The organism is Solibacillus sp. FSL H8-0523, from assembly GCF_038051985.1.
Lineage (GTDB): Bacteria > Bacillota > Bacilli > Bacillales_A > Planococcaceae > Solibacillus.
Map to the genome: position 1 here is coordinate 3,459,102 of NZ_CP150291.1, position 115,343 is coordinate 3,574,444.

General features: G+C 40.3%; 113 protein-coding genes, 17 tRNA genes, 3 rRNA genes and 1 other annotated feature (1 of these 134 only partly in view). Of the genes, 34 read left to right on the forward strand and 99 right to left on the reverse strand.

Annotated features, from left to right (window positions below; translation table 11 throughout):
- Nucleotides 1-13 precede the first annotated feature (13 nt).
- From NSQ62_RS17300 to NSQ62_RS17315, 4 genes are all read right to left on the reverse strand, one after another.
- Complete coding sequence (locus NSQ62_RS17300; RefSeq protein ID WP_341321326.1) at nucleotides 14-736, reverse strand: amino acid ABC transporter ATP-binding protein; 723 nt, start codon at nucleotides 734-736, stop codon at nucleotides 14-16.
- On the reverse strand, nucleotides 737-1,438 hold the full coding sequence (locus NSQ62_RS17305; RefSeq protein WP_341321327.1) for an amino acid ABC transporter permease: 702 nt from the start codon (nucleotides 1,436-1,438) through the stop codon (nucleotides 737-739).
- A gap of 23 nt (nucleotides 1,439-1,461) precedes the next feature.
- Nucleotides 1,462-2,238 (reverse strand): basic amino acid ABC transporter substrate-binding protein, encoded by a 777-nt coding sequence (locus NSQ62_RS17310; protein WP_341321328.1) that lies wholly within the window; start codon nucleotides 2,236-2,238, stop codon nucleotides 1,462-1,464.
- Between the two features lie 764 nt (nucleotides 2,239-3,002).
- Nucleotides 3,003-3,074 (reverse strand) — tRNA-Arg (locus NSQ62_RS17315).
- Nucleotides 3,075-3,258: 184 nt separating this feature from the next.
- Here NSQ62_RS17315 and clpP point away from each other — a divergent pair.
- A complete protein-coding gene (gene clpP / locus NSQ62_RS17320; protein WP_341321329.1) occupies nucleotides 3,259-3,849 on the forward strand; it encodes an ATP-dependent Clp endopeptidase proteolytic subunit ClpP in 591 nt (196 codons plus the stop codon).
- Between the two features lie 278 nt (nucleotides 3,850-4,127).
- Here clpP and NSQ62_RS17325 read toward each other — a convergent pair whose 3' ends face one another.
- The 21 genes from NSQ62_RS17325 to NSQ62_RS17425 form a co-directional block, all read right to left on the reverse strand.
- A complete protein-coding gene (locus tag NSQ62_RS17325; protein WP_341321330.1) occupies nucleotides 4,128-4,385 on the reverse strand; it encodes an HPr family phosphocarrier protein in 258 nt (85 codons plus the stop codon).
- A gap of 107 nt (nucleotides 4,386-4,492) precedes the next feature.
- Nucleotides 4,493-5,434: a DNA-binding protein WhiA gene (whiA, locus tag NSQ62_RS17330; RefSeq protein ID WP_341321331.1), complete on the reverse strand. Its 942-nt coding sequence runs from the start codon at nucleotides 5,432-5,434 to the stop codon at nucleotides 4,493-4,495.
- Nucleotides 5,435-5,471: 37 nt separating this feature from the next.
- Nucleotides 5,472-6,449 (reverse strand): YvcK family protein, encoded by a 978-nt coding sequence (locus tag NSQ62_RS17335; RefSeq protein ID WP_341321332.1) that lies wholly within the window; start codon nucleotides 6,447-6,449, stop codon nucleotides 5,472-5,474.
- A 4-nt stretch (nucleotides 6,450-6,453) separates the two neighbouring features.
- On the reverse strand, nucleotides 6,454-7,335 hold the full coding sequence (gene rapZ / locus NSQ62_RS17340) for an RNase adapter RapZ (protein WP_341321333.1): 882 nt from the start codon (nucleotides 7,333-7,335) through the stop codon (nucleotides 6,454-6,456).
- 15 nt (nucleotides 7,336-7,350) lie between these two features.
- Nucleotides 7,351-7,821, reverse strand: coding sequence for an 8-oxo-dGTP diphosphatase (locus tag NSQ62_RS17345; protein ID WP_341321334.1), 471 nt, complete (start codon nucleotides 7,819-7,821; stop codon nucleotides 7,351-7,353).
- A gap of 515 nt (nucleotides 7,822-8,336) precedes the next feature.
- Entirely contained in the window at nucleotides 8,337-9,281 is a 945-nt protein-coding gene (gene trxB, locus NSQ62_RS17350; protein WP_341321335.1) for a thioredoxin-disulfide reductase, read from the reverse strand.
- A gap of 77 nt (nucleotides 9,282-9,358) precedes the next feature.
- On the reverse strand, nucleotides 9,359-10,885 hold the full coding sequence (locus tag NSQ62_RS17355; RefSeq protein WP_341321336.1) for a tetratricopeptide repeat protein: 1,527 nt from the start codon (nucleotides 10,883-10,885) through the stop codon (nucleotides 9,359-9,361).
- A 214-nt stretch (nucleotides 10,886-11,099) separates the two neighbouring features.
- Nucleotides 11,100-11,723: a bifunctional phosphoribosyl-AMP cyclohydrolase/phosphoribosyl-ATP diphosphatase HisIE gene (gene hisIE, locus NSQ62_RS17360; RefSeq protein ID WP_341321337.1), complete on the reverse strand. Its 624-nt coding sequence runs from the start codon at nucleotides 11,721-11,723 to the stop codon at nucleotides 11,100-11,102.
- On the reverse strand, nucleotides 11,720-12,478 hold the full coding sequence (gene hisF, locus NSQ62_RS17365) for an imidazole glycerol phosphate synthase subunit HisF (protein WP_341321338.1): 759 nt from the start codon (nucleotides 12,476-12,478) through the stop codon (nucleotides 11,720-11,722). The genes hisIE and hisF overlap by 4 nt, the downstream gene beginning before the upstream one ends.
- On the reverse strand, nucleotides 12,472-13,089 hold the full coding sequence (gene hisH, locus NSQ62_RS17370) for an imidazole glycerol phosphate synthase subunit HisH (RefSeq protein WP_341321339.1): 618 nt from the start codon (nucleotides 13,087-13,089) through the stop codon (nucleotides 12,472-12,474). Before hisH ends, hisF begins: the two co-directional genes overlap by 7 nt.
- Nucleotides 13,086-13,676 (reverse strand): imidazoleglycerol-phosphate dehydratase HisB, encoded by a 591-nt coding sequence (gene hisB, locus NSQ62_RS17375; protein ID WP_341321340.1) that lies wholly within the window; start codon nucleotides 13,674-13,676, stop codon nucleotides 13,086-13,088. Before hisB ends, hisH begins: the two co-directional genes overlap by 4 nt.
- A gap of 1 nt (nucleotide 13,677) precedes the next feature.
- The gene (gene hisD / locus NSQ62_RS17380; protein WP_341321341.1) at nucleotides 13,678-14,958 is read right to left on the reverse strand and encodes a histidinol dehydrogenase; all 1,281 of its coding nucleotides are present in this window, start codon (nucleotides 14,956-14,958) and stop codon (nucleotides 13,678-13,680) included.
- A 13-nt stretch (nucleotides 14,959-14,971) separates the two neighbouring features.
- Nucleotides 14,972-15,595, reverse strand: a complete 624-nt coding sequence (hisG, locus tag NSQ62_RS17385) for an ATP phosphoribosyltransferase (RefSeq protein ID WP_341321342.1) — start codon at nucleotides 15,593-15,595, stop codon at nucleotides 14,972-14,974.
- 2 nt (nucleotides 15,596-15,597) lie between these two features.
- Complete coding sequence (locus NSQ62_RS17390; protein ID WP_341321343.1) at nucleotides 15,598-16,758, reverse strand: ATP phosphoribosyltransferase regulatory subunit; 1,161 nt, start codon at nucleotides 16,756-16,758, stop codon at nucleotides 15,598-15,600.
- A 280-nt stretch (nucleotides 16,759-17,038) separates the two neighbouring features.
- A complete protein-coding gene (locus NSQ62_RS17395) occupies nucleotides 17,039-17,572 on the reverse strand; it encodes an acyltransferase (RefSeq protein ID WP_341321344.1) in 534 nt (177 codons plus the stop codon).
- A 3-nt stretch (nucleotides 17,573-17,575) separates the two neighbouring features.
- Nucleotides 17,576-18,217 carry a pyrophosphatase PpaX gene (gene ppaX, locus NSQ62_RS17400; RefSeq protein WP_341321345.1) on the reverse strand — a complete coding sequence of 214 codons (642 nt, stop codon included), beginning with the start codon at nucleotides 18,215-18,217 and terminating at the stop codon, nucleotides 17,576-17,578.
- 408 nt (nucleotides 18,218-18,625) lie between these two features.
- Nucleotides 18,626-19,492 (reverse strand): prolipoprotein diacylglyceryl transferase, encoded by an 867-nt coding sequence (gene lgt, locus NSQ62_RS17405; protein ID WP_341321346.1) that lies wholly within the window; start codon nucleotides 19,490-19,492, stop codon nucleotides 18,626-18,628.
- A 35-nt stretch (nucleotides 19,493-19,527) separates the two neighbouring features.
- On the reverse strand, nucleotides 19,528-20,466 hold the full coding sequence (gene hprK, locus NSQ62_RS17410) for an HPr(Ser) kinase/phosphatase (RefSeq protein WP_341321347.1): 939 nt from the start codon (nucleotides 20,464-20,466) through the stop codon (nucleotides 19,528-19,530).
- 137 nt (nucleotides 20,467-20,603) lie between these two features.
- On the reverse strand, nucleotides 20,604-20,921 hold the full coding sequence (cccB, locus tag NSQ62_RS17415; protein ID WP_341321348.1) for a cytochrome c551: 318 nt from the start codon (nucleotides 20,919-20,921) through the stop codon (nucleotides 20,604-20,606).
- A gap of 55 nt (nucleotides 20,922-20,976) precedes the next feature.
- Nucleotides 20,977-21,840, reverse strand: a complete 864-nt coding sequence (locus NSQ62_RS17420; RefSeq protein WP_341321349.1) for a YitT family protein — start codon at nucleotides 21,838-21,840, stop codon at nucleotides 20,977-20,979.
- Nucleotides 21,841-21,960: 120 nt separating this feature from the next.
- Nucleotides 21,961-23,202 (reverse strand): EAL domain-containing protein, encoded by a 1,242-nt coding sequence (locus NSQ62_RS17425; RefSeq protein ID WP_341321350.1) that lies wholly within the window; start codon nucleotides 23,200-23,202, stop codon nucleotides 21,961-21,963.
- An 89-nt stretch (nucleotides 23,203-23,291) separates the two neighbouring features.
- Between NSQ62_RS17425 and NSQ62_RS17430 the strand changes: the two genes are divergently transcribed.
- Complete coding sequence (locus tag NSQ62_RS17430; protein ID WP_341321351.1) at nucleotides 23,292-24,068, forward strand: enoyl-CoA hydratase-related protein; 777 nt, start codon at nucleotides 23,292-23,294, stop codon at nucleotides 24,066-24,068.
- 94 nt (nucleotides 24,069-24,162) lie between these two features.
- Here NSQ62_RS17430 and NSQ62_RS17435 read toward each other — a convergent pair whose 3' ends face one another.
- The 9 genes from NSQ62_RS17435 to NSQ62_RS17475 all read right to left on the reverse strand — a co-directional run bounded on the left by NSQ62_RS17435 (nucleotide 24,163) and on the right by NSQ62_RS17475 (nucleotide 35,386).
- Nucleotides 24,163-24,801, reverse strand: coding sequence for a VTT domain-containing protein (locus NSQ62_RS17435; protein ID WP_341321352.1), 639 nt, complete (start codon nucleotides 24,799-24,801; stop codon nucleotides 24,163-24,165).
- A gap of 213 nt (nucleotides 24,802-25,014) precedes the next feature.
- Complete coding sequence (locus NSQ62_RS17440; protein ID WP_341321353.1) at nucleotides 25,015-26,988, reverse strand: S9 family peptidase; 1,974 nt, start codon at nucleotides 26,986-26,988, stop codon at nucleotides 25,015-25,017.
- Between the two features lie 790 nt (nucleotides 26,989-27,778).
- Nucleotides 27,779-29,329 carry a fatty acid--CoA ligase family protein gene (locus tag NSQ62_RS17445; protein WP_341321354.1) on the reverse strand — a complete coding sequence of 517 codons (1,551 nt, stop codon included), beginning with the start codon at nucleotides 29,327-29,329 and terminating at the stop codon, nucleotides 27,779-27,781.
- A gap of 137 nt (nucleotides 29,330-29,466) precedes the next feature.
- Entirely contained in the window at nucleotides 29,467-31,401 is a 1,935-nt protein-coding gene (locus NSQ62_RS17450; protein ID WP_341321355.1) for an ABC transporter permease, read from the reverse strand.
- Nucleotides 31,373-32,146 (reverse strand): ABC transporter ATP-binding protein, encoded by a 774-nt coding sequence (locus NSQ62_RS17455; protein WP_341321356.1) that lies wholly within the window; start codon nucleotides 32,144-32,146, stop codon nucleotides 31,373-31,375. The genes NSQ62_RS17450 and NSQ62_RS17455 overlap by 29 nt, the downstream gene beginning before the upstream one ends.
- A 15-nt stretch (nucleotides 32,147-32,161) precedes the next feature.
- Nucleotides 32,162-32,578 carry a hypothetical protein gene (locus tag NSQ62_RS17460; RefSeq protein ID WP_341321357.1) on the reverse strand — a complete coding sequence of 139 codons (417 nt, stop codon included), beginning with the start codon at nucleotides 32,576-32,578 and terminating at the stop codon, nucleotides 32,162-32,164.
- A 10-nt stretch (nucleotides 32,579-32,588) separates the two neighbouring features.
- Nucleotides 32,589-33,572 carry a sensor histidine kinase gene (locus NSQ62_RS17465; RefSeq protein WP_341321358.1) on the reverse strand — a complete coding sequence of 328 codons (984 nt, stop codon included), beginning with the start codon at nucleotides 33,570-33,572 and terminating at the stop codon, nucleotides 32,589-32,591.
- Nucleotides 33,572-34,276, reverse strand: a complete 705-nt coding sequence (locus tag NSQ62_RS17470) for a response regulator transcription factor (RefSeq protein WP_341321359.1) — start codon at nucleotides 34,274-34,276, stop codon at nucleotides 33,572-33,574. The genes NSQ62_RS17465 and NSQ62_RS17470 overlap by 1 nt, the downstream gene beginning before the upstream one ends.
- 117 nt (nucleotides 34,277-34,393) lie before the next feature.
- Nucleotides 34,394-35,386 carry a lipoate--protein ligase gene (locus NSQ62_RS17475; protein ID WP_341321360.1) on the reverse strand — a complete coding sequence of 331 codons (993 nt, stop codon included), beginning with the start codon at nucleotides 35,384-35,386 and terminating at the stop codon, nucleotides 34,394-34,396.
- 139 nt (nucleotides 35,387-35,525) lie between these two features.
- Here NSQ62_RS17475 and yhfH point away from each other — a divergent pair, with 139 nt between their 5' ends.
- Nucleotides 35,526-35,651 carry a protein YhfH gene (yhfH, locus tag NSQ62_RS17480; protein ID WP_341321361.1) on the forward strand — a complete coding sequence of 42 codons (126 nt, stop codon included), beginning with the start codon at nucleotides 35,526-35,528 and terminating at the stop codon, nucleotides 35,649-35,651.
- 709 nt (nucleotides 35,652-36,360) lie between these two features.
- Here the strand turns inward: yhfH and NSQ62_RS17485 are convergent.
- From NSQ62_RS17485 to hemE, 9 genes are all read right to left on the reverse strand, one after another.
- On the reverse strand, nucleotides 36,361-38,547 hold the full coding sequence (locus tag NSQ62_RS17485; RefSeq protein ID WP_341321362.1) for a YhgE/Pip domain-containing protein: 2,187 nt from the start codon (nucleotides 38,545-38,547) through the stop codon (nucleotides 36,361-36,363).
- Between the two features lie 95 nt (nucleotides 38,548-38,642).
- Complete coding sequence (locus tag NSQ62_RS17490) at nucleotides 38,643-39,212, reverse strand: TetR/AcrR family transcriptional regulator (protein WP_341321363.1); 570 nt, start codon at nucleotides 39,210-39,212, stop codon at nucleotides 38,643-38,645.
- A 126-nt stretch (nucleotides 39,213-39,338) separates the two neighbouring features.
- The gene (locus tag NSQ62_RS17495) at nucleotides 39,339-39,827 is read right to left on the reverse strand and encodes a FixH family protein (RefSeq protein WP_341321364.1); all 489 of its coding nucleotides are present in this window, start codon (nucleotides 39,825-39,827) and stop codon (nucleotides 39,339-39,341) included.
- Nucleotides 39,827-41,212: a HAMP domain-containing sensor histidine kinase gene (locus tag NSQ62_RS17500; RefSeq protein WP_341321365.1), complete on the reverse strand. Its 1,386-nt coding sequence runs from the start codon at nucleotides 41,210-41,212 to the stop codon at nucleotides 39,827-39,829. Before NSQ62_RS17500 ends, NSQ62_RS17495 begins: the two co-directional genes overlap by 1 nt.
- Entirely contained in the window at nucleotides 41,209-41,901 is a 693-nt protein-coding gene (locus NSQ62_RS17505; RefSeq protein WP_341321366.1) for a response regulator transcription factor, read from the reverse strand. Before NSQ62_RS17505 ends, NSQ62_RS17500 begins: the two co-directional genes overlap by 4 nt.
- On the reverse strand, nucleotides 41,898-42,857 hold the full coding sequence (locus NSQ62_RS17510) for a YncE family protein (RefSeq protein WP_341321367.1): 960 nt from the start codon (nucleotides 42,855-42,857) through the stop codon (nucleotides 41,898-41,900). The genes NSQ62_RS17505 and NSQ62_RS17510 overlap by 4 nt, the downstream gene beginning before the upstream one ends.
- Nucleotides 42,858-43,535: 678 nt before the next feature.
- Nucleotides 43,536-44,972 (reverse strand): protoporphyrinogen oxidase, encoded by a 1,437-nt coding sequence (gene hemG / locus NSQ62_RS17515; protein ID WP_341321368.1) that lies wholly within the window; start codon nucleotides 44,970-44,972, stop codon nucleotides 43,536-43,538.
- Nucleotides 44,973-44,983: 11 nt separating this feature from the next.
- Nucleotides 44,984-45,916, reverse strand: a complete 933-nt coding sequence (gene hemH, locus NSQ62_RS17520; protein WP_341321369.1) for a ferrochelatase — start codon at nucleotides 45,914-45,916, stop codon at nucleotides 44,984-44,986.
- A gap of 65 nt (nucleotides 45,917-45,981) precedes the next feature.
- Nucleotides 45,982-47,031, reverse strand: coding sequence for a uroporphyrinogen decarboxylase (gene hemE, locus NSQ62_RS17525; protein WP_341321370.1), 1,050 nt, complete (start codon nucleotides 47,029-47,031; stop codon nucleotides 45,982-45,984).
- 215 nt (nucleotides 47,032-47,246) lie between these two features.
- On the opposite strand from hemE, the gene NSQ62_RS17530 reads away from it, so the two are divergent.
- The 4 genes from NSQ62_RS17530 (at nucleotide 47,247) to NSQ62_RS17545 (ending at nucleotide 49,857) form a co-directional block, all read left to right on the forward strand.
- Complete coding sequence (locus tag NSQ62_RS17530) at nucleotides 47,247-47,753, forward strand: Target of RNAIII-activating protein (protein WP_341321371.1); 507 nt, start codon at nucleotides 47,247-47,249, stop codon at nucleotides 47,751-47,753.
- A gap of 116 nt (nucleotides 47,754-47,869) precedes the next feature.
- The gene (locus NSQ62_RS17535; protein ID WP_341321372.1) at nucleotides 47,870-48,421 is read left to right on the forward strand and encodes a chromate transporter; all 552 of its coding nucleotides are present in this window, start codon (nucleotides 47,870-47,872) and stop codon (nucleotides 48,419-48,421) included.
- Complete coding sequence (locus NSQ62_RS17540; protein ID WP_341321373.1) at nucleotides 48,418-48,945, forward strand: chromate transporter; 528 nt, start codon at nucleotides 48,418-48,420, stop codon at nucleotides 48,943-48,945. The genes NSQ62_RS17535 and NSQ62_RS17540 overlap by 4 nt, the downstream gene beginning before the upstream one ends.
- Nucleotides 48,946-49,005: 60 nt before the next feature.
- Complete coding sequence (locus tag NSQ62_RS17545; protein ID WP_341321374.1) at nucleotides 49,006-49,857, forward strand: flagellin; 852 nt, start codon at nucleotides 49,006-49,008, stop codon at nucleotides 49,855-49,857.
- Between the two features lie 21 nt (nucleotides 49,858-49,878).
- On the opposite strand, the gene NSQ62_RS17550 is transcribed toward NSQ62_RS17545, so the two are convergent.
- Nucleotides 49,879-51,057: an ABC transporter permease gene (locus NSQ62_RS17550; protein WP_341321375.1), complete on the reverse strand. Its 1,179-nt coding sequence runs from the start codon at nucleotides 51,055-51,057 to the stop codon at nucleotides 49,879-49,881.
- Nucleotides 51,041-51,790, reverse strand: a complete 750-nt coding sequence (locus NSQ62_RS17555; protein ID WP_341321376.1) for an ABC transporter ATP-binding protein — start codon at nucleotides 51,788-51,790, stop codon at nucleotides 51,041-51,043. Before NSQ62_RS17555 ends, NSQ62_RS17550 begins: the two co-directional genes overlap by 17 nt.
- A gap of 149 nt (nucleotides 51,791-51,939) precedes the next feature.
- On the opposite strand from NSQ62_RS17555, the gene NSQ62_RS17560 reads away from it, so the two are divergent.
- The 5 genes from NSQ62_RS17560 (at nucleotide 51,940) to NSQ62_RS17580 (ending at nucleotide 54,520) form a co-directional block, all read left to right on the forward strand.
- Nucleotides 51,940-52,359, forward strand: a complete 420-nt coding sequence (locus NSQ62_RS17560; RefSeq protein WP_341323967.1) for an HIT family protein — start codon at nucleotides 51,940-51,942, stop codon at nucleotides 52,357-52,359.
- 133 nt (nucleotides 52,360-52,492) lie between these two features.
- Nucleotides 52,493-52,864, forward strand: coding sequence for a YtxH domain-containing protein (locus tag NSQ62_RS17565; protein ID WP_341321377.1), 372 nt, complete (start codon nucleotides 52,493-52,495; stop codon nucleotides 52,862-52,864).
- A gap of 180 nt (nucleotides 52,865-53,044) precedes the next feature.
- Entirely contained in the window at nucleotides 53,045-53,617 is a 573-nt protein-coding gene (locus tag NSQ62_RS17570) for an HTH-type transcriptional regulator Hpr (RefSeq protein ID WP_341323968.1), read from the forward strand.
- Between the two features lie 146 nt (nucleotides 53,618-53,763).
- Entirely contained in the window at nucleotides 53,764-54,306 is a 543-nt protein-coding gene (locus tag NSQ62_RS17575) for a DUF3267 domain-containing protein (protein WP_341321378.1), read from the forward strand.
- Nucleotides 54,307-54,334: 28 nt separating this feature from the next.
- Nucleotides 54,335-54,520 carry a hypothetical protein gene (locus NSQ62_RS17580; protein ID WP_341321379.1) on the forward strand — a complete coding sequence of 62 codons (186 nt, stop codon included), beginning with the start codon at nucleotides 54,335-54,337 and terminating at the stop codon, nucleotides 54,518-54,520.
- Nucleotides 54,521-54,591: 71 nt separating this feature from the next.
- Here the strand turns inward: NSQ62_RS17580 and NSQ62_RS17585 are convergent, their stop codons facing one another.
- Nucleotides 54,592-54,705 carry a YjcZ family sporulation protein gene (locus tag NSQ62_RS17585; RefSeq protein ID WP_341321380.1) on the reverse strand — a complete coding sequence of 38 codons (114 nt, stop codon included), beginning with the start codon at nucleotides 54,703-54,705 and terminating at the stop codon, nucleotides 54,592-54,594.
- 142 nt (nucleotides 54,706-54,847) lie between these two features.
- Here NSQ62_RS17585 and NSQ62_RS17590 point away from each other — a divergent pair, with 142 nt between their 5' ends.
- Nucleotides 54,848-55,699 (forward strand): peptidylprolyl isomerase, encoded by an 852-nt coding sequence (locus NSQ62_RS17590; protein WP_341321381.1) that lies wholly within the window; start codon nucleotides 54,848-54,850, stop codon nucleotides 55,697-55,699.
- Nucleotides 55,700-55,741: 42 nt separating this feature from the next.
- On the opposite strand, the gene NSQ62_RS17595 is transcribed toward NSQ62_RS17590, so the two are convergent.
- Both NSQ62_RS17595 and NSQ62_RS17600 read right to left on the reverse strand, forming a co-directional pair.
- The gene (locus tag NSQ62_RS17595; RefSeq protein WP_341321382.1) at nucleotides 55,742-56,077 is read right to left on the reverse strand and encodes a zinc ribbon domain-containing protein YjdM; all 336 of its coding nucleotides are present in this window, start codon (nucleotides 56,075-56,077) and stop codon (nucleotides 55,742-55,744) included.
- Nucleotides 56,078-56,184: 107 nt separating this feature from the next.
- The gene (locus NSQ62_RS17600) at nucleotides 56,185-56,961 is read right to left on the reverse strand and encodes a formate/nitrite transporter family protein (RefSeq protein WP_341321383.1); all 777 of its coding nucleotides are present in this window, start codon (nucleotides 56,959-56,961) and stop codon (nucleotides 56,185-56,187) included.
- 303 nt (nucleotides 56,962-57,264) lie between these two features.
- Between NSQ62_RS17600 and serC the strand changes: the two genes are divergently transcribed.
- Entirely contained in the window at nucleotides 57,265-58,359 is a 1,095-nt protein-coding gene (gene serC, locus NSQ62_RS17605; protein WP_341321384.1) for a 3-phosphoserine/phosphohydroxythreonine transaminase, read from the forward strand.
- A 69-nt stretch (nucleotides 58,360-58,428) separates the two neighbouring features.
- Complete coding sequence (locus NSQ62_RS17610) at nucleotides 58,429-59,685, forward strand: MFS transporter (protein ID WP_341321385.1); 1,257 nt, start codon at nucleotides 58,429-58,431, stop codon at nucleotides 59,683-59,685.
- Between the two features lie 603 nt (nucleotides 59,686-60,288).
- Here the strand turns inward: NSQ62_RS17610 and yhaM are convergent.
- Complete coding sequence (yhaM, locus tag NSQ62_RS17615) at nucleotides 60,289-61,224, reverse strand: 3'-5' exoribonuclease YhaM (RefSeq protein ID WP_341321386.1); 936 nt, start codon at nucleotides 61,222-61,224, stop codon at nucleotides 60,289-60,291.
- A 196-nt stretch (nucleotides 61,225-61,420) separates the two neighbouring features.
- Here yhaM and NSQ62_RS17620 point away from each other — a divergent pair, with 196 nt between their 5' ends.
- Nucleotides 61,421-61,606: a YhzD family protein gene (locus NSQ62_RS17620; protein ID WP_341321387.1), complete on the forward strand. Its 186-nt coding sequence runs from the start codon at nucleotides 61,421-61,423 to the stop codon at nucleotides 61,604-61,606.
- A 57-nt stretch (nucleotides 61,607-61,663) separates the two neighbouring features.
- Here NSQ62_RS17620 and NSQ62_RS17625 read toward each other — a convergent pair whose 3' ends face one another.
- The 3 genes from NSQ62_RS17625 to NSQ62_RS17635 form a co-directional block, all read right to left on the reverse strand.
- The gene (locus NSQ62_RS17625) at nucleotides 61,664-62,833 is read right to left on the reverse strand and encodes a hypothetical protein (RefSeq protein ID WP_341321388.1); all 1,170 of its coding nucleotides are present in this window, start codon (nucleotides 62,831-62,833) and stop codon (nucleotides 61,664-61,666) included.
- A gap of 132 nt (nucleotides 62,834-62,965) precedes the next feature.
- Nucleotides 62,966-63,745, reverse strand: coding sequence for an enoyl-CoA hydratase (locus NSQ62_RS17630; RefSeq protein WP_341321389.1), 780 nt, complete (start codon nucleotides 63,743-63,745; stop codon nucleotides 62,966-62,968).
- 60 nt (nucleotides 63,746-63,805) lie between these two features.
- Nucleotides 63,806-65,452 carry an FAD-binding dehydrogenase gene (locus tag NSQ62_RS17635; protein ID WP_341321390.1) on the reverse strand — a complete coding sequence of 549 codons (1,647 nt, stop codon included), beginning with the start codon at nucleotides 65,450-65,452 and terminating at the stop codon, nucleotides 63,806-63,808.
- Nucleotides 65,453-65,826: 374 nt separating this feature from the next.
- Nucleotides 65,827-66,073: a binding site (T-box leader), on the forward strand.
- A 93-nt stretch (nucleotides 66,074-66,166) separates the two neighbouring features.
- Between NSQ62_RS17635 and serA the strand changes: the two genes are divergently transcribed.
- Together serA and NSQ62_RS17645 are read left to right on the forward strand one after the other, a co-directional pair.
- Entirely contained in the window at nucleotides 66,167-67,789 is a 1,623-nt protein-coding gene (serA, locus tag NSQ62_RS17640; protein ID WP_341321391.1) for a phosphoglycerate dehydrogenase, read from the forward strand.
- Between the two features lie 225 nt (nucleotides 67,790-68,014).
- Complete coding sequence (locus tag NSQ62_RS17645; RefSeq protein ID WP_341321392.1) at nucleotides 68,015-69,265, forward strand: polysaccharide deacetylase family protein; 1,251 nt, start codon at nucleotides 68,015-68,017, stop codon at nucleotides 69,263-69,265.
- 44 nt (nucleotides 69,266-69,309) lie between these two features.
- On the opposite strand, the gene NSQ62_RS17650 is transcribed toward NSQ62_RS17645, so the two are convergent.
- The 5 genes from NSQ62_RS17650 to NSQ62_RS17670 all read right to left on the reverse strand — a co-directional run bounded on the left by NSQ62_RS17650 (nucleotide 69,310) and on the right by NSQ62_RS17670 (nucleotide 74,263).
- On the reverse strand, nucleotides 69,310-69,675 hold the full coding sequence (locus NSQ62_RS17650) for a DNA polymerase III subunit delta (RefSeq protein WP_341321393.1): 366 nt from the start codon (nucleotides 69,673-69,675) through the stop codon (nucleotides 69,310-69,312).
- Nucleotides 69,676-69,799: 124 nt separating this feature from the next.
- Nucleotides 69,800-70,588 (reverse strand): HAD family hydrolase, encoded by a 789-nt coding sequence (locus NSQ62_RS17655; RefSeq protein ID WP_341321394.1) that lies wholly within the window; start codon nucleotides 70,586-70,588, stop codon nucleotides 69,800-69,802.
- Nucleotides 70,589-71,128: 540 nt separating this feature from the next.
- On the reverse strand, nucleotides 71,129-71,380 hold the full coding sequence (locus NSQ62_RS17660) for a DUF3006 domain-containing protein (RefSeq protein ID WP_341321395.1): 252 nt from the start codon (nucleotides 71,378-71,380) through the stop codon (nucleotides 71,129-71,131).
- Nucleotides 71,367-72,554, reverse strand: coding sequence for an MBL fold metallo-hydrolase (locus NSQ62_RS17665; protein ID WP_341321396.1), 1,188 nt, complete (start codon nucleotides 72,552-72,554; stop codon nucleotides 71,367-71,369). Before NSQ62_RS17665 ends, NSQ62_RS17660 begins: the two co-directional genes overlap by 14 nt.
- A gap of 203 nt (nucleotides 72,555-72,757) precedes the next feature.
- Nucleotides 72,758-74,263 (reverse strand): coproporphyrinogen III oxidase, encoded by a 1,506-nt coding sequence (locus tag NSQ62_RS17670; protein WP_341321397.1) that lies wholly within the window; start codon nucleotides 74,261-74,263, stop codon nucleotides 72,758-72,760.
- A 319-nt stretch (nucleotides 74,264-74,582) separates the two neighbouring features.
- Between NSQ62_RS17670 and NSQ62_RS17675 the strand changes: the two genes are divergently transcribed.
- Nucleotides 74,583-74,954 (forward strand): hypothetical protein, encoded by a 372-nt coding sequence (locus NSQ62_RS17675; protein WP_341321398.1) that lies wholly within the window; start codon nucleotides 74,583-74,585, stop codon nucleotides 74,952-74,954.
- A gap of 93 nt (nucleotides 74,955-75,047) precedes the next feature.
- Here NSQ62_RS17675 and NSQ62_RS17680 read toward each other — a convergent pair whose 3' ends face one another.
- Nucleotides 75,048-75,392 carry a YlbF family regulator gene (locus tag NSQ62_RS17680; protein WP_341321399.1) on the reverse strand — a complete coding sequence of 115 codons (345 nt, stop codon included), beginning with the start codon at nucleotides 75,390-75,392 and terminating at the stop codon, nucleotides 75,048-75,050.
- A 22-nt stretch (nucleotides 75,393-75,414) separates the two neighbouring features.
- Nucleotides 75,415-76,560, reverse strand: coding sequence for a DUF445 family protein (locus NSQ62_RS17685; protein ID WP_341321400.1), 1,146 nt, complete (start codon nucleotides 76,558-76,560; stop codon nucleotides 75,415-75,417).
- Nucleotides 76,561-76,667: 107 nt separating this feature from the next.
- Here NSQ62_RS17685 and NSQ62_RS17690 point away from each other — a divergent pair, with 107 nt between their 5' ends.
- Together NSQ62_RS17690 and NSQ62_RS17695 are read left to right on the forward strand one after the other, a co-directional pair.
- Nucleotides 76,668-76,871 (forward strand): YheE family protein, encoded by a 204-nt coding sequence (locus tag NSQ62_RS17690; RefSeq protein ID WP_341321401.1) that lies wholly within the window; start codon nucleotides 76,668-76,670, stop codon nucleotides 76,869-76,871.
- 424 nt (nucleotides 76,872-77,295) lie between these two features.
- Complete coding sequence (locus NSQ62_RS17695; protein ID WP_341323969.1) at nucleotides 77,296-78,600, forward strand: hemolysin family protein; 1,305 nt, start codon at nucleotides 77,296-77,298, stop codon at nucleotides 78,598-78,600.
- 41 nt (nucleotides 78,601-78,641) lie between these two features.
- On the opposite strand, the gene NSQ62_RS17700 is transcribed toward NSQ62_RS17695, so the two are convergent.
- From NSQ62_RS17700 to NSQ62_RS17720, 5 genes are all read right to left on the reverse strand, one after another.
- The gene (locus NSQ62_RS17700; protein WP_341321402.1) at nucleotides 78,642-79,292 is read right to left on the reverse strand and encodes a response regulator transcription factor; all 651 of its coding nucleotides are present in this window, start codon (nucleotides 79,290-79,292) and stop codon (nucleotides 78,642-78,644) included.
- A gap of 12 nt (nucleotides 79,293-79,304) precedes the next feature.
- Nucleotides 79,305-80,417, reverse strand: coding sequence for a GAF domain-containing sensor histidine kinase (locus tag NSQ62_RS17705; protein WP_341321403.1), 1,113 nt, complete (start codon nucleotides 80,415-80,417; stop codon nucleotides 79,305-79,307).
- Nucleotides 80,418-80,666: 249 nt separating this feature from the next.
- Entirely contained in the window at nucleotides 80,667-81,950 is a 1,284-nt protein-coding gene (locus tag NSQ62_RS17710; RefSeq protein ID WP_341321404.1) for a DUF4179 domain-containing protein, read from the reverse strand.
- Nucleotides 81,950-82,453: a sigma-70 family RNA polymerase sigma factor gene (locus NSQ62_RS17715; protein ID WP_341321405.1), complete on the reverse strand. Its 504-nt coding sequence runs from the start codon at nucleotides 82,451-82,453 to the stop codon at nucleotides 81,950-81,952. Before NSQ62_RS17715 ends, NSQ62_RS17710 begins: the two co-directional genes overlap by 1 nt.
- A gap of 100 nt (nucleotides 82,454-82,553) precedes the next feature.
- Nucleotides 82,554-84,095, reverse strand: coding sequence for a GNAT family N-acetyltransferase (locus tag NSQ62_RS17720; protein ID WP_341321406.1), 1,542 nt, complete (start codon nucleotides 84,093-84,095; stop codon nucleotides 82,554-82,556).
- A gap of 126 nt (nucleotides 84,096-84,221) precedes the next feature.
- Between NSQ62_RS17720 and NSQ62_RS17725 the strand changes: the two genes are divergently transcribed.
- From NSQ62_RS17725 to NSQ62_RS17735, 3 genes are read left to right on the forward strand one after another with little or no spacing between them, the layout of a single operon-like run.
- Nucleotides 84,222-84,647 (forward strand): disulfide oxidoreductase, encoded by a 426-nt coding sequence (locus NSQ62_RS17725; RefSeq protein ID WP_341321407.1) that lies wholly within the window; start codon nucleotides 84,222-84,224, stop codon nucleotides 84,645-84,647.
- A 1-nt stretch (nucleotide 84,648) separates the two neighbouring features.
- Nucleotides 84,649-85,119: a thioredoxin family protein gene (locus tag NSQ62_RS17730; protein WP_341321408.1), complete on the forward strand. Its 471-nt coding sequence runs from the start codon at nucleotides 84,649-84,651 to the stop codon at nucleotides 85,117-85,119.
- Between the two features lie 55 nt (nucleotides 85,120-85,174).
- Nucleotides 85,175-86,008, forward strand: a complete 834-nt coding sequence (locus NSQ62_RS17735) for an RluA family pseudouridine synthase (protein WP_341321409.1) — start codon at nucleotides 85,175-85,177, stop codon at nucleotides 86,006-86,008.
- 238 nt (nucleotides 86,009-86,246) lie between these two features.
- On the opposite strand, the gene NSQ62_RS17740 is transcribed toward NSQ62_RS17735, so the two are convergent.
- Both NSQ62_RS17740 and NSQ62_RS17745 read right to left on the reverse strand, forming a co-directional pair.
- Nucleotides 86,247-86,768 (reverse strand): DUF5412 family protein, encoded by a 522-nt coding sequence (locus NSQ62_RS17740; RefSeq protein WP_341321410.1) that lies wholly within the window; start codon nucleotides 86,766-86,768, stop codon nucleotides 86,247-86,249.
- A 163-nt stretch (nucleotides 86,769-86,931) separates the two neighbouring features.
- Entirely contained in the window at nucleotides 86,932-87,168 is a 237-nt protein-coding gene (locus NSQ62_RS17745; protein WP_341321411.1) for a hypothetical protein, read from the reverse strand.
- 543 nt (nucleotides 87,169-87,711) lie between these two features.
- Here NSQ62_RS17745 and NSQ62_RS17750 point away from each other — a divergent pair.
- Nucleotides 87,712-88,098: a hypothetical protein gene (locus tag NSQ62_RS17750; protein ID WP_341321412.1), complete on the forward strand. Its 387-nt coding sequence runs from the start codon at nucleotides 87,712-87,714 to the stop codon at nucleotides 88,096-88,098.
- Between the two features lie 131 nt (nucleotides 88,099-88,229).
- On the opposite strand, the gene NSQ62_RS17755 is transcribed toward NSQ62_RS17750, so the two are convergent.
- Nucleotides 88,230-88,781: an acyl dehydratase gene (locus NSQ62_RS17755; protein ID WP_341321413.1), complete on the reverse strand. Its 552-nt coding sequence runs from the start codon at nucleotides 88,779-88,781 to the stop codon at nucleotides 88,230-88,232.
- A gap of 25 nt (nucleotides 88,782-88,806) precedes the next feature.
- Nucleotides 88,807-89,637: an aldo/keto reductase gene (locus NSQ62_RS17760; RefSeq protein ID WP_341321414.1), complete on the reverse strand. Its 831-nt coding sequence runs from the start codon at nucleotides 89,635-89,637 to the stop codon at nucleotides 88,807-88,809.
- Between the two features lie 228 nt (nucleotides 89,638-89,865).
- Here NSQ62_RS17760 and NSQ62_RS17765 point away from each other — a divergent pair, with 228 nt between their 5' ends.
- Nucleotides 89,866-91,482: a long-chain fatty acid--CoA ligase gene (locus tag NSQ62_RS17765; RefSeq protein ID WP_341321415.1), complete on the forward strand. Its 1,617-nt coding sequence runs from the start codon at nucleotides 89,866-89,868 to the stop codon at nucleotides 91,480-91,482.
- A 50-nt stretch (nucleotides 91,483-91,532) separates the two neighbouring features.
- Here the strand turns inward: NSQ62_RS17765 and NSQ62_RS17770 are convergent, their stop codons facing one another.
- Entirely contained in the window at nucleotides 91,533-91,715 is a 183-nt protein-coding gene (locus NSQ62_RS17770) for a multidrug ABC transporter ATPase (RefSeq protein WP_341321416.1), read from the reverse strand.
- Between the two features lie 463 nt (nucleotides 91,716-92,178).
- Here NSQ62_RS17770 and NSQ62_RS17775 point away from each other — a divergent pair, with 463 nt between their 5' ends.
- Both NSQ62_RS17775 and NSQ62_RS17780 read left to right on the forward strand, forming a co-directional pair.
- Nucleotides 92,179-93,066, forward strand: a complete 888-nt coding sequence (locus tag NSQ62_RS17775; protein WP_341321417.1) for a VOC family protein — start codon at nucleotides 92,179-92,181, stop codon at nucleotides 93,064-93,066.
- A 76-nt stretch (nucleotides 93,067-93,142) separates the two neighbouring features.
- Complete coding sequence (locus tag NSQ62_RS17780) at nucleotides 93,143-93,910, forward strand: sporulation protein (RefSeq protein ID WP_341321418.1); 768 nt, start codon at nucleotides 93,143-93,145, stop codon at nucleotides 93,908-93,910.
- A gap of 36 nt (nucleotides 93,911-93,946) precedes the next feature.
- On the opposite strand, the gene trmL is transcribed toward NSQ62_RS17780, so the two are convergent.
- Both trmL and queG read right to left on the reverse strand, forming a co-directional pair.
- Nucleotides 93,947-94,420, reverse strand: a complete 474-nt coding sequence (trmL, locus tag NSQ62_RS17785; protein ID WP_341321419.1) for a tRNA (uridine(34)/cytosine(34)/5-carboxymethylaminomethyluridine(34)-2'-O)-methyltransferase TrmL — start codon at nucleotides 94,418-94,420, stop codon at nucleotides 93,947-93,949.
- 19 nt (nucleotides 94,421-94,439) lie between these two features.
- A complete protein-coding gene (gene queG / locus NSQ62_RS17790) occupies nucleotides 94,440-95,567 on the reverse strand; it encodes a tRNA epoxyqueuosine(34) reductase QueG (protein WP_341321420.1) in 1,128 nt (375 codons plus the stop codon).
- 92 nt (nucleotides 95,568-95,659) lie between these two features.
- Between queG and NSQ62_RS17795 the strand changes: the two genes are divergently transcribed.
- Nucleotides 95,660-96,349, forward strand: coding sequence for a phenylalanine--tRNA ligase beta subunit-related protein (locus tag NSQ62_RS17795; RefSeq protein ID WP_341321421.1), 690 nt, complete (start codon nucleotides 95,660-95,662; stop codon nucleotides 96,347-96,349).
- Between the two features lie 3 nt (nucleotides 96,350-96,352).
- Entirely contained in the window at nucleotides 96,353-96,871 is a 519-nt protein-coding gene (locus NSQ62_RS17800; protein WP_341321422.1) for a hypothetical protein, read from the forward strand.
- A gap of 334 nt (nucleotides 96,872-97,205) precedes the next feature.
- On the opposite strand, the gene NSQ62_RS17805 is transcribed toward NSQ62_RS17800, so the two are convergent.
- On the reverse strand, nucleotides 97,206-98,117 hold the full coding sequence (locus NSQ62_RS17805) for an LD-carboxypeptidase (RefSeq protein WP_341321423.1): 912 nt from the start codon (nucleotides 98,115-98,117) through the stop codon (nucleotides 97,206-97,208).
- Nucleotides 98,118-98,244: 127 nt separating this feature from the next.
- Here NSQ62_RS17805 and NSQ62_RS17810 point away from each other — a divergent pair, with 127 nt between their 5' ends.
- Nucleotides 98,245-99,126: a DMT family transporter gene (locus NSQ62_RS17810; protein WP_341321424.1), complete on the forward strand. Its 882-nt coding sequence runs from the start codon at nucleotides 98,245-98,247 to the stop codon at nucleotides 99,124-99,126.
- A 26-nt stretch (nucleotides 99,127-99,152) separates the two neighbouring features.
- On the opposite strand, the gene nagB is transcribed toward NSQ62_RS17810, so the two are convergent.
- The 21 genes from nagB to NSQ62_RS17915 all read right to left on the reverse strand — a co-directional run bounded on the left by nagB (nucleotide 99,153) and on the right by NSQ62_RS17915 (nucleotide 107,849).
- Nucleotides 99,153-99,884, reverse strand: coding sequence for a glucosamine-6-phosphate deaminase (gene nagB, locus NSQ62_RS17815; protein WP_341321425.1), 732 nt, complete (start codon nucleotides 99,882-99,884; stop codon nucleotides 99,153-99,155).
- A gap of 278 nt (nucleotides 99,885-100,162) precedes the next feature.
- Nucleotides 100,163-100,244, reverse strand: a tRNA-Leu gene (locus NSQ62_RS17820).
- A 51-nt stretch (nucleotides 100,245-100,295) separates the two neighbouring features.
- Nucleotides 100,296-100,369: transfer RNA gene (locus tag NSQ62_RS17825), tRNA-Cys, on the reverse strand.
- Nucleotides 100,370-100,374: 5 nt separating this feature from the next.
- Nucleotides 100,375-100,449: transfer RNA gene (locus NSQ62_RS17830), tRNA-Gly, on the reverse strand.
- A gap of 5 nt (nucleotides 100,450-100,454) precedes the next feature.
- Nucleotides 100,455-100,529, reverse strand: a tRNA-Gln gene (locus NSQ62_RS17835).
- 27 nt (nucleotides 100,530-100,556) lie between these two features.
- Nucleotides 100,557-100,632: transfer RNA gene (locus NSQ62_RS17840), tRNA-His, on the reverse strand.
- A gap of 40 nt (nucleotides 100,633-100,672) precedes the next feature.
- Nucleotides 100,673-100,748, reverse strand: a tRNA-His gene (locus tag NSQ62_RS17845).
- 25 nt (nucleotides 100,749-100,773) lie between these two features.
- Nucleotides 100,774-100,847, reverse strand: a tRNA-Trp gene (locus NSQ62_RS17850).
- Nucleotides 100,848-100,856: 9 nt separating this feature from the next.
- Nucleotides 100,857-100,940, reverse strand: a tRNA-Tyr gene (locus NSQ62_RS17855).
- A 7-nt stretch (nucleotides 100,941-100,947) separates the two neighbouring features.
- Nucleotides 100,948-101,023, reverse strand: a tRNA-Thr gene (locus tag NSQ62_RS17860).
- A gap of 8 nt (nucleotides 101,024-101,031) precedes the next feature.
- Nucleotides 101,032-101,107: transfer RNA gene (locus NSQ62_RS17865), tRNA-Phe, on the reverse strand.
- A 22-nt stretch (nucleotides 101,108-101,129) separates the two neighbouring features.
- Nucleotides 101,130-101,205 (reverse strand) — tRNA-Asp (locus tag NSQ62_RS17870).
- Between the two features lie 3 nt (nucleotides 101,206-101,208).
- Nucleotides 101,209-101,283, reverse strand: a tRNA-Met gene (locus NSQ62_RS17875).
- Nucleotides 101,284-101,302: 19 nt separating this feature from the next.
- Nucleotides 101,303-101,378 (reverse strand) — tRNA-Val (locus NSQ62_RS17880).
- 23 nt (nucleotides 101,379-101,401) lie between these two features.
- Nucleotides 101,402-101,476 (reverse strand) — tRNA-Glu (locus NSQ62_RS17885).
- A 13-nt stretch (nucleotides 101,477-101,489) separates the two neighbouring features.
- Nucleotides 101,490-101,581, reverse strand: a tRNA-Ser gene (locus NSQ62_RS17890).
- Nucleotides 101,582-101,591: 10 nt separating this feature from the next.
- Nucleotides 101,592-101,667, reverse strand: a tRNA-Asn gene (locus tag NSQ62_RS17895).
- 14 nt (nucleotides 101,668-101,681) lie between these two features.
- Nucleotides 101,682-101,797 (reverse strand): 5S ribosomal RNA (gene rrf, locus NSQ62_RS17900).
- 111 nt (nucleotides 101,798-101,908) lie between these two features.
- Nucleotides 101,909-104,836: ribosomal RNA gene (locus tag NSQ62_RS17905) — 23S ribosomal RNA — on the reverse strand.
- 219 nt (nucleotides 104,837-105,055) lie between these two features.
- Nucleotides 105,056-106,610, reverse strand: a 16S ribosomal RNA gene (locus tag NSQ62_RS17910).
- Together the 16S, 23S and 5S rRNA genes with 16 tRNA genes alongside form the textbook arrangement of a ribosomal RNA operon.
- Nucleotides 106,611-106,955: 345 nt before the next feature.
- Entirely contained in the window at nucleotides 106,956-107,849 is an 894-nt protein-coding gene (locus tag NSQ62_RS17915) for a nucleotidyltransferase-like protein (protein WP_341321426.1), read from the reverse strand.
- Nucleotides 107,850-108,158: 309 nt separating this feature from the next.
- Between NSQ62_RS17915 and NSQ62_RS17920 the strand changes: the two genes are divergently transcribed.
- Nucleotides 108,159-108,500 carry a YgzB family protein gene (locus tag NSQ62_RS17920; protein ID WP_341321427.1) on the forward strand — a complete coding sequence of 114 codons (342 nt, stop codon included), beginning with the start codon at nucleotides 108,159-108,161 and terminating at the stop codon, nucleotides 108,498-108,500.
- An 85-nt stretch (nucleotides 108,501-108,585) separates the two neighbouring features.
- Here the strand turns inward: NSQ62_RS17920 and perR are convergent, their stop codons facing one another.
- The 3 genes from perR to bcp form a co-directional block, all read right to left on the reverse strand.
- Nucleotides 108,586-109,032, reverse strand: a complete 447-nt coding sequence (gene perR / locus NSQ62_RS17925; RefSeq protein WP_341321428.1) for a peroxide-responsive transcriptional repressor PerR — start codon at nucleotides 109,030-109,032, stop codon at nucleotides 108,586-108,588.
- Between the two features lie 176 nt (nucleotides 109,033-109,208).
- Nucleotides 109,209-110,156, reverse strand: a complete 948-nt coding sequence (locus NSQ62_RS17930; RefSeq protein ID WP_341321429.1) for a D-2-hydroxyacid dehydrogenase — start codon at nucleotides 110,154-110,156, stop codon at nucleotides 109,209-109,211.
- 22 nt (nucleotides 110,157-110,178) lie between these two features.
- Nucleotides 110,179-110,646: a thioredoxin-dependent thiol peroxidase gene (gene bcp, locus NSQ62_RS17935; protein ID WP_341321430.1), complete on the reverse strand. Its 468-nt coding sequence runs from the start codon at nucleotides 110,644-110,646 to the stop codon at nucleotides 110,179-110,181.
- A gap of 132 nt (nucleotides 110,647-110,778) precedes the next feature.
- Here bcp and NSQ62_RS17940 point away from each other — a divergent pair, with 132 nt between their 5' ends.
- On the forward strand, nucleotides 110,779-112,065 hold the full coding sequence (locus NSQ62_RS17940) for a glutamate-1-semialdehyde 2,1-aminomutase (RefSeq protein ID WP_341323970.1): 1,287 nt from the start codon (nucleotides 110,779-110,781) through the stop codon (nucleotides 112,063-112,065).
- A gap of 90 nt (nucleotides 112,066-112,155) precedes the next feature.
- The gene (locus NSQ62_RS17945; RefSeq protein ID WP_341321431.1) at nucleotides 112,156-113,250 is read left to right on the forward strand and encodes an aromatic acid exporter family protein; all 1,095 of its coding nucleotides are present in this window, start codon (nucleotides 112,156-112,158) and stop codon (nucleotides 113,248-113,250) included.
- Between the two features lie 56 nt (nucleotides 113,251-113,306).
- Here NSQ62_RS17945 and NSQ62_RS17950 read toward each other — a convergent pair whose 3' ends face one another.
- The 3 genes from NSQ62_RS17950 to NSQ62_RS17960 form a co-directional block, all read right to left on the reverse strand.
- Nucleotides 113,307-114,197 (reverse strand): ABC transporter permease, encoded by an 891-nt coding sequence (locus NSQ62_RS17950; RefSeq protein ID WP_341321432.1) that lies wholly within the window; start codon nucleotides 114,195-114,197, stop codon nucleotides 113,307-113,309.
- Between the two features lie 16 nt (nucleotides 114,198-114,213).
- Nucleotides 114,214-115,218 carry an ABC transporter permease gene (locus NSQ62_RS17955; RefSeq protein WP_341321433.1) on the reverse strand — a complete coding sequence of 335 codons (1,005 nt, stop codon included), beginning with the start codon at nucleotides 115,216-115,218 and terminating at the stop codon, nucleotides 114,214-114,216.
- 99 nt (nucleotides 115,219-115,317) lie between these two features.
- On the reverse strand, nucleotides 115,318-115,343 hold the 3' portion of the coding sequence (locus tag NSQ62_RS17960) for an ABC transporter substrate-binding protein (protein WP_341323971.1). Its footprint extends 1,618 nt past the window's final position; only the last 26 of its 1,644 coding nucleotides appear in the window; its start codon lies off the right edge, out of view; it ends in the stop codon at nucleotides 115,318-115,320.

The window sequence follows — 115,343 nt, forward strand, 5'->3', positions numbered from 1 at the left end:
AAAGAGCAAGTATTTATAATACTTGCCCTAAAAATGCCTTCGTACGCTCGTTTTGTGGATTACCGAAGATTTGATCGGGTGGTCCTTGTTCGACGATATAACCGCCATCCATGAACAGTACACGATCACTCACTTCACGCGCAAAGCCCATTTCATGTGTTACAACGAACATGGTCATGCCCTCTTTTGCGAGGTTCTTCATTACTTCAAGCACTTCTTTTACCATTTCTGGGTCTAGTGCTGACGTTGGTTCATCAAACAGCATAATTTTTGGCTTCATCGCAAGTGCACGCGCAATCGCCACACGCTGCTGCTGACCGCCTGATAGCTGCTGCGGATAGCTATCTGCCTTTTCGCGTAGACCTACCTTTGCTAGTAGCTCTACCGCTAATTTTTCAGCGTCTGCTTTGTTCATCTTACGAACTTGCATAGGCGCCATCGTCACGTTATCAAGCACCGACATATGCGGAAATAGGTTAAATTGTTGGAAAACCATCCCTACTTCCGTGCGGATTTCGTTAATATTCGTTTTTGGATCATTAATTTTTACACCATCAATATAAATCGCGCCGTCTGTTACTTCTTCTAATAAGTTCAAGCAGCGAAGGAATGTACTTTTCCCTGAACCAGATGGCCCAATGACACACACTACTTCTTTTTCCGCGATTTCATAATCAATGCCCTTTAATACCTCGAGCTTGCCAAAATGCTTGTGTAAGTTTTCTACTTTAATCATTTATGCGCGCTCCTTTTTCTTACGTGGGTTGTAGTTGATGTCCACACGCTTTTCGATAAACGCAATTAGCTTCGTTACCGCATACGTTAATACCAAGTATAAGAACGCAGCGAATAAGTATGGCTCCCAGAAACGCTGATACGTTCCGGCTACGACTTTACTTACATATAAAATTTCTGCTCCGGCAATAACCGTTACAAGTGAAGAATCCTTTAATAATGCGATAAATTCGTTCCCTAAAGGTGGAATCATGCGGCGGAATGCTTGCGGTAAAATGACTTTACGCATCGCCTGTGCACGCGTTAAACCAAGTGAACGCGCTGCCTCCATTTGACCTTTGTCGATTGACTGAATCCCTGCACGGAAGATCTCTGCGTTATATGCTGCACTATTTAATACAAGCGCCATAATCCCCGATACCCACCAGCCTAAACCTTGACCAAAAATCGTTGGAATGACCGCTAAGTGAATTAATAACAGCTGTACTAATAATGGCGTGCCGCGGAATACATCCACATACAATTTCACAGGCCAATAAATCCATTTTTTGTTTGATACTTGACCTAATCCTAAAAATAGACCGAAAATAACACCACCAAGATAACCACATGCGGTTAAAACAATGGTTGCCCAAAGCCCTTTGGCATATAGCTCACGGTAGTTCCAGATTATATCCCAACGGAAAAAATCAAAAAATTCCATCTGAAACCCTCCCATTCATTGTTTTACTCGAAATCCGTACCTGTAATTTCTGCTAACTTACCGTTGTCTTTAATCTTTTGTAAGCCTTCATTTAAAATCTCTAATAACTCTTTGTTGCCTTTTTTCACCATGAAGCCGAAATAATCTATTTCAAACGAATCATCTTCAATTGATGTTAAGCCTGAATCTGGATTATTTTTTAAGTAATCTAATACAACCGCATTGTCACCAATTGCTGCATCTGCTGAACCGTTAATAACTTCTTGTAAAGCAACTGCAAAGTTTTCATAGGCTAAAATTTTAGAACTTGCGACACCTTGTAATTCTTGTGCAGCAATATGTCCAGTTGTATTAATTTGTGCTGAGATTTTTTTATCTTTTAAATCGTCGTAAGAAGCAATACTAGAGCCTTCCTTTGTTACGATTAATAACGTTGCTTCATAGTATGGATCTGTGAAATCATAGCTTTGTTTACGCTCATCTGTAATCGTAATCGCCGCTGCGCCTAAATCTAATTCACCTGTTGTCACTTGGCTAAATGTTGATTCCCAGCCTGTGTTCTTAATTTCTGTTTCAATACCCATTTCTTCACCGATTGCCGCTAAAATTTCCGCATCTAAGCCGACAACATTCCCTTTATCATCTAAATATTCAAAAGGTGCGTACGTTGCCTCTGTTCCCGCTACGATTTTTGTATATTCTTTCGCACCCGATGATTCCTCGTCAGAACCACACGCTGCTAAAATCATTGAAGCAACCGCAATTGGTGCTACCCATTTAAAAAGTTTTTTTGTATTCATTATGAATATCCTCCTGGATGTAATATTTTTTAAGTAACTAATGACATGTTCAATTATATTAATTTCACAATTAATATACAACATTTAATTTTTAAAAAATTGATTATTATTACATAAAGATGAATTTTTATAACAAATACGATAAGTTTTTTGCATAAAATTCAATAATTATTCATATGCCTATCATTACAATCAAATAAGCTAGTTCATTTCCCAATTCCATTTCAACATATGCTTGGCGTGATTACCAAAACCTTGTCACACATTAATACCCCGGAAAAAAAGTCTACAAAAAAGACTATTTCAAAGTAGTTACTCTGAAATAGTCTTTTTCATTTAGCATATTTAACTTCTTTATTTCTTGGAGTGAGAACGAAAGAAGGGTAAAAAGAAACGGTACAGTGAATCTTTTTACCCTACATAAAATTCATTCTCCGTTATAAAATAAGCCCTCTACGCTTACTTTTAAACAGATATAAAAAAATAGATTAAAGCAGTAAAATGGTGCCCACGAATGGACCTGATGATAAACGTGCATTTGGTTTTTAATTGCGCACAAATAAAAGCAATCATCCTAAATGCGACATTTACTAATGTACTCATTTTCTACATAATTATCAAGCTTTATTTAATAAAAAAATAGATTTTCATTAATTTTTTTTAAGTTTAATTTATTTACGAACGGGAAACCTAATAGTGTTAAAAATTACCTTAACAAATTTTAGTACATAGGAGGAGAAATTGTCGAAGTAGATGGCTAAAAACGCCCTCGGAGGGAATCGAACCCCCAGCCTCAGAACCGGAATCTGAAGTGTTATCCATTACACCACGAGGACATGGTTAAATTTATTCAGCTTTATCATTATACAAAGTACATCGGTTCATTTCAAGAACAAAAGACGGACTTTATATTTGACCAAAACTGACTAATGCGTGTATGATAGGTTTACAGCTGAAATACTTTCCAATTTTCAGCAAAGGTATACGAAAATAGGCTTTAACAAAGGGAGGATTTTTTCAATGAACTTAATTCCTACAGTTATTGAACAAACAAACCGCGGCGAACGTGCATATGATATTTATTCACGTTTATTAAAAGACCGTATCATTTTATTAGGGAGCGCAATCGACGATAACGTTGCTAACTCAATTGTAGCACAATTGTTATTCTTAGAAGCGGAAGATCCAGATAAAGATATCTTCCTATACATCAACTCTCCAGGTGGTTCAATCACTTCTGGTATGGCGATTTACGATACAATGAACTTCATCAAACCTGACGTATCAACGATTTGTATCGGTATGGCAGCTTCTATGGGCGCATTCTTATTATCTGCTGGTGCAAAAGGTAAGCGTGTAGCTTTACCAAACGCCGAAGTAATGATTCACCAACCACTGGGCGGTGCACAAGGGCAAGCGACGGAAATTGAAATCGCTGCAAGACGTATTTTACACTTACGTGAAAAATTAAACCGCATCATGGCTGAAAACAGTGGTCAACCATATGAAACATTAGCGCGCGACACAGAACGCGATAATTTCATGACAGCTGAACAAGCTAAAGAATACGGTCTAATCGACAAAATCTACGATCGTAACCCTAAAAAATAATAATTAAAAGCGGCAGAATTTCTTCTGCCGCTTTTTTTTGACGAAAGGCGCAGAAGGTCCGAAAAGTGTTACTTTTGCGGACAGTGCTTCGTTCGTGTATTAATCAACCGCTTTAGTGTGGTGCTTCTGCGGTAGTCGGAAGTAAGAACGAATGCTAAGAACGTCACATCCTGTGACAACGCATTCATCACCAGCATCGTCATGGCCACTATCCTCGGCGCAAAAAGGGCTTGACCAGAATGCTTTCTGGACAAGCCCTTTTGTTTACGCTTTCAAAATTAGTCTGCGTTTTCGATTAGTACTTGTAATGCCTGAATCGCTTTTTCTTCGTCATGTCCATCTGCACTTAACGTCACCGTTGTACCCTTTGCTACCGCTAAGCTCATAATGCCCATAATTGATTTTGCATTTACTTTTTTTGTACCTTTTTCTAAAAAGACATCTGCTTTATAACGATTCGCTTCTTGGACGAATAGTGCAGCTTGTCTTGCTTGTAAACCTGATTTTAGCTTGACCTCTACTTGTTTTTCGATCATCTTGAAATACTCCCTTTCACAACCGTACATCGCCTTATTTATTTCATCTTATCGAAATTATCGGAAAAGAACAACAATAGAATGCAATATTTCAAAAAACAACGTCTTTAAATCTGCTCTCCGCGGCGAAGTGCATCGGCGATTTCATCGATTTTACGTAAACGATGATTCACACCGGACTTACTCACAACACCTGTTGAAACCATTTCTCCTAGTTCTTTTAACGTCACATCTCGGTACTCCACACGTAAGCGTGCAATTTCTCTCAATTTTTCTGGTAGCTGATCTAAGCCGATTGCATTATCGATAAAACGAATATTCTCGACTTGACGTAGTGCCGCGCCAATCGTTTTGTTTAAATTGGCTGTTTCACAATTGACAATTCGGTTCACACTGTTACGCATATCACGAACAATGCGAACATCTTCAAATTTCAGCATAGCCGACGTCGCACCTGCCAAATTTAAAAAGTCCGAAATTTTTTCAGCTTCCTTTAAATACGTTACAAATCCTTTTTTGCGCTCAATCGTTTTCGCATTTAAATCAAAATGGTTCATCAAGTCAGCGAGTGCTTCCCCGTGCTCTTTATAAAGCGAGTACACTTCTAAGTGATACGAAGAAGTTTCCGGGTTATTGACCGAACCACCTGCTAGAAATGCACCACGTAAATACGCACGTCGCTGCTCGTTTTTTGGAATAATAGACGGAGAAATCGTATGATTGAACTCAAACGAATTCGAGACGATTTCTAAATCCGCTAAAATTTCTCGTGCACCTTCACGAAGACGGCAAATATAGACGTTATTTTTCTTGAGACGCATTTTTTTACGTACTAATAACTCAACATTATAAGGATAGAGCTTTTTAACAATCGTATAAAGTCGACGTGCAATCGCGGCATTTTCTGTTTGTACATCTAAACTTATTTGACGATTGGCAAAGCTCAAACTCCCGTTCATGCGAATCAGGGCGGACACTTCAGCTTTTAAGCTCGTGTCATCCGCTTCAACTTGCGTGAGCTCTTTTTTCGTTTCTGATGCAAACGACATCTTTCGTGTACCCCCTTTCTAGCAAACTATGTAGTAATTAGGACTGCAATGTTTGTTGTTTTTGTGCGGCATATTCAAATAGCCAATCTGCTAAATTTTTAGCATCATGACGAACCGTGCCTTTATGAATAAGTGCAATTTCTTTTTTTATTAACTTCACGCCCATTTGTTGAAGTTTTTCTTCATCAAAGTATACAGGTTCTGCATTTTCTTCGCGATACTGTGCATAAATTGCAGATGGCAAATCTTTTTCATTAAATAATACTGATTCAATAAATGCCTCTCCAACATGCTCATGAATCGCTTCAATATGCTGCGATACTGAGTAATGAATCGTTTCGCCTTTTTGTGTCATTAAATTGGCGATATAAATCTTTTCGCCCTTTGCTTTGACAACAGCCTGACCGATCCCTTTTACTAAAAGATTTGGAATAATACTTGTATATAAACTTCCTGGACCAATCAATATATAGTCTGCACGTTCAATTGCATGGACAGCGGCTGGTATTGGCTTTAAGTTACTCGGCTCTAAGAAAACACGTTTAATCGGCGCTTTGCCTGATGGAACTTTTGACTCCCCAACAATTGTTGTTCCGTCGATTAACTCCGCATGCAATGTCACCTTTTTATTGGCAGCTGGAATGACTTTCCCATGCACATTTAAAACTTTACTCATTTCCGCAATTGCATGGTTGAAGTCCCCTGTAATTTCTGTCAGGGCCGTTAACATTAAATTTCCTAATGAATGGCCACCTAAATCATTTGACTGTGAAAAACGGAACTGAAACATTTGCTCCACTAAGGGCTCCACGTCAGATAGGGCTGCAATGACATTGCGTACATCCCCTGGTGGTGGGATATCATAGTCATCGCGTAAACGCCCAGAAGAGCCACCGTCATCGGCTACGGTGACGATCGCTGTAATATCAAACGGATATTGCTTTAAGCCACGTAATATTGTCGATAACCCGGTGCCCCCACCAATGACGACGATGCGGGTTTTCTTTTTTTTCATGCAATCAATCCTTCCTGTGATTGATATCTCGATGTGTAATCACAACTTGATCGTTTTTCGCTAATAGCTTACCAAAATATTCTGCAAGCGTAACAGAGCGATGCTGACCACCTGTACAGCCAAATGCAATAACAAGCTGTGATTTACCCTCATTACGGTACTGTGGAATCATAAAGGTAAACAAGTCAGTTAACTTTGCAATTAACTGTTGCGTTTCCTCCGTCGCTAAAACATACGATGATACTTCTGTTTGGAGACCTGTTTTAGGACGTAGCTCTTCCACATAATATGGATTTTTTAAAAAGCGGACATCAAATACTAAATCGGCATCAATCGGCATGCCATGCTTAAAGCCAAATGACATGACATTCAATGAAAAGGTTGGACTGTTTTGGTTATCAAATTCTTTCACGATACGGTCGCGTAATTCACGTGGCTTTAGCGATGATGTATTGACAACAGTTTTCGCGCGACCTTTTAACTCAGATAATAATTCACGCTCTAGTTGAATCCCTTCAAGCGGTAATCCTTGAGGCGCTAGTGGGTGTGAGCGACGTGATTCTTTATAACGGCGCACCAGTGTCGCGTCGTCTGAATCTAAGTATAAAATACGCGCGAGTAAATCTTCTTCTTCTAGAAGAACATCTAATGTTTCAATTAATGAGTCAAAAAACTCTCGCCCTCGTAAATCCATTACAACAGCAATGCGGGTAATTTTCTTTTCAGAATCCTTCATTAGCGCTAAAAACGTAATGAGTAATTCTGGCGGTAAATTATCAACGCAGTAATAGCCTAAGTCTTCAAAACTTTGAACTGCTACAGTTTTCCCTGCCCCGGACATTCCCGTAATAATAACCAACTCATGTGTATAGCTCAGACTACCCACAGCATTTCATCTCCTCTATTTTTCTTCAATCGAATTTTGGATTTTCTTGCTAATCAGTTCAAAATCCTCTGTATATTCAAATGTACCATACTGCATCCCTTTATTTAACGCTGCAAATAATAAATTGGGTCGGTCGCCCTCTGCCATCGGAAGCTCGTTTAGACTAGCAATTGGATGCCAACCTAAAATCCCTTCGCGCGTTTCAACAAATGGCGTGCCTTCCACATCATGGGCAACAAACGTATAGAGCATCCATTCATCCACAACAGTATCGCCGTTTTTAATGACCATTGTATATGCACCTTTTAAATGAACATTTTTTGGTGTTAAGTTTGTTTCTTCTTGAAATTCGCGTATAGCGGATTCGAAGATGGATTCACCTAACTCCATTTTGCCTCCTGGCGCTACAAACCACCCGCGTCTCGGTTTTTGAAGGAGTAGCACTTTTCCATCTTTTATTGCTAATAAATTCGTAATACGTTGCATACGTAACACCTCAGTTCTTTTCATCTAAGCTTATTTCTATTATACCTTGTCCTATGCATTCAGTAAAAGAGCGCGATTCCAGTTAATGTATACGCAATAGTTTATCTTGGAGCTTTTTTTCGTATAAAGGTTTCCTTATTTATTGGCGGGCTACGGCATGACAGCATTATGGCCACGTGGTACGTGTCCATACTACTGTCTTTAATGCCGCATGCGAGGCCCGCCAATACAAAAATTTCGCTTTCGTTATAAAGTTAAGAATGCATTATACTACCGCTTGCGCTATCGCGAGGCGGTGGTTTCACTTCCTTAATTAAGTGTGCTTTAAATCATTAGATTGCTATTTATAGTGAGCTTCAAATTATGATGAACCTAATCATCACAAAAAGAGGTTGCTTCGGCGCTTTACGCTCGAAACAACCTTAAGGCGAATCAGGATATAAGGGGGTTAAACGAATTTCTATGTTTAGTATACCCTATCTTTGTAACGATTCGATTACATTTATGTTAAAGAATTATTGCGGGAATTTTTCTTTTAATTCTTCTACGTAATGCTGTGCTGCTTGTGCTGCGATACTGCCGTCGCCTGTTGCTGTAACAATTTGACGAAGCATTTTTTCACGAACGTCACCTGCTGCATAAATACCTGGCACCGCTGTTTCCATTTTTTCGTTTGTTACGATATAGCCCGCTTCATTGACAATGTTTAACGGAACAAATGGTGTCGTTAATGGTAGCATCCCAACATATACGAAGACACCATCTGTTGCCACTTGTGTTTCCGTACCATCTTCTGTTGATGCTAACGTTACTTTCCCTACTTTGCCATCTACTTCGTGGATTTCTTTAATCGTTGTATTCCAAATGAAGTCGATTTTTTCATTTGCGAATGCGCGATCTTGGATGATTTTTTGGGCGCGTAATTTGTCGCGACGGTGAACGATTGTTACTTTATCCGCAAAGCGTGTTAAGTAAATTCCTTCTTCTACCGCCGAGTCACCACCACCGATAACGATTAAGTTCTTTTGTTTGAAGAACGCACCGTCACACACGGCACAGTAACTTACACCACGGCCACCAAGCTCAGTTTCGCCTGGAATCCCTAGTTTTTTGTACTCTGCACCTGTTGAAATGATAATTGTACGTGTTTTATATTGTTTTTTACCTGAAATAATTGTTTTATATTCTTCGCCGTCGATGATTTCTGATACATCACCATATGCGTATTGTGCACCGAATTTTTTCGCATGTTCGAACATTTTTGTTGATAATTCTGGCCCTAAAATTGTATCAAAACCTGGGTAGTTTTCTACAGCTTCTGTTGATGCCATTTGACCACCAGGAATACCGCGTTCGATCATTAATGTTGATAAGTTTGCGCGAGATGTATAAACCGCTGCCGTCATCCCTGCTGGACCTGCTCCGATAATGACTACATCATAAATTTTTTCTTCTGACATAAAAAATCCTCCTCTTACCTATACCAATATCTAGTATTTATCGTATAAGATAAACGTGATAAATACAACTTTACTGCTTATTCAGAGTCAATTGGTACGAAATTATATAGTTCATCATTATATTTCGATAATGTCGATGTGGAAATACCGTATTTTGTCGCCATTTCCTTTTTTGTGATTTTATTGTCTAATGCCACATGGAATGAATATTCAATTGCTGCTGCAAGCGCTGCACAGTTTTTAAATGCATAGTCTTGCTTGAACGCCATTTCGCCAAGCGCAAACCAGGTACTTAAAATTTGTGCGACTTCTATCTTAATCGCGCCATTGGTTTCGACGATTAATTCGGCCACCTGCATAAAGCGCATGAATGCCATTTCTTCTTTGCTCGCCTTGTTAAACTCATAGTCTAATGCGTAGGCTAAGCTTAACTTTTCGAGAGCTGAAAAATTTGGCACATTCAGTAATGTAGGATGTGCGACAATTTCCTGCTTATGCGCAGAACGCTTCAATAAAAACAGACCAAACAGTCGGCTCGATTCATGTTCATCCGATAACTGACGGATAATAAATTCACGGTGGTTTTCCGCTGAATTACGTAAGCGTCCATCCTCGCCTTTTATCCAAGGTTCTAAGCCTTCTTTTGAAGGGTCCATTTTAATAAGCGTTTGCCATGATTCGTTGGCAATTTGTTCATGCCCTGAAAAATAGGCGGACTGTGCAAGCCAAAAATAAAAGCCTGTGTCACCCTCATAGCCGCGCTTACTCATCGAGCGTAACCATTTATACGCCTGTTCATATTCACCAACAAGTGCGAATGTCGCCCCTAATTTGTAGCGGTTATCCCAATCGTATGGCTGAATTTTCACGAGTAATGCGAGTAAACTTTCGAGCTCTTCTATATTTTTATCATAATAAGCAAATACCGCTAAATTACAGAGGGCATGTAAGTTGCCTTTGTTTTCACGCAGTACTTTATATAATAACGCGCGGGCCTGTTCTGCCTCGCCGATATAAAAGTAAGCAAGCGCTAAATTATTATAGGCATTCCATAGATCTGGAAATTCCTCAATTGTTTGCTCTAATACTTCAATCGCCTGTTGAAAGTCACCTTTTTCCATTAAACGACGCGCCTTTTCCTGCGCAACAATTTTTGCCCCTTCAAATTCATCCATGTCCTCGATATCTTCTGCTACAAAATCAACAAAATCTAAAATCTCTGCAGCATCTTCAAGATAAGCACCATTTGGCTCCATTTCTAAATACTTTGCCGCGTATTTTTGCGCATCTGCGATATGCCCGATACAACCTGACACTTCTGCTAGCATGAACACCATTTCCGCCTCGTTCGGTTCCATGCTGTATGCCGTGTGAATAAGCTCATACGCATGATCAAAGTTTTGTAATTCCATTTCTAAAATGCCATATTGTAGTAACACGTGCGCGTCATCTGGGCTTAACTCAGCCGCGCGCTTAATATACTTATACGCTTTATCCATTTCATCACGATCTATTGCTTTTAATGCTTTATTGTAATAATAATCACCATTCGGAACAAACGACACGACATTTGTAGCTTTTTCTTTTAAACGTTTATTTTCCAATAAAATTCCTCCGAGTCATTTTCCGTTCGCTTTTTATATATGAAAGTTTATTTTGTTTTTACACAAAGAAATAAGGAACGAGCATAATGTCGTCCCTTAATTCATTCCTATTATTATAGCATATTCACATCTAATGTCATAAAGCGAAACTTTAAGCAATGGGAATTTCCCTTCCCTCATTATTAGTGCATGGAGCTACTTTGGATTTCACGGATTATTTTTGTGGTTTTTTACCTTCATGACGTTTTTGTAGCACATCTAATACTTCATAAACATCTACTTTTTGTTCTTGTAGTAACACTAATAAGTGATACATTAAATCCGCTGCTTCCCATTTCACTTCTTCTGCGTCACGGTTTTTCGCGCCGATTACAACTTCTGTTGCTTCTTCGCCGACTTTTTTACAAATTTTATCGATGCCTTTTTCGAATAAGTACGTTGTATACGCACCTTCTGGCATATCAATTTCGCGTTGTTTAATGACGTTTGCAAGTTCTGGTAAAATGCCAACAGAGCCTGGGCGTTCGTTGTCTACAAGTGTTTCTGTAAAGCATGATGTTGTGCCGTTGTGGCAAGCTGGACCCGCTGGAACGACCTCAATAACCAATGCATCTTGATCGCAGTCCGCTTTAATTGACACCACTTTTTGCGTGTTGCCACTTGTTGCGCCTTTGTGCCACAGTTCATTACGTGAACGTGAGAAGAACCATGTTTCGTTTGTTTCAATTGTTTTTTGTAAAGATTCTGCGTTCATGTAAGCTACTGTTAATACTTCTTTTGATTGTGCGTCTTGGATTACTGCAGGAATTAATCCTTGCTCATTAAATTTTACGTTCATCGGACTTGGACCCCTTTTTGTTGTAAGTAGCTTTTCACTTCAGCTACGCTCGTTTCTTTATAGTGGAAAATACTCGCAGCCAGTGCGGCATCTGTATCAACATCTTGTAGTACTTCACGGAAATGCTCAGCGTTACCAGCACCGCCACTTGCAATGACTGGTACGGTTACAGCTTCACGTACCGCTTTTGTTAAGGCTAAATCAAAGCCTGATTTTTCACCATCTTGGTTCATGGACGTCAGTAAAATTTCACCCGCGCCAAGTCGAACTGCTTCTTTTGCCCATTCAATTACCTGCCACTCTGTCTTATTACGGCCACCATGCGTGTACACCATCCATGTGCCATCTTCTTCAGAAAAACGTGCATCAATCGCACACACGATACATTGTGCGCCGAAATAATCTGAGCCTTCTTTAATAAGCTCCGGGCGCTCTAATGCGGATGTGTTCACTGATACTTTATCAGCACCTGCACGCAAAATTCGCTTCATGTCATCTAATGTGCGAATCCCACCACCTACTGTGAATGGAATCGCGAGTGCAGATGCGGTTTGACGTACAACATCGACCATTGTTTCGCGGCCTTCATGAGATGCAGAAATATCTAAAAATACGAGTTCATCTGCCCCTTGCTCGTCATAAAACTTCGCAAGTTCAACTGGGTCACCTGCATCGCGTAATTCAACAAACTGGATCCCTTTTACTACGCGACCTTCTTTTACGTCAAGGCATGGAATAATTCGTTTTGTTAACATACACTCATGACTCCCTTCGCCCACGCTGTTAGTAAATGCACGCCAAACTGACCCGATTTTTCTGGGTGGAACTGCATGCCGGTAAAGTTATTTTTCGCCACAATCCCAGGTACTTCTACGTTTTCATAATCCGCATACGCGACAAGCTCTTCCTTGTTCATAGCACTCGCATAAAATGAATGCACAAAGTACACATGACGTGCTTCTGGTAATGCTTGCTCGTTTAACCAATTTGGTGTTTGCTGCAGCTCTAAGTTGTTCCAGCCCATGTGCGGGATACGTGACACCCCTTCAAAGCGCTGGATACGACCTGTGAAAATGCCTAACCCTTTTGTCGGTGTTACTTCATCGCTTTCTTCAAATAACAGCTGCATGCCTAAGCAAATACCTAATAGCGGCTTGTTTGTTGTTTTAATAAAGTCGATTAAATCCGTCTCTGCTAAACGTTTCATCGCATCGGGAAATGCGCCAACGCCTGGTAATACGAGCGCATCAACTGCTTGTAGCTGTGCTTTATCACTTGTGACAATCACTTGTGCATCCAGCTTTTTTAATGCTTGCTCGACGCTAAATAGATTGCCCATACCGTAATCAATTACGCCAATCTTCACGTTAACAGCCCCTTCGTTGATGGCACGCCTTTTACGCGCGGGTCAATTTGAACAGCATCATCTAATGCACGTGCTAATGCTTTAAAGATTGCTTCGATAATATGATGTGTATTGTGACCATATGGCACGATGACATGTAAGTTAATGCGTGCTTCAAGCGCAAACTTCCACAAAAATTCATGCACTAATTCCGTATCAAAATTGCCGACCTTCGCATTTAATGACGGTGTGATGCGGTATTCTAAATGTGGACGGTTTGAGCAATCGACCACAACTTGCGCTAATGCATCATCCATTGGAACAAAAGCATTGCCGTAGCGTTTAATGCCCTTTTTATCGCCTAATGCTTCACGGAATACTTGTCCTAATACGATCCCGATATCCTCTGTAGTATGGTGATCATCAATCCATATGTCACCATTGGCAATAATTTTCCCATCAAATAAACCGTGCTTAATAAATAGGTCTAGCATATGGTCCATAAAGCCAACGCCCGTTTTAATTTCAGCTTGGCCTGTCCCATCTAAGTTTAGTTCCACTGCAATTTTTGTTTCATTCGTATTTCGTTCAATTTTCGCAAAGCGCATGTTATTCGTCTCCTTTAATCCAGCCGCGTGATTCTACTGCACGTGCATGACCTTCTAAACCTTCAAGACGTGCTAGGCGGGCAATTTTTGGCGCATTTTGTTGCCATGTTTTTTCGCTATAATACACAACGCTCGTGCGCTTAATGAAATCATCGACATTTAAGCCACTTGCAAAGCGTGCTGTTGAATTTGTTGGTAATACGTGGTTTGTTCCTGCAAAGTAGTCGCCCACTGGTTCTGAGCTATAGCGACCAATGAAAATCGCGCCAGCATGCGTAATCATTTCAGAAACTTCTTCTGCATTTTCTGTTACGACTTCTAAGTGCTCTGGTGCTAATGAATTGACTGCAGCAACCGCTTGTTCAATTGATTCTGCTACATATATTTGACCGAAGTTTTCAATTGCTTTACGTGCAATCGCTTCACGCGGTAATTTTTTTAACTGAATTTCAACTTGCTCTGCAACCTCGTCGGCTAAATCATCGCTCGTGGTAATGAGTACCGCACAAGCTAATGCATCGTGCTCTGCTTGTGATAACAAGTCGGCTGCGATTTCGTCCGCATATGCCGTTTCATCGGCTAACACACAAATTTCAGAAGGACCAGCAATCATATCAATCGCCACTTCTCCGAACACCTCACGCTTCGCTAATGCAACGAAGATATTGCCTGGGCCGGTAATTTTATCAACCGCTGCAATTGTTTCTGTGCCGTATGCTAATGCGGCAATGGCCTGTGCACCGCCTGCTTTATAAATTTCCGTTACCCCTAAAATATGTGCTGCTACAAGTACTGCATCTGGAAGCTTGCCGTCTTTTCCGGCAGGTGATGTAATAACGATTCGTTTTACGCCTGCAACTTGTGCTGGAATAACGTTCATTAATACCGAAGATGGATAAGCCGCCGAGCCACCTGGTACATAAAGACCTACTGCATCAAGCGCGGTAATACGCTGTGCTAAATAAGAGCCATCTTGAAGTGGTAACTGGAAACCATTACGCTTTTGTTCATTATGATAAAGACGGATATTGTCCGCTGCTTCTTGTAAATCTTGTACTAATTGTGGGTCGAAATGATTCACAGCCTCTGTGATTTCATGCATGGACACACGCAAGTTTTCTGGTGCGAAGCCGTCCCATTTTTCACTATAGTATTTAATCGCCGCATCACCTTTCGCACGAACGTCTGCAATGACTTCACGTACGGTTTGTAATTGCTGCTCGTTGCCTTGCTCAAGCTGGCGTTTTAACGAAATCTCACTTGTTAATGCTGTAATTTTCATATCGAAGCACCTCTTATTTCACACATTTTTTTAAGCGTGTTACTAAATCTTGAATACGCTCACTCTTCATGCGGTAGCTCACTGGATTGGCGATTAAGCGGGATGACACTTCCGCAATACGCTCATATTCGACTAAGCCGTTTTCCTTTAATGTTCGACCTGTTGAGACAATATCAACAATACGATCTGCTAGGCCAATCATTGGCGCAAGCTCAATAGAACCGTTTAGTTCAATAATTTCAACCTGCTCGCCAATACCTTTATAATATTTCATCGCAATCGTTGGATATTTTGTCGCGATACGTGGTGCGATTTCGTTCATTGTCGTGTTTGGTAAACCAGCTGATGCGATGTAGCATTCACTGATTTTTAAATCAAGTAGCTCATGTACCGTACGCGCTTGTTCGAGTAACACGTCTTTTCCGGCAATGCCGATATCGGCGACACCATGCTCCACATAAACTGGTACGTCCATTGGTTTTGCTAAAATGAAGCGAATTTGTTCTTCTGGAATTTCAATCATTAATTTACGAGACATCTCGACTTCTTCAGGAAGGTTAAAGCCTGCCTCTTGTAACATCACATATGCTTCTTCAAATATGCGTCCTTTTGGCATCGCAATCGTTAACGGTTTCATGCTTATGCCTCCCTGCTTTTAAATTCATTGATTACTTTATAATGGGCCTTAAGTGCATTCACATCTTCAATACCTTCATAGGCTTGGAATGTCACAAGATTTCCCTGTTCACGAAGTGCTATTACTTGTGCTAACGCTTCTGTGAAACGTTCCGCTGCGAATAAAACAAGCACTTCGTTATTTTTAATTTCGATTTTCGGCATCGCTTCGAATACACGGTCCACGCGTAAGCCAAAGCCCGTTGCTCCGACTTTCGAACCGAAATGCTCTAGTAAGCCGTCATAGCGTCCACCGTTACCTAATGGGAATCCGCTGCCTGTTGCGAACACTTCAAATAGCATGCCTGTGTAATAGCTCATATGGCTTGATAATGTAAAATCAAACGCGATGTATGATTCATAACCGGCCGCATCTAAAATACGCCCTAGGTTACGCATATATTCAAGTGCATCATTTTTACGTACATATTTTTCGATTGCTTCAATGGAAGGTAAGCTAATTGCTTCATCTATGTAAGCAAGTAAGGCATCCGATTTTGTTTTTGGTAAATCAAATGCAAGTACTGCTTCTTCAAAGCCTACGTAATTGCGCTTTACAAGTAGCTCATTTAATTGCTGCGCTTGCTCTTCGCTTTCGGTGTAATCCTTTAAAATACAGCTCAGTACACCGGCATGACCGATTGTTACTTTAAAATCTTCAATATTGTAGACTTTGATTAAATCAATCGCCGTCATAATGACTTCTGCATCCGCATAAACACTTGCATCGCCGATTAACTCAATACCCATTTGATCGAACTCTGCAGGGCTTCCACCTTCACGCTGTTGTGCGCGGAAAACGTTCGCAAAATACGCTAAGCGTTGTGGAATTTTTTCTTTTAATAATTTTGATGTTGCGACACGCGCAATCGGAGTTGTCATATCTGGTCGTAGGACAAGGGTGTTGCCTTGGCTGTCGACTAATTTAAATAATCGTGCATCTGAAATAGCCGATGCTTTACCAACTGTATCGTAATACTCGACAGATGGCGTTTTAATAAATTCATAGCCACGCGCACGTAAAAGCTCGCGACCCGACGTTCGAATTTGCTCTAATTTTTCGTAAATATTGGGAAATGTATCGCGCATCCCAAGGGGTTTTTCAAACATTTTTATCGATGACATTTTGACACATCCTAAACTCTTAATAATAGTTCTGTTTCCGAAATATCACTTTACTACGCTAGAGTGATGAATTACTAATGTATGAAAGTATTTTACTGCTATAATGCATTATCGTCAACCTATTCTTAATAGAAACATTACATTTAATTTTCTGACATATCATTTTATTATACATCACTTTGTTAATCATTTAGATACGACCAGTTAAATTGTGCGCTATTGTTAGAACTTTTTTACATGAAAAAAGCAAAACCTCCATTTTCAAGGTTTTGCTTTTTCGTTATTCATTGTGCCAAATGGGTTGGTCGTTACGTTTTCGTTCCGCCATTTGCTCTGCTGTAAAAATAATACGCATCGGGTTACCGCCTGCCATTGCTCCAGCGGGTACGTCTTTATGAACAAGCGTTGCAGCCGATACAATGGCGCCGTCTCCGATTTTCACACCTGGTAAAATGGTCGAATTCGCACCAATCATCACCTGACTGCCAATTTCAACATCGCCTAAACGATATTCTTCAATCAAATATTCATGCGCTAAAATCGTTGTGTTAAAGCCGATAATTGTATTATCACCTACTGAAATGCGCTCAGGGAACATCGAATCAGGCATAACCATTAACGCCAATGAGGTTTGCTTACCAATCTTCATCTTTAAAAAAGTACGATACATCCAATTTTTCATCTTTAAAAATGGTGTAATACGGCCGATTTGAATAACCGTGAAGCACTTCATAATTTTCCAAAACGAAACCGTCTCATATACATTCCATAATGAATTCGCGCCTTGCACGCGGTAACGCTCGGTTCTTCTCATCGCTTATTCCCCTTTCACAATGTTAAGTAAATCACGCATATGATGCAGCATGTAGGTTGGCTCGTAACGGTTTAAATAGTCGACGCCTTTTACTGACCATGCGACACCTGCTGTACGCACACCTGCATTTTTCCCACCTTCAATATCATGCGAATTGTCGCCAATCATGATGGCTTGTTCTTTTGATACGCCTAGCTTTTCAAGTGCCAATAATACCGGTTCTGGATGTGGCTTTACATGCTCGACATCATCCGCGCCGACAATGACTTCAAATAAATGTGTGGCTTTTAATATGTTTAAGCCGCGCGCTAAGCCCTCACTACTTTTTGTCGACACAATGGCTAGCTTGATACCCATTGCATGAAGTTCTTCTAGTGTTTCCAGGACCGCGTCATAGCCCGTTACAAGTGCATCGTGATTTGCCGCGTTCCATTCTTTGTACTTCGCAATCATCGCTTCGGTTTCACCTGGTGTTATTTCGTCAAATGTTTGCTCTAATGACGGACCAATGAATTGTAAGCAGTCTTGTGTCGAATATTTTCCGGGAAATTTTTCGTCAAAAATCTGCATAAATGTTTGAACGATTAACTCATTCGTGTTGAGTAGCGTTCCATCAAAATCAAATAACAGCGCTGTCGTTTTCATTATTTACCTCTTTCTTGTTCATCACTACAGGTTAGGGATGATAAATTTTAATAAATAGAATAGGTCCTTGAAATCGAACCCGTTCTACTACGCTACGGGGAAACGCGTTGAAGCGAGTTGCTTTTGAGCCCGCGTCCATTGTACTGCGTTCTGGGGCAGGCTTTCCGGGCGGCGTGGCTCCAACTAATTTTTGATGCCTCTTACGGCGGCATCAAAAGTGGATTTTCCGCGCACGCTTAATCGCCAAGGAGTCCGCCCCTGCACTCCGCACAACTCTTTTCGTTGAAGCGAATGTGTTGGTCAACTCGCGATAGCGCAAGCGGCTTGATATTGCGCTCTTAACTTAATAAAGAATTCTACCTTCTTTTTTAAAAAACCGTTCGCATCAACTGCAAACGGTCTCCTCACTTATTTCTTTTTGTTTTGCTTTTTCTTTGCTGCTGGTTTTGTTCCAGGATCTTTATCTAAATAACGCACAGCGGGTTTCACATTCATACGGCGGTAGATGATACAAATTAAACCGATCGCAAATCCAAGAATCGACACGACTTGTGCTGAACGTAAATCGCCCACTAAGTATAAGCTGTCGGTACGTAATCCTTCGATGAAGAATCGGCCGAACGAATACCACATTAAATAGAAGAAGAACATTTCCCCGCGGCGCCAATTCCACTTGCGCGCGAACAATAAAATAACAAAGCCAATAATATTCCATAACGACTCATATAAAAATGTTGGATGCACATATGTACCATCTTCTTTAATGTACATTTGCTCGATAATCCAGTTTGGTAAAAATAGATTTTCTAAAAACGTACGACTTACCGGACCACCATAGGCCTCTTGGTTCACAAAGTTGCCCCAACGGCCGATAATTTGCCCGATTAAAATACTTGGTGCGGCAATATCCGCTAAGTGTAAAAAGCTTGTTTTGCGTTTTTTTGTAAATAGATACGCCACAATAAACGCACCAATTAACGCACCATGAATGGCAATCCCACCATTCCAAATTTCAATAATGCGTCCTGGATTCTGACTGTAATAATCCCACTTCATCGTCACGTAATAAATACGCGCACTTAAAATCGAAATCGGTACGGCCCAAATTAATAAATCGGCAATATATTCCGAATCATACCCGTGACGCATGGATTCACGCTGTGCTAAAAAGTAGGCAAGTACAATTCCTAATCCGATTAAAATCCCATACCAGTTCACTGGAATCGGTCCTAAGTGAAAGGCCACTGGGTTAATTGCTAAAACTACTGATGACATAATATTCTCCCTTCAACTCGTTCTCGTTTTAGAACTTAAAAATCATCCATTTCATCGCCTGCAACGAGCATATCATCTAAACGACGCGAAAATTCCTCAGCTGCATTAACACCCATCTTTTTCAGACGATAATTCATCGCAGCTACTTCAATGATTACCGAGACATTTCGACCAGGCTGGATAGGAATTGTCAGCTTCGTCACTTCGGTATCGATAATTTTCATTTTTTCCTCATCTAATCCTAGACGATCATAAAAGCGTTCAGGATCCCAGTTTTCCAGTTCGACGATTAATGTAATCCGTTTAAATGGACGAATCGCACTTGCGCCAAATAACGTCATAATATCAATGATGCCAATACCACGAATTTCAAGCAGGTGCTCCAATAGTGGCGGGGCATTCCCTATTAACATATTTTCGCCCTCTTGACGAATTTCGACGCTATCATCTGCAACAAGACGATGCCCTTTTTTTACAAGTTCTAGTGCCGTTTCACTTTTTCCAACGCCACTTTTCCCCATAATCAGCACACCAATACCGTACACATCTACAAGAACTCCGTGCATCGCTGTTGTTGGTGCTAGCTTACCTTCTAAATAGTTTGTTAAACGGCTGGAAAAACGTGTTGTCGTTTGATTTGAAACAAGAACGGGCACATGATTTTCATTCGATGCCTCAATTAATTCCTGTGGTACTTCCAAGCCACGCGAAATAATAATCGCCGGTGTTTCATCTGAACATAGACGATTCATACGACTAATCTTTTCTTCTTTCGGGAGCATTTCAAAAAATGAAAGCTCGGTTTTGCCTAATAGTTGGACTCGATTGGCTGGGTAATGTGTAAAATAACCGGCCATTTCCAGTCCAGGACGTGAAATATCACTTGTTGAAATATAGCGTCCAATACCTTCTTCTCCGCTCACTAACTCCAGCTGGAATTTTTCCATGACATCTTTTGTAATTACTTGAATCATAAATTTGGTAAGCTCCCATCTTTATTACATCTCATGTGTATTTTAACATGGAAAAAACAATTGCTATAGATTACAGCTCTAATTTTTTGAATTTAAAAACGATGAAGCACATGTGCTCCATCGTTCTCATTTGTAAATTATTTCAATCCTGCTAAATAGCCAGCTGCTGCTTCGGCTTCTGCTCCCTTTAGTAAACCTGGAGGCATGCGATCCTTACCGTTTAAAATAATGTCTAAAATTTCTTCTTCAGAGTACTTAGCCCCTAATTTATCTAGTGCTGGCGCGTTACCACCTTGCAATTGACCACCGTGGCACGTTGCACAAGATTGTTGTACAATTTTTTTTCCGTCTAGCTCTGCTGTTTCTCCAGTTGATGAAGAATCGTCTCCGCCACCACATGCTGCTAAAAATAGTGCTGAACCTAATACAATCGTTGAAAGTAAGCTTTTTTTCATTCAGAAACCCCTCCAAATTGAAACATTTGTCTATCTATTCCATAGTATAACAAATTTATGCTCGTTTGAAACCTTCACCCAACACCTCATAAGCATCTGAAACGATGACAAATGCTTGTGGGTCAACGTCTTTTAGCACTTGTTTCAGCTTTGTGAACTCTGTTTGGTACACAACGACCATCAATACAGGACGATCCTCTCCTGTATAACCACCGATTGCCGGTAGCTTGGTAATCCCGCGGTTTACTTCTTTATAGATGGCATCACGTACTTCAATTTCCTTTTGCGTAATAATATATACCATTTTCGACTGACTAAAACCAAGCTGCACGATATCAATCGTTTTTGTCGTGACATAAAGACCGATTAACGCATACAGCCCTTTTTCTATATCAAAGACAATGGCCGCACTCACGGCGATAATTCCGTCAATTAACAGAACACTTGTCCCGAGCGTAAGCCCCGTGTACTTCGTAATAATTTGTGCTAACAAGTCCGTACCGCCCGTAGAAGCGTTCCCTTTAAACACTAGACCAATACCAAAGCCGACAACGATCCCGCCAAAAATAGCGCCAAGCAGTGGATTTAACGTCCACGGCTCCCAATCACCCGTTAAAATAACGAATAACGGTAGCGCTAATGTACCAACTAAAGACTTCACACCAAATTTTTTACCTAGTACAAATACACCGGCAATAAATAATGGAATATTAAACGCATATTGCACAAGCCCAGCATTCCAGCCAAACATCCCGTGCAAAATCGTACTAATTCCGCTCACACCGCCTGAAGCGACTTGGTTCGGAAATAAAAACACATTAAAGCCAAGTGCAATGACCGCCGCACCAACAATAACAAATATATATTCCTGTATGACATGTTTTACTGAATTACGCGATTGATACGCTGTTTTTCCCATGAAAATCCTCACTTCTTTTCCAAATTCCATTGAATTATAGCAAATTCAAATGAAAAAGAGAACTTCATTACGTTAAAGGAAAAGGAGCTAATTTTGCGCATTTCGCACGAAAATAGCTCCTTATTTAGTCATAAGCATGGCTTCATCGACCCATACCTTTACTTCTTCATACATCGGTAGTACTTTTTCTATTGAAATATTTAATTGCTGCGCTAACGGCTCAATTTGTTGCCAATTGAGATGATGAACTGCCACACTAAATTGTAAATACGGCGTCATGTCCGTTTTGGCTCCACCAATCGTTTCTAAGGTTGTTTCTGATAAGGGAAGCTGAACTAAAACCGCATTCATCGGACTCTTTAATAATACATCTATTAATGAAAACAATCCGACTAAAAAATACTCCGAATAATTCGCTTTACGATTTAAGCGTGCACATTTTTCGCACAGCTTCGCTCTAAATAATGAAGCATACATTAATTCATTGAACACATCACTCTTTTGTTGAATTTCAGACTCATACATCGCTAATAAATAGATCCACTTACGCAATTCTGTTAAACCTAGAAGCAAAATCGCTTGCTTAATTGACCTTATTTTAGCTTTAGGACGCTTCGTCAAATTATTAATAAGCTTTAACAAACGATAGGTTAACGAAATTTCACGCTCAATATTTTCTACAATTAGATTGATGCTCGTTTTGTCATCTTTTAGTAATGAAATGATTTGAAAATATTGAAGTAAATTGGCCGGTATGTCGGTAACTTGTATAATTTGAGGCTTTTGAAAAAAGTACCCTTGAAATAATGAATACCCAGCATGCTTAGCGCTTTCAAATTCCTCGCGCGTTTCCACTTTTTCTGCGAGTAATTTAATATGCGGAAATGTCGATTTCACTTTGTTCTCTACGACACTTCGTTGCTGTTCACTAGATAATAAAAAATCAATTTTTATATAGTCTACCTGCTCGAATAACTCATCATAAATTAGTATCGCTTCATCCATTATGAAATCATCTAAAGCAATTTTGAAGCCTCTTTCCTTTAACTTACGTAATCGCTCGATTAATGGGGGCGTAATCGGAACATTTTCTAATAATTCAACAACCACTTTTGTTGAATCTAAAAAATCGAGCTCATCTTGCATAAGTAAATTTTCTGTGAAATTGATAAAAGAGGGTTTGCCATTTGAAATTTCCTGAATGCCAATTGTTAAAAATGAATGGATTAACACATCAATGGTTGCTTTATCTGAATCCATTTTTGGGAATTGATTGACATGACTATTTCTATATAACAGTTCATACGCTACGATTTCTTCATCGCGATTAAATATAGGTTGCCTGCCGATAAAAACTTCCACGTTACATTACCCCTTCTATATATCGTTGTCTTTTTCTTATCTCTCATTGTACTATAAAATAGATTAACAAAATATAGGAGGTTAACGATGTGAATACTGTAAAATATGAACAAAAAGATTTCATCGCTTATGTTACATTAGATCGTCCTGAAATGTTAAACGCTTTTAATTTTGACATGCTTGAGCAATTACGTAAGGTGATTGAATCCATTCATATCCATCCCGATATTCGTCTTGTAATTATTACAGGAGCCGGCGATAAAGCATTTTCGGTTGGTGCAGATTTAAAGGAACGCAAAACACTTCCGGATTCGCTCGTTCGGCGCAATTTAAATCGATTTGGCGAGGTATTTACGTTAATCGAGCAATTGCCACAGCCTACAATTTGTATGTTAAATGGCTACGCTTTTGGCGGTGGTCTAGAGCTTGCACTTGCTTGCGATTTCCGAATTGCCGCAGATAGCATTACACTTGGCCTAACTGAAACGAGTCTCGGGATTATTCCTGGTGCTGGTGGTACACAACGACTACCGCGCTTAATCGGTGAGGCAAAGGCACTTGAATTGATTTTAACCGCTAAGCGCATGACTGCTGCTGAAGCACTGCAATACGGCGTACTCACAAAAGTGGCACCGCGTGAACAGCTTCAAGAAGTAACTACAGCGTTTGCAGCAGCGATTTTAAAAAATGCCCCCATAGCTATTCAGCAGGCGAAATTCGCTGTAAAGCAAGGCATCAAAACGGATATTCAAACTGGCTTACAAATCGAACGCAAAGCCTATGAGTTAACGATTCCAACAGAAGACCGAATTGAAGCACTAAACGCCTTTGCCGAAAAAAGATCCCCACAATTTAAGGGGAAATAATTTATTATTCTTCTCCTATCAGTAATTTCAATTTCTTATTATTTTCACGAAATAAAAGGGCATCGCTAAACAACATTAGCGATGCCCTTACTTATTATTTTTTACGCGCTTTTAACGCACCGATAATTGCAGGTAATACTGAAATTACAATAATTAAAATTAATACAACTGAGAAGTTATCTTTGATAATTGGAATATTTCCGAAGAAGTAGCCCAGTAACGTACAGCTCATCACCCATAAAAATGCGCCAAGTACGTTGTAAAAAAGGAAGTAACGATAATGCATACGACTTGCCCCTGCAACGAAGGGAATGAACGTACGAATAAATGGCATGAAGCGGGCAATAACGATTGTTTTACCACCATGCTTATTGAAGAAATTTTGGGCAATTTCTAAACGCTCACGATTAATGACGCGACCGATAAAGCTATTTTCCGGAATCGACATCCCTACTTTATGCCCAATATGATAATTGACTGTATCTCCAATTACAGCTGCTACGAAGAACACGATTAATAGTGTATATAAGTTAAATGCGCCTAGAGCAGCAAGTGTACCACTCGCAAATAATAGCGAATCCCCCGGTAAAAACGGCATAATGACTACGCCTGTTTCAACGAATACTATGCTAAATAAAATCCCATATGACCAATTGCCAAACTGTTGGATAATATCAACAAGATGCTCGTCAATGTGTAAAATAAAATCAATTAACCCATAAATGATTGACATCGTTATTCTCTCTTTTCTACTAAATTATTTTTTTATTTTATCATACTATGAAAGTGACCGTTATTTATTTCTACTTAGTAAAGACGCATTCCTTGTTTAATTGTTGCTACAATCAGTCTTTTGCTAATCAAATTTACAAAACTGTAATATTAGAGCGTCATTATGAACAATATGAAAAGGGTACCCACGAATGTGGATACCCAACATTTCTTTTTATAAATACTTGTCAAACCAGCCCGTAATTTGTGCTAAACGCTCTACGCGTAAGCTTGGAATGCCTGTACGTGATAAATTGTGATCACTTTCAGGGAAGCGTACAAATCCTACTTCCTTGCCCATTCGTTTTAACGTAATGTAAAACTGCTCTGCTTGCTCAATTGGACAGCGGAAATCGCGTTCGCTATGTAAAATCAGAAGCGGTGTTTCTACATTGGCAGCGTATTTTAAAGGTGAATGATGCCATAACTTTTCAACATTATTCATGTCGGCAAGCATTTGCCATTCTGCGAAATAATAGCCGATATCTGAAACGCCGTTAAAGCTAATCCAGTTCGAGATTGAGCGTTGTGTAACAGCTGCTTTAAAGCGATTTGTATGACCAACCGCCCAGTTTGTCATAAAGCCACCATAACTACCGCCAGTTAAACCTAAACGCGACTCGTCAATCCAGTCATAGTTGGCTAACGCGTAATCTACGCCGTCCATAATATCTCGGTAGTCTCCACCACCGTAATCACCGCGCACTGCATCGACAAAGCTTTGCGAGTAACCATGACTACCGCGTGGATTTACGTATAATACCCCGTAGCCCTGTGCAGCAAGTAACTGTATTTCATGGAAGAAGGTATTCGCATAAAGTGTATGCGGCCCCCCATGTACTTCGACGATCAATGGGTACTTTCCGCCCTCTACATAGTTTGCCGGCTTCATCATCCAGCCATGAACAGTTAACCCATCCTGTGCCGTATAAACAATTGCTTCAGGTGATGATAAGGTAGTATTCTCTAAAAATGCAGCGTTAAAGTGTGTTAATTGCTTTCGCTCACCTGTTGTAATATCAAAATCAAACAGCTCTCCAGGGAATGTTGGATTCGAGACCGTCATTAATGCGCGGTTACCATTTTTGAAAATCGCGTAGCCGTACACATGCTCCTGCTCTGGTGATGCTGGGTACAGGGCGCCTTCAAGCGTTGCATAATACAAACGCACATCGCCTTCTGTGGATACTTGGAAGTATAAATCATTGTTTTCTGTCCACATTACTGTTGGTGCAGAGGCCGCTTGCTGCGTATCACCGACCGCGTAATCCCCTACTGGCGCATCAAACATTTCTGTTAGTTTTTGTGTGGCTTTTGTTTGTGTATCATAAATATACACATGACCATGCGTTGCGCTTTTAAACGTAAGATCGGCACCACCAAACGCGATATAACGGTCATCAAATGAAAATGCCGTGTCTCCGTAATAGCCGTCTTCATCGATTAGTAGTGTTTCAACTTTCGTCTCCACATCTACTAAATAAAGCGGTGTACGGAATACGTCGTCTGTATTGTCGACACGGTTTACCGCCATGACAAGTGTTTTGCCATCATGTGAAATACCTTGTAGGCTGTGCGAATACGGTTCATCTGTAAATGCCGTTATTTCTTTTGAAGCGACGTCGACAAGAGCGATTTGGGCATAGCGTTCTTGAGGTAGAAGCCCGATGCTATCTGCTTTGTACTTCATTTTGCCAACGACATAAGCTTTCGGGAATTTTTTGTCATCCTTCTCTTCCTCATCGGTAATCGCTAACCCTTTTTTAACAGATGTCGTTATCCACACTTTTTCACCGCATGGGCTCCATAAAAATGAATTGACGCAGTTTGGTAAGGTTGTCACTTCCTCTGCTTCCCCACCGCGGCTATTTAATATGTATAGCTGTTGCTTGTCGCCGCGCTTTGCTAAAAATGCAACCTTTTTGCCGTTTGGTGACCAAGCCGGACTTGATACGCGCTCGTTGCCATAAGTCCACTGCGTAATCTCACCTGACTCAAGCTCAATGTGAAATAAATGCGCATTGTAGTTGTTTTCTTTTTCATTGATTTGTGTGCGAATAAACAACGCTTGTTGTTCATTTGGCGCTAAAATCGGGTTGGTGATTGATTGCAATTCAAATAGGCTTTCTTTTGTTACAAAGTTTGTCATAAGGCACCCCTCAACTATTTCGGATTTCGTAATACAAAAAGCTTATCATTTTTTAATTGAAATTTCAAAATTCTGGTTCATCCCCCTAAGTTCAGAGCCATTCTGCTGCGCTACGGGGATAACGCGTTGAATTGAGATAATTTTAAGCTCGCGTCCGTTGCACTTCGTTCCGGGGCAGGCTTTTCTGGGGGCGTGGCTCCAACTAACTTTTGATGCCTCTTACGGTGGCATCAAAAGTGGATTTTCCGCGTACGCTTAATCCCCTAGAAGTCCGCTCCTTCACTCCGTACAACTCTATTTTTCGAAGCAAGTTTAGTGAGAACTCACCCTTCGCTCCGCATCACTCTACTTTGGAATAAAGCCGGATTCTGTAAAAAATGATGAAACATAGCATGTCCCTTTTAAAATAGTGCTACTTATATCAAACGGTAATATAAAAGAACCTTTCAATAAATGAATTTTCAATCAGCACAGCTTTAATTAAGTACATTTAATTTAGAAAGAATAACTTTTTTACCATCTGCCGCCTCGCGATAGCGCAAGCGGCTTGATTTTTTGTTTTTACTTTACTTTATAACGAAAGTAAAAGTTTATGATTGGCGGGCCTCGCATGCGGCATTAGAGAAAGTGGTAGAGACACGTACGACGTGGCTCTAACGCTTTCATGCCGTTGCCCGCCAATAAAAATGCAAAACTTTATACGAAAAACACCCCGAGGTATGGTGATGAACTAAAATTCTACTCCAAAAAAACACCTATTACAGTTTTACGGTGCAATAGGTGTCAGACATTATGCTTTTGTTGCTTCTTTTAGCGTACGGCGCAGAATTTTGCCGGTTGTGTTTTTTGGTAGCTCATCTAAAATTTCGATAACTGACGGTACTTTGTATTTTACAATATGCTTCGCGCAGTATTCTTTAATACTTTCGACTGTAACTGTCGGATCTTTTAACACGACATACGCGTGTACGGCTTCACCGAAGTTTGGATCTGGGAAGCCGACTACTGCTGCTTCAACAATTCCATTATGCGAATAAAGCACTTCTTCCACTTCACGTGGATATACATTGAACCCACCGACAATAATTAAATCCTTTTTGCGGTCAACGATGTAGAAATAGTCCTCTTCATCTTTACGCGCTAGATCGCCTGTGTATAACCAACCATCACGAATAGCTGCAGCTGTGTCTTCTGGCATTTTATAATAGCCCTTCATGACGTTCGGTCCGCGTACGATTAATTCGCCCACTTCTCCAACTGCAACTTCCTCTCCGTTTTCGTCAACAACTTTATTTTCTACGTTAACAATTGACGGTCCAATTGAGCCGGGCTTGCGCTCACGGTCGATTGGGTTAAAGCACGTAACCGGTGATGCTTCTGATAACCCGTAACCCTCTGATACACGTACATTAAACTTCTGCTCAAAGTTATGTAACAGGGATACAGGTAACGAAGAACCACCTGAAATGGCTAAGCGTAAATTTGAGAATGCGCTTACATCGCCACCATCAAATTGATACAAGAAATTAAACATCGTCGGAACACCTGCAAATACCGTTGCTTTGTAAGCCGCCGCTAAATCAAAAATTTCCACTGGGCTAAAGCGTGGAGCTAGAAGAATTGTCGCCCCGCGCGTTAATGGTGCATTGACAACTACCGTTAACGCAAATACGTGGAATACAGGCAGAGTCGCAATAATACGGTCATCCGTTGTTATTTTTAAATAGTCCCCAATATCACGTGCGTTTGAATATAAATTGTTATGCGTCAGCATCGCGCCTTTTGGATGCCCCGTTGTACCCGATGTATACAAAATAATTGCGGTATCATCTGGCGACACGTCAACCGGGTCCACCGAACGCGAAGACCCTGCTAACACTTGTGTAAATAATGTTGTTTTGGCTTTCGCACCGTCTGATAATGCGGCATATTTCTCTCCAATATCCGGTGTCGTTTCACAAACAATGTAATTTGTTACTTGTGGTAATCCTTGCACCCCTGCTTCCACAAGCGGTAATAATAAGTCTAGCGCGATGACAACTTTCACATCACCATTTTTTAAAATGTATGAAATTTCATCTGGCGTATAAATCGGATTCACCGGAATCGCGACTGCCCCAATACGCATTGACGCGTATAAGCTAATGATGAAATGCGGTGTATTGCCGAGTAAAAAGGCGATATGATCCCCTTTTTGTACACCCATATCCTCTAGCGCACCTGCAAAGCGAGCAATCGTTTGCTCAAGCTCTCCGTAAGATGTGCCCTTCCCTAAAAAGTGATACGCTGTTTTTTCTGGTTGTTCGAAAGCTTGTTGCCTTACTTTTTCAACTAAATTCAATACACCCATCCCCTTTATGCGTGAAATGAAAGAATATTCACTTTAGTAGAATTATAAAATAAGTATATTAATAAAACAATACAAAAATCTCTTTTATACTTAAATTTTGTTCCTAATGTGAATATTTTAGTTGAAAACTATCCTTTAATATGTGAAATATAGCGCCAGCGAATTAAGAAAAAGTACACAATTTGAATAAAGCTAAAGCAGGTAAATGCAAAAATGAGTTCTTTTACAATAGATAAGTTCATCACATCATTTAATACCGTCTGTACAACATAAAACGCAAATGCACTATGCACAAGGGCTAATCCCCACGGCAGGAAAAATTGAATGACTAAATTGCGTGTCACAAGTCGTTTCATTTCCTTATCGGTTAATCCAATCCTTCTTAGTGTATCGAATTGTTTCTTTTCACGATCAAGGTTGGCATAGATTTTGAAATAAACAAAGCTGCCCGATGCGAGTAAAAATACGGCCACTACTAAAATGCCAACAAGTGTCAGTAACGAATACGTCGCTAATATATAAGAATAATTTAAACCTGCATTTTCAAAATAAAAGGGTAGTGAATATTCATCGTTTAATACGTATTCTCTTGCGACCATTTGCTGAATACCTAACCCAATGAATTCCGTTTCAGTCCAGTTCGGAATATCAAACGTAAATAAATGATAGCCTGGCTCCACATTGGGAGAGCGTTCGAAGTCTTTTTCAAGCTTTGCAAAATCCTCATCGCTAATAATGATCGAGTTACTGCTAATCATCGCAGCCGGGAAAAACATTTTTGGATATACGCTATTAATCGTAAGTGGCACACTATTTTCCTTTAACACCGTATGCACAACCGTCTCGCGTAGCTCCTTAATTGAATCCTCCGAATATGGAATAAACATCGCTTCACCGCGCTCTAAGCTGACAAGCGGGTATTTATACGAAAACAGCAGGTGGTTAATATCCGTCTCTCGGAATATTTCTACGGGATTAGAGGTGAAGGTAGACGTTTGACGCACAACGGAAAAACGCGTCATATGATAGCTAATGTCGCCCTCTTCTAACTCTTCAATAAGCGACAATACATGCTCTACTTCATATGGGTTGTCTACTTCCCCTTTATAAATAATGCCGATTGGATTAAGTTTATCGTACTGCGATGTATACGATGACATCGCCGACAAGATGCCTACCGTTAAAAACGCCAGCGTCGAGACAAGCGTCACAATGAAAAACATGCGCGAATTAATGCGCAGCACTTGTACCTGCTCTGCAATAGACAAGAGACGAGAACGCTTCCAATAAATATGCTTTCTACGCTTCACCAGGTCGAGAATAAGCAATGTCGTATCCGTAAAGAAGTAATACGTCCCAAACGTCACAAAAATTGGAATAAGGAGCGTATACGTGAATAAAGATGATTTCGTAGTAAATAGTGCCAAGCTATAGCCAATTGCAATTAACCCAATTCCAAAAATCGCATGGCGCTTTGAATACGTGGATTCGATAGTAACAGACTGCTGCCCACGAATTAAATCGCGAATTTTCAAATCCGGAATAAACAGCATACTAATTGTTGAAATAACAATGAATGCGCTTAAATAAACAAACAGTGTCAATACAAATGGCTCCCACGATAAATACAAGGGCAATGCCGATAGATTCAAAATTTCACGCACAATCATGAAGAAAAACTTCGAAAAGGCATAGCCAAACACAATGCCCGATAAACACGAAAACAGCCCGATTGTCATCGTTTCAATGAAAATTAACTTTCCAAGCTGATGCCGATCCATACCGAGCTGTAACAATATCGCAAATTCCTTCGTACGCGCTTCTAAAAAGGCCCGCAGCGAATAAAAAATAAAAAACCATGAAAACAGCACTAAGATAATTTCTGCAAATACCATGCCCGCAATAGATACTTCTCCTAAAAAGCCACTTTCTATTTCCGGATGAAACATAAGCATCGAGTAAATAAAAAACACAAAAACCGAAAAAAAGCTGGCCATGAAAAACGCAGCGTAATTTCGGAAGTTACGGAAAACGTTACGGTAAGCGAATTGAAGAAAAGTCACCGACATGTCCCCCTAATAAGCTGAGTACGTTTAAAATACGTTGGAAAAAGGTTTGACGACGTTCATCTGTATAAATTTCATTGAAAAATTCGCCGTCCTTTATAAAAATGACACGATCACAATAGCTCGCTGCGATTGGGTCATGCGTCACCATTAAAATCGTCGCCTTATTTTCTTTATTCATATTACTTAGAAGCTCTAACACCTCACGTGATGCATTTGAATCTAAATTGCCAGTAGGCTCATCTGCTAAAATGAGCATCGGCTCGTGAATGAGTGCGCGTGCAATCGCCGTACGCTGTGCTTGTCCACCTGAAATTTCATTCGGGCGCTTATGCAAAATTTGTGTTAAATCGAGCTTTTCACTTAAATAAGCGAGACGCTCTTCCATTAAGGCAATTGGCTGTTCATCTAGTGTTAAGGGTAAAATAATATTTTCTTCAACCGTGAGCGTCGGTAATAAATTAAAGTCTTGAAATACAAACCCAAGCTGTCTCCGACGAAAATAAGCAAGCTCATCACTCGTGAATGTTTGTGGCTTCATACCATCAAAAATCACGTCACCAGATGTGGGAACATCAATCATCGACACGACATTCATCAGCGTTGTTTTTCCACTCCCAGATGGCCCCATAATCGCAATAAATTCGCCCTTTTCCACTTCAAAGCTCAGCTGATTGAGCGCACGCTTCGTCACTTTGCCTTCGTACACTTTCGTTACTTCATGTATTTGTAAGATCGACATAGAATCTCCTTCAAATTAAACTTTTACTTCAACTACCCATGGCAATACAACTTCGAAGCTAATTTCAATCACGGACCCTGTCATGACAACCGGTACCATATCAAAGTCAGCCGATAATGAAAAACAATGCTCCTCTAATATAATATCCCAAGCATCGATTTCACCCTCTATTACTTCACCTATAATATGATATTTCCCCGAATACATAATCGCTGTATTATTGTTCACGTGATGGCTTTCGAGCTGACTTGGCTTCGATAAATCAATACCAAGCTGCTGTGCAAAATCTAATACTACTGGCTTCATATGCTTTTCACACGCTTCTACAAAATTGCGACATTCGTCACTCGTACATCGGTAGCTATTAAATTCAAATCCCATTTTTGTGCTTTCTACATCTACTGCTAATAGCCAATCTTCAATTTGTATCATGGTGTTCCTCCTAAGATTGAAAAATCACTTCGATTTGTGTCCCTTTGCCTACTTCTGATGTAATAATGAGTTGATGTCCGAGCCGATCACAAATTTCCTTTGCCAAATACAGCCCCATACCGGTAGATTCTCCTGTTTTGCGTCCGTTTTCACCTGTGTAAAATGCTTTCGTGACGCGTGATAAGTCGGCATTCGGAATACCGATTCCTTCATCGCGAATGATTAGGTGAATTTGATGCTGCTGTTGCTTTGCAGAAATATAAATCTTTTTATTCGGTTCAAATGTATATTTCACTGCGTTTGTAATAAATTGTTCAAGTATAAACCGTAGCCATTTCACATCACTCATAATAATAAATGATTCATCGACTATGACTTCTGGAAACACGCGTCCAGCAATAAATAAACGCTTATTGTCATTAACGGTTGCCATCACGACTGATTTTAATGGGATTTGTACAATTTGCATGTCATCTGAGAAGTTTTCAAGCCTTGCATGCATTAATACCATTTCGAGGCCACGTCTTAAGCGTTCTACCTCTTCATGCACACTCTTTTTGTCGAGCTCTTCTTCATGCTGAAGCAACAGCTCTAACACAGAAACAGGTGTCTTCATTTGATGTACCCATTGATTCATAAATTTATACTGTCTGGATTGTGTTGCATATAAACTTTGAACCTCATGCTGATAAATTTTGTAAAGCTCCGATAAGTATTGTTCGGTAATGGCATACTCGCTTGTTTTTGAATTTTTTTGGAGTGCATCCTCCATCGTTGTTGGTAACACAACGATTTTCGCCAAATAACGGCGACGCAGCATATAGCGCACGACTAAAAACGATGTGATGAGTAAGGCGCTAATCGCAATCGCATAAATCGCCGTGTTCACATTACGAAAACCATCTAGCCAGAACAGTACAAGTAAAAATGCGGTTAACGCAACTTGAAACACCACATATGAAAGATGCTCTTTTATAAATAATTTAACGGCCATTACATTTCCTCCGCGCTTAATGTAAAGCGGTAGCCGGCCCCTCGTACGGTTTCAATACTTGAGGTAATGCCATAATCCGTCAGCTTTCTTCGTACACGCGTCATATTGACATTGAGCGTATTTTCATCGACAAACGCCTGATCGTCCCATAGCTCTTCTAGCAACTGATCGCGTGAAACAACTTTCGGTGCCTGCCCCATCAGTAGACCTAAAATAATGCATTCCTTTTTTTGCAGTGGTACGATTAACTCCTTTAAGTGCAGCTCCATACGCTCTAAATAAAGTGTCAGCTGGCCCTGCGTGACGGTACGCTCCTCTTGCCTTGCTGAATATTCTCCATATGTACGACGTAAATGACTACGAATTTTTGCTAATACAATTTCATAGTTAAATGGCTTCGTAATAAAATCATCGCCGCCATTTTCAAGCGCAAAAATTTGGTCCATTTCCCCTGAACGCGCGGAAATGAAAACAATCGGACATTTCGTATAGGCCCTTAATTTACGGCACCAATAATAGCCGTCGTACAGTGGTAAATTAATATCTAATAAAATAAGATGAGGTGTAAATGCCATACATTGTTCAACAAGTGTTTCAAAGTCTTGGATTGTTTCCACATCATACTGATACTTTCTCAGTGTATCTGCCAGTAGTGAGGCGATTTTCGGATCATCTTCAACGATAAAAATCCGATGCTTTTCCATAGCGATTGCCCCCTTTTAGTTTCAAAAATCTGTCTTTACAGTTGTTTCTATTGTAACAAAAAAACAGAGCACTCGAAAATACCCGCGCTCTGTTTTAGTGAATTGAATTGTGAACGTTTAATAGATTAACTGTAGGAAGTCTTCTTCTGTTATCCCGCCGAAATATGTAGGGATATCGATATCTTTTAAGCTTTTCGCGATTTCTGTACGGTCGTATTTTGTACCGACAAGTAAACTTTCTACCTCTGACACATCGCCCACACCGAAGAAGTCACCGAAAATCGTTACTTCTTCAAGAATCCCCTTATTTACTTCAAGGCGAATATCGATGCCACCTGATGGGAAACGTTTTGTTTTTTGAATGTTGAAACGTGGCGATTTCCCGTAATTCCATTCCCATAACTGATAACGGTTTTTCGAAATTTCATGGATATTTTCCCAATCTTGCTCTGATAGCTCATAATATTGAATGTTTTCCTCGCCACCGAAAATCGATTTTAAAATTTCCATCCGGAACTGTTCTACCGTAATTTTTTCTGGTAAGAAATCAATGATGTTCGCTACACGAGAGCGCACGGATTTAATGCCCTTTGATTCGATCTTGTCTTGTTTTACTTTTAATGAATTCACTACCGCATCAATGTCTAAATCGAACATTAATGTGCCATGGCTAAACATGCGACCGCGCGTTGAATATTGCGCATTCCCCGACACTTTTCTACCTTCTGCTAAAATATCATTTCGTCCTGATAGCTCAGAGTTAACGCCTAATTTTGCTAGCGCATCTACTACTGGCTGTGTGAATTTTTTGTAGTTGCTGAAGCTGTTCCCATCATCTTTTGTTAGGAAACTGAAGTTTAAATTGTTTAAATCATGGTACACTGCGCCACCACCAGAAAGACGACGAACAACTAATACATCGTTTGCTTCGACATAGTCGGTGTTAATTTCTTCAATTGTATTTTGGTTTTTGCCGATGATAATCGAAGGCTGATTGATATAGAACAGTAAAAAATCATCCTTTTCAATATCCATGTTTTTCAGTACATACTCTTCAATTGCTAAGTTAATGCGTGGATCTGTAATTCCTTTATTATCGATAAAATACAACCCGATCACTCCTTCACAAATTGTCCATATTTATTTTAACTTAAATTTCATCTTTTGTGTTGACGAATTACAACTGTTATAATACAATACAAAATATAAACAGAAGTAATATAACAGAAACTTAAAGGAGGCACACACAATGTTAGAAAATGTAGTGGAATTTTTCAAAAATTTACCAGATAAAGTTTGCGTATCATGCGGTGACAAAATTGAAGAACAAAGCGAATGCTACAGCAACGATTGTGATAAATGTAACTCTCTTTAATTGTTATTCACTGTTTTATTTAGACTTAAAAAACCTTCATCTTAGATCAAGATGAACCTATAATGCTTACTTCAAACTACGGGCCCGCTCAAACCCCGTAGTTTTTTTATGTAAAAAAGCGATTCGCATACCATAGGATTGATTATTCTAATAGATTTTCATTTAATTTATTGGTGGGCTACGGCATGACAGCATTATGGCCACCAATCCATCATATTTCCCCTCGTCATAAAGTTAAGAACGGATATTAAACCGCTTGCGCTATCGCGAGGCGGCGGATAGTGAAAAAGTGATGCTTTCTTTATTTAATATGCTTCAATCAATGCTTTACTGATCGAAAAGGTTCTTTTTTACCCTTGATTAAAAATAGAACTATTTTGAAAGGAACTTGCTTTGTTTCATCATTTTTTAAAGAAGTTCACTTTATATCAAAGTAGAGTGGCGCGGAGTGAAGGCGGCAGACTCCTGCGGGAACAGCAAATCTTTATTTGCGACGAAAGCGAAGCGACAGGAGCACGTGCGGAAAATCCATTTTTTGTGCCGCCGTAAGAGGCATAAAAAATTAGTTGGAGCCGTGCCCGCGGAAAGCGTCCGCCGTAACGGAGCAGAACGGACTCAAATAGAAAACATATTTCATTTTTTATCTTATCATCCCCAACTTATTGTGATGAACCAAAAAGCGATTCGCCATTAGACGAATCGCTTTTTCTTATGCTTCTTGTTGTACTTTCGAAAAACGACGTTTGTAGAGTAATGCAAAGAATGCAAATGAAATTAATACACTCACGATTCCAATCACACCTAAAGTCGTTAACGATTGTGTTAACACAGCGCTATCATTTGTTGAAATCGCTGCTCTAAATGCATGTACCGAGTAAGACATCGGTAAATATTCGTGAACCATTTGCAGTGGCGCTGGTAATAGCTCTAACGGGAATGTCCCCGCGCTACCTGCTAGCTGTACGATTAAAAATACTAACGCCAAGAATCGACCAACATCCCCTAATACAACGGTAAACGCTTGAACAATTGCTAAAAATGCAAAGCTTGTAATCACGATGGTTAAGATGAGCCAACCTTCCTGCTGTACTTCAAGTCCTAAACCAAATTTCAATAACACATATGTGAAAATAATTTGGAATACACCTACAACAGCAATGATTGATGACTTACTTGCAAACCAACTCCAAAGATTCGTTGGGTGTCCCACCGGTTGAACATACGGATAGACGTTTGTTAACAATAGTGAGCCAACAAATAAGCCTAACGAAATAAAGTAAGGTGCAAAGCCTACACCATAATTCGATACTTCATTGTACGTTGTTTCTTTTAATTCTACTGGACTTACCGTCATTTCAATTTGTTCATCCGAAACATTCATCGCAGCTTCTTCCGCAGCATCTTTTAGACTTGATGCTAGCTCACTGCTACCTTCATCTAATTTTAATGTTCCTTCTACAAGTCCTTCTGAACCTTGCGCTAATTCGCCTGATTTTTCAGCGAGTTGTGAAGTGCCTGATGATAATGAAGAAGAGCCTTCTTTTAATTTTGTTAACCCTTCTTGCAACGTTGTTGAGCCTGCTACTAATTGTGCTGTACCATTTGTTAACTCTGTCATTTTTGAGGCAATGGTTTCATTACCTGCTTGTAAATCTTGTGCACCTTGTAGAAGTGCTGCATTTTTTTCTTGTAGCTGCGCTAAGCCCTGTGTTACAGAACTTTGTCCATTTACTAACGCGCCTGCACTTTGCTCTAGCTGCTCAGTACCTTGTGCAAACTGACTTGTATTTTCAGAAAGCGATGTTGCCCCGTCTGCTACTGCCTGACTACCTGCTACAAGTGATGCTACAGAAGATTGTAACGCTGCTGCTTGCTCTTCTGGTAATGTAGCCGTTATTTGTTCAAGTTGTTGTTGTAAACTTTGTAAGCCTTGCGCCACATCTGTAGCACCTGCTTCTAAACTTGTTGCACCATCCTTGATTAATACGCTGTTTGCTGCCACACTTTCAATTCCTGTTTGTAGCTGCTGTTGACCGGCATCCAGTTGCTGCTGGCCCTCATAAACTTTTGTCACACCTGCTGTATAGTCATTCACGCCTTGTGCTACTTCTCCTGCACCGCTAGCTGTTTTTTGCATACCGGCTTCAAGCTGCGTAGCCCCCTGTTGTACATCGACTAAACCGCTTTGTAGTTGCTGTGAACCATTCGCTGCTTGTATAACGCCCGCTTGTAAAGCTGTTGTACCATCCGCTAGCGTTACAGTGCTTGAGGCTAATTGATATAAGTAATCTTTTAAATCTTGCGTGCCATTCTTTACTTCGGCCACGCCATCAGAAATTTTTGATGCCGCATCCGACGCTTCATTATAGCCGCCACCTAATTTCGTAATGGCCTCATAAAGTGATGTCGCATACGTTTTCGCAATTTCCTCATTCACTTTAGCACGTACTTGCCCAATGGCATTGCTACCAATTTGAGCACTTAAAAAGTTTGAGCCTTCGTTTTCATAGTATTCTAGCTCCAACTTTTGTGGATTGTCTTCAAGTAATGTTGTTGCATGCTGTGAAAAGTTTTCTGGCACACGAACGAGTAAGTAATACTCCTCTTTTAATAGTCCTTCTTTTCCATCCTCATAACTTGTTTCGATAAAATTCAACTCTTTATTACCACGTAGCTCTTCCATTAAATCCTCGCCTAATTGTAGCGACTCCCCGTCTAAAACAGCACCTTGGTCATCATTAACAATCGCTACAGGTAGTTGGTCTAAACGATCATACGGATCCCAAAATGCATATAATAGCATCCCTGCATAAAGAAGTGGCATGAAGAACATGACAATAATTGATAACGTCAGTTTTTTATCTTTCCAAATCGATAGCCATTCTTTCTTTAACATCTGAAAACTCCCTTCACAATACCAACTGACCAATTTCGTCTTTTGGTCATTTTTAATTAAAAGAAAATCACCTCACTACTATAATAGGAGGGATTTTATTTTGCTAAACCTGCAAAAATGGTTTGATTAAATAATGCTAAAATTTCTCGTTCTGTAATTGGCTTTACATGTGTATGCTGCCAGTCCACGATAAATGCGATATACGATTTAAATAGTAAATACGCGACATGCTCTGGGACACAATCATGAATCTCGCCCTTTTCAATGCCATTTCGTACACGCTTTGAAATATAAGAGATAATTTCCTCTTCAATTTTCAGTAATACTTGTTGTACCGCTGGCGTACGAAGAGATTTCTCTTCTTCGATGAGTTTTGCAAATAACACATGGTGCTCTCTAAATTGAAGCATTTTCATAAGTGCTGTATGCGCATTTTTTAAAAAGCTCTTTTTCGGATCAATTGAACCATCTGCCTCAAGCTTCATTTCTTGAATTAAATTCATGACAACTTCTTGAAACAGCTCATCCTTATTATTAAAAAAGGTATAGATTGTCCCTTTTCCTACATTTGCTAATTTTGCCACTTGGTCAATGGTCGTTGCCTTATAGCCAAATTGTGAAAATGATTTCGTTGCTGCCATTACGATTTCAGATCGGCGATCCACAGTTTCACCTCCGTTATTAAAAGCGCTAAAGCGCACCTATATCCTAGATACAAAATAAAAAATGACCAGAAAACCATTTCGGTCATCTAGTCATTCATTATACACCGCTCCATTTATTTTGCAATATTAATGATCGTGATCCTCGTCTTTTTTTTCCTCGTCATGCTCTGAGTGATCCATTGTATTTGAGCTTGTATCCTCTAGTACCTTACTCATGTCCGGGTTACCAACGATTAGCTTTTGCTTTGGCATCACATGCATCCCGCGCGCTGTTGTATGCGCAAACATATAGTACACACCATCATGATCAAATGTGTAATCTGCTGCGTATACCCCATCTTCTGTTAATGTACCATGCACCATCTCACCGTCATCACGCAATCCAGATTCCCATACTTCAAATTTCACTTCATCCGCATCCGCTACCACTTCATCGCCTTGTGTCACACGGGCTGCTAATGTTGTTTCGCCAATAGTTAGCTGCTCTGCTGTTTGGATAGCTACTTCTACAATTGCTGGTGCTTCGGTATTGGCATCGGTTTGAAGTTCTTCCTCGCCACAGCCAACTAATAAAAACGGTACTGCCACTATACTATAAAACCACTTTTTCATCATTATTCCTCCATTAAAGGGAGCATGATTGTAACGAGCGTCCCTTGTCCCATTGTACTGTCTATTTTTAGTGTTCCACTGTGCTGTTTCGTAATTTGTTCCACGATGGATAGCCCTAACCCACTGCCACCATCCATTCGACTTCTTGCTTTGTTCACGCGATAAAAGCGTTCAGTCAAATGCGGTAAATCAGCCGCTGGAATGCCTTGTCCAAAATCCTGTATTGTAATGACTGCTTGATTGTTGTGTTGTGTTGTCGTTAGAATAATTTGCGATGCCTCATGCGAATAACGAATCGCATTTTCTAGTAGATTAATCCATACCTGCTTTTGCTTTTGCTCGTCACCGTTAATGATGAGCGCTTCATCAAATTGTTGTATAATCTCGATGTGCTTATTGCTCGCCTGTTGCGTCACTAAGCAAATGGCATCTCGAATTGTTTCTGCTAATACGAGTGGTTCGTACTCCGTTTGCTCCACATCATCTTGACGCGCAAGCTGCATAAATTCATTCGTTAAACGTTCCATGCGTGCTGCTTCACGCGTAATAATTTGCATGGCTTCCTCTTTTTTTTGCCCTTCAATCAAACCACTTTGAATCGCTTCACTATAGCCCTTCACATAGCTAATCGGCGTGCGCAGTTCGTGTGAAACGGTTGCTAAAAATGATTTTTTCTCCTCATCCTCTTGCTGAATCGCCTCAGCCATTTGGTTAAAGGCAGAGGAAAGGCTACCTATTTCATCATTTGATTTCACGTCTACCCGCGTTTTGTATTGTCCCTCTGTCATCTGACCCACCGCCTGCTGTAAATCGGCAAGTGGCTGCAAAATTTTACGCATGCCATAGTAAACGAAAAATGCTGCGACAAGTAAAAACATCACTGCACCCGTTAGAAGTAAGATCACTTCCTGCTTGGCTAGCTCCGAAATTTTTGCCAGTGGATAGTATACATAAATAATGCCTTCTAAACGATTTTGCTCAGCGAACGGTAAAATAACGGAGATAATTTGACGCTCAAAACGTTCCTCATAGCCAATCTTTGTAACCGAATTCCCTTTTAGGAGCTGTTGCCGTTCATCCACGCCAATCAGCGCATCATAGTCAATATCAAACGGTACACAAGCACTCAGTTCCCGTGGATTGCGCACAGCAAATATTTCAAGATTGGAATACGCCGCATACGCATCAATTTCGGCAATGAGTTCATCAGATACCTTGCCACCTGTATACTTGGTTTGCAGTTTTTCTCCGACTTCAATCATCATCGCTTTCGTATCTTCCACATAAAGCTGCTCATATAAAAAGTTCGTAAATATGTACATGAAAATGACGGTCGCACTTAAAAACAATACGATTAATAGCCAAATTTTTGATGATAATTTCCTCATAAGTTCTTTTCAAAGCGATACCCTACACCCCAAACAGTTTGAATATAGTCACTCGCTTCCTTTGATTTTTTTCCAAGCTTAATGCGAAGTGTCTTAATATGTGTATCTACTGTGCGGGTACCACCAGAATAATTCAAATCCCAAATATGCTCGAGTAGCTGCTCACGCGAGTACACATTATCCGGATGCTTCATAAATAAATACAACAGCTCAAATTCCTTCAGTGTCAACGTAATCGGCTCATCCTCGAGATATACTTTCCGTGAAACTTCATCGATTTTAATGACCCCGTGCTGCAAAAATTGTGCTTCTGGTTCGTGCACCGATGCACCTGCACGGCGTAACACTGCATAAATACGTGCCACTAATTCATCGGCTGTGAACGGCTTCACGATATAATCATCGCCACCAAGCATCAGCCCTTTTACTTTGTCTTCGCTCGCATCTCTAGCCGTTAAAAAGATGACTGGTACAGGCGTCATCGCTTGAATCGCCTTGCATACCTCAAAACCATTCTCCCCGGGCATCATGACATCTAACAGCACGAGATCGATCGTTTGTTGACTAACCGCGTAATATGCTTCGGTACCATTAGCTGCATGAATTGTATGAAAACCTGCATTTACCAGCACTAAATCAATGAGCTGACGCATATTTTGTTCATCATCTACAATTAAAATCGTCGTCATGACGCTCTCTCCCTTACAAGTAACTGAAACGCACCTTTTCCTGTCACGACATGTTCGGTCACCTGGTCGTCGTTAATAAAATACAAGGTTTGATCGTCATAGCCAGCTACGACTAACTGCCCTTGGAAATAGGCTACGGCAAATGGATTCGCCGCAATTTCTTGCTGCCATGTGATCGTGCCTTGTGTTGACACAGTATAAATCATATTAGAGCCGTGACTTGCAACAACCACCTCATCGCTAGATTGTAAAAGTGTTACCGGCATCAGTGGTACTTTAATTTGCTTTTTTACTACGCCTGTTACTAAATCCAGTACCTGTACTTGGTCATTTGACTTACTTCCCTGCCCATGCCCACCAAGCCAAAGTTCTCCGGTTTTTTCGATGATTGCGATTCCTTGTGAAGAACTTTCGATTGGCCATTCTTGCTTCACTGTAAATGTAGCTGTATCCACGACAGATAGTAACGTATCTTTATAGTTCACTACATAAAGTAAGTTTTCATGTTGCGTCATCGACATTGGGTAATTGCGAAGCTTTACTTTGTTCTGCATGTCACCCGTTATGGAAAAGCTCGTTAATTCGTTTGTCTTACTATTCGTTACATAAATCAGCTGGTGGTGTTCATCATAAAGTGCGTTCGTTACACCGATCCCTGTGTTAAATTTCTCGATTTGTTTGCCGGTTGAAAGCTCATATAATTCGGCTTGTTCAAGTTGATGTCCGTAAAGTAAGAGCGCATCTTGCCCGAAAAGTAGTGCGCCTGTATAAGCCTTATCTAAATCCCATGTCGCCATTAACTCATTTTCTTCATCATAAAACGTAACAGAGGGCTCTAAAATATTGACGGATGCTATAAAATCTTGCTGGTCGTCAATCGCTTGAAATGCAGTCTCGTTGCAAGCTACCAACAAGAGCATACTACTAATTAAAATAATCATTCGTATATAATTCATGGCGTTAACACCTCGCCTTTTAGCGTACTAAATAATTGTGAAATTTGCATGAAATGGAAAAGATAAATTTGTGAATTTTTGGGTAATCGCCGTAACATAGAGTTACTTTTCTAATATATTTTAACTTGATTGATTGTCGGGCTACGGCATGACAGCATTATGGCCACGTGGTACGTGTCCATACTACTGTCTTTAATGCCGTTTGCGATGCCCACCAATCCATAAATTTTACTCTGTAAATAAAATTAAGTGCGTGAAATCAAGCCGCTTGCGCTATCGCGAGGCAGCAGGTATTGGGCAATATTTACTCATTTGATTTAGCATACTTTTTTATTTTCTAGGTTAAAATTATCCCTGTTTATAAGGAGTACTATTTTAATTATTATGATAAACCATTTTGTTAGAAGGGCTCACTTTATAACAAAGTAGAGTGGCGCGTAGCGGAGGGGGTGACTCCTGCGGGAACAGCACGCGCGGAAAATCCATTTTATGTGCCACCGTAAGAGGCACATAAAATTAGTTGGAGCCGTGCCCGCGGAAAGCTTCCCCCGTAGCGTAGCAGAACGGATTCAATTAAAAGAGCTTATAGTAATGAACGCCATTTTTTCTCAAAACAAAAAAGCTGCACTAAAAGCATCTACTTTTAATACAGCGTTTTCGTTCAATATTAATTGAAAATTAAATAGCTAACTTTTCTTCAAGCAACTGCTGTAAAATTTCTTCAGCGGTTTTCATCCCTTGCGTCACACAATCCGGAATACTAATACCTTCATATGAACTGCCAGTCAAATGCACATTCGGGAACTCCTGATGAAATTGGTCTTTCATCGCTCCCATACGTTCAGCATGGCCGATTGTATATTGAGGCATCGATTCTTTCCAGCGCGCGACTACCATTAATGAAGGTCGCTCCTCTAAACCAATTGCTTTTTTTAAATCTTGCAAGACGATTTTTTCGATTTCGTTATCAGATAGCTCCACAATCGATTCATCCCCCACACGGCCGATATAGACACGTAATAACTCGTGCCCTTCAGGTGCCACATGGTCAAATTTACGATTGCTCCACGTACAAGTAGTAATCGCAAAATCACTGCTGCGAGACACAAAGAAATTAAGCGCATCTGCATACTTTTGCATCACTTTTTTATCGAAAGCCAATGTTACCGTTGCAATCGTTGCGTAATTCATCTTCTCCATGTTGTTTAAGGTTTCTGAATCTCGGAATATTTTTTTCGCGATATTAAATGGTGTCGTCACAACAACTTGGTCAGCTTGCATCGACGTTCCATCATTTAAGTAAAGCTGTTGCGTTAAATCGACATTTTTTTCGATTGAATCTACTTTTAAGCCTTTTAAAATGGTCACATTCGTTAAAGCATTTTCTAACGTTTCAATAACGGTTTCTAAGCCACCGTCAAACGATTCATAGTGGATTTCACCAGGTGCATCAAGCAACGCATAAATACCTCTACCCGTTTTTTTCATGCCTACTAAAAGACTACCATAATCTTTTTCTAACTGGTAAAACTGTGGGAACATAGATTGCATACTTACATGGTCGACATCACCTGCATACGTACCTGCTAATACGGGCTCAACTAGATTTTCCACTAGTTCTTTACCAAAGCGGCGACGGAAAAAGTCACTGATTGGTTCGTCCGCATCATGTGGTAGTTTCGGTAACAGCAAATCTCCGGCCGCGCGAACTTTTCCACTTAACGAAAGAAAATTCGACGTTAGCACAGATAAGATTTTAGGTGACCCCCCAAGCAATAAATTACTTGGGATTTGGTGAAGTTTGTTACCGATTGCGATAAATGTTCGACCGTTATTATTTTGTATAATTTTATGTTCGATATTCAAATCACGCGCCAAACTCCGAACACTGCTACGTGTATCAAAAAACGATTCAGGACCACGTTCAATAATGTAGCCATTTTTACGAACAGTGTGGATTTTTCCACCTAAACGTAAGGACGAATCAATTAACACGATTTCGACCGGTAAATTGTGCGCCATCGTTTTTTGTTGTAAATAGTATGCCGTCGTTAAGCCTGTGATCCCACCGCCAACGATTACAACCTTTCTCCTTGTTAAAGTCACCTTCATCATCACTCTCTATATTATTTCGCTAATTTTTTTTCGATCGCTGCAACCATCGCATCGATGAATAATGGATGCGTGTTCGGCATACTTGGACGATAATAGCTTGCGCCGATTTCATCACAAACCACTTTACATTCAATATCATTATCATAAAGGACTTCTAAGTGCTCTGTTACGAAACCAACTGGCGTGTAAATGAACGCTTTGTAGCCTTTTTGCTCGAATAATTCTTTTGTTAAATCTTGTACATCTGGTCCTAACCATGGCTCTGGTGTTTGACCAGCAGATTGCCAGCCGATTTCTACATTTTCAATATCAGAAGCGGCTTCGATTAAACGCGCCGTTTCGATTAATTGCTCTTCGTATGGATCGCCAGCTAATTTAATTTTTTCTGGTAATGAATGGTTTGACACGATTAAGCACGCAGACTTACGCTCTTCTTCTGTCATTTTCGCTAGCTCACCGTTTACCGCTTGCTTCCAAAACTCAATGAATTTTGGCTCATCGTACCAAGCTTCAACCGATGTAATGTTTAGCGTGCCACCTAGTTTTTCAGCTGCTTCTTTTGCACGACCGTTATAAGATTTAATCGAGAATGTTGAGAAATGAGGTGCGAGAACAATTGATACTGCCTCTGTAATACCTTCAGCAACCATTGCTCCAACAGCGTCTTCTACGAATGGTTCGATATGTTTTAAGCCGATAAATAATTTATATTCTACTTCGTCTTGTACTTCATTTAAGCGTGCACAAAGAGCCTCTGCTTGGGCCTGTGTCATTTTAGCAAGTGGCGAAATCCCACCAATTGCACGGTAACGTTTTGTTAAGTCATCGATATGCTCTTGAGATGGCTTACGTCCGTGACGAATATGCGTGTAATAACGTTCGATGTCTTCTTCTTTATATGGCGTTCCATATGCCATTACTAATAAACCGCGTACTTGTTTCATGTTTTTCACCTCAAAGTAGTTTTAAACGCATGTTTTTACAATTATTTTGACTAATTTACGACAACTTAGCGCTTTGCGATTTGCTCACGGCTATAGTCATGAACAAATGTTGTTAAACGTTTTAACACAGCAGGATCTACCTCTGGGAAGACACCGTGCCCTAAGTTAAAGATATGACCGCCATTGTGTGCTAAGCCTTGGTCTACAATATCTTTTGCACGTGCTTCGATTATGTTCCAGTCTGCTAATAATAATGTTGGATCTAAGTTTCCTTGAACTGCTTTTGTTACCCCACGCGCTTCTGCTTCGCGAATTGGTAAACGCCAATCTAAGCCGACAACATCGATTGGTAGGTCGTGCCACTCTTTTACTAAGTGAGATGCACCTACACCAAATTGAATTAACGGTACATTTAATGCACGTAATTCACCGAAAATGCGTGTCATAACTGGTTTAATAAAAATACGGTAATCTTCTACATTTAAAGCGCCAACCCATGAGTCGAAAATTTGAATTGCTTTTGCGCCTGCTTCAACTTGTGCAGTAATATCGGCAATAATCATATCTGCTAGTTTATCCATTAGCTTAAACCACGCTTGTGGCTGACTTACCATAAATGATTTTGTTTTTGCATAGTTACGGCTTGGGCCGCCTTCAATCATATAGCTTGCTAATGTAAACGGTGCGCCACCGAAACCGATTAACGGCACATTTAGCTGCTCTTCTGTTAACATTTTAATTGTTTCAAGTACAAATGGTGTATGCTCTTTGGCGTTGAATTCACCTAGCTTGTCAACATCCGCTGCTGAGCGAATTGGGTTTGAAATAACTGGGCCTACACCTGCTTTAATTTTTACATCGACACCGATGCCTGGTAATGGCGTTACGATATCTTTGTAAAGAATCGCTGCATCTACGTTATATTGGTCAACCGGTAAACGCGTTACGTACGCACATAATTCCGGCTGCATTGTAATTTCTTCTAATGAATATTTTGCTTTAATTTCACGGTATTCTGGCTGTGAACGACCTGCTTGGCGCATAAACCAAACCGGCGTATGCTCTACTTGTTCCCCGCGAGCTGCGCGTAATAATGTATCGTTAAAATTCGTCATGTTTGATTTCTACCCCTTAACATTTTTAATTTCTTATTAATTTATTTCGTAAAAACGTCATTGATATCCATTATCGACTATAAACTCTTCCGTGAAAAATGTATAGATTTCTTAGTTAAATGTCATAAAATTGCCCTTTACGCTACGGAACTTTTTGACAAATGGCTTGAACAGCTTTATAAATGGAAATAATAGAATAAAGGAGGTTACCGCCTATGAATTTTTATGTAACATCTGGTACACCAGATTATATGGAGAAGTTAATTGAAAAAAACACGCAGCACCCTTTAATTTTACTGCACGGTAACGGCAATTCGGTCGTTTTACATGAGAGCGATAAAAAGTCTATTTTCGCTGTTCCAAGAAAATTTGAAGTGATTGGTCAAAAAGGACAGTTTGAGCAAAAAGGCTATTTCACGATTTACAATATGCCTATTATGTCAGACGAGCGCCCCGTTTTCGAGAAAAAAGCACTTGATACCGTTTCCATGCTCAATACTAACGACGCAGTCATCGCTTATCGCATGCTACGCCCCGTAAAAGAGGAGACGTATCTACTTATTATTCAGTGGGGTGGCCCTGCTTCATATGAAGTATTTAAAAATAGCGCACCTTATGAAGAGAGCTTTGCCCAAATATTCGAAGGAAAAACAGCAGCACTGCAAACAATGTTTAATTCATCTTCTTATATTACGACATATAGCGCGCCACCAAAAGAATAATGCTCGGGTAGGAATTGTCGGGTAAGTCAGATAGTTTTCATTTACGAATCAAAAAAGCTGTGAGCACCATTTTTTTTGCTTGCAGCTTTTACTAGTTACTGATGGGGGGAATTTGCTTGGCTAAACAATTACATATCTTTATCGCCTTTTTTCGTTCAGGTATTTTAGGCTTTGGCGGTGGGCCGACGACGATTCCACTCGTTCATAAAGAGGTCGTGAAAACATACGCTTGGATGACAGACGAGGAATTTTCCGATGTCATTTCTATCGGCAATACGTTACCGGGTCCAATCGCGACAAAAATGGCTGGTTATATCGGCTACCGTGTTGGTGGTTGGCTCGGTTTAGTAACGGCCTTAATTGCAACCGTGTTACCAACCGTACTGCTATTAATTTTATTACTCGGCTCATTGAAGCAATTTAGCGATTCGAAGTTTGTAAGTGGGATGACGAACGGGGTCATTCCGATTGTAGCCGTGATGATGGGTGTATTAACGTATGATTTTTTAAAAAAATCCAAGGCTTCACTTGGCTTTAAAATTGCCGCGCTTATTTTTAGCGTCAGCTTTATTGGGATCATCCTTTTAAACATTCATCCCGGCATTATCATTTTCATTTTATTAATTTTAGCGTTTGCACTCCCTATTAAAGGAGGCAAAACGTCATGATTTATGTCCATTTATTTATTGCGTTTTTCTTACCAAATATTTTGGCTTACGGTGGTGGTCCTGCTGCGATTCCATTAATTGAACATGAAGTTGTCGATAAAAATGACTGGATGACCAAAACAGAGTTTAGTGAATTACTTGCTCTCGCAAACTCATTACCTGGACCAATCGCAACAAAAATGGCGGGCTATATTGGCTTTGAAGTCGCTGGGGTTTTAGGCAGTGTTGTGGCATTAGCGGCGACAATCATCCCGTCATTAGCGTTAATGTTATTGTTATTAAATTTACTGTATAAACACCGCAACTCACCGCGCGTAAAGCGATTATCAAGCTTTGTGTTACCTGCAATTGCAGTCTTATTACTGTCGTTAACCGTTGATTTTTTACAAACATCTTATGAATTAAACCATCTCCTACCAACGATTCTTTTAGTCATCGCCAGTTATTTGGCGTTAGAAAAATTCAAAATCCACCCTGCTTTTGTTATTTTGGCTGGACTTTTAATCGGCGGTTTATTTTTATAATGGATAATTACGACATTTCACCGATATAACCTCTGAGTATCTTTTTTGGAGGTGAGTAACATGCGAATTGGGACTTGGAGTGCTACAGGCTTAGGAATTTATAACAACTACAACAAACAATACAACGCGATGAACAAGGCTTTGTACCGTATTTCTACAGGCTACCGTATTAATAGTGCCGCAGATGATGCAGCAGGTCTTGCCATTTCGGAAAAAATGCGTGCTCAAATCCGTGGCTTAAATATGGCCGGCAAAAATATTCAAGATGGTATATCACTCATTCAAACAGCAGAGGGTGCACTAAATGAAACGCACGCAATCGTTCAACGTATGCGTGAGCTATCGGTGCAAGCGAGTAATGACACATTAACTGACGATGATCGAAAGCTCATTGATATTGAATTCCAAGAGCTCAAAAAAGAAATTACGCGTATCTCAACGGATACCGAATTCAATACCCGTACCTTATTAAACGGTGACTATAAAGATAACGGCTTAAAACTTCAAGTTGGCGCCAACAGTGGGCAACAGATTGAAGTGTTAATCGGTGAAGTAAGTAGTTCCTCATTAGGTTTAGATAATTTATCAATTTCCACTAGAGAAGATGCAGAAAAGTCACTTGGACAGCTTGACAAGTCCGTACAGCAAACATCGATGGAGCGCGCTCGTTTAGGCGCTTATCAAAATAGGTTAGAGCATGCTTATAATGTAACGATGAATACAGCAGAAAATTTAACGTCTGCGGAATCACGCATTCGGGATGCAGATATTGCAAAAGAAATGATGAATTTCACAAAGGCAAGCATCTTAATGCAAGCCGCGCAATATGCCATGCGCCTGCATATGCAGCAGGCACATTCGATTTTAGATTTACTGAGCACCGGTTTAACACCGAAAAAAAGATGGGGTTAGCATTCGCTAACACCCATCTTTTTATTTAGACATGCGTAGTGTAATTTCACTCACGACAATCATCACAACCGGAATAAGATAAAATTGCGGCTGCATTAGCGCACACAGCATCACAATCACTGCTTGTACAACACTCAATTGGCGCAACAATTTCGCAACCGCTTGTTTTCTCGTATCACGCGGCACAGGATACAGCATATCCATACGGAAATCCCCTGCATGCATCAGCGTATATTTTAATTGTAGTGTAGTCGCAAAAGCCATTGCAGCTACCACAATCCACGTGACAAACGGAATATTGATGAACGCCGCTATGACAGCAGCAATCGCCGTTAAGCGCACCCATAAATAAAAGTGATCATCGGTACGAATAAACGTACGATAAACTAAATAACTCTGTGTATTGCCCTTTTTAAAGGCAATCGATTTGTAAACGGCATCTAACCATGCACGACGCTTCACTGAACCTTTTAAATGCGGTACATCGGTGAAGTAATTGGCAAAACGATAAAAGCCCATCATTCGATTTTGCTCTAATTTAATAAAATGCTCATACGGTACAGGGTTATTTGCGACTTTCTTCACTAGTGTAAAAATATAAAACGCAAGGATTACTAAAAATCCTGCCCCCATAAAGCCCGATGCTAATGACATTTGAATAGCTAAAATTGAAATAACCGCACGTACTAAACGATCGAACAGCACCGCATGTCCACGATTCGCAAACCGATAGTAAAACTCTGCTTGTACATTAAGCCATTTTAAAATCGCCACAAATAATACTGTAACCCAAATTGAAAAAGCAGATAAATCCGTCACCGCTTTTAATAATGGAATCGCCACAATTATCAGTACAACAGGGACCAGTACTTGCGACCAAAATGTCCAATTCATCGCCTTTTTGAAGTAGCCCATCATTTGGCTTTCAAGTGGCAGTAAATACACTTGGTCCGGCTCGCGTAGAAGCGTCACCGGTCGGCTAAACGCCACAACGATTCCAACAATAATCGCAATGAGCCACTCGGCAGGGAAATCCAGCTCGACAACTTTTAACCATTCACTATATTGATAGCCTCCCGCACCAACAATAAACACAAGCACAATGGCGATATGGCCTGTAAAAATGAAGCGCATGTATTTCATCACTTCGCCGATATAGTGCGTGAAGCGCTTCGCCCAAACACTATGCATGTTGTTCATTGTCTTGCTCCTTTGTCATAGCAATATACAAATCATCAAGTGTGGCAGTTGGCATATGAAACGCCTTACGTAAATCATCCATCGTTCCTTGCGCACGCACACGGCCTTCATGTAATAAAATAATGCGGTCACAATGCTTTTCAGCAGTCGATAAAATATGCGTCGACATTAAAATCGAAGCCCCATCACGTTTCTTCGCATCCATTTGATCTAACAGCGACTGAATTCCAAGCGGATCTAAGCCAACGAATGGCTCATCAATAATATAGAGACTCGGATTAACTAAAAAGGCACACATAATCATGACCTTTTGACGCATCCCTTTTGAGAAATGTGACGGAAACCAATTTAAGCGCTTTTCCATGCGGAATTCTTTTAATAAACCTTCCGAACGCTCCTTCAATGTCTTTTCATCTAATCCATAGGCCATTGCCGTTAATTCTAAATGCTCTTTTAATGTTAATTCTTCATATAATACAGGTGTTTCTGGAATGTACGAAAAGCTTGAACGATACTTGTCCAGATCCTCTTTTAACGTCACACCGTTTAAACGAATTTCCCCTGCACGTGGTAGTAGCGTTCCGATAATATGCTTAATCGTCGTACTTTTCCCCGCTCCGTTTAAGCCAATTAGGCCAACAAGCTCGCCTTTGTTAATTTCAAATGATAAATCTTGAATAACAGGTTTTTTCGTATAGCCGCCTGTTACATTTTGTAATTGTAAAATCGTCACAGTGGTCACTCCTTTTTTCTAAATTTTAGTTTATCAAAAGCAATTGCAGTTGAACACTGAATGCGTCTTTTTCTTCCCAACTTATGGTGATGAACCCTATTTTCTATGATAAAATGAAGGAAAATATCACATAAAAGGAGCGCTTAATGATGAGTGATTGCTTATTTTGCAAAATTATCGCCGGAGACATCCCAAGCTTAAAAGTATATGAGGACGAGCATGTGTATGCATTTATGGACATTATGCCTTTAACAAAAGGCCATACATTATTAATTCCGAAAACACATTGCAAGGACCTTTTTGAAATGTCAGAAGACGTTGCACGCAACTTATATGCAGCGGCGCCAAAAGTGGCCAATGCAATCAAAGCAGCATTCAATCCAGTTGGCATGAACACAATTAACAACAACGGTGCAGCAGCTGGTCAAACAGTATTCCACTACCACTTACATTTAGTACCACGCTATGATGAAACAGATGGTCTAAAAGTAGAATGGAATGGCCGCCAAGCAGAGTTCCCAACAGATGTGCTAACAGACATTTCAGCACAAATTAAAAAAAATCTATAATTAATCTGCGGTACCAAAAGCAAACACTTTTAGTACCGCCCTTTTTAACTATTTGCCTAACAGCATGGTTTAATAACTGTAGAAGATGGAAAAGAGTGTATTCAGGAAAGCTATATAGAAAGGAAGTCTATTTATGAAAGCAAAATCATTTCTTTTAGGGTTAACAACAGGAATCGTCGGCGGAGCTGTTGCTGTTTTATTTTCTGCCCCACAATCAGGTTCACAGCTACGTCAAAATATCGCAGGTAATACCACGCAAGCCAAATCAAAAATGCAAGATGTACAAACCGAATTGAACAACGTCAAACAATCCATTATGACGTTAATGTCTGAAGCGCAGAATAATATGCCGAGTATAATAAATGAATTGAAGGATAACTTCACTACTTTTAAAACAGAAATCGAACCAGAAACCGAAAAACTTAAACAAGAAATTGAGGGTTTACAGAATTCTATTAAAGAAATCGAGAAAAATATTCCTCAAGGTAAAAAACAAGAGCAATGAATAGTCATTCATCGCTGATTCTTTATTACTAGTAATTCCAGAAAAATACGCAATAAAAATTCCATAAATATCATTTTTTAGTATTTTTAAACCAAGATTTAATTATTCAATTATTCTAACTTTAAACTTTTTTCTTTTATTGCTATAATATTTTTAAATGATAAATGAAAGAAGAAGGTGATTGCTTTGACAGAAGATTTATACTCGCAAAGAGAGGCTATGCTATTTAGCCAAAGAGTCGCACAATTATCAAAAGCTCTTTGGAAAGCTATCGAAAAAGATTGGCAAACTTGGATCAAGCCTTTCGATCTAAACATTAACGAGCACCACATTTTATGGATTTCGTACCACCTAAAAGGCGCCTCAATTTCGGATGTAGCTAAATTCGGCGTCATGCATGTATCTACTGCCTTTAACTTCTCAAAAAAGTTAGAAGAGCGTGGATTACTCACTTTCTCAAAACGTGATGAAGATAAACGTAATACATATGTTGAGTTAACACCAGCAGGTTCGGAGTTAATCTTACGTATGTATGACCATTACCACGACACAGAACATACGATTTTACAAGGCGCGTTACCGCTAAAAGAATTATATGGTCGCTTCCCAGAATTTTTAGATGTAATGGCTGTGATCCGTAACATTTATGGCGATGATTTTATCGAAATCTTTGAGCGCTCATTCTTTAATTTCAAAGAAACAATTGATGAATCCGGCAAAAAAATCGGGTCTACTGTAGAATCAACTTTATAATAGACTAAAGAAATGTCCTCATTACAGGTGATGACATTTCTTTTTTTGTCCATAAAATAGTATAATTTTTTATAACATGTTTACGCCTATAGATTTAATGAATAAACTTAGTAAATGATTTATCACTTACATTTAGGAGGTTGCTTGTGCACTGCTGGAAAACCATTAATATCGAACGCGAATATGGAACAACACGGCTTTATTTACTTGCAATCATCCTGTTCGTTCTCGTGTTTTGCTTTTCATATATTACGTTTAGCTTTAATTTTACTGGACGGCATATTGATCATTATTTATGGTTAGTCTTTTTAGTACTACCCTTGATTTATCCTGTTCATAAATTCTTGCATTATCTTGCGTTATTTCAATACAAGAATTCACTAGTCTTTCGCTTTAAGATTCAGTATCATTTTGTACCAATTATTCGTATGCGCCTGCAAACGGGCATTCCAAAATGGGCTTACGTATTCGCGTTAGTAACGCCGTTTTTGGTATTAAACACCGTTTTTATCGTTGGTGGATTTCTTGTACCAGGCTATGCGCATTATTTCAGTGCATTGCTTGCTTATCATTGCAGTATTTGTTTAATGGATTTTTTATATGTCAAAAATTTAAAGTCCGCACCAAACAATGCTATAATTGAAGAGACACCAAGAGGATATGAAATTTTAGTACCACTTGATTTTTAATTTTTTTGCTTAGAGGGGAGGAATAAATTTGTTACTACTTATTGTCATTTTATTTTCAGTAATATACTTATTCCAAATTAATCGAATGACGGCTGCCCTATGTATGCGTCGTGAAATTCCAGAAGAAAAACAACCTAAAATTTTCCGCACAATTAATGTACTGATTACCATTTTATTAGTTAGCCTGTATGTGGAAGTTTTACTCGCTGTTTAACTCGTCAAATAAACATTACTACGTATAAAGGTGATGCACTTGTGCATCACCTTTTGTGTTACCTACATAACCTAGTAAATAAACGCTGCTCCTACGATAATCAATAGGATGAATAATACGACTAATAGCGCAAAACCTGAACCGTAGCCGCCTCCGCCACCATTGTAGCCACCGCCACCACTCATACGCTCACCTCCTTTCTCCTTTTATCCTATGCACGCTCCTTTGTAAAACTTAGGCAATTTTGATATGCAACCATTTTGTTTTTAAATCGTTTATGTTATAGTAACTAGTGATTTTAAAGTTCAGTTAGGAGCGTATTTAAAAATGAAGAAAACACTTTTAGCATTAACATTCGCTGCTTCTTTAGGTTTAGCGGCATGTAGTAACCCTGGTGATGAAGTTGTCGTTTCAACAAGCGTTGGTGACATCACACAAGAAGATTTTTATAACTCAATCAAGGAAATTGCCGGCGATCAGCTTTTACAACAAGTGGTAGTCGAAAAAATCTTGAACGACAAATATGAAGTAACAGACAAAGAGATTGAAGAAGAATTAAAAACTGTTAAAGAACAATATGGTGAAGGCTACGAAGCAGCTTTAGCACAAAGCAACTTAACAGAAGATATGTTAAAAACAAACATCCGCTTCAGCTTATTACAAGAAAAAGCAACGATGGATGTTGACGTAACAGACGAAGAAATTCAAAACTATTACGACCAATCTTCTCAAGAGTTAAATGCTCGTCATATCTTAGTGGAAGACGAAGCTTTAGCAAAAGAGTTAGTTGAAAAACTAAAAGCTGGTGAAGATTTTGCAACATTAGCTAAAGAAAACTCAACAGATACTGGTTCTGCTGAAAAAGGCGGCGACCTAGGTTGGTTCTCTACGGGAACAATGGTACCTGCGTTTAACGATGCTGCTTACGCATTAGAAATTGATGCAATTTCTGAACCAGTACAATCTGACTTCGGTTACCACATCATCCAAGTATTGGACAAACGTGAAGTAAAAGACTACGGTTCATTAGAAGATAAAAAAGAAGAAATCCGTGAAGCGATCGCTGCTACTAAAGGCGACTGGAACACAAAAATGGCTGAGTTAATCAAAGAAGCAAAAGTTGACGTAAAAGACGCTGACTTAAAAGGCGCTTTTGAAAATATGACTTCAGCTGAATAAGCAAAAAAAAATGCGAAGTCCGAATGTGGACTCCGCATTTTTTTAGTTTTTCTTAACAAACTCTGATTTTAATTTCATTGCGCCGAAACCATCAATTTTGCAATCAATGTTGTGATCGCCTTCTACAAGACGAATATTTTTTACACGCGTACCAATTTTTAATGTAGATGAGCTACCTTTTACTTTTAAATCTTTAATCACCGTTACTGCATCGCCATCTACTAATAGATTGCCGTTTGCATCGCGGACAACTAAGCCCTCTTCTTCTACTGCTTCTGCAGCTTGTGGCCATTCATGTGCACATTCAGGGCACACATAGTTTGCACCATCTTCATACGTATATTCAGAGCCACATTGTGGGCATTTCGGATATTCCATTTTACATACCTCCAGTAGTTATTCCCTTCCATACTGTCATACTTCCCGCTTAGAAACAACTTTAGCTCATTAATCTACACGAATTCTACAAAACTAAAGCACTTTTCTTATAAATGATCGATGCGATTTCCGGTTTCTGTTAACCATAGTCCCACACCTAATAATGCGCCACCAATGACATTGCCGATAGTTACAGGAATCAAATTATGTATAAAGTCTCCCATTGTAAACGCTGCGCCTTGTGGGATAAGTGCTGTTACTGAAAATAACATCATATTTGCGATACTATGCTCAAAGCCACCTAAAATAAATGGGAAAATACAACAAAAAATTAGCGCGATTTTCGCCCCTTCACTTTTCACACGATACGTACACCACACCGCCAAACAAACAAGGAGGTTGCAATAAATGCCGCGAAATAAAAGTTCACTAAAGCTAGCAGATGTTTTTAACACGGTCACCTTTTCCACATACATCGCCAAATCACCAACGACATAGCCGGTCATTACGAGTAACCATGCACAAACATAGGCTCCAACAAAGTTCCCACCGTAACTCACAGTCCATACTTTCATAACACTAAACCACGAAATGCGTTTTTCAAGTGCGCCCATGGGTAACACGAGGTTATTACCTGTAAATAAATCCACCCCGCCAAGCATGACCATACAAAGCGCGATACCAAAAACCGCAGCCTGTACAATTTTAATGTACGGTACTTCTGCTGGTGTGAGCATGCCTCCGATGACGATAAAGGTTAGCATTCCAAAGCCAATAAAAAGCCCCCCGAAAAAGGCGAGCATAAGGTAACTAAATACGCTGCGCTCTAAAATTTTTACTTTCTTGTGTGCCATTGCTGCAATCGCTTGAAATGTTTCATTCAATTAGACTACCTCATTTCCTATAGATGTCTCCTAAATTATAACAAGATACGCGCTTCATGTAAGTGAATGTTTGAAAACAGTCTTTTTCTTAACATTCATATGTGAATCACTTAACACTTTATAAAATTATCGTTTAAAAACGAACGTTTCTATTTCATTCAATACAGAAATTCGTGAATATGTCATGAGTTCTGCTCTTTTTTGTTTTTAAGTAAAATAATTTCACGAATTTTCCCACATTTATAGAAAAAGAGTATATTATCAATTTAGAGATTATTTTACTTTACACAAGGAGTGTTTCCATTGACAGTTACGACAAAACGCGCATTTAACTTTAATGCAGGTCCATCAGCATTACCACTTGAGGTTTTACAAAAAGCACAAGCCGAGTTAGTTGATTTTAAAGGCACAGGCATGTCAGTTATGGAGCTTAGTCACCGTAGCGCGACATTTGAAGCGGTACATAACGAAGCGATCGCACGCTTACGTAAACTTTATGAGATTCCTGAAAATTACGAAGTACTATTTTTACAAGGCGGCGCAAGTCTTCAATTCACAATGATCCCGATGAACTTCTTAGCTCAAGGTCAAAAAGCAAGCTACATTCAAACAGGCGCTTGGTCTGAAAAAGCATTCAAGGAAGCAAAATTCTTTGGGACGCCAGTTGAAGCAGCAAGCACTAAAGAAAATAATTATAAAAACATCCCTGCCCTATCTGACATCACTGTCGACGAAGACGCGGCCTATGTTCACTTAACATCAAATAACACAATTTTCGGTACACAATGGAAAACGTTCCCGACAACAGATATTCCATTAATCGCAGATATGAGTTCTGATATTTTATCGAAAAAAGTAGATATTAGTAAGTTCGCGATGATTTACGCGGGTGCTCAAAAAAACCTTGGTCCTTCTGGAGTAACCGTGGTAATCGCACGTAAAGATTTACTAGAAACAGCAAACACAGACATTCCAACAATGTTACAATACGCAACTCATGTGAAAAACAACTCACTTTACAACACACCACCAACATTCGGAATTTACATGTTAGGTGAGGTATTAAAATGGGTGGAAGAGCAAGGCGGATTAGAGACAATCGAAAAACGTAACGAAGAAAAAGCAAAATACATTTACGATACAATTGACAACTCAAACGGCTTCTACTACGGTCATGCGACAGAGGATTCTCGTTCATTAATGAACATTACATTCCGTGTAGCAGACGAAGAATTAGAGAAAAAATTCTTAGCTGAAGCAAAAGAAGCTGGATTCGTTGGATTAAATGGTCACCGTTCAGTTGGCGGCTGCCGTGCATCAGCATACAATTCAGTACCTGTTGAAGCATGTAAAGCACTTGCAGACTTCATGGTGAAATTCCAGCAAGACAATCAATAATCGATTTTACAACTTGAAAAATGCTCCCTCACGTGGGGGCATTTTTTGTCTATATGCGGAGGTGTCGCTTTGAAAAAATGGCATTATAGTTGGATTATTTTAGCGGTAACATTCATTTCAATTATCGTTGCCGGTATTATTCGTTCCTCGGCCGGGGTATTTATCGACCCGTTTGAACAGGACTTTGGCTGGAGTCGTCCTTCGATTTCCCTTGCCTTTGCGGTTTGTTTATTTTTATATGGCTTTTCCGGTCCGTTTATGGCGGCTTTCGTTGAAAAATACGGGCTAAAACGTATGATGCTTGGCTCCATGCTACTATTATCCATTGCCCTTGCCTGCACATTTGTCATGAAACAAGAATGGCAGCTCATCCTTATTTGGGGTGTCATGATGGGCATTGGTTCTGGACTCTTTTTAACCGTACTCAGTACACAGGTTGCCAATCGTTGGTTTGTGAAACGCCGCGGCTTAGCAGTTGGTATTTTAACCGCCGCAACGGCAACCGGACAGCTTATTTTACTGCCTGTCCTTGCAACATTAGTAGATCGCTATTCATGGCAAACTGCGATTTTTTTAATTTTCATATTAAGCATAGTCATGCTACTGATTATCGCGCTCTTTATGCGGAATTATCCGAGCGAAAAAAATATTGGGCTTTATGGAAATGAAGAAGTTACTGAACCTGCACGCATACAAGTTGGGAATCCTTTTAAAATGGCGTTAAACGCTTTAGTGGAAGGGTTGAAGGTGAAGGAATTTTGGCTACTAGCCGGGAGCTTCTTTATTTGCGGATTATCGACAAGCGGACTCATCGGCACCCACTTTATTTCGTATTGTATTAGCTTTGGCATTCCGGTTGTTACCGCCGCTGCCATGCTATCGTTTATGGGCGTCTTTGATTTAATCGGTACCACATTATCCGGCTGGCTAACGGACCGTTTTGATAATCGCTGGCTCCTGTTTTGGTATTACTCACTGCGTGGGTTTTCGCTCCTTGCCTTACCGTTTGCATTAGCTAGTGGCTCGTCTACATGGCTCATGATTTTTGCGATTTTTTATGGGCTGGACTGGATTGCCACCGTTCCACCAACAATCGGCTTAACACGCCAACGCTTTGGACTCGAAAAAAGTGCCATGATGTACGGCTGGATGGTCGCCTTTCACCAAGTAGGGGCTGCTGTGGCGGCTTATTTTGGCGGTGTGGTCTTTGAAGCAATGGGCTCATACAAAATCGCCTTCTTACTAGCAGGCGGATTCTGCTTGATTGCTAGTTTGTTTGTTATTGTGATCAAAAAACAGCCAACTGCAGTCACTCTGCAAAAGTAAAGTGCAGAATCCGTGCTACGCTACGGGTGTAATCGCGTTGAAGCAAGGTGATTTTAGGCTTGAGTCCGTTGTACTGCGCTCCGGGGCACGCTTTTCTGAGGGCGTGGCTCCAACTAACTATTGATGCCTCTAACGGCGGCATCAATAGTGGATTTTCCGCGCACGCTGACCCTCTAGAAGTCGGCCCCTGCGCTCCGTACAACTCTTTTCGTTGAAGCGGATCTTTTCGTGGCTCACCCTTCGCTACGCGGCACTCTAATTTGGTATAAAGAGCACTTCTGTAAAAAAAGAATCTTTTTTTACATAGTACTACCTATAGGCACATCCGAGCATTTCCGCTCTCTGCAGCCTCGCGTTAGCGCAAGCGGCTGGTTTTCTCGCTCTTCACTTTATACTGAGCGCAACACTTTGCGATTGGTGGGCCTCGCAAACGGCAATAAAGGCAGTGATAGAGACACGTATCACGTGGCTTTATCGCTGTCTTGCCGTAGCCCACCAATCAAAACAGTAAAACTTTCTTAGAAAAGCAAACTAAATTCTTCTTATGAAAATAAAAATAAGCATGGACTCCTATTTAACTGGAATCCATGCTTATTTCGTTGGTTAAATTGTAGGCTTATAGAATGAACGGTTATCCAGTGGGAATAAGCGCTCTGTAAATTCTCCTGGCTTTGTTTTATCAAGCGCACGCGTTAGCATGTTCATTTTCGCATCAATATTGTCGATGTAATGCAAAATTTCGGCCTCTTGAATCATTGGCTTTTTCGGGCTACCCCATTCTTCTTTACCATGGTGTGATAAGACTAAATGTTGCAGTAACATCACTTCTTCGCCTTCGATATTTAATTCCGTTGCCGCTTGACCAATTTCATTGACCATAATCGAAATATGACCAAGTAAATTGCCTTCTACCGTATACATCGTACCAACTGGACCACTTAACTCAATGACTTTACCGATATCATGTAAAATCACACCTGCATACAACAGGTCGCGGTTTAATGTTGGATATAAATCACATATCGCTTCACTTAATTTCAACATTGACACAACATGATCGATTAAGCCTGATGCATAATCATGGTGATTTTTCGTTGCTGCCGGATAAATAATTAAACGCTCTTGATATTTTTTCACTAAAAATCGTGTGATTCGTGAAATGTTTGGATTTTGCAGTTGGAAGAAATATTGCATTAACTCTTCAAGTAGCTGCTCTTTTGGAACAGCTGAAGTTGGCAGTAAATCACCAATCGTAACGCCCTCTTCTTCACGTACTGGACGAATTTGTTTCACACGTAGCTGGTTTTTCCCACGGTAATCATGAATTTCGCCACCAACTTTTACAATTGCTTGGGCATAGTATAACGTTTCATGCTCTTCATTTGTATCCCACAGTTTCGCCTCAATGTCCCCGCTACGGTCTTGTAATACAAGTGACATGAACGGTTTCCCGACTGTTGTTACCCCTTTTTTTGCTTCTTTAATTAACAAATATTGATCGACTTGATCCCCAGGTTGAAGTTTCGTAATTCCATTCACAAACAACCACTCCTTTATTACGCTATTACAATTTATTGTAACATGTATATGCAAATGTTACCGAGTAAAAGACCGCGCTACCGTTCATGAACATGTCAAAAATTCAGTAATTTTCTACATTAATCAGAGTTATCCCGTGAATTGTCTAAATATTTTATGTATAATGAAATTATCTTGCTTATAAAGGGTGGTTGTAATGGAGAATTATCGTTTTACTGCATTCGAAAAAACGGGAGAAACTTTATTCGATGAAGTTTGGACTTTTGATAACGACGAAACCGCGAAAATTGAAGGCCAAAAGCAAATCGATGACAAGGGCATTGCCGAAAAAACACATCGCCTAGTCAATTCACAAGGGAAATTAATTTTATTCCACGTGTAAATATGCTTACATAATATTAAAAGGTGGGTACCCAAAATATTGGGTATCCACCTTTTTTTAAACGAATCGCTCAATCATTTTATAAAGCTCTTGATTCGTCGGTACTTGTAAATACATGCGCTGACGTACAATACGGTCTAACTCTTTTTCGATCATGCCACGTGCAAACGCCGCACGATTGTCCGTTGCAAACATCTCCCGAAATTCTTGTGGCATATTATAAATTTCATTGAAATCATGTAGTACTTGCTGCAATTCCCGCTCGTTCAATAAATATTGCTCCGATAAATCGGCTAACTGCTCATTAAAAATTTCCACCATTTTAGCTGCGTCATCTTTAATGATTAAATCTAACAGCTTTTTCGCAAGCTTTGTTGCTACAACACTACCTAATATTAAGCCAATAATCCCACCGATTAAACTAATAACCGCAGTACTAACATTTGGAATCGTAAAACCAATCCCACCACCAACGATTAAGCCACCAATACTTCCGGCTACACTTGCTGCGGTTTTTGATACATTTTTAAATAGCTGTGCAGGTGACATTTGGCCTTTAATGGTACGGACAATATCAACACTCGACATCACACCCGTCACAATTGCTCCTGTCACAACATTAGCATTTAATAACGTAATTGCCTTTTTAGCCGCAATCGAGCTGTATGCCGCCTTTTTTGTTGCGGAGCCGGCCATTCTCTTAACAACCGCTTTGGTACCATTCTTCTTAATAGCACCTAACATACCTTCATCTAACTCGATCTGTTCACTCATCGTAGCAAACTGGATCTGTTGTTCTATAATTTCCTCGGCGAATGATTCACCAATAATTGATAAGCCTGTTAAAACGGCATTTTCTACAGCATCCTCACGCTCTGCGCCATTCCATTTACTTTGGGCAAATGACAGCGCTGTACTCATACCGATTGTTTCCTCAAGAAAACAAATCATACCTTGCTCATTCATCGTTAAGTGATGAATGTTCCCAGCCTCTGCAATATGGCGCACCTGCTGATATGTGAATGCACCCTGCTTTATATAGTCAGTATTATTAAAATGCGCGATAACTTGTTCAAATTGATCAAATGGCACTTCTAAATAATTGATTTGACCTTCTTCTAGTTGCTCTAACTCAACTTCACAGATTGCAATCGTTTGTTCGACAGTTGGACAATAGACATTATGCAGTAATTGTCGATGTTTTTTAGAAAGCAGTATTTGTTCCACGAAGTACCTCCAGTTTTTAAGTCCTTCATTATCATAAGGGCATTCGGGGATGTTGTACAGATTTTTGTTCACTTAGAATTGTGAAAAATAAAAGAAAAAGAACTAGCACATTTCATGCTAGTTCCAATCTGTTTATTTCCCGTTAAACTGAGGTACTCGTTTTTCTACGAATGCTTGGATGCCCTCTAAATGATCTTTTGTTTGACGCATTTTCACTTGTCCCGCTGACTCGCCTTGTAAAATTTGTTCAAGCTGTGCTAAGTTTGCACCGTGTAAAATTTGCTTCGTTTCAATCATTGCTAAAATTGGTGAAGCAAGTAGTTTCCCAACAAGCTGATCGACTACGACACTTGCTGCGCCGTCTGCTACATTATAGTCAATCAAGCCAAGTGCTAATGCCTCCTCACCGTTTAACACTTTGCCTTCCCAAATCATTTGCTTGGCCTTTGCTGTACCTAAACGTTCCTTCATAAAGAAATGACCCGCACCGTCTGGAATTAAGCCGATTCCAATAAAGTTCATCGCAAGCTTACTTGACTGTTCTGCCACAATAATATCGCTACCTAACGCTAAGCTAAACCCTAGCCCCGCAGAAGCGCCGTGAATTTGCGCAATTGTCAGCATCGGTAGTGTGTAATAGGCTTTAACTAAACGTGCAATATCACCCATAATCGTGCCGAAATCTGAGAAGTCCGTGGAAGAGGCCATCATTTTCACATCGCCACCAGCAGAAAATACTTTTCCTTCTCCTTTAATAACAAGTACTTGTACACCCTGCTCCTTATGTAGCGCCTCAAAGCAATCCGCTAATTCGCGCATCATCGTAAAGTCCATCGCGTTCATTGCAGTTGGTCGATTTAATGTTAATGTTGCCTTACGTTCAGCGATTTCTAATTGAATAGTTTCGTACATTTCTATACACCCCTTATTTATGAATAATCATTCATTTCGACAACGTGTAGCATTTTCCCTTTATTTACTCAGGAATTTCCCAACTTGTAAACCTGTAAACAGACAACCACCAACAAATGTCCCTTCAAGCGAACGGTAGCCATGTACACCGCCACCACCAAAGCCACTCACTTCACCTGCTGCAAAAAGCCCTTTGATTGGGTCCCCTGTGTCGGTTAATACTTGCCCATCCAAATTCGTTTGTAAGCCCCCTAATGTTTTACGCGTCAAAATATTTAAGCGTACCGCAATGAGTGGTCCTGCTTTTGGATCTAAAATTTTATGAGGCTTTGCAGCACGAATTAATTTATCTCCTACATAATTACGTGCCCCGTGAATTGCTGTTACTTGTGCATCTTTTGAAAAATGATTATCCATTTCACGATCACGCGCTAAAATTTGGTCCTTAATATGAATGAAATCCAGTAACTCGCTACCGACAAGCTTGTTCATACCGTCCACTAAATCCTTTAAGCTATCAGCAACAACGAAGTCTTCCCCGTAGTCTTTAAACGCTTGCACGGCTGATGGTGGGCCAGGTAACACACGCTTTAATACTTCTTTAATACTTTTATTTGTTAAATCTAAATTTTGTTCCGAGCCGGACAATGCAAATTCTTTTTCAATTATTTTTTCCGTTAAAATAAACCACGAATAGTCATAGCCCGTTTGTCCAATCGCTTCAAGCGTGCTCAGCGTATCAAAGCCTGGGAAATTTGGAGCGCTAAAGCGATTGCCTGTTGCATCAAACCACATTGATGATGGACCAGGTAGAATACGAATGCCGTGATTTGGCCAAATCGGATTCCAGTTTTTCAAACCCTCTGTGTAATGCCACATACGGTCACGATTAACGATACGTCCACCAATTCCCTCTGCCATTTCAAGCACCTTTCCGTCCACATAAGCCGGTACACCCGACACCATATTTTCAGGTGGCTTACCGAGACGTGCGGGCCAATTTTTCTTTACCAGTTCAATATTGGCTCCAATACCACCACTTGCGACAACAACAGCATCTGCCGTGTATTCAAACGTATCCATGACAACTCGAGAACTTTTCTCTCCTCGTTCAATATTGCTTTCTTCTAATACATTGCCATGAATCCCTGTTACTGCACCATTTGTTGTTAACAGCTCTGTTACTTGATGACGTGGTTTATAGTCGATTTTGTCCGTGCTTGCTGCTTGTAACACTTTTTGTGCAAATGGCTCGACTAAGCCAGGACCTGTTCCCCACACAATGTGAAAGCGCGGTACAGAATTCCCATGCCCACCTGCTAGTGAGCCACCACGTTCTGCCCAACCAACTACCGGAAAAAAGTGAATGCCCTTTGATTTTAACCAGTTATATTTCTCCCCTGCGGCAAAATCTACATAAGCCTTCGCCCACTTGTAGCCCCATGCATCTTCATCGTCTAGCCGGTCAAACCCCGCCGTCCCAAGCCAATCTTGCCATGCCAGTTCCTTTGTATCTTTAATTCCAAGTCTTCTCTGCTCTGGTGAATCCACTAAAAACAAACCTCCAAATGACCAAAACGCCTGTCCGCCAATTGAATTGGCAGGCTCTTGATCGACAAGCAACACCTTTTTATTGGCATCCAGTAATTCACAAGCCGTCACTAATCCCGCTAATCCTGCACCTACAACAATTACATCATAATGCATACAAAACGCCTCCTTTGTGTTTCTTCTTTACATGTTCGTGCTTCGTTACAATTCCCCTTCAAAAATCAGAAGGAAAGTAAATCAAGCTCATTTCAAAAGCTGACAACTTTATGTCATAAAAAGTGAATCCGAATTTTCATTGTTATATTAATCAACTAAATTTTTCAGTAAATTCAATTAAATCTAGTTATATCAACATCGTTAGCGCTTACATCCAAAAGCCACCAAAACGAATGATTTGATAATTATTTTAAATATAGTTCGGTTTTTAACCATTACACACAGATGAAAACAAAAATAATTTCATAAATTCCGATAATTCCGTTGACAAAGGTGAACAATCGGGTTTATGATGTTAACAAATTTAATCACGACAAACTATTGTGATAGAGACATGCTAATTCGTTTTGTATAGCAAAGAGAGCTGGTGGTTGGTGTAAACCAGTGTATACGCGAAGTAAGTTCCACTCTTGAATAGAATAGCTGAACATTGTAGTAGGTTATTCCGTCCCATGCACGTTACGCATATGGATAAGGTTGTATGTATATTTTTCGGAATATTACAACAACGAATAAGGGTGGTACCGCGATTCTGATATTTATTAGCCTTTCGCCCCTTACAGTGACATGTAAGGGACGGAAGGCTTTTTTTATTATGTTTCATAAAACATAACAATCAAAAAAACGATGAAGATTAAGGGAGAGAATTTTATTATGGCAACTGAAGTTATCGAAAAGGCAACAAAAACAATTAACGTATTTATTGCAGATCCACTTAGTGAAGATGGGATTTTTCCATTACGTCAGGAAACTGAATTAAACTTAAACGTTATTATCGATACAGGTCTTGCTCCTGAAGAATTAATCGCAAAAATCGCGGACGTTGAAGTATTATTAGTTCGTTCTCAAACAACAGTAACGCGCGAAGTAATCGAAGCAGCAAAAAACTTAAAATTAATCGGTCGTGCTGGCGTAGGTGTAGATAACATCGACTTAACAGCTGCAACTGAGCACGGTATTATCGTAGTAAACGCACCAGATGGTAACACAAACTCTGCTGCTGAACATACAATCGCCATGATGACATCTTTAGCTCGTTACATTCCACAAGCCTTCAACACACTGAAAAACGGTAAATGGGACCGTAAATCATATGTTGGGGTTGAGTTAAAAAATAAAACATTAGGCGTAATCGGCATGGGCCGAATCGGTGCAGAAGTTGCTTACCGTGCAAAAGGTCAACGTATGAACGTTATCGCATATGACCCATTCTTAACTGAAGAGCGCGCAAAAGAGCTTGGCGTAACAAAAGGTACAGTGGATGAAGTTTGTGCAGCTGCTGAATTCATCACAGTGCATACGCCTCTATTACCTGAAACACGTAACATCATTAACAAAGAGCGCTTTGCAATTATGAAAGACGGCGTTCGCATTATTAACTGTGCTCGCGGTGGTATTATTAACGAAGATGATTTATATGACGCAATCGTAGAAGGTAAAGTCGCTGGCGCAGCACTTGACGTATTCATTGAAGAGCCTGCAACAGATCACAAATTACTAACGTTACCACAAGTGATCGCAACACCTCACTTAGGTGCATCTACAGTAGAAGCACAAGAATCAGTTGCTGTTGACGTATCAAACGACATCATTAAATTCTATAAAACAGGTACCGTAACAAACCCAGTAAACATGCCTTCAATTCCAAAAGAAAAGCTTGCACAAGTAGAGCCATTCTTTGCATTAGCTGAAAAGCTTGGTAAATTCTTAATCCAAGTAACAGAAGAAAGCATTCAACAATTAAACATCTCTTACGCGGGTGAAGTTGCAAACTTTGACGTTCGTCCATTAACAGCAAACGCTATTAAAGGCTTACTATCTACAAACCACGGTTCTCACGTAAACGATGTAAACGCACGTTACTTAGCTGAGCGTATCGGTATGCAAATTAACGAGCATAAAACAACAACTGCAAAAGGCTTCACAAACTTAATTACAGTTGAAATCGTAACAGAAACTGAAAAACATACAGTTGCTGGTACATTATTAAACGGCCTTGGCGCACGTATCGTAAAAGTAGAAGGCTTCGTTGTAGACGTAATTCCAAACGGCAACCTACTTTACATTAAAAACCAAGACAAACCAGGTTCAATCGGTCGCGTAGCAACAAAATTAGCAGAAAAAGAAATCAATATCGCAACGATGCAAGTAGGTCGTGATCAAGTTGGTGGTTCTGCTGTTATGATGCTTGTAGTGGATAATGAAGTAACAACGGAAGATTTAATTTATGTAGCACAACTTGAAAATATCGATGAAGTAAAAGCTATTTCTCTATAATTTCACCTTCAATACGGATAAGCGCATTATGCAGCTTATCCGTATTTTTTTACCAGTAAAATTAACTATTTTACACACGAATTCTACTCATTAATAATCCCAGTTGTAGTTCTTAATAAGGATTTATTTTACTTTCATTCAAGTTTTGTACAGTGAATTGTATACTAGACATATCAAGAAAAATTTTGACAATTCTAACGAAACTTATGCAAAGGAATTTTCTATATGAAAAAAACAATAATGCGATGTTTTATGACGCTTTGCTTCGGGTTTGTGCTTTTCTTTTTACCGCAACATTCAACAGCCTCACCTACTGCTGACATCAAGTTCACGCTTGAGGCGAGCGAGTTACTTGATGAGTCTTTCCAGTACGTTTTGACAGAATTACCGAAACACGCACCAGTTACCGTGTTAGCCGTGCAAGACGACTGGCTTAAAGTGCAATTCAAAACACAAGTTGGCTACATTAAAAGCGACCAGCTCACAATCCTTCCACCTCAATACATGCTCGTACAAGCAAAAAGTGCGCCACTTGTTCACGTGACGGATTTACAGCAAAGTGAGGGACGTGGCAAGCTCCATTTAAACAGTATCGTTGAGGTGTATCCAACAGATTCAAAAAATTTCGTTTTCGTACGCTACGGTCACCTAGCAGGCTATGTGAACAAACATCTACTTGTTCAACCAAAAGTCAAATTAATGACAGTAAAAGATCCAAAGGGTGTTGTCGTACGTTCTACTGCAAGTCCATCTGGTCCGGTCATTGGGCAACTTCCAGCCAAATCTGAAGTAAAGATGCTAACGACCCTAGTAGGTTGGGCATTTGTTACGACCGACAAACTATCAGGCTATGTGTTAGCAAGTAGCTTAATACCGGCAAAAGAAAAACCAGCTACTACAAAACCTACTAGTTCAACGAAAGTAAAAAAAATAGCGCTCACTTTTGATGATGGACCACATGCAAAAGTAACGCCGCAAATTTTAAAAATACTAGAGAAATACGATGCAAAAGCAACGTTTTTCGTTGTCGGAAATGAAGTAAAAAAGAATCCGAAAGTGCTACAAGCCGTTGCTGATGCAGGTCACGAAATCGGTAATCACACGTTTAATCATGCAAAACTAACAACTTTGTCAGCAAGAAAAATAAAGCTACAAATTGACTCCACTGACGCGGCGATTAAAGCAGTCATTGGGCAAAACGCTACTGTATTTCGTCCACCATATGGTGCTCTTAATAAAACCGTATCGAATCAATTAAAAGTACCGAGTGTGCTATGGACAATTGATACATTAGATTGGAAGCATCGCGATCCAAAGCAAACATTAGCATCGGTACAAAAAAACGCGAAAAACGGCAGTATTGTTTTACTACACGATATCCACCAAACAACAGCCGATGCATTAGAGCCTATTTTAGCGTTGCTGGAAAAGCAGGGCTATGAATTTGTAACTGTATCGGAAATTTTAAAGAAATAAAAAAAGTTCCATGATTCGTACTTGATTACGAATCGTGGAACTTTTTAATTAAAGGACTTTAAATTTAAAAATGTTAGTGTTTCTGAATCCATTGCAAAATCTAGTGTGCTCGCCACTTCAATACCTTGCGTCATACTTACAACCGCTACAGTTACTGCCGCTAACGTTGCCCCTACCGCAATAAACCCTGATAACAGGCGATGGGCTTTTTGCATTTCCACATTGGATTGTTTTACATCTTTTTTACGCACAAGCTTGAAAAATCGTTCGTGCTGATGAGGCATCGATAACACATGGGCACACGCTAAGCAGAGTTGGGCACTATGACGTGCGATCACTACAAAATCTACCTGTACATATTCAGTTGTACGTCCGCAGTTTTCACAGCGGCATGCTCCATTGTTATCCATAAGAACAACCTCTTTCATTGTATTTGTATAGCCAGTATATCATAAATTTTTAGAAAATTCTCTATTTTAAAGTCATTATTCTAGAAAACTAAAAAACGCATAGAAATCCATGCGTTTTTAGCATTTATAATGTTTGAACGAGCTTTAGAAATTCGGTTAATGACGTCACTTCATACGTCGGTGTCACATCTGGATTTTGTGGCTTGTCTTCCCGGTTAATCCATACATTGCGCATATTCACGCGAGATGAACCTAAAATATCCGTCATTAAATTATCGCCAACCATAATCCCATCGTCTTTTGTAACATTGGCCTTTTCCATTACAAACTCAAAAATGGACGCGTCTGGTTTTCCTTTACCAAAGTCGCCTGAAATAATAATGTGATCAAAGTACGGTACGATTTCGGGTGTGATTTCTAATTTTAATTTTTGTAGGCTTGGTGCACCATTTGTTAATAAGACAAGCTGATACTTGCCTTTTAGTTCATCTAAAACGGCAAAGGTATCCTCGTAGAAGAACGGTGCTTTTTTACGCTCTGCCACAAAGCGCTCTCCCAGTTCTGCGCCAAATGTAGCATCGTCTACACCAAGCGCGGCTAAACCATTCGTCCAAGATTGTGCACGGTAGCCCGGTACGATTTCCTTCATTTTTTGGAACTGTGGGGTAGGGTCATCAAATGTACCCCATAAACCTTCAAACGGGTTAATCCCAATTAACACTGTGTAATCATACGTTTCGTAGCTTTCATATAATGTACGTGCAGCTTTACGCACTTCGTCTTCAAGCTGTACAGCGTCTACGTTTTTCACTGAGCTTGCATAAGCACATGTTTTTTCAAATGCTGTTTTTACGGATTTTTGATCGTATAGCAGTGTATCATCTAAATCGAAAATAATTGTTTTAATTGCCATGAATTTTGCTCCTAAACTTTAATTATGTACACTCTTATTTTATCATAATAAAGCATGTTATTTTTGATTCATTTTGACTTTTCTAAAAATTAAATATAAGATCCTCACCATAAGTTGGGGATGACAGATATTTCTACTTGCGTCCCCTCTGCTACGCTACAGGGGAAACGCGTTGAAGCAAGATGATTTTAAGCTCGTGTCCGTTGTACTGCGTTCCGGGGCAGGCTTTCCGGGCGGCGTGGCTCCAACTAACTTTTGATGCCTCTGACGGCGGCATCAAAAGTGGATTTTCCGCGCACGCTTAATCGCCAAGGAGTCCGCCCCTGCACTCCGCACAACTCTATTCGTTGAAACAAGTGTTTATGTAGCTCACCCTTCGCTCCGCGTCACTCTGCTTCAGAAGCAAGTCGTGCTCATGCCGCAGCCCGCCAATCAATACAGTAAAACTTTATTAGAAACCGCAACCCCATGTTACGGTGATGAACCTATAAAGAAAGCACAGAAAACTCGCTTAACGTTTTCAGTGCTTTTTCATTCGAACTATTTATTCTTCTCACGCAACTGTTGCATTAAATTAGCGATGCGGTCTTTTTGGCTAACGGTCTCTTCGTTTAATACTGTTATCTCGTACGTACGCCCGTTATCGTTAATCGATACGATGTCACCTTGCTTCACTTCAATTGCTAAATCTGTGCGGTGAATGAGGAGTTGCTGTGTTTCTTCTGGGCGCTGTAAAAAAATCGCGTAATCCCCTTCAAAACGATCTAATGTATATTTTTTATGGTAGCTCACTAACGATGTCCCCCTTCGCATTTTTCAACTGTGCCGGATCCCCTGAGTTTAACCAAATTTGCTTTTTCGTCCATTCCAGTGAATTGCCCCTCGATTTTGCTTCACTACCACTCGTCACATAAATGATTTTACCCGGTGCTAAATTTACATTCGGGAAGTTGTATACTTGATTGCCTTCTACCGAAATTAATTGCCAGCCTTGTAAATTAACCGCTTCGTTACTGTTATTTTTAATCGCTACGATTTCAGCCTGTAAATCTAGACTCACTAATTCCACCTTACCTGACTTTGGTGGTGTAATCGAGCTTGTTGCGCCAATTCCTGTCCACGGCTTCGCGTTAATATCATACGTTACACCATCTGTCTTCACCACAATCATCCCTGATTCTGCCGTCCCGTAAATCTCACTACCGACTTGCGTTACTGCATCAACCACTTCTGCGTGGGGATGACCGTATTTATTGTCCTGACCATAGCTTAAAATCGTTGCAAGTGGACGCACTGCTTGAATAAATGGCAGTGAGCTGCTCGTATTCGAACCGTGATGCCCTGCTTTTAAAATCGTTGCTTCTACGTCTACCCCGTCTTGTATAAGCTGTTCTTCAATCGCATGCCCCGCATCACCCATTAATAAAAATGAAATATTTTGATAGGCTACACGTAATACAATGGATGCCTCGTTATTATCTGAGGCGTTTTCATCGCTTGCGACTACATCGACTAGTACTGTAGGATCAAGTGCCAATGTGTCACCTGCTTTTGGTACCGTATAACGAATATTTTTGTCATTTATTAATGTCAGCATTTCCTCGTACGTTTGTGAAGTATGTACTTTTCCTGAATCGATAAACTCTTTTATTGAAATCGAATTTAGTACTGCAATTAGCCCACCAATGTGATCAGCATCGGGGTGTGTGGCTACAACATAATCGAGCTTCGTTACACCTTGTGTACGTAAATAGTCGACCACGGTTTTCCCCGCGCTTTTTACACCGCCGTCAATGAGCATGGTCTTTCCGTTTGGGGCTTTAATTAAAATCGAATCCCCTTGCCCAACATCAATAAAGTGTACCGACATTTCTTTTCCTGCTACTGCCGGAGTTGTTTCTGTTACTTCTGTACAGCCCGTTAATACAAGCAGCATTGCTACTAAAAGCCCTATTAATCTTTTCATTTTGCCAATCCCTTTTTAGTTTTTCTATTCTTTAGTGTACACAACATTTGGCTAAATAAAAATGAAAAAAGGACCGACATGTATAAAGCATCGTCTGCCTGTTTCATCCGATGTTCGACCGTGATAAACTGCTTGAATGGGCGTTACAGTCGCGCACAGAAAAAAGGAATGCTACCGAGGTAACATTCCCTGTTTACATATGATTATGATGAATACAGCTCATCTAAAATTTTTATTTTCTTAGCAATTGCCTCTTCAAACGTCATAATGTACGCCGCCGGATCTTTTGGATTGTGGAATTGCGTAATTTTGCCCGTTTCCGGGTGCACAAATTTCGACGATGCTCCGCAACCAATACCTAAAATCGTTTGGACTTCTTCCATAATAACGATGTTGTAAATCGATTCTTCATTTGGCTTACAGTAGCCGACATTTTCTAAGTTCCCTAAAATATTTTTTTGACGATATAAGTAGTATGGGACATAGCCATTTTCAGCTGTCCAGTCCGTCGCCATTTGCATCATTTGTGCCACAGTATCACGGTCTGCTACTTTATATTTATCTTTATTACGCGTCATTTCCGATGCACGCTTAAAGCTCAGTGTATGCACCGTTAAGCTTTCTGGCTGCATTTTTGCTGATTCCTCTAATGAATGCTGAAATTCCTCGATGCCTTCATTTGGTAAACCAATAATTAAGTCCATATTAATGTTGTTCATGCCTGAATTACGTGACAGCCAGAACTTTTCAATCGTTTCTTCTACAGTATGGTGACGGCCAATTGCTTTTAATGTTTCTTGTGTGTAGCTTTGTGGGTTAACCGAAATACGGTCAATGCCCCATTTTTTCAGCACTTCAATTTTTTCTGGTGTAATCGTATCTGGGCGACCTGCCTCCACCGTAATCTCACGAATCGATTCGGGATTTGGGAATGCATCAAACATCGTTTTATAAAGGGCATCCATTTCATGCGCCTCAATTGATGTTGGTGTACCCCCACCCCAATAAATTGACGTAATGCGCATGTTTTTCTTCGTTAACCATTTACCCATCTCTTGTAATTCAATGTGTAGCCCGTCGATAAACTTGTCCACGCGACCTGCTTTGCGATTCGATTGAATGGCATACGCGGGGAATGTACAGTACGCACACATTGTTGGACAGAATGGTACACCAATGTAAATCGAAATTTCACGTCCAAGCTCATCTAAATCAGGAATAATCATCAGTTGACGTTCCACAATGGCTTTCATAAGCGCAATTTTTTGATCCGAAATACGGAAATCCTCTTTTAAAATCGTCGCAATTTCTGCATCTGTTTTCCCAGCTTTACGGTAGTTATGATATAGCTTTGTTGGGCGAACGCCTGTTAAAATCCCCCACTGCTGTGTCATGCCTGAATATTGTTCCAGTACATCGAGCATCACGTGAGATAACGCACGCTTCAGACGAATATTTTGCTCTTTTTCCGTCCCCTCTGTCGCATAAGCTATTGAATAATTGCTCGTGTATGTCTCGTTCTCAACAGTTAGTTTGGCTGTAGTTTGAACCGTAAACGTTTCATCAATCGAATGCTCGAACGCCATTAGCATATCCGCGCCGTCTTGTTCGATTTGGATAACTGAATCCTCATAAAACAAATTCGCAATATGATTTAATACGCGCGTCCAGTCTTCTTTAAATTGTTGATTTATATGAATTGTTTTCATTATTTCTTCTCTACTTTCCTATCTATTGAAAAACATATTGTCGATTATTTACTAAATACAAAATCCATCTCATTGTATCAAAAAATGAAATGGAATAAAGGAATCGTGCTTATTTTCAGTGGAAAAATTATTAAAAAAATAATTTTATTTTAACTTAATTTTAACCTTACAAAGATATAATTTAGTTACATCATAAGGAATGGAAATGATTATCCATTATCCGTTCACGCGATTGTTAAAAATTAACTATAAACATTAGACTTAGTTGACAGAATATTTTATACTTTCAATGAGTCGACGTTATATGGAGGTGGAAAGGTTGATTATTTCGCAAAAATTAACATCAGAAAATTTTACGACAATTGTAAATCAATTATTTATCAACATTCATAAGTTTGATTTAAATCGCTGCGACGAACGTACATTTTACATTACAATCAATGTGTCTTATGCGAACCATTCAACGACCTGTGATTTAATTTTTTTAGTGGATCGGGATGAATTATTCGGGGCCATTTCGTTAAATAATCTTTACGAAAACGTACAACGCTTCTTTTCCCAGCATTTTAACTACCAATTACTGTACACAGACGAAATGCACATCGCAAAGCTGGCGACAAAGCATCCTCATTTTTCAGATAGCATTCGACTATACACACAAAAATTTCCTAAGCATTCCGTTGCATTGTAAAAGGCTCACACAAATGTGTGAGCCTTTAGTTATTAATTGCGTCCTAGTTGCTCAAACTTTTCGTAGTTTGATCACTCTTTCACGCAATAAATCTTATAATTCGTCGTATAACGCTTGGATTGGTTGTGTAATAATACGGTTTACTTCTTGAATCACTGTGCTTAACGCCATTTCAGCTTCTAGCATAGCTAAAATCTTCATGTCTTGTTGCGCTAATTGTGCTGTTTTTTGTAGGTATACATACTCTTCTTCTGTAAGCTCTTCACCAGCTGTTTGCTTTTCTTGAAACTTCATTTGTACATCACGGAAGTTTGTGAATAATGTTTTTGATTCTTCGTCTTCACGTACCGCCTCTACCGCTTTTTGTAGATTGACGAATTCCTCTGTTTTACGGAATGTTGCTTGAAGCTTGTTAATATCATCATAAATGTTGATCACTTGTATGTCCTACCTTCTTGTTTTAATTCGTCATAAAGACGATAATCGCTTGAATCAGCCCGACAAGACCACCAATAATACCACCTAGCCAAGTAATCAGCTTAAGCTCTTTGCTAATAATACCAAGCACCAGCTCTTCTAACTTCGCAATTGGGAATGAATCCACCTGCTCACGCACAACTTCCGCTAAATTTAAACGTTTTAACACGTCTTCAATTTTACCTTCTGCTGCGATAAACAGTTTATCCATCATTTTCGGTAGCAGCTCATCTGTTGCCCACTGTTTCCCCTGTGGCCAATAATCATTAATCGTTTTGTCTAAGCGAGATTCAAGGGCTAATGCATTTTTTGCATAGCTTTGAATGCTTGTTTCAATCGTATCAAAGTTTACATCATTCATAAAGTCCATTGCTGGGCGATTTTTAATTTTCTCCCACTCTGCACTAAAAATACGTTGCAGTAATGCGGCTGTTCCTGGTGCTTGTAAAAACTTCACAAGCTCGCGCTGCACTTTATCGACAAGTGATGTCGAATCACCTAAAAACATTTGAATCATCCCACCAAACGAACCCTTCGTTGATAAAAAATCATCCAGCATATTTTTAATCGTTAATGTACCTTCTGGCGATAAGAAATAATCCTCACCCTTTTGCAAAATTTGTACCACTGCCTCATCAATTTTACGATCTAGCACCGGTTCTAAATCCGTTGGTAAAATTTCGCGAATCGCTTTTGTAGATAATGTATTTTTCACCGACATAAATTGACTGCGAATCAGTTCATCTACTTTCCCTTCAACCGTTTGAGTTAATGAAGAAAAGCCTGCTAAATGAAGCCAATCATTTAATTTTTTTTCTTCTGTAAATACGTCTTGCGCTACTTTTTCCTGCGCAAATGTTAATACACTTGCACGCACTTCTGGTGATAAAAATTTCTTTTTAATCGTTTCTGGTGTTAATAAATATTCTGATACTGTTTTCCCTAATTGAATCGCTAAATCACCGCGACGTTTTGGAATTAAACCCGGCGTTAAAGGTAACTTCCACTTTTTAAAGTAGATTGGCTTATACGGACGAAATAACATTTTAATTGCCATATAATTTGTCGCTGCTCCAACAACCGCCCCTACCACACCAAGCAACAGTAATAGCGTAATAAATTCTCCCATTGTCTTCACTCTTTTCTCATCTATCTTACTTCTATTATTAATTTGTTCAAACAAAAATTGCAACAACAGACTACTTTCTTGTACGATTAAATAGGGAGGGATGTTTCATGATTCAACATTTTAGCTATAAACCATTATTCGAAAACAGCCAAATTCCTGGTTGGTCCGTCAGCTTCTTTTTTAAAAACGAACGTTACAAAGCAGAATATTATAAAGATGGCAGCATTAAATTTATCGGTAACACACCACAAGAACTTGCCAATGTAGAAAAAATGATTCACGAACTTATGTTGTTCCACGTTTATGAATAAGGAACAAAAGCGCTAAAGGGCCATTAAGCAATCTATAATTTCCTTAACAGTAAAAGAGCATCCTCAAATTTTGAGGATGCTCTCTTTATGCGCATTCAAGTAAATTATCAAAATAGCTGGCTAGAGAGTTTATTTGCTGGCATTTTTTTAAAATAAAGTTCTCGTCTATTTATCTAATTTATTACTCATTACATTACCATTAAAATACTGAAAATTCAATTTTTCACTTAAATATTTTTTTCTTAATCACCTCACTTAAATTCCCTTTCATTTATAACTAACAAAATTTGTTTTTTTAACGTAAATATTTTATCATTGTATTATTAAATTTTTTTTAGGAGGTGTACTCTTTATTTGCCACGCTCATTCGCGCCGCAAATAAGGACTATATTTGGACGTAGACATAGTTGAGCTAACCATTAGGCTGGCAGCATTCGCTGTCTTAATTGCCGCCACGGCATTTTTCGTTGCAACCGAGTTTGCAATAGTTAAAGTAAGAACAACAAAGATTGACCAGCTAGTTGCGGAAGGGAACAAAAAAGCCATCCGCGCTAAAAAAGTCATCGCAAATCTTGATGAGTATTTATCTGCTTGTCAATTAGGGATTACCATTACTGCACTAGGACTTGGTTGGCTAGGAGAACCTACTTTTGAGATTATCCTTCATCCAATTTTTGAGTTTTTTAACTTAAGCGGTAGTGTGACATCAGTTCTTTCATTTATTGTTGCCTTCTCAATCGTAACGTATGTACACGTTGTCGTTGGGGAATTAGCACCGAAAACTCTTGCTATTCATAAAGCAGAAGAAATCACGTTAAGTTTATCAGGAGCTATTATTTTGTTCCATAATATTATGTATCCATTTATTCGTACGTTAAACGGCTCAGCACGTGCCTTAACGGGACTATTTGGTTTAAAAATGATTTCTGAATCTGAAGCAGCACACTCTGAAGAAGAGCTTCGCATGATTTTATCAGACAGCTACAAAGGAGGAGAAATTAATTCCTCTGAGTACGAATACGTAAACAGTATTTTTGAGTTTTCTGAACGCATCGCGAAGGAGATTATGGTACCTCGAACTGAAATTATTAGTATCGAAAAAGATCAAACAATCCGCGAAGTATTTGAGTTAATGGGGATTGAGCAATATACGCGTTATCCAATTACAGACGGCGACAAAGACCATGTGATTGGCTTAATCAACATGAAACATTTATTAACTGCTTTTATTAAAGACCCTGCAAATGGGGATAAAAAAGTGGAAGAATATATGCAGCCTGTCATTCGCGTTATTGAAACGATTCAAATTAGTGAGTTACTATTAAAGATCCAACGCGAGCGTATTCATATGGCCATTTTAATGGACGAATACGGCGGTACTTCTGGGTTAGTAACCATTGAAGACATCATTGAGGAAATCATTGGGGACATTCAAGATGAGTTCGACCAAGATGAAATTCCTGAAATTCAAGAAATCGCCAAAGACCATTACATCTTTGATTCTAAAATGTTATTAGCTGAAGTTAATGACATTTTAGGCACAGACATTGAAGATGACGACATCGATACAATCGGTGGCTGGTTCATGACGCAACACTTTGACGTTGAAGAAGGCGATACGATTGAATACGATGGCTATCGTTTCAAAGTGACCGAACAAGATGGTCACCATATCTTGTATTTAGAAGTAACGAAATTACTGGAGATTGACATACAAGACAAAGCATAATTTAAAGCCCCCATTTTCTTAGTAGAAAATGGGGGCTTTTTTCATTTATTCCCGCTTGGTTCTGTTAGATTATGCTTTACTGCATATAGTGCTGCTTGCGTACGGTCTTGTACTTGCAGCTTGGTGAAAATATTGGAAATATGGGTTTTCACTGTTTTTTCGGTTACATAAAGTGATGCGGCAATTTCACGGTTGCTTTTCCCTTTTGTCAGCTCGGCTAATACATCCTGTTCACGCGGTGTCAGTGGGTTTAAACTATGCGGTTTATTCTCATCTTCACGAAGGCCCTCTTCTAGCTGCGAGGTTGCTTCTGGATGTATTGTATTTTCACCACGCATAATTTGGCGAATGGATTCCACTAAATCATCTGGCTCAATATCCTTTAATTGATAACCGGATGCCCCTGCCTGCATTGCCGGTAGCACATGGTCTTTATCCGAAAAACTTGTAAGCATAAGTACTTTAATATCCGGCCACTTCTGCTTTATCTTTTTGGTCGCAGTAATGCCATCCATTTCTGGCATTACTAAATCCATCAGTACAATATCCGGATTAAATTTTTCGACAAGCTCTACCGCTTCAATACCATTTTTCGCCTCTCCGACCACTTCGATATCCTTTTGTGTTTTTAAGAAAAACAATAATCCGCGACGCACAACATGGTGATCGTCGGCAATTAATACTCGAATCATCTCAATTCCCCCTTAATATGGTAAACGCACTAATAGCTCTGTTCCTTTACCAATTTCACTTACCCAATCCGCACGACCACCGACCGCGTGTGAACGGTCTTTAATCGATTGAATACCAATCGACGGGATGCTGTGGACGACTTCGACATTAAAGCCCTGCCCCGCATCCTTTACAACAAGTAATACATCCGTTGCCGTCACATTGACAAAAATCTGTACATGCGTGACCCCAGCATGTTTTCGCACATTATTCAGTGCTTCTTGCGCAATCCGGAATAACGTTTCCTCCACGCGCGATGGTAATTGAATGACGCCCGTTACATGGACCGTTAACGTTAAATTCATCATTTCCGCATACACTTTAATTGCTTCAATCAAGCCACTCTCTAAGCCTTTTGGACGCAATTGCCAAATGAGTGCGCGCATTTCGGTTAGCGCCTCTTGTGTGAGCTGCTGAATATCTTTAAATGTTTCCTTTAGTTCTTCTTGCTCCGTCATCTCAATACCCGCTCGTGCTGTTAGTGTTACGGAAAATAACAATTGATTCACGGAGTCATGTAAGTCCCGTGCCAGGCGGTTACGCTCCTGTACACGTGCGATTTCTTGCTGCTCATTCGTTAAATAAATTCGCTTAATGGCTGAGCCCATCTGAAATGCTACGGATTCGAGTAAATCTAATTCCTCATCGGTAAAACGTACGGTATTACGTGAAGCAACGTTTAATAAACCAAAGCGCTCTTGTCCTGATTGTAGTGGTACAGTTGCATGATGCGTGATGTCATTGTGGTCACCAACATTTGCTTCAATTGCACTTTCAATTCGTTGGCATTCAATAATGTTTGACGCCTTTTTTAACTCATCATTGCGATAGCGCGATACACACCAACAGCCTCCGCGCTTTAAGTGCTCACAACCGTTATAGCTAAGTGCATTCGGTAAATTTTGCTTCACGACAAGCTCGGATTTCCCCTTCTTATCAATAAAGAAAATCCAGCCCGTTTCGAATTTCGTCCCGCTTAAAAACTTCGAAAGGGCCCCGTTTAACATTGGAATCATTTCTGTTTCTTCGTTTAACAATTCAGCGATTTCTTTTAATATCGCAATATTTGAATGATCATTTGTCATGAGTACTCGTCCTTTTCATTGCTTTCTTTCATCATATCACGCAAGCATTTCCCTAGCACCGCAATTCCCCTCATACTTTTGAAAAACAAAAGCGCTAAAGCGCCCTCTAAGCCCCGTCAAGCTTTGGAGTGCCCGACTAGAAAGTAAACGTTCTATCACTTTCGACGGCGGGACCGAAAAGCTCGAGGGGCTGGCGCTTTAGCCTAGACGTAGAAGGAACTTTATGCAAAGCACATCGAGGAACTCAAATTATTCATCTAATGGAATTTTCACTTGCACGGACCCTTTTAAATAATTCGGGAAACTATTAATATAAATTTTTATCGGATTTTTAACGTTCTCTAACTCATAGCTTACTGTCCCCTCATGGATGCCATCTCCCATGCCAGAGCTTGTTGAGCCACGAGTATCTACCTGCTTACCGTTTGCATCGAATGCATCGCCAAACAATTGACGATGGTGATCTGGATTTTTTGGCTTATACTGCGCCCTTACTTGCATGGGATAGACTTCTGTCACTTTGAAGGTTGGTAAATTTGGGATAGTCACGACTTGTTGCTTGTCAAAATCAACTTCAATAAAATCCTGTCCTTTTGGTAACGCTTCGATTTCCGCAATTTTTAGCGTCAACGATTTTGGCTCTCTAAAATAATTGCTTTGCAAATAATATTTATTAACATTTTTATCCATCGTCCCGACTTCTACTACACCATTTGAAATTTTACTCCACACCTCATTATTTTCATCTAATAATTCTAATGAATTAAAGCTTAAAATGCGTTGCTCGTTATTTGGGTCAATTGCGATTTCAATGCTAACTCGTAGCGGAGAAATTTCAATTTCATTGACCGTAAACTTTTGTCCTTCTACTTCAATCTGCTCGTTTACCACATATGACCTTGTTTGCTTAATTTCATTTTTCAATGTAAATGGCACACGAATAACTTGTTCTTCGATAGTAAAGCGCACTTCAAAATTTGGATGCGTATAATCGATTTTTTCTTCACTAGCAACAAGTTCTATTGAGCTTGAAAAATCATACGTTTCTTCATTCATAAACGCACTATAGGTTTTAGCTGCCTTGATTCCCTCTCCATTTTGTAATACTTCAATTTCGATAAGTTTATCGGTGTTTAAATCTTTATCACTTATTAAACGATACATAATATACATACCGGTTTCATCTGCAATGACCTCTTCAATTGTTGCTTGAATGCCTGCCTGCTCCACTGTCTCATAAACTTGTTCGTTATAGTCATGCTCTAGCACATCTTCAATGCCTTTATTATGATGGATGAGTTGAACAATCGCTTCTAGACCCGGGACTTTTGAAACGGCCAAGGCAATTGTAGGTGATAGGCGAATCGATACTAGGAAAAAGCATATAGCGACAAGTGCTACACTCGTCACGAGCCATTGCTTGCGCCTTGTTACGTCTTTTTGCTTTTGTACTAGTGCTCGTTTCCTCGCCTGTGCTAATTCCTCATGAGGCGTTTCTAATTGATTTAAGAAATCCTTTAACTTCTGATCCATTAACGTTCACCTCTTTCAATTAGCATGCCGCGCAATTTCCGTAACGTGTAATGTAAACGCGATTTAATCGTTCCTTCTGACACTTGCTGAATATGCGCGATGTCTTTCATCTTTAAATCCTCAAAAAAGCGTAAATAAATGAGCTCTTGCTGCTCAATTGGGAGTTGTTCAATAACGTCAGCTAGCTCTAACGGATGCGTTTCTTCACTTTCTACTTCTACTTGTTCTTGCAAGTCAAAGCGGGCTTGCTTGTTTTTCATATCCAAACAAATATTAATTAAAATGCGAACGAGCCAGGTTTGTAAGTATTCCGGTGAGTTGACCGTATGTATCTTTTTCAAGCAGTGATAGGTCATTTCTTGAATGGCGTCTACTGCATCATGTTCATTTTTTAGATAGGCAAATGCAATTTTGTAAAAACCTTGCTCGTAGCGTTCTAAAAGCATGACAATTGCTTGTTCGTCACCCTTAATCGCACGTTTTATTAACCGATGCTCCTCCATATACAGCCCCCCTTTATGTATTAGACATATTAGAAATGGTTTTCGTTCAAATGCGCAAAAAATTCTGCTACATTTTTACAATAGCAGAATTTTTATTACTTTATTTCAAATAATCGACGCGGTACACATCATGGCGGCGATCTTTTAAATGCTTTACCGTACCGTCCTGACGCTGGCGACGTAAAATTTCTAAATCCACATCACCAATGAGTACCATTTCTAGGTTCGGACTCGTTTCGCCAACAATGCCATCTCGCGCAAATTCAAAATCGCTCGGTGCGAAAATGCCGGACTGCGCGTATTGAATATCCATATTTTCCGTTTCAGGTAAATTGCCGACCGTCCCTGAAATAACCGTATAAATTTGGTTTTCCACTGCGCGTGCCTGTGCACAGTAGCGAACACGTAAGTAGCCCTGGCGATCCTCGGTACAAAACGGGGTGAAAATAATATTCGCCCCCATATCGGTCGCAATACGCGCAAGCTCTGGGAACTCGATGTCATAACAAATTTGAATGGCAATCTTGCCACAATCGGTATCAAACACTTCAATCTTATCCCCGCTTGATATGCCCCACCATTTACGTTCATTCGGCGTAATATGCACCTTGTATTGCTTTTCAATCGTGCCATCGCGTCTAAATAAATAAGCGATGTTGTAAATCTCCTCGTCCTCTTCCTCAACAAAGTGTGAGCCACCAATAATATTGACGTTGTAGCGCACCGCTAGGCTCGTAAATAGCTCAATATATTTGGGTGTGAACTCTGTTAATTTACGCACGGCCTGCGAGGGTGATTTTTCATTTAAAAAGCTCATCAGCTGTGTTGTGAAAATTTCTGGGAACACGACAAAATCCGAACCTGCATCGGAGCCAACATCGACAAAATACTCACATTGCTTGGCGAAATCCTCAAACGAATCAATGGCACGCATCATATATTGCACAACACAAATGCGTACCGGATAGCTTGTTTTAAAATGACGCTTCAAATGTGGTCGGTAATCCACGTTATTCCATTCCATTAACGTCGCATATTTTCCCGATGCCACATCATCTGGTAAATAATTTGGATTAATGCGCATTAAAATAAAGTCGTTCATCATTTGGAATGTTAATACCGGGTCGTAAATTTTATGGCGGCTTACCGCATCGACGTAATCGCGCGGACTCATTTCCCCAGAATGCACATGGAAATTTGGAATGCGCCCCCCGATAATAATCGACTTTAAATTGAGTGAACGGGCTAAATCTTTGCGCGCCTCATACAAACGCTGCCCCACCTTCATGCGACGATATTCTGGATGAACCATTACTTCAATCCCGTACAAGTTATAGCCGTTCGGATCGTGGTTCGTAATAAAGCCATTATCGGTAATATCGTTCCACGTATGGCGATCATCGTATTCATCAAAATTAATACGTAGCGAAGAGCAAGAACCAATGACTAAGCCGTCTAACTCTGCCACAATTTGCCCTTCTGGAAAAATCGTTAAGTGGCTATACAAATGTGCACGCTCCCAAGGCTCCATCCCCGGAAATGACAGGCGCTGAATTTCTAAGATTGCATCAATATCCGCTGTTGTCATCTGACGAATCATCATTGGTTTTTCAAATTTCGACATGTCTAACGCATCGGTCATAAACAACGCTCCCTTCTCTTCTAAACTTTCCCTTTTACTGACATCTCCTAAACGTAGTAATTTACTTTTTCTCGAATTCAAACTATAATCAATGCAGGTTAAATTTTGATTTACGAGGTAAATGCGATGTCAAAAAAAATTGAAAATGCTTTACTGATGATTTGGGTTGTGTCATTAACAGCAACACTTGGATCATTATATTTTTCAGAAATACGCGGTTATGAACCATGCACACTGTGTTGGTATCAGCGCATCTTGATGTATCCACTTGTTATTCTGACAACCGTTGCATACATACAAAAAAACGCAAAAATCGCCGTCACAACAGCTGTATTTTCATGTATCGGGGCAGCAACCTCCCTTTACCATTACAGCTTACAAAAACTTGATTTCTTACAAGATTCAGCGCCATCATGTGGTCGTGTCCCATGTACAGGTGAATATATTAACTGGTTTGGCTTTATGACAATTCCGTTTTTAGCTTTGACGGCATTTGTACTAATCGCTGGCATTAGTTTTTATATGCTGAAAGTGTTAAAGGAGGAAAAATAACATGAAAAAGCTTGCGATCGTTGGGGCAGTAATCGTTTTATTATTTGCCGGGATTATTGTACTAACAAACATGAAAAACTCTGATAAATTAAAGGACAATCCATACGATACGGATGACTTAAAACAATCAACTATTGATTTATTAGATGATAAAAACTATCAAAATATCATTTTACCGGACGCGTTAGCAGACAAAATCGCATCGGGTGAAGGCGTAGTTGGCTATTTCTTCAGTCCAGAATGTTCACATTGTAAAAATTACACACCTAAAATGATGCCAATCGCAAAAGAACTAGATATTCAAGTTGATCAATTAAATGTATTAGAATATGAAAATGCTTGGGGTACTTATGCGATTACAGCAACACCGACTATGATTTACTTTGAAAATGGTCAAGAGGTTGCACGTCTTGAAGGTGACGCACCTGACGAAACTACTCGTCAATTCTTTAACGATGTTGTGTTAAAATAAGAAGATAACAAAATCGTGCTTATCGAAGCACGATTTTTCATTTGGAGGAAAATACATGTTCACATATACCATCAATACAAACGGTCAAACCGTTGAAGATTTACTGCGCAATAAATGGCGCTTAGGAAAAAAAATCGTGCACGAGCTACGCATGGAAAAAGCCGTAACAATGAACGGTGAGCCCGTACTATGGAAAGAGCCGCTTGAAAAAGGATCAGTCATCGAATTTGAATTCCCAATGCCTGTATCAAACTACAGCCCAACACCAAACTGTGAGATTGTCGTTCGTTACGAAGACGAGCACTGCTTAATCGTATCAAAGCCGAAATGGATGGCAACACATCCAAACGAACCAACTGACCGTGATACATGTATGAACCATGTGATGCGTCACATCGTTGATAACGGCGGGACTTATGCAGAGCACGTACACCGCTTAGATCAAGGGACAAACGGTTTACTACTTGTCGCAAAGCACCCGATCGCGAAATCGATTTTCGACCGCATGATTGAAGAAAAATCAATCGTTCGTACGTATGCAGCGGAAGTACAAGGCAATATTCGTACTGATAGCGGCACAATTAACGCAGCGATTGGCAAAGACCGTCACCACAGCACACGCCGCGTTGTTGCACCAGGCGCACAAAGCGCTGTTACGCATTATGAAGTCGTAAACCGTTATAAAAGCTCTTGTGTAGTCCACGTCGTACTTGAAACAGGTCGCACACACCAAATCCGTGTACACATGGCGCATATTGGCCACCCAATCGTTGGCGATACATTATATGATGCACGCCAAACAGAAGATGGCACATACGCACTACACGCGATTCAATTAGCCTTCGAACATCCATTCTTAAATGAAGAGGTTGTTGTAAAAGACGTATAAAGCTTCGGATTTACAAGCTAACGATATGCAAAGTTTTATGCAGTAATGTTTGTGTTATCGTATTCATCAAAATGGGCTTTAACCATTACCAGCACTAACTTTTGACACACAAAAGGCGCTAAACGTTGAATTTAACAACAATTAGCGCCTTTTTTAACGTGTCCAACTTTTATTTGGGAACTTTTTTTTGAATAATGGGTGTATTCTATATAAACTCCTTGAATAGTTGTCAGTAAAGTTAATTTGAATAGGTTTCTCCTTTATCCAAATCCAAAGTGTGATTGTTAATTTTTATCGTATGATTATTTAACCACTCCACATCAACCTCGTGCATTGGAACTTCATAATAAATCCTTTTTTTTATCCAAAGAGGTCCATTTACAATTCCCGTAACACTAATTGAGGTAGCTGCTCCACCGTTCAATGTGTAAAAGTCTATAGTCGTTTTATTATCAGGAGATTGAGTTGTTTCGATATGCTCTCTCGCAACTGTATTTACTGCCACTCCTAATAAAAAAGCTATCGACAGGGGAACTATAATCAATAAGGTTAACCAGCTTCTCCACCTTGCTTGCTTACTACTTCTATCTTTAAAGCCCATAATACCTATAATAAAAACAATAACAGAAAGTAACCAAAGTGTTAGAGCATCTGGTGCCAATTGCCAAGTTCGGTAATAGGACGCATAAAGTACTTGAAATGAAAACCCTAATAATATTAAACATACAATGAATGACCATAAATTATATTTTCTATCCAAATCGAATTGCCTCCCTTTTTCAAGTTAGACATAATTTGTAATTAAATGGTTGCAAAAGTGTCGTTTGGGAACGTTATTTAATTTAAAGTTTATACATTTTCATCATCAAGAGTGTGGATGGGGTATCAGCACGGTACAAGCGGTGTTTGGGAATGTTCTTTGATTATTTTTGATAGTTTCCTATTTCTACAGCATAAATCATGAAACTAACAATATATACAAGTGTTATCACAAGAATACCGATTAAGGACGCCATCTTAGTATTATCTATTGTAGCTTTGGTTAGTTGAGATTCTTCTTTCTTCGTTCGTTGTTCTATCCATAATAAAAGTTTCTCTGCGTTAAAAAAGATTTTAATTAAAATCACATAGATTGCAGTAATCAATAATGTTATTGCCATTCACAACACCTCATCAAAGGAATAGGACATTTACCACCAAGGAATGGAGAAGCTGGTATACCGTCTGCGTTCAACATATGAGCTTCTGCAAAGTTTCTGAGATTCGTTGTTTCTATAAAATCTTTCTGGCTTTCTCCAACCTCAAGTGCAACTAACATTCAATGATGCTAACTATTTTTCCCTTGTAATTTATAATAATATCGTGCCGAATAATTAAAATGTAGCTAAATCGATGTTTGGGTATGTTATTTGCCTTACTGTTGTAAGTTCACATAAATTTGACGCGACCTCATAGAGATTAATAATTTATAATTAAGTTCGATAAAAAACCGGTTGGAATGCATTTTTTATTTATTCCACAATCAGATACCATCTCTTGAAGAATTGACTATTTATATTAAATAAGCGTTAACATTATGAGCAATGATGGAGGAATCTTTAACGGAAGTTTTTAAGGAACAGATTGATGAAAAAACAATTGAAGGATATTACAGCAGTTGATTAATGCCAACTTCTCTGGTATTTATAGTCCACAAGTAGAAATTGACCCAATCAACGCGCGGATTTATTAATATTATAAATGATTGTATCGAAACGATTGATCGAAATTTAGGTTATAAATTGGACGTTCTTTTAGCAGATCAACCGCTGGGCCTCATCTATGAATATGGTGGTCTTACAAATCTTCCCGTATCGGTTTACTATGGTAGACGAACGTTAACAAAGGTTGAAATTTATAATTTTCATAAAATGAATGATGATGAAGACATCAATTATGATGCCGCAATCCATTTCTATACGAACGATGGCTTTGTATTAGTTGTATCGACTCCGAATGATTATTCACAAAGAGTTGAATTGAACATACGCCGTGTTGACCAATTGGTTAAGGCAATTGACACTTTAAATTTAAGAGTAGTAATTGGTTAGTTCCGAAACCGTTCCGTTAGATATATAAATTCAACATCTATAATTCTCATCTCTCTTTCAGTTTACCTACATTTAACCTAGACAAAATCCTCTAAAATTCAGCTGATTTTTAGAGGATTTTGCTCATTATGTTAATCCATCTTCTCACGCTCGACGTACGGAATACCATGTTCATTCGAGTAACGATAAATATAGCTTTTCGCATGGGAATTTAATTCTCGTTCTTTAATGACAAATGAATCACCAGACTTCGTGATGAGCTTCACTTCGCCTTTATTCGACCCTACTACATATTCATAATAGACTTCTTCAAGCTCTGTCCAAGCGTATTGGTCATTCATCCAAAAAAAACTACGCTCAATTTGCTGTTCACTAATTTTCAAATAGTTTTGCGTTGAGTAATACGCCGTCGCACCACCAATTACAAGTAGCAGCGTCGTAACCGCATATATCGCTTTTGTTCGCTTATAGGCCAGTAACCCAAACATCCCCCCAAATATTAAACAAGAGGCAATGATTAATTTTATGTTAATCGGATTCAGTAAAAATACATCCTGCTCGTAAGGCTTCACAAAAAAGAAACTTTGAAAAATCGGCTGAAACAGCATAAGATACGGTAAAAAAATCAACACGGTTATTGCTGCCATTGCGAAAAACAAACTTGGCGAAAAATTTTTGAACATGGTTTAGGTACCCCCTTACATGAAATTAAAAATCAAATTTAAAGCTATCTGGGCTTTGTCCAAAACGTTCGTTACGATTTAGAGCGTTAATTTCCTGCATCGTCGCTTCCGTTAATTCAAAATGGAATACCTCACTATTCTCTTTAATACGTGATGGCGTGACTGATTTCGGAATGACAAGCACATCATTTTGTAAATGCCAGCGCAGTATGACTTGTGCTGGTGTGACACCGTAATCCGCTGCAATACGAGTAATCGTTTCATCGTTTAACACATGCCCTCTTCCAAGTGGTGACCAGGCCGTAACGGCAATCTGATGCTCCTGACAAAATGCACGTAACTCCGCTTGATTTAAATAGGGCTGTAACTCTACTTGGTTAACCATTGGCGCTACGTTACAGCTTGCTAACACTTGCTGTAGGTGATGTTCATGGTGATTCGATACACCCGGTACGCGAATGAGCTTTTCCTCGTATAATCGCTCGATTGCACGGTACGTATCCACAAACTTCCCTTCTACTGGCCAGTGTGTTAAATAAAGATCCACGTAATCCATATCCAATTTTTTTAACGATGTTTCAAATGCACGTAATGTATTGTCATAACCTTGATCTGAATTCCATACCTTAGTTGTGACAAAAAGTTCTTCACGCTTAACAGAAGCATTGCGAATCGCCTCGCCTACTTCTTCCTCATTGTAATAAAGCGCGGCTGTATCGATTGCACGGTAGCCTAAATCTATGGCCGTTGTAATGGCTTGCAATGTTTCATCGCGGTCCGTCATTTTGTAAACACCTAGGCCAAGTCTTGGCATTAAGATTCCATTTGCTAATTTTTTTGTTGATTGTAAGTTCATGAAAATCACCTCAAGTTGTATTTCAGTCTATTATAGCATTATTCAAATCAGACAATTTTTAGATTCCATTATCTAACATACGAATGAAACTTTTAATTGTTTCAAAATTCTTTAAATTTACAACGCATTTGCTAGATAGATACCTTTTTATCGCGTATAATTCTATTAACAGAAAATTCACTCAACTAGAGTTCTACGTTAGATCATTTCGTTTAGGAGCTGATTATTATGATGGACACACAGTTAGTTTTGACAGGGTTTTTAAAACGCGCCGCACGTTATTTTCCAAACAAACAAATCATTTCTCGTACAAGCCCTACGATGACACATCGCATTCCATTTAAAGATTATGTAAAACGGACACATCGTCTAGCCGACGCCCTTACAAAGCTTGGCATGACGCGCGGTACAAAGGTCGGTACGTTCGCTTGGAATCATCATCGCCATTTAGAAGCTTATTTTGCGATTCCATGTAGCGGTGCAATTTTACACACAATCAATATCCGCCTAGCACCTGAGCATATTGTTTATATTATTAACCATGCACAGGACGAAATTTTATTAATTGATGGGGATCTCTTCCCATTAGTCGAACCCGCACTCGGTCATTTAAAATCGGTGAAGCATATTATCGTGATGAGCGATGATAAAACAGCACCCGAGTCTTCGTTTCCAAATGTCCATAGCTATGAGCAGCTACTAGAAGAAGCGGATGAAAACTTTGCCTTCCCTGAAGACTTAGATGAAAACTTGCAGGCCGGCATGTGCTATACATCTGCGACAACAGGCATGCCTAAAGGTGTCATTTACACGCATCGTAGCATCGTCTTGCACAGTTTAGCGCTTGGCTTAGCAGAATCCTTTGCATTAAATGAGCGTGATGCCGCGCTACCAATCGTCCCCATGTTCCACGTAAATGCTTGGGGCTTCCCGTTTGCAGCGTTGAATTTTGGCTTGAATATTGTACTCCCGGGCCCAATGATGACACCTGCGATTATTTTAGATTTAATTGAGCAAGAAAAAGTCACAATTACAGCCGGTGTACCAACCATTTGGCTCGGTGTTTTAGCGGAACAAGAAAAACAGCCGCGCGACCTTTCATCAATTCGCTTAATTATCTCTGGTGGCTCTGCATCACCAAAGGGCCTAATTCAAGCGTATAACGAAAAGCTTGGCGTGCCTTATGTAAACGCTTACGGTATGACTGAAACATCACCACTTGTCAGCATGTCGCATCCAACATCTGAAATGGACAGCTATAGTGAAGATGAATTATTGGATATGCGCGTAACACAAGGCTTAACCGCATCGTTAATCGAAACAGAGGTAGTCAACGAAAACGGCCCTGTGCCATGGGACGGGCAAACAATGGGTGAACTACGCGTCCGTGGTCCTTGGATTGCCTCAAGCTACTATCAAGATGAGCGCACAAACGAAGCATTCCGAGATGGTTGGTTGTATACAGGCGATATCGCGGTGTTAACAAAAGAAGGCTACATTAAAATTACTGACCGTACAAAAGATTTAATTAAATCCGGCGGTGAATGGATTTCTTCGGTCGATTTAGAAAATGCACTCATGTCGCATCCGGATGTATTTGAGGCAGCTGTTATCGCCGTACCACATCCAAAATGGCAGGAACGTCCCCTTGCTTGTGTCGTATTAAAAGAAGGTGCAATTGCCACGAAAGACGAGCTGCTTGCATCGATCGAACAAGAATTCGCTAAATGGTGGCTCCCCGATGATGTCGTGTTTTTAAATGAAATCCCGAAAACATCGGTAGGTAAATTTTTAAAAGCCAAATTACGCGAAGAATTAAAAGACTACCAAATCCCAACAAGTTAATCACTATCAAACAAAGTCCGCTATCTAAAAATCAGATAACGGACTTTGTTTTATTCTTCTTCAGTTTTTTCTTCACTTTCTTCTTCGTCATCAAACTGCTGTGGGTCGGCAATACGATTTGTTTCTTCTAGTTGCTGCTCATCGCGCATATTTTCCATTTGCTTTCCGAGTAAACGTACCTCCTCCATTGAGTTGGTCATGTTTCCGTTTACGATATCTTCTCGTTTCGTCATATTAACTCACTCCCAATCCTAGGTTTTTAAAATTCCATATTAGAACCATTTTTGTCATAAAATAAACCATTTGCAACCAAATTTTGTGATATACTGACAAAAGATACTATTAAAACATGAGGAGGATACTTCCATGAGATTAATTTTAATTCTTGGTGTTTGTGTAGCATTCTTAACAGCTATGTTCACAGCTGGTTATGATAGCGATAACAAACCATTCGCTAAAGCTAAAAACTAATTTTAGCTAGCGTTCATTAAAAGGCAATCGTGCTTGCACGATTGTCTTTTTTTGTGGATAGGAAAGTATAACTTTTTCAAGATAATCCACATAAGAGAAGACATCATTTCGCGCTATTTGGCGCGAAATGTTTTTTTCTAATTGACTTCTTTGTCCTTTCACTTTATATTAGTTACATAAAGTAAGTTAGTTATAAAAAACAACCACAAAAGGAGCAAACATATTATGGCAACACATTTTCATAAAAAACCAAACTTATATGCATCTCATGTTCAACTAAAAGTTTCGAATTTAGCACGCTCAATCGAATACTACACAACAATTATTGGCTTTAACGTACTAGAGCAAACAGCAACAGAGGCGTACTTAACAGCTGACGGCCAAACAAGCTTAGTCTCATTAGTAGAGGTAAAAGACGCGCAACCGATTAAAGCAGGTTTTGCTGGACTTTACCACTTAGCATTACTATTACCCTCTCGTAAAGACTTAGGAAACATCGTGCAGCATTTCGTTAACTTAGATATACGCATCGGTGCTGCCGATCATGACGTTTCTGAAGCATTATATTTAAATGACCCAGATGGTAACGGCATTGAAATTTACATCGACCGCGACGAATCAGAATGGACTTGGTTCGAAGGTGAGCAAGTGAACATGGTAACCGAGCAATTAAACTTCCAACCAATTTTAGCAGCAGCAGACGGTAAATGGGATGGCTTACCTGCTAACACAGTAATGGGCCATGTCCATTTATCTGTTGCTAACTTAGACAAGTCCGAACAATTTTATACAAATGTATTAGACTATAACGTTGTCACACGCTACGGGGCACAGGCGTTATTCGTTTCAACAGGTAAGTACCATCATCACTTCGGTTTAAATACATGGAACAGCAACAACGGTCACGCACCATTAGCTGATATGGTCGGCTTAAAATCATTTACCGTTGTGTTAAAGAATGACGCATACGCAGAAACCGTTAAACAGAGCTTAACGGACAACGGCTATGTGGTAGAAACGTTCGCTGAAGCACCAAAATTTGGCGGTGCACAAGCGTTCTCAACAGTTGATCCAAATGGCTTACGTATTGTATTTACAATAGAAGGTAACTAATTTAATACGCAACATATGAAACTTTCCTCCGTTTTGTTCGTATAGGTAATATATGAACTTAAACGGAGGAATTTTTTTGTCACTATTTAATAAAGTTTTAGCAAGCATTGGTGTCGGTGCTGCGACAGTGGATACAAAGCTACACAAATCAAGCTATACCATTAACGAAACAGTCACGGGTGTTGTCGAAGTGACAGGGGGCAATACGGAACAGCAGATTGACGCAATTTATTTAACGCTTTATACAAGTTTCGTCCGTGAAATTGATGACCGTAAAGTAAACGATCAAGCCGCGTTACAAAATTTCCAAATTAACGAACCATTTACGATTCAAGCAAATGAAAAACGTGAAATTCCGTTTTCATTTGTGTTGCCTACTGCCGTACCGGTAACAGCTGGCCAATCACGCGTATGGATTCATACAGGTCTAGATATTAAAAATGCCGTGGACCCAAAAGATACAGACTACATCGACGTTCAACCGACGCGTCTTGCAAGTGCTGTATTAACAGCCGTTCAAAACTTAGGTTTCCGCGTTCGTAAGGTGGATACAGAACAGGCCCCTTCGTATTTACGTAATCGTATGAAGGTAGTGCAAGAATTTGAATTCGCTCCAACCAACAACACGTATCGCCGGTATCTAGATGAATTAGAACTGGTCTTTTTAGAGCAATCGGAGCGTTCGGTTGAAGTATTATTACAAGTAGATCGCCGTGCACGAGGCTTAGGTGGCTTTTTATCAGAGGCACTGGATATGGACGAAAGCTTTATCCGCTTAACTTTATTTGCCTCAGATAATCTTGAAGCGAAATTAGCAGATGCGATTGAACGAAAAATGAAGTAAAGAAAAAGGAAGAAGCCGCGGCTTCTTCCCTTTTTCTTATTTTAACCCAGGATAATTTTGCTGACGCAGCGCTTCGTAAATAACAATCGCTGCGGTATTCGATAAGTTCAGAGAACGCACATGGTCACTTTGCGGAATACGCAAGCACATATGTGCACGCTCCTGTGCAAAGTCTTTTGGTAAGCCCGTTGTTTCACGACCGAACATGAAGTAAATATCACGCGCGGTATCGCTAAAATCATGCGTTGTAAATGGCTCATCACTATACGTTTCGATTAAATACACTTCTCCATCTTTACTATATTCAATGAAGTCCTCTAATGAATCGTGGTACACCACATTCACATGCTCCCAGTAATCAAGGCCAGCACGTTTTAACATTTTATCGTCTGTTGAAAAGCCTAATGGGCGGATTAAATGTAGAGATGTATTGGTACCAGCACATGTACGGGCGATATTGCCTGTGTTTGCTGGAATTTCTGGTTGGTATAAAACAATATGGTTTGGCACTTTTTATCCTTCTTTCTTCTTATAACAGTGTTAAGCCCTTGTCAATTTCGGCGAGCACTTCTTCATCTTTTTCTAATGCTTTTGCTTGTAGCAGTATCTCTTCGGCACCTGCTGCTCCAATCTTCCCGATTGCCCAAGCGGCCGTCCCTCGTAGTACGGGGCGCTCGTCTTTTTGTAAAACGGTGATTAAATCAGGCAGTGCACTCTCTTCTTTAAAATGAGCGAGCGCTAAAATCGCATTACGCTGAATCGGTTTTTTACCGCGCCATGAGCCGGATACATGCCCGAATTTCGCCTTAAATTCCTTATTGGATATCGATAATAACGGCTGAAGTAACGGTTTTGCGAGTTCAGGATCTGGTGTGAATTCCTCATGGATCCAGTTAATCTTGCCTTTATTTTTCGGGCACACCGTTTGGCACGTATCGCAGCCATACAAACGATTGCCGATTTTAGTGCGGAATTCATCCGGTAAAAAGCCCTTTGTTTGTGTTAAAAAGGCAATACAGCGCTGTGAGTTGAGTTGTCCTGGTGCAACAATCGCCCCTGTCGGACACACATCAATGCATAGCGTACAGTCCCCGCATTCATCCTCAATCGGTGTTGACGGCGCAAACGGAATATTAGTCATCACTTCCCCTAAATACACATACGAGCCAAACTCCGGTGTAATGATGGAACAGTTTTTCCCGACCCAGCCAATCCCCGCGCGTTCGGCAACAGCACGGTCGACAAGCTCTCCTGTATCGACCATCGATTTTAACTTCACACCTGGCACGTGCTCCACTAGCCATGCTTCAATAAGCTGCAATCGCTCACGTACTGCAGTATGATAATCCACACCCCAAGAAGCCCGACAAAAAATCCCGCGGCGCTCACCTTTCTTCCCTTGTGGCGCATTGTCCATACGTGACGGGTAAGCAAGCGCAATGGCAATAATACTTTCTGCATCCTCTAGTAAACGCAGTGGCTCCGTACGTAAGTTTACGTCCGATTCCTCAAAGCCTGACTGATACCCAAGCTCCTGCTGGCGACGCAGTCTATTTTTTAATTCATGAAATGGTGCCGCCGTTGTAAATCCAATTTTATCAACACCAATCGAATTTGCATATTCAATTAACTGTGCTTGAAGCTGCGTGACGTTCATTTGCCCAGCTCCTTTCATTTCTCACAAATAATTATAGTAAATTTTAGTAATTTCTAGCGTAATCCATTACAATAAGTAATAGGTGATGACGTATGAAACTTTCAATTAACGAAAAAATCTTTCAACAAGCCGAACAATTTAAAATCGGCCTTATCCATTATAACAAAATTACAGTGGCAGAATCTCCTCAAATGATTAAAGGCCGCACACAACTTTATCAGGAAAATTTATTTTTTGAATTACAAGATACGCCCGTAGCGGAACGCGCGGGCATTAAAGAATGGCGCCAACTTTGGAAAGCGTTTGGTGCGGATCCAAATCGTTATCGCCATTCAGCCGAAAGCTTAATGCGTAGAATCGCAAAGCAAAATTATTTAACCCCGTTTCACTCGGCGGTTGATTTAAATAATTTCTTCTCGCTTCAATACGAGCTACCGATTGGGATTTACGATACACATGCAATCGACGGTGCTATCGAAATCGCACTTGGGGATGAGGACACGGGCTACGAAGGCTTAAATAGCCGCTATAATTCCTTACACAACATTTTGTATTCACAAGATGCGCTCGGTGCATTTGGTAGCCCCTTTGTCGATTCAACGCGTACCGCAGTGACAGAACGCACAACCGACGCTCTGCAAATTTTTTATTTACAGCCTTCTCTTTCTACAGAGAAATCCGAGCAGCTACTAAAGAGCGCGGGCAATATGTTCACGCAAATTAGCGGTGGCGAGTACAAAATAGCGCTATTATCAAAGGATCAACCGACTATTGAATTTTAAGGAGTGTTTCATTTGAGTATTAACTTAGCAGAAGCCGTAAAATTAAAAAGTATTATTACGAAAAAAATTCAGGAACTCAACACTTCGGTGCACCAAGTAACACATGTGGTGATCGAAAAAGGACAAGAACCGAAACAACCTGCATTAACACTTGAAAAACTCGAAACAGACTTAAAGCAACTCCGTTATGATTCACGCAAGCTTGATGCGCTCATTTACCGCGCAAATATTAACAATACCATTACGTTTAACGACGAGGAAATGCCCATCGTGGAATCTATTGAACTTGCTACTCAACTGCGCGCTGAAGCCGCATTTTGTAAAAGGCTAGGCATGGAAGACAAAGAATCGTACTTCCACTCTGTCGGGGACACAATGCTCTACCGTGTTGCGCTGTACGAGCCACTTGACTATTTAAACCGTGCAAACGAGCTTGAAAAACAAGCACATCGCCTATCAAACGCTATCAATGCGAAAAACTACCAAGTTGAAATTGACTTTGATGATGCAAATTATTATTAAGCCCTAGGGCGGTGAGACTCCAACCTAGGTAATAACGAGCACCCCATTTGCAATTTGCAAATTTAACTTAGATCAAACCAATCAACATTTACCTGTTACCTTGTTACCTTTAACCAATGACCAACTATTGTCAAAGCTAACAACTCAATGTACTTTTTGATTTCGCTCGTTATTAAAAGGCCCTCTCGTCACTTCTGTGATAAGAGGGCCTTTGCTTTTAAATTTGTACATCATTGATTTGTTTATCAAGGTCTTCCGTTAACTGACGTGAATTCGGGAAAATAAAAAGGTATGCCGATGAAGCAATTCACGACATACCTTTTTTTTTATCATTTTATTGAACGCCTGGTAAAATGCGTAATGTTTTTTCATCCGCGTCTAAAATCGCATCCACACCTAGTGGAATTGCGATATTTGGTGTACAATGGCCGATTTTGAACCCGGCTACTGTTGGTTTTTGAAGTGGCTTTAAATAGTCAGTAATCATCTGAATAACGTCTTCATAACGATATGTGTCATCTGGCATATTAAAGTCACCAATAACAAAGCCTGCTGCCTGTTCAAGCTTTCGTGCTAAGCGCAGATGATTCATCATATGATCGAGCTGTTCAATCGACTCTCCGATATCCTCCAGCACGAGAATTTTGTTACGTACATCGATTTCAAACTTCGTACCTAATGTCCCTATAATACGATTCAAGTTACCACCCGTTAACCCTCCGCGTACAGCGCCACCCACAATAGTTGTTAGCGGGGCGATACTTTCCGTATACTCGATTTCAATCGGCTGGAAAAGCTGCTGGAACATTTTTTGTGACAATTCATCCAGCTCCCCTTGTGGACTAGAAAGCATCGGTCCATGGAACGTAACTAAATTCGCAAACTCATTTACTTGCGTATGTAAAGCCGTCACATCTGAAAAGCCCCAAATAATTTTCGGATTGTCCTCTAATAATGGGTAGCTAATTTTGTCGACAATACGTGCAATGCCGTAGCCACCTTTTACTAAAAAGATTGCCTTCACTTCCGGGTCTTGCACCATCGCATGAAAATCTGCAATACGCTCTTCGTCTGTTCCTACTAAGTAACCCGCACCGCTCTGAATGGTATTTCCTAATTTATAACGTAAGCCAAGCTGTTCTAGAAATGCAAGCTTGTCTCCTAATGCCTCCTGCTGCAGTGGGCTACTTAAATTCACTAACCCCACGATATCACCTTGTTGTAATCTTGCTGGTCGAATTTTCATTACTTTGACCTCCTTTTGCTACTGTCGTTATTGTATCATAGCGTTTTACGTAAAGCGTATTGCAAATGCTCCCTGGGTGTCCCTATAATAAATAAAATCAATTTCCAATTTAAGGAGTACCTTTACTATGAAATTTCCACCACAAGCATTGCTCGTCTTCGCTACCTTATTATGGGGCGGTAACTTTGTAATCGGACGTGCGGTTGCTGGCGATATTCCGCCGATTACACTTGCATTTCTACGCTGGATTGTCGCCTTTATCATCTTTTTCCCCATTGCCTATAGCCGTACCAAAAAGGAATGGCCAATGCTAAAAAAGCATTTTGGTGCCGTCCTTATTTTAGCATTAACCGGGGTTGCTACATTTAATACGCTCGTTTATATTGGCCTGCATTACACTACGTCCATTAATGCATCCTTAATGAACTCATCAACGCCAATTATTATTTACATACTTAGTTTTATTTTCTTAAAGGAACGTTTAACGAAGTTTCAGTTATTTGGAACACTCTTGTCACTAGCGGGTGTGCTATTCATCATTTCAGGCGGTTTAATGGAAAGCTTACTTGCCTTTTCATTTAACAAAGGGGACCTAATTGTATTAGTCGCTGTCATTTGTTGGAGTGTGTATTCATTACTAATTAAGAAATACGCAGGCAAGCTACCAGGCTACTCAACGTTCTTAGTGACCATTGCACTTGGCGCACTCATGTTACTCCCATTTACCGGATATGAGCTGTTAACGACGTCTCAAGCGATTACTTGGGGTGCTTCTACAATTGGTGCTATTTTCTATGTCGGGATCATTGCCTCGATTGTTGCGTTCCTAAGCTGGAATACGGGCGTTGTCGCATTAGGGGCCAACAAAGCCGGGATCTACTTAAACTTCATTCCAGTGTTTGCGACAATTTTTGCTGTTCTGTTTTTAGATGAACAATTACTCATGGCACAAATTATTGGAGGGATTGCCGTTATTGCCGGAGTATTTATTACGACCATTAAAAAATGAGGAGTGCATTTAAGCACTCCTCATCATTATTTTACACCTGTATAAATCACTGTTACATCTTTGTGATTGTGCAGGGCACTTGCTGGGAAGTCCTCTGTCACTTCACCGCTACGCAGACGATCCATGGCTTCCTGCTTTGATGCACCTGAAATTAATAAAACGACTTTCTTCGCATTCATGATTGTTTGAATACCCATTGTAATGGCATATGTTGGCACTTCATCGATTGAATTGAAATAAATTTTATTCGCATCACGTGTCGACTCTGTCAGTTCTACAACATTTGTCCCTAATGTAAATGGTGTACCTGGCTCATTAAAACCAATATGTCCGTTTATGCCAATACCTAATAGCTGAATATCAACACCACCAGCTGCCTCAATCATCTCATCATAGTGCGCGGCAGCCGCTTGTAAGTCCGCTGTATCCCCTTTTGGCACATGGATATTCTCACGCTTCATATCAACGTGATTAAATAGATTTTGATCCATATAGTAATGGTAGCTCGCTTCATTTGTAGGATTAATCCCAACGTATTCATCTAAGTTGTAAGACTGTGCCTGTTCAAATGAAATTTCTCCAGCTTGATACGCCTCAACTAGTTCTTTATAAAAGCCTTCTGGTGTCCCACCTGTTGCTAAACCTAATACCATTTTTGGATTGTGCTTTAATTCCGCTTTAAACATATCCGCCGCAAGCTTGCTCATTTCCTCGTAATTTGCTGCTTCAATCCATTTTAAATTTACTACTGCATTCATTCCATTACCTTCTTTCATCTATTCATAATTTCAGTTATTTAAATTAAATTCGTTAAATCCATTTCTCACATCATCATGTCAATTCTAAAGTAATTCTTTCTAACATGCTATAAAAAAACACGTAGTATTTCAGTTAAAAACACAATTATTCTGTTTGTAAAGGAGATTTTCTGTTTCAATCTCTATTTGAAGGAAACTCCAATAAAAAAAGACCCCTAGTATAAATACTAGAAGTCTTCATTTGATAAGGTTTTTGGCAATTCACCTTATCGATCTGATACCGATAGTCGGGGTCGAACCGACACTCCCGAAGGAACCGGATTTTGAGTCCGGCGCGTCTGCCAATTCCGCCATATCGGCAAGAAAATGGGTATAAAAAAAATCGGCTTAACCGATTTGATCTAAAAAATATGGAGGCGGCAACCGGATTTGAACCGGTGGTAGAGGTGTTGCAGACCTGTGCCTTACCACTTGGCTATGCCGCCATATTTGGAGCGGAAGACGAGGTTCGAACTCGCGACCCCCACCTTGGCAAGGTGGTGTTCTACCACTGAACTACTTCCGCAAAAATGGCTGGGGAACCTGGATTCGAACCAGGGCATGACGGAATCAAAATCCGTTGCCTTACCGCTTGGCTATACCCCAAAAATTTCATATTTATTATATTAAGAATGGGGCGACTGATGGGAATTGAACCCACGAATGCCGGAATCACAATCCGGTGCGTTAACCACTTCGCCACAACCGCCACTATCATATAATTTTACTTCTTAAACCTAAATAAAGAATGGGGCGACTGATGGGAATTGAACCCACGAATGCCGGAATCACAATCCGGTGCGTTAACCACTTCGCCACAACCGCCATTATACTTATTTGAATCTTAAAATGGCAGGGGCAGTAGGAATCGAACCCACACTGACGGTTTTGGAGACCGTAGTTCTACCTTTAAACTATGCCCCTGTAAAGATATGGTGGAGGGGGACGGATTCGAACCGCCGAACCCTAAGGAGCGGATTTACAGTCCGCCGCGTTTAGCCACTTCGCTACCCCTCCAGGGTAATGGTGCCGGCGAAAGGAGTCGAACCCTCGACCTACTGATTACAAGTCAGTTGCTCTACCAACTGAGCTACACCGGCAACATATATGGTGGGTTTGGACGGAATCGAACCGCCGACACTTAGAGCTTCAATCTAATGCTCTACCAACTGAGCTACAAACCCACGTATGTAATAATTAAAAAAATGGCGGTCCCGACCGGGATCGAACCGGCGATCTCCTGCGTGACAGGCAGGCATGTTAACCGCTACACCACGGGACCATTTGGTTGCGGGGATAGGACTTGAACCTATGACCTTCGGGTTATGAGCCCGACGAGCTACCACTGCTCCACCCCGCGACAATACTATTTAATTAAATGGTGGAGGATGACGGGCTCGAACCGCCGACCCCCTGCTTGTAAGGCAGGTGCTCTCCCAGCTGAGCTAATCCTCCATGCTGGATATAAAAAATATAAATGGTGACCCGTACGGGATTCGAACCCGTGTTACCGCCGTGAAAGGGCGGTGTCTTAACCACTTGACCAACGGGCCATACTAAATTGCCTGGCGGAGAGTAAGGGAGTCGAACCCTTGATACAGTGTTACCCGCATACACGATTTCCAATCGTGCTCCTTCGGCCTCTCGGACAACTCTCCAAGATTTAGATGGCTCCGAAGGCAGGACTCGAACCTGCGACCTGCCGGTTAACAGCCGGATGCTCTACCAACTGAGCTACTTCGGAATAATTATATACTAGCCTAGCGACGTCCTACTCTCACAGGGGGAAACCCCCAACTACCATCGGCGCTAAAGAGCTTAACTTCCGTGTTCGGTATGGGAACGGGTGTGACCTCTTTGCCATCATCACTAGACTATTCGAAAGACATTATTTATTATATTATGTATAACTTATTCAGTCAAGCATTTTTTAATATTTTTATTCTTTCAAAACTGGATAAACGGTTCATTGATGTTCATAAATTGTGGTTAAGTCCTCGACCGATTAGTATTCGTCAGCTCCACACATCACTGCGCTTCCACCTCGAACCTATCTACCTGATCGTCTTTCAGGGGTCTTACTTACTTGCGTAATGGGAAATCTCATCTTGAGGGGGGCTTCATGCTTAGATGCTTTCAGCACTTATCCCGTCCACACATAGCTACCCAGCGATGCTCTTGGCAGAACAACTGGTACACCAGCGGTGTGTCCATCCCGGTCCTCTCGTACTAAGGACAGCTCCTCTCAAATTTCCTACGCCCACGACGGATAGGGACCGAACTGTCTCACGACGTTCTGAACCCAGCTCGCGTACCGCTTTAATGGGCGAACAGCCCAACCCTTGGGACCGACTACAGCCCCAGGATGCGATGAGCCGACATCGAGGTGCCAAACCTCCCCGTCGATGTGGACTCTTGGGGGAGATAAGCCTGTTATCCCCGGGGTAGCTTTTATCCGTTGAGCGATGGCCCTTCCATGCGGAACCACCGGATCACTAAGCCCGTCTTTCGACCCTGCTCGACTTGTAGGTCTCGCAGTCAAGCTCCCTTATGCCTTTACACTCTACGAATGATTTCCAACCATTCTGAGGGAACCTTTGGGCGCCTCCGTTACTCTTTAGGAGGCGACCGCCCCAGTCAAACTGTCCGCCTGACACTGTCTCCTACCCCGCTAAGGGGCATGGGTTAGAAGTTCAATACAACCAGGGTAGTATCCCACTGACGCCTCCTCCGAAGCTGGCGCTCCGGGATCTCTGGCTCCTACCTATCCTGTACAAGTTGTACCAAAATTCAATATCAGGCTACAGTAAAGCTCCACGGGGTCTTTCCGTCCTGTCGCGGGTAACCTGCATCTTCACAGGTACTATAATTTCACCGAGTCTCTCGTTGAGACAGTGCCCAGATCGTTACGCCTTTCGTGCGGGTCGGAACTTACCCGACAAGGAATTTCGCTACCTTAGGACCGTTATAGTTACGGCCGCCGTTTACTGGGGCTTCAATTCGCAGCTTCGCTTGCGCTAACCACTCCTCTTAACCTTCCAGCACCGGGCAGGCGTCAGCCCCTATACGTCACCTTACGGTTTTGCAGAGACCTGTGTTTTTGCTAAACAGTCGCCTGGGCCTATTCACTGCGGCTCTCTCACGCTTGCACGCTAACAGAGCACCCCTTCTCCCGAAGTTACGGGGTCATTTTGCCGAGTTCCTTAACGAGAGTTCTCTCGCACACCTTAGGATTCTCTCCTCGACTACCTGTGTCGGTTTGCGGTACGGGCACCTCTCACCTCGATAGAGGCTTTTCTTGGCAGTGTGAAATCAGGAACTTCGTCCATACGGACTCGTCATCACAGCTCAATGTTAAAGTATGCGGATTTGCCTACATACACACCTTACTGCTTGAACACGCGCAACCAACGGCGTGCTTACCCTATCCTACTGCGTCCCCCCATTTCTCAAACGGTGAGGAGGTGGTACAGGAATATCAACCTGTTGTCCATCGCCTACGCCTATCGGCCTCGGCTTAGGTCCCGACTAACCCTGAGCGGACGAGCCTTCCTCAGGAAACCTTAGTCATACGGTGGACGGGATTCTCACCCGTCTTTCGCTACTCATACCGGCATTCTCACTTCTAAGCGCTCCACCAGTCCTTCCGGTCTGACTTCAACGCCCTTAGAACGCTCTCCTACCACGCATCCATACGGATGCATCCACAGCTTCGGTGAATCGTTTAGCCCCGATACATTTTCGGCGCAGCGTCACTCGACCAGTGAGCTATTACGCACTCTTTAAATGATGGCTGCTTCTAAGCCAACATCCTGGTTGTCTAAGCAACGCCACATCCTTTTCCACTTAACGATTACTTTGGGACCTTAGCTGGTGGTCTGGGCTGTTTCCCTCTTGACTACGGATCTTATCACTCGCAGTCTGACTCCCGTGTATAAATATCTGGCATTCGGAGTTTGTCTGAATTCGGTAAAGCGAGATGCCCCCCTAGTCCAAACAGTGCTCTACCTCCAGTATTCTCAATCACGAGGCTAGCCCTAAAGCTATTTCGGAGAGAACCAGCTATCTCCAGGTTCGATTGGAATTTCTCCGCTACCCACACCTCATCCCCGCACTTTTCAACGTGCGTGGGTTCGGGCCTCCAGTAAGTGTTACCTCACCTTCACCCTGGACATGGGTAGATCACCTGGTTTCGGGTCTACGACCACGTACTAATTCGCCCTATTCAGACTCGCTTTCGCTGCGGCTCCGTCTTCTCAACTTAACCTCGCACGTAATCGTAACTCGCCGGTTCATTCTACAAAAGGCACGCTATCACCCATTAACGGGCTCTAACTACTTGTAGGCACACGGTTTCAGGATCTATTTCACTCCCCTTCCGGGGTGCTTTTCACCTTTCCCTCACGGTACTGGTTCACTATCGGTCACTAGGTAGTATTTAGCCTTGGGAGATGGTCCTCCCGGATTCCGACGGAATTTCACGTGTTCCGCCGTACTCAGGATCCACTCAGGAGGGAATAACTTTTGGGCTACAGGGCTTTTACCTTATTTTGCGGACCTTTCCAAGTCGCTTCGCCTAAATCATTCTTTTGTAACTCCGTATTGAGTGTCCTACAACCCCAAAGAGCAAGCTCTTTGGTTTGGGCTCTTCCCGTTTCGCTCGCCGCTACTCAGGGAATCGAATTTTCTTTCTGTTCCTGCAGGTACTTAGATGTTTCAGTTCCCTGCGTCTGTCTCAAACACGCTATGAATTCACGTGAGTGTACTATCCGATTAAAGATAGTGGGTTCCCCCATTCGGAAATCCCCGGATCAAAGCTTACTTACAGCTCCCCGAGGCATATCGGTGTTAGTGCCGTCCTTCATCGACTCCTAGTGCCAAGGCATCCACCGTGCGCCCTTATTAACTTAACCAAAAGTTAAACTTAAATCAGAAGATTTAAGATTTTAAGGATATTGCACGACCAATTTCTTGATCTATTGTTTGTTTATTACTTATCAATGTCGTTTTATCCAGTTTTCAAAGAACAATGTTTTGAAGTATCTCATTCAATTAAGAATGAACCTTCAAAACTGAACAGCAAACGTTAATGAGTATCTTCTCCAAGAGAAGATTTCCGAAATAATCCTTAGAAAGGAGGTGATCCAGCCGCACCTTCCGATACGGCTACCTTGTTACGACTTCACCCCAATCATCTATCCCACCTTCGGCGGCTGGCTCCATAAAGGTTACCTCACCGACTTCGGGTGTTACAAACTCTCGTGGTGTGACGGGCGGTGTGTACAAGGCCCGGGAACGTATTCACCGTGGCATGCTGATCCACGATTACTAGCGATTCCGGCTTCATGTAGGCGAGTTGCAGCCTACAATCCGAACTGAGAACGATTTTATCGGATTAGCTCCCCCTCGCGGGTTGGCAACCGTTTGTATCGTCCATTGTAGCACGTGTGTAGCCCAGGTCATAAGGGGCATGATGATTTGACGTCATCCCCACCTTCCTCCGGTTTATCACCGGCAGTCTCCTTAGAGTGCCCAACTAAATGATGGCAACTAAGAACAAGGGTTGCGCTCGTTGCGGGACTTAACCCAACATCTCACGACACGAGCTGACGACAACCATGCACCACCTGTCACCGTTGTCCCCGAAGGGAAAACTGTATCTCTACAGTGGTCAATGGGATGTCAAGACCTGGTAAGGTTCTTCGCGTTGCTTCGAATTAAACCACATGCTCCACCGCTTGTGCGGGCCCCCGTCAATTCCTTTGAGTTTCAGTCTTGCGACCGTACTCCCCAGGCGGAGTGCTTAATGCGTTAGCTGCAGCACTGAGGGGCGGAAACCCCCCAACACTTAGCACTCATCGTTTACGGCGTGGACTACCAGGGTATCTAATCCTGTTTGCTCCCCACGCTTTCGCGCCTCAGTGTCAGTTACAGACCAGATAGTCGCCTTCGCCACTGGTGTTCCTCCAAATCTCTACGCATTTCACCGCTACACTTGGAATTCCACTATCCTCTTCTGCACTCAAGTTCCCCAGTTTCCAATGACCCTCCCCGGTTGAGCCGGGGGCTTTCACATCAGACTTAAGGAACCACCTGCGCGCGCTTTACGCCCAATAATTCCGGACAACGCTTGCCACCTACGTATTACCGCGGCTGCTGGCACGTAGTTAGCCGTGGCTTTCTAACAAGGTACCGTCAAGGTAGCGCCAGTTACTACGCTACTTGTTCTTCCCTTGCAACAGAGTTTTACGAACCGAAATCCTTCTTCACTCACGCGGCGTTGCTCCATCAGACTTTCGTCCATTGTGGAAGATTCCCTACTGCTGCCTCCCGTAGGAGTCTGGGCCGTGTCTCAGTCCCAGTGTGGCCGATCACCCTCTCAGGTCGGCTACGCATCGTTGCCTTGGTGAGCCGTTACCTCACCAACTAGCTAATGCGCCGCGGGTCCATCCTATAGTGATAGCCGAAACCATCTTTCAACTTCAAAACATGTGTTTCGAAGTATTATCCGGTATTAGCTCCGGTTTCCCGAAGTTATCCCAGTCTATAGGGTAGGTTACCCACGTGTTACTCACCCGTCCGCCGCTAAATCAGAGAGAAGCAAGCTTCTCTAATCATTCGCTCGACTTGCATGTATTAGGCACGCCGCCAGCGTTCGTCCTGAGCCAGGATCAAACTCTCCATAATAGTTAGTTTGAAAGCTCATTTGCTTTGCTAGCGATCCAACTAATTAAAGTTGAAATCTATTGTTTGTTTCATTTAAGAAACTTGTTTTTCATTAACGTTGCTTGTTCAGTTTTCAAGGTTCATTTTTTCGTGTGTCGTTTTTGCGACTTCTCTAATTTAACATTTTTTCTTTTCATTGTCAACAACTTTTTCGAAAAAGTTTTTTGAGCAATTCAAGTGATTGTTTATGTTGTTTTACGAAGACGTCTTAGCGACAATTAATATATTACAATACTTTTTATTAAAACGTCAACTCTTTTTCTAAAAAAAGTTTTTAGGGCGTTTAACACGCCCTGAAATACTATACTATAGCCCATATTCACTTTCAATAAATTGTCGGTCTACATAATAATTACGGTGGAAGATTGCTTCATTCTTTGCAATGACTTCATCTACTAACACTAGTCCTCGGTCAATTAAATATTCAACAAACACTTCTAAATCCGTAGAGTAATAACTTAACTCCGCATGATCATGCATTTCTTGAATTGTCCACGATGGTTGCGAAAGCATTGTTTCTAAAAGATGCTGCGCGCCATCATTCGTTCTTGCATTAATTAAGAACTCACTCGCTAAGAATAAAAGCTCTAAACGCTTTTCTAAACTTTCACTGCTCATGATTAACTCTTCATATAATTTATAGATTGCAGGGTCATTGCGTTTTACTTGTGCCCATACAGTAACTTCTGGGTAATGTCCGCTATCAATAATTGAAAGACGACCTAAATGATGTAACGAAGCTACAACGTGATTATAGGCATCTAAATAATGCTCGTCCTCAAATAACTCTTTTCCCTCTTGATAACGACGAATTAGTTGAGCGAATTGAATACCTGTTTTTAACTTGCGGCCAAAGAATGGGAATTCTTGCATCTCTGAACGTAACTTAAATAAGAACTCATTACGATCAAACATAATTTTTCCGTGGAATAACCAGTCTACTAGGCGACGGTTCGAACCAATGAAGATCCATTTACGTAAACGCTCTTCCGTTACAATATGCATGACCATCTTTGCATCACCATATGTATAATGCTTCGAATACATAGGCGTGTCACTTTCTTTTACTATAATAAGAAGAACAGCATCAAATGTGTCCGTCATATTTTCCGCGCCCTCACGCTTATTAATCAATATAACACCCAATGTATCTGGCTGACTTGCGCGCTCTTGATAAATTGGTCTTAAAATATGTTCCATTTCAAATCCTCCTATAAGTTTCGTTACTACTTTATATTTATTTAGTTATTGTAAATGCTCTAAGACAAATTAACTAGCTAATTCTGACATTAATTTTATCAATTTCATGGATTTCAATACTTATCAAAAATTTCTATTAATTTTCTTACAGGTCTTTATAGATTTCGACATCAAGAGATTATTTCCTTTCCCTATTGGTTAAATCTCCAGCGAAAACCAAAGTATCAACAAATTATCCAAATTCTTTCACATCTACTAAATTAAATCCAAATTATGTTATAGTATACTTTAGATTAGGAGGCAATTAAAATGAAAAAATATAATAGTAAAATAAATAAAATCCGTTCATTTGCATTATCCCTTATTTTCATTGGCTTCATTATTATGTATGGAGCGATTTTCTTTAAAGACAGCGCAATCTTATCATTAGTATTCATTTCACTTGGGCTTCTTTGTATTATCGGCAGTACGGCTGTTTATGGTTGGATTGGTTTATTGTCCACGAAGGCTGTGCCCGTAGTATGCCCGGAATGCGGTAAATGGACAAAAGTTTTAGGCCGTGTCGATATGTGTATGTACTGTAACGAACCACTAACGCTTGACCCTTCACTAGAAGGGAAAGAATTTGATCAAGCGTACAATAAAAAATAATACCTAACGTGCATTCAACTTACATGAATGCACGTATTTTCTCAAAAAAATCCCAGCAGCTAATAGAACTGCCAGGATTTATTGATTATTGAACTTTCTTTGCGCCTGTTGCTACACATTCAGGACATGTGCCGTATACTTCTAAGCGGTGCGAGTTCACTTCAAAGCCTGTTACTTGTGAAGCAAATTGCTCTACTTCATTTAAGCCAGGATAGTGGAAGTCGACGATTTTCCCACAGCATTCACAAATCATGTGATAGTGATCACCTGTCACAAAATCAAAACGACTTGCTGAGTCCCCGTAAGTAAGCTCTTTTACTAAGCCCACTTCACGAAAAACACGTAGATTATTATATACTGTCGCTACACTCATGTTTGGAAACTTATCACATAGCGCTTTGTAAATATCATCAGCTGTTGGGTGATTCATACATTGAATTAAATATTCTAAAATCGCATGACGCTGAGGAGTAATTCGTACACCGGTAGTCTTTAACGTGTCTAGCGCATCTTTTAAATGCAATTCAGACATCGTCAGCACCTCTCTTCATACATATTATTAATTTATAATTGTTATAAATAGTGTAGCGAATATATCCACAACTTGTCAACATTTGCTTACCCCAATTGAATTAAAAGTAAATAATTAAAAATGCTAATTGAAAATAGGTTGCCAAAAGCCTTATTTTCCGTAGTCGCCATTCTCAATTAGTAGCCTCGTAAAATGTCCATTTTATTTTCTAAATCTCGTTCCCCTGCTAACCACTTCTGTAAACTCGGCTTAAAAATGTCTAAACTACGTTCGACATAGCGTGAAGAATGGCTTGAAAAGTGTGGGGAAAGCGTTACATTATCTAACTCCCATAGCGGGCTATTCGCTGGTAATGGTTCAATTTCATAAACGTCTAATACCGCATGGGCAATCAGTTTATCATTTAATACATTTACTAAAGTTGCTGTTTCTACTAAATCACCGCGCCCGAAATTCATGAATAGCGCCGTGTCCTTCATTAATTCGAAATGCTCGCGCTGAAGGAAATGCTTCGTTTCCTTCGTAGACGGTAGCATCGAAATGACGATATCTGCTTTTGGTAACTGTTCCTTCAATACATCTAGTTTATGCGTTTCGTCCATAAATAATGCCTCTTCACCTGAACGGTTGCAGCCGATTGTGTACACATCAAACGCTTGCAAAATACGACCAATTTCTGCACCAATTGCACCTGGACCGATAATTAGTGCTGTGCTGCCATTTAACTCAGTTACACGCGCTTTTTTATTCCATTCCTTTTTCTTCTGTTGCTCATAGATAAATGGCAGTGCACGTTTGTACGCTAAAATGTGCGCTAAAATCGATTCCGTCATTGGCTTTTTATGTATGCCACGTACGTTTGAAACAAAAATATCACGCGCGGCAATGGCTTCGGCTGGCATTTTTTCGACACCTGCTGATGCAACGAAAATCCATTCCAGTTTTTCAGCATGCTCAAGATGCTCGGCTTTTAAATCTTCACCGTAAGTAACTAAAATTTCAGCTGCACTTAGCTTTTCTACATCTATTTTTGCATCAAATACAAAATCAACTTGTGGAAATTCCGCAACAAGTGGCTGCTTTAAATCTTCGCGTGGTTCAAAAGTAAAATAAACGTTTACCATGAGGATTCCCCTTTGTGCACGATTAATTTGTGCGAGTTTTTAAATAGTTTAACACATCTTCAATATGATTTTTGACGCGGACTTTGCGCCACTCCTTCTCTACAATGCCTTGTTCATTAATTAAAAACGTTGTACGCTCAATGCCCATATATTCCTTGCCAAAATTTTTCTTCAGTGTCCACACACCGTAAGCCTCTGCCACTTTATGTTCTGCATCTACTAGTAATGAAAACGGTAGGCCATGCTTTTCAATAAATTTCGTATGCTTCGCCGCATCATCTAAGCTCACCCCTAAAATGACCGCATTTAAATCTGAAAAGTCTTCGTAGCTGTCGCGGAAGTCACAGGCCTGTGTTGTACAGCCTGGTGTTAGATCTTTTGGATAAAAATATAAAATCACGTTTTTTCCTTGATAGTCCTGTAAGCTTACCTGTTCCCCATTTTCATTTTGCAATGTAAAGTTCGGTGCTTGTAAATTTTCTAATGTCATATGCATTCTCCTTCAAATTTTCTTCTATCGTACAAAACTATGCCGATTGTTTCAAATTCTTTGGCGTAGCTCCCCATTACATACTACAATAGAAGAAAATCTTTTAATGTAAGCCTATTTGGAGGAATAATGATGAATCATACAAAGTCTGAGCAACTTCATGAAGAAGCGCTAAAACATATCGTTGGTGGGGTAAATAGTCCATCACGTTCGTACAAAGCAGTTGGTGGTGGTGCCCCAGTAGTTATGGCGCGTGGTAAAGGTGCACATTTTTGGGATGTGGACGGCAACCGTTATATTGACTATTTAGCAGCATACGGTCCGATTGTTACGGGTCATGGTCACCCGCACATTGCAAAAGCCATCGCACACGCGGCGGAAACAGGTGTATTATTCGGTACACCGACTGAGCACGAAATTACATTTGCTAAAATGTTAAAAGAAGCAATTCCTACATTAGATAAAGTTCGTTTTAACAACTCTGGTACAGAAGCGGTCATGACTTGTGTACGTGTTGCGCGCGCATTCACGGGTCGCACAAAAATCATGAAATTTGCTGGCTGCTATCATGGACATTTTGACCAAGTATTAGTTGCGGCTGGTTCTGGTCCTGCCACACTCGGCTCACCTGACTCTGCCGGTGTTCCTACGTCAGTAGCAACTGAAGTAATCACAGTACCCTTCAACAACATCAAAGCATTCGATGAGGCAGTCGCTGTTTGGGGTGACCAACTTGCGGGGATTTTAATCGAGCCAATCGTTGGGAACTTCGGGATTGTTGAGCCAAAACCTGGTTTCTTAGAGCACGTACATACTGTTGCAAAAGAAACAGGATTCTTAACAATTCACGATGAAGTCATCACAGCATTCCGCTTCCACTATGGTGCCGCGCATACAATGCTCGGCTTAACACCAGATTTAGTAGCAATGGGGAAAGTTATCGGTGGTGGTTTACCCATCGGTGCATACGGTGGTCGTTTAGAAGTGATGAATACAGTCGCACCACTTGGCCCAGCATATCAAGCTGGTACAATGGCGGGCAATCCAGCGAGTATGCAAGCGGGTATTGCTTGTCTTGAAGTGTTACAACAACCTGGTATTTACGATGAAATGGATCGTTTAGGTGCATTATTAGAAGAAGGCATTTTAGCTGCTGCGAAAAGGCACGGTGTAACCATTACTTTAAACCGCTTAAAAGGTGCATTTGCTGTCTACTTCACAGATGAAAAAGTAGAAAATTATTACCAAGCGGAAAATACAGACGGCGAAAAATTCGGCCGCTTCTTTAAATTAATGCTTTCACAGGGCGTGAACTTAGCCCCTTCAAAATACGAGGCTTGGTTCTTAACTACTGAGCATACAGATGCTGATGTAGAAGAAACATTAAAGGCGGTTGACTATGCGTTTTCACAACTGTAAATTTTAATTGAACAAATACTTAGCAAAAGCCGCTATAATGGGATTACATTATAGTGGCTTATTTTATACTTGTAGAAAGGAGGACCTCTTATGAAACTAGGAGCACGCGTATTAAAAACCGGCGTCGCGATTGTCTTTGCATTATTTTTAGCAGAGCTATTAAACGTACCATCGCCTGTGTTCGCTGCCATTGCTGCGATTTTTGCTATTCAACCTTCCATTTATCGCTCTTATCTTACTATTATTGAACAAATTCAAGGCAATTTAATCGGCGCTACCATCGCGGTACTTTTTGGTCTTGTCTTTGGCCATCATATTGTCGCAGTCGGTATTGCAGCAATTATCGTGCTTGGGATTATGATGAAATTAAAACTAGAAAAGTCGATTTCATTAGCACTTGTAACGGTTATCGCGATTATGGAAGTACCTGGCGATGACTTTCTAACATTTGGTTTAATTCGATTTGGTACCGTGATGCTCGGCGTCTTTGCAGCATTTATTGTAAATCTCGTTTTCTTACCACCTAAATACGAGGTGAAGTTATTCAAAAAAATCAATTCCGTACAGGATGATATTATTCGATGGGCACGACTAGCGGTGCGTCAAGCAAGTGAGCATACTTCAACAAAAATGGCGATTACGAAATTACAGTCTCGCTTAAATGAGCTAGATATAATGTATGGATTCTTTAAAGAGGAACGTAGCTATTTTAAAAATCAAAAATACGTAAAGGCTCGGAAACTTGTAGTCTATCGCCAAATGCTAACGACATCGAAGAAAAGCTTAGAACTCCTCATGCGCCTACATAAGCATGAAAACGAGCTCGGTAACTTACCTACTCAGTTTCAAATTATTATTCAGGAGCGTTTAGATTTTCTCTTAACCTACCATGAGCAGCTCCTATTAAAATATACAGGCAAGTTAAGACCCGAGCATTCTAAGTGGACTCGTCATGAAGAGTATTTACAAGGAAGCGAATTAATGGAACAATTTATTAAGCAAATTGTCCTCGCTCAAGAAGAAGCAACGGAGGACGAACAGTTTTCTAGCTATCACTTACTTTATATTTTATCGCGTATTTTAGATTACGAGGAAAACTTAGAACACCTCGATACATTAATCGTTTCCTATCGCAGCTATCATAGCGATGAAAAGAATTTAGATTTAGAGTCTGAGTTTTATTAAGAAAAGCGTTGCTCATCAGTAAAAAAAACGGAAGCACCGTAACTTGGTGCTTCCGTTTAATTTTTCATTTTTGGATCGAGTGCATCACGTAAACCGTCGCCCATTAAGTTAAAGCCGATTACTGTGAGCATAATCGCTACCCCTGGGAAAATCATGGCCCACGGTGCATTGAGTAAAAACATCCGCGCATCTGCTAGCATCTTACCCCACTCCGGTTGCGGGGCCTCTGCACCTAGACCTAAAAAGCCAAGTGCTGCCGCTTCAATAATCGCTGTCGCAATCGCTAATGTACCTTGCACGATTACCGGTGTCATGGAGTTCGGTAATATATGCTTCCACAGAATACGTGAGTTTTTCATGCCAATTGCTTTTGCTGCATGAATGTATTCCTCTTCTTTGATGGTTAGTACGCGCGAGCGAATGAGTCGTCCAAAGCTCGGAATATTAATAATCGCAATGGCAATCAATGCATTTTGCAGTGACGGACCTAAAATTGAGACAACTGCAATCGCTAATAAAATACTCGGAAATGCTAGCATAATATCAAAAATACGTGAAATAACCGTATCAATAAAGCGTCCATAATAACCTGCGATAATCCCCAAAAAGCTACCAACCGTGGCCGAAATCAGTACCGCTGATAAGCCAACTGTTAAGGAAATACGCGTTCCGTGTAAAATACGTGAAAATACATCCCGCCCTAAATCATCTGTCCCAAACCAAAACTCCGAAGATGGAGGCTGCAAACGAAGACTTAAGTTTTGATCATTAATACCTTGTGGTGCAAAAAGTGGTCCAAAAATTGCAACCAGTACAAAGAACAGTACGATACCACTACCTACTAATGCTGACTTGCTCTTTTTAAAGCTGAGCCATGCTTCACGCCACGGTCCATTTACGCGATCTTGCTTTTCAATTACCTGTGGTCGTTTTGGAACGAATTCCATATGCTGCGCCTCCTTCCTAGTTGTATTTAATTCGAGAATCGATGACGGTATACAAAATATCTACTATTAAATTAATCATAACGAATAAAAAGGCAACAATTAAAATACCAGACTGAATCACCGGATAATCCCGGAAACCGATTGCTTCATAAATGTAACGTCCAACCCCTGGCCAACTAAATATTGTCTCCGTTAAGATTGCACCACCTAACAGCATCCCTGTTTGTAAACCAATCACAGTAAGTACTGGTATCAGTGCATTTTTGAGTGCATGCTTGTACACAACTTTATACATTTTTTGCCCCTTAGCACGTGCTGTTCGTACAAAATCTGAACGCATGACTTCAAGCATCGATGCGCGTGTCATACGTGCGATAATTGCTGTTGGTATCGTTGCAAGTGCAATGCCTGGTAGGAATAAATGCTTCAACACCACGACAAATTGATCAAAGCGACCTTGCATTAAGGTATCCAGTAAATAAAAGTGCGTAATCGCTGTTACAGGATCTCGCACATTTTCACGCCCTGATGTTGGAAGCCAACCTAGGTTAATACTAAAAACCCATTGTTCCATTAAACCGAGCCAGAAAATCGGCATCGACACGCCGATTAACGCAATCACCATCGCTAAATAATCAAACCAAGAATTTTGGAACCACGCTGAAATAATACCTGCGTTTACCCCTAGAATGACGGCGAGAAAAATAGCAAAAAAAGCAAGTTCAAACGTAGCCGCTAAATAAGGCCAAACTTCCGTAGTAATTGGTTGGCGTGTACGCAAAGAGTCACCTAAATCGCCAGTGACTATCCCTTTTAAATACTCGAAATATTGTATATACCACGGATTATCTAATCCTAGTTTGTTACGCAGTGCTGCAATTGCTTCAGCAGTAGCTTGCTGACCTAAAATAACTTGTGCAGGGTCTCCAGGAATTGCTCGAATAATTAAAAATACAATAAAGGTCATCCCGAGTAATACCGGTATTAAATGTAAGAGACGTTTGCCAATGTAGTGAAGCATACTCTTCACCCCTTTTGTTGAAATCATAAGTATTATTAGTTAAGTAATAGTCGTAACAAGATAAAAAGGAGAGGCAAGTTACCTCCCCTTCTTCTTTAACTATTCAATTGAAACATTGTCTAATT

Bases quoted from the DNA above. Each gene is read 5' to 3' on its own strand.
- queG (WP_341321420.1), bottom strand. From the start codon at position 95,567: ATGAACGTCACGCAGCTTCAAGCACAGTTAATTGAATATGCAAATTCG.
- lgt (WP_341321346.1), bottom strand. From the start codon at position 19,492: ATGTCATCAGTAGTTTTAGCAATTAACCCAGTGGCCTTTCACTTAGGA.
- hisG (WP_341321342.1), bottom strand. From the start codon at position 15,595: ATGAAACCGTTAACGATTGCGATGCCAAAAGGACGCATATTTGAAGAA.
- NSQ62_RS17435 (WP_341321352.1), bottom strand. From the start codon at position 24,801: ATGTCAATCATTTATGGGTTAATTGATTTTATTTTACACATTGACGAG.
- NSQ62_RS17500 (WP_341321365.1), bottom strand. From the start codon at position 41,212: ATGAGGAAATTATCATCAAAAATTTGGCTATTAATCGTATTGTTTTTA.
- NSQ62_RS17595 (WP_341321382.1), bottom strand. From the start codon at position 56,077: ATGGAATATCCGAAATGCCCACAATGTGGCTCTGAATATACGTATGAA.
- NSQ62_RS17730 (WP_341321408.1), top strand. From the start codon at position 84,649: ATGAAAAAGCTTGCGATCGTTGGGGCAGTAATCGTTTTATTATTTGCC.
- NSQ62_RS17620 (WP_341321387.1), top strand. From the start codon at position 61,421: ATGGAGAATTATCGTTTTACTGCATTCGAAAAAACGGGAGAAACTTTA.
- NSQ62_RS17915 (WP_341321426.1), bottom strand. From the start codon at position 107,849: ATGGAACATATTTTAAGACCAATTTATCAAGAGCGCGCAAGTCAGCCA.
- NSQ62_RS17560 (WP_341323967.1), top strand. From the start codon at position 51,940: ATGAGTGATTGCTTATTTTGCAAAATTATCGCCGGAGACATCCCAAGC.
- NSQ62_RS17420 (WP_341321349.1), bottom strand. From the start codon at position 21,840: ATGGGAAAAACAGCGTATCAATCGCGTAATTCAGTAAAACATGTCATA.
- bcp (WP_341321430.1), bottom strand. From the start codon at position 110,646: ATGACATTAGAAAATTTACAAGCACCGAACTTTACATTGCAAAATGAA.
- NSQ62_RS17530 (WP_341321371.1), top strand. From the start codon at position 47,247: ATGAATTTTTATGTAACATCTGGTACACCAGATTATATGGAGAAGTTA.
- NSQ62_RS17300 (WP_341321326.1), bottom strand. From the start codon at position 736: ATGATTAAAGTAGAAAACTTACACAAGCATTTTGGCAAGCTCGAGGTA.
- NSQ62_RS17345 (WP_341321334.1), bottom strand. From the start codon at position 7,821: ATGCAACGTATTACGAATTTATTAGCAATAAAAGATGGAAAAGTGCTA.
- hemH (WP_341321369.1), bottom strand. From the start codon at position 45,916: ATGAAACAAGTACGCGGTTTATTAGTAATGGCATATGGAACGCCATAT.
- NSQ62_RS17765 (WP_341321415.1), top strand. From the start codon at position 89,866: ATGATGGACACACAGTTAGTTTTGACAGGGTTTTTAAAACGCGCCGCA.
- NSQ62_RS17630 (WP_341321389.1), bottom strand. From the start codon at position 63,745: ATGTACGAAACTATTCAATTAGAAATCGCTGAACGTAAGGCAACATTA.
- perR (WP_341321428.1), bottom strand. From the start codon at position 109,032: ATGTCTGAATTGCATTTAAAAGATGCGCTAGACACGTTAAAGACTACC.
- NSQ62_RS17690 (WP_341321401.1), top strand. From the start codon at position 76,668: ATGATTCAACATTTTAGCTATAAACCATTATTCGAAAACAGCCAAATT.
- NSQ62_RS17550 (WP_341321375.1), bottom strand. From the start codon at position 51,057: ATGAACAACATGCATAGTGTTTGGGCGAAGCGCTTCACGCACTATATC.
- NSQ62_RS17590 (WP_341321381.1), top strand. From the start codon at position 54,848: ATGAAGAAAACACTTTTAGCATTAACATTCGCTGCTTCTTTAGGTTTA.
- NSQ62_RS17665 (WP_341321396.1), bottom strand. From the start codon at position 72,554: ATGAAAAGATTAATAGGGCTTTTAGTAGCAATGCTGCTTGTATTAACG.
- NSQ62_RS17305 (WP_341321327.1), bottom strand. From the start codon at position 1,438: ATGGAATTTTTTGATTTTTTCCGTTGGGATATAATCTGGAACTACCGT.
- NSQ62_RS17735 (WP_341321409.1), top strand. From the start codon at position 85,175: ATGTTCACATATACCATCAATACAAACGGTCAAACCGTTGAAGATTTA.
- NSQ62_RS17495 (WP_341321364.1), bottom strand. From the start codon at position 39,827: ATGATGAAAAAGTGGTTTTATAGTATAGTGGCAGTACCGTTTTTATTA.
- NSQ62_RS17755 (WP_341321413.1), bottom strand. From the start codon at position 88,781: ATGTTCAAAAATTTTTCGCCAAGTTTGTTTTTCGCAATGGCAGCAATA.
- NSQ62_RS17760 (WP_341321414.1), bottom strand. From the start codon at position 89,637: ATGAACTTACAATCAACAAAAAAATTAGCAAATGGAATCTTAATGCCA.
- NSQ62_RS17325 (WP_341321330.1), bottom strand. From the start codon at position 4,385: ATGATCGAAAAACAAGTAGAGGTCAAGCTAAAATCAGGTTTACAAGCA.
- NSQ62_RS17670 (WP_341321397.1), bottom strand. From the start codon at position 74,263: ATGAAAACAATTCATATAAATCAACAATTTAAAGAAGACTGGACGCGC.
- clpP (WP_341321329.1), top strand. From the start codon at position 3,259: ATGAACTTAATTCCTACAGTTATTGAACAAACAAACCGCGGCGAACGT.
- NSQ62_RS17440 (WP_341321353.1), bottom strand. From the start codon at position 26,988: ATGACAAACTTTGTAACAAAAGAAAGCCTATTTGAATTGCAATCAATC.
- NSQ62_RS17545 (WP_341321374.1), top strand. From the start codon at position 49,006: ATGCGAATTGGGACTTGGAGTGCTACAGGCTTAGGAATTTATAACAAC.
- NSQ62_RS17720 (WP_341321406.1), bottom strand. From the start codon at position 84,095: ATGACCGATGCGTTAGACATGTCGAAATTTGAAAAACCAATGATGATT.
- NSQ62_RS17540 (WP_341321373.1), top strand. From the start codon at position 48,418: ATGATTTATGTCCATTTATTTATTGCGTTTTTCTTACCAAATATTTTG.
- hisF (WP_341321338.1), bottom strand. From the start codon at position 12,478: ATGTTAACAAAACGAATTATTCCATGCCTTGACGTAAAAGAAGGTCGC.
- NSQ62_RS17920 (WP_341321427.1), top strand. From the start codon at position 108,159: ATGAAAAAATATAATAGTAAAATAAATAAAATCCGTTCATTTGCATTA.
- NSQ62_RS17470 (WP_341321359.1), bottom strand. From the start codon at position 34,276: ATGGAAAAGCATCGGATTTTTATCGTTGAAGATGATCCGAAAATCGCC.
- NSQ62_RS17930 (WP_341321429.1), bottom strand. From the start codon at position 110,156: ATGGTAAACGTTTATTTTACTTTTGAACCACGCGAAGATTTAAAGCAG.
- NSQ62_RS17725 (WP_341321407.1), top strand. From the start codon at position 84,222: ATGTCAAAAAAAATTGAAAATGCTTTACTGATGATTTGGGTTGTGTCA.
- NSQ62_RS17805 (WP_341321423.1), bottom strand. From the start codon at position 98,117: ATGAAAATTCGACCAGCAAGATTACAACAAGGTGATATCGTGGGGTTA.
- NSQ62_RS17685 (WP_341321400.1), bottom strand. From the start codon at position 76,560: ATGGGAGAATTTATTACGCTATTACTGTTGCTTGGTGTGGTAGGGGCG.
- NSQ62_RS17715 (WP_341321405.1), bottom strand. From the start codon at position 82,453: ATGGAGGAGCATCGGTTAATAAAACGTGCGATTAAGGGTGACGAACAA.
- NSQ62_RS17775 (WP_341321417.1), top strand. From the start codon at position 92,179: ATGGCAACACATTTTCATAAAAAACCAAACTTATATGCATCTCATGTT.
- NSQ62_RS17460 (WP_341321357.1), bottom strand. From the start codon at position 32,578: ATGATACAAATTGAAGATTGGCTATTAGCAGTAGATGTAGAAAGCACA.
- NSQ62_RS17940 (WP_341323970.1), top strand. From the start codon at position 110,779: ATGAATCATACAAAGTCTGAGCAACTTCATGAAGAAGCGCTAAAACAT.
- nagB (WP_341321425.1), bottom strand. From the start codon at position 99,884: ATGAATGCAGTAGTAAATTTAAAATGGATTGAAGCAGCAAATTACGAG.
- NSQ62_RS17585 (WP_341321380.1), bottom strand. From the start codon at position 54,705: ATGAGTGGTGGCGGTGGCTACAATGGTGGCGGAGGCGGCTACGGTTCA.
- NSQ62_RS17770 (WP_341321416.1), bottom strand. From the start codon at position 91,715: ATGACGAAACGAGAAGATATCGTAAACGGAAACATGACCAACTCAATG.
- hemG (WP_341321368.1), bottom strand. From the start codon at position 44,972: ATGATGAAGGTGACTTTAACAAGGAGAAAGGTTGTAATCGTTGGCGGT.
- NSQ62_RS17945 (WP_341321431.1), top strand. From the start codon at position 112,156: ATGAAACTAGGAGCACGCGTATTAAAAACCGGCGTCGCGATTGTCTTT.
- NSQ62_RS17810 (WP_341321424.1), top strand. From the start codon at position 98,245: ATGAAATTTCCACCACAAGCATTGCTCGTCTTCGCTACCTTATTATGG.
- NSQ62_RS17655 (WP_341321394.1), bottom strand. From the start codon at position 70,588: ATGGCAATTAAAACAATTATTTTCGATTTAGATGATACACTGCTATAC.
- hisIE (WP_341321337.1), bottom strand. From the start codon at position 11,723: ATGAACGTAAAATTTAATGAGCAAGGATTAATTCCTGCAGTAATCCAA.
- NSQ62_RS17700 (WP_341321402.1), bottom strand. From the start codon at position 79,292: ATGATTCGAGTATTAATTGCCGACGATCACCATGTTGTGCGTCGCGGA.
- serA (WP_341321391.1), top strand. From the start codon at position 66,167: ATGGCAACTGAAGTTATCGAAAAGGCAACAAAAACAATTAACGTATTT.
- NSQ62_RS17635 (WP_341321390.1), bottom strand. From the start codon at position 65,452: ATGCATTATGATGTAATTGTTGTAGGTGCAGGATTAGCGGGATTAGTG.
- NSQ62_RS17950 (WP_341321432.1), bottom strand. From the start codon at position 114,197: ATGGAATTCGTTCCAAAACGACCACAGGTAATTGAAAAGCAAGATCGC.
- ppaX (WP_341321345.1), bottom strand. From the start codon at position 18,217: ATGAAAACGACAGCGCTGTTATTTGATTTTGATGGAACGCTACTCAAC.
- hemE (WP_341321370.1), bottom strand. From the start codon at position 47,031: ATGACGAATTTTAACGATACATTATTACGCGCAGCTCGCGGGGAACAA.
- yhfH (WP_341321361.1), top strand. From the start codon at position 35,526: ATGTTAGAAAATGTAGTGGAATTTTTCAAAAATTTACCAGATAAAGTT.
- NSQ62_RS17795 (WP_341321421.1), top strand. From the start codon at position 95,660: ATGAAACTTTCAATTAACGAAAAAATCTTTCAACAAGCCGAACAATTT.
- NSQ62_RS17310 (WP_341321328.1), bottom strand. From the start codon at position 2,238: ATGAATACAAAAAAACTTTTTAAATGGGTAGCACCAATTGCGGTTGCT.
- NSQ62_RS17510 (WP_341321367.1), bottom strand. From the start codon at position 42,857: ATGAATTATATACGAATGATTATTTTAATTAGTAGTATGCTCTTGTTG.
- NSQ62_RS17465 (WP_341321358.1), bottom strand. From the start codon at position 33,572: ATGGCCGTTAAATTATTTATAAAAGAGCATCTTTCATATGTGGTGTTT.
- NSQ62_RS17710 (WP_341321404.1), bottom strand. From the start codon at position 81,950: ATGGATCAGAAGTTAAAGGATTTCTTAAATCAATTAGAAACGCCTCAT.
- NSQ62_RS17650 (WP_341321393.1), bottom strand. From the start codon at position 69,675: ATGGATAACAATGGAGCATGCCGCTGTGAAAACTGCGGACGTACAACT.
- hisD (WP_341321341.1), bottom strand. From the start codon at position 14,958: ATGAAAATTACAGCATTAACAAGTGAGATTTCGTTAAAACGCCAGCTT.
- NSQ62_RS17565 (WP_341321377.1), top strand. From the start codon at position 52,493: ATGAAAGCAAAATCATTTCTTTTAGGGTTAACAACAGGAATCGTCGGC.
- whiA (WP_341321331.1), bottom strand. From the start codon at position 5,434: ATGTCGTTTGCATCAGAAACGAAAAAAGAGCTCACGCAAGTTGAAGCG.
- NSQ62_RS17455 (WP_341321356.1), bottom strand. From the start codon at position 32,146: ATGTCGATCTTACAAATACATGAAGTAACGAAAGTGTACGAAGGCAAA.
- NSQ62_RS17395 (WP_341321344.1), bottom strand. From the start codon at position 17,572: ATGAGAAGAACCGAGCGTTACCGCGTGCAAGGCGCGAATTCATTATGG.
- NSQ62_RS17505 (WP_341321366.1), bottom strand. From the start codon at position 41,901: ATGACGACGATTTTAATTGTAGATGATGAACAAAATATGCGTCAGCTC.
- NSQ62_RS17745 (WP_341321411.1), bottom strand. From the start codon at position 87,168: ATGGCAATAACATTATTGATTACTGCAATCTATGTGATTTTAATTAAA.
- NSQ62_RS17335 (WP_341321332.1), bottom strand. From the start codon at position 6,449: ATGAAAAAAAAGAAAACCCGCATCGTCGTCATTGGTGGGGGCACCGGG.
- NSQ62_RS17645 (WP_341321392.1), top strand. From the start codon at position 68,015: ATGAAAAAAACAATAATGCGATGTTTTATGACGCTTTGCTTCGGGTTT.
- NSQ62_RS17705 (WP_341321403.1), bottom strand. From the start codon at position 80,417: ATGACAAATGATCATTCAAATATTGCGATATTAAAAGAAATCGCTGAA.
- cccB (WP_341321348.1), bottom strand. From the start codon at position 20,921: ATGAAAAAAAGCTTACTTTCAACGATTGTATTAGGTTCAGCACTATTT.
- NSQ62_RS17390 (WP_341321343.1), bottom strand. From the start codon at position 16,758: ATGTCATCGATAAAAATGTTTGAAAAACCCCTTGGGATGCGCGATACA.
- NSQ62_RS17485 (WP_341321362.1), bottom strand. From the start codon at position 38,547: ATGTTAAAGAAAGAATGGCTATCGATTTGGAAAGATAAAAAACTGACG.
- NSQ62_RS17955 (WP_341321433.1), bottom strand. From the start codon at position 115,218: ATGCTTCACTACATTGGCAAACGTCTCTTACATTTAATACCGGTATTA.
- hisB (WP_341321340.1), bottom strand. From the start codon at position 13,676: ATGCGCTTTGCGAAAATTGAACGAAATACGAATGAAACAAAAATTGCA.
- trxB (WP_341321335.1), bottom strand. From the start codon at position 9,281: ATGTCAGAAGAAAAAATTTATGATGTAGTCATTATCGGAGCAGGTCCA.
- hprK (WP_341321347.1), bottom strand. From the start codon at position 20,466: ATGATTCAAGTAATTACAAAAGATGTCATGGAAAAATTCCAGCTGGAG.